Raw genomic sequence first — 112373 nt, forward strand, 5'->3', positions numbered from 1 at the left:
AGACGTGGCAGATTTTTTTTATAGCCTGGATGGGAAAACATGGATACCATTGGGCACACAATTAAAAATGGCCTATACCTTCCCGCATTTTATGGGCTATCGTTTTGCTTTGTTTAATTATGCTACAAAAAATACAGGGGGCGCGGCCGACTTTGACTATTTCCATATAACAGATTCCATTTCCCCTGGAAAATAAAGCGCATTAAATTAACACTAACCATTTTTTATAAAAAAAACTCTAAATTATTTATTAGGCATCCTGACATTAACAAGATGCAGTAAGCAAGAAATTAATGATTTAAGCGTAAAACCAGTTATTACAAACATAAATAAGTCGTTCGACGCAACCAGTTACGTATTATTTACAATATAAATCTCCGATAGATGAACTCAACTTGGAAAATTTTAACTATTTTTAATAGTATTTACCTTTTGTACATCTGTAAAGGCGCAAAACACGACTAGCGGCAATGGCAACAAAAAACCATCGACACTAAAAGTTAGTATTGGGTATAAAGCAGGTTTTACAGGGGAAGGCGAAATTACTTATGCTGGTGCAAATGCATTGGAAAGAGCCCGGTTAGCGGGTGAAATAATTCAGCAAAGATTAATTAATCAATTCCCCGATCTGAGAATCGACTTTATCGGCCATACGTCGGTTCATTTCACTTCGCTGGCAAATGGCTATCAGCCTTATGAAGTACGTTTACGCATAGCCGGCAAGGCCAATAACGCTAATGAAGCAGCCACTATAGGGAAGAAGTGGAAGCACTTTACACCAATGGCCCGGCTGGTGGCGGAGGAGTTCGGAAATATGTAAATGAAGTGATTGGTATTGTATCGATTCTGATCGACAGAAACAAAACCAAGCCATCAATAAAAGTGAAAAGTTATGAGCATTAAACTTTATGATATAGCGCACAGTCGCGCGGGAGATAAAGGCAACACGTTGATTTTATAGCTGATACCTTATGAAGAAAAGGATTATGAACTGCTGCGCAATTTGATAACTGTTGATAAAGTAAAAGAAACTTTCAAAGAGATCATACATGGAGAAATTGTTCGGTACGAGCTGCCCAATATTTCAGCCCTGCAGTTTGTATGCTTGCAGGCTTTGGCAGGCGGGGTTACTACTTCCTTAGTGATGGATACCCACGGCAAAACCTTAAGTTATGCACTGCTGGAGATGAATCTTGAATTGCCAGAAACTATCTGATATTAGCAATCAATAATTTTGCCCTTTAAAATTGTATTGTTTTCATTTGAGGGATGAAAATTCGCAGTAGGCGTGTTGAAGTCGATACGGCTAATGCCAATAATATACTAAATTTAAGTCCTTCTAAGCTATTTCTAATACGCTTAAAAGCTTCGACTGTTCTATTAATTGGTTCGAATTATGCCCAGTCTGGGGACTTAAGCCTTCCATACGTTTGTCCCATAAGATTATTTCGACCAATGTGTAAGTTTTTCAAAAAGCAGACAACTAATAGTTGAAAAAGCATATATGAAAACTTTAGTATTCCTGATAATTGTATTAATGACCACCACATCCTGCGGACCCGATTCATCCCCTGAGAAACGGATGAATATTAAGAGTCATGAACTTGAACAAAAAGTAGCAGCAATAGTTAAACAGCAACAAATATTGAGAGACAGTATCTCATTGTTGAATAAGGAACTCACCGCCATCAAACATTAATAGCATGGCAGTGAAAAGAAATTTCATAAAAAAGGCACTATCATTTAGTACAATGGCCCTTGTTACTACCTGCGCGCTGGCACAACAAGAAACTCCACAAGCAAAGTCTGTTATCAAGTTGTTTACGAAATATCTTAACGCTGGTAATTATAGCTTAATATGCAATTTGTTCACCGAAAAAGCAAAACTCAAATTTCCGCCCGAGCGTACAATAGCCTTCCTTGATCAGCTGAAAAACAGGTACGGAAATATAAAAAACACCGCGTTTTTCTCGGTAGAAAATACATTCACCACCTATCTTACTGATCTTGATAAGGGGCAGGTTATAATAGGGATAGCCGTTGATAGTCTTCAAAAAATCAATGGATTATATGCCAGGCCTTCCCAGACTACCACTCTGCCAAAAGTTGAACGCAACACCATTAAATTAATCCTGCCCTTTAATGGAGAATGGACGGTATTTTGGGGCGGCGATACCAAAACGCTTAATCAGCATAATGGCGTCAAATTTCAACAGTATGCTTTTGATATCGTTATTAATGGGTCCAACGATCGTTCTTACAGGACAAACGGACGATCAAATGTCGACTACTACGCGTTCGGTGAAAAGATAATAGCCCCGGCCGATGCAACCGTTGTACTGGCGGTTGATGGAGTTGCGGATAATATACCCGGGCAGGTAAACACCATGTATATACCAGGAAATGCAGTCATGTTAAAAACGGCGAATAATGAATATCTCTTTTTTGCACATCTAAAGCAAAACACCGTCAACGTAAAAGAGGGCGACATGATAAAACAAGGGCAGCTGCTTGGCCGATGTGGAAACTCGGGTAATTCGTCTGAACCACATTTGCATTTCCATATTCAGAATGCGATGAGCTTCGATACAGCAACCGGAATAAAATGCTACTTTGACCATATCAATGTAAATAAACAGATGTCGGACGATCACTCCCCTATAAAAGGAGAAAAGATAAAGAACATCAAAGATTAGCAATGAGCGAAAAGGAATTTCTAAGCGTGATACAGGCTAACCAAGGTATTATCCATAAGATATGCCGGCTTTACCGCGATAGCCCCGAAGACCGCGAAGATCTTTTCCAGGAAGTGATCTTCCAGCTTTGGCGGTCGTACCCATCGTTCAGTGGCGGTTCCAAAATTTCAACCTGGCTTTATCGCATTGCGCTGAATACCGCTATGGCATCGTTCAGAAAAAATAAACCAAATATTACTTTGACTGAGTATCTGCCAGATGTACAATTCGATAACATTAATAACGAAGAGAACGAAAGGCAGGAAAAGCTACTCAATAGCATAACCCAATTAAGCGAACCCGACCGGGCATTGATCGCCTTGTATCTTGATGAATTGAGTTATCAGCAAATAGCAGGAATATTCGGTATTAGTGAAAGCAACGTTGGGGTAAAACTTACCAGGATAAAAATAAGGTTACAAAAACTAATGAATTAAACCATGGAAATTGAAGAATTAAGAAAGGAGTGGAAAAACATCAAAACGCCACAAATCGATATTGATCGCATTAAAGATATGACAATAGCGAAAAGCCATCCTGTACTTAGTGGAATCAGGAAACAATTCACAATAGAATTGATTGGCTGGTCTGCCTTCCTTATCGTCTGCTTTACTGGGTTAGATGCAGATCAAAAGCCAATTCTTACAAATATTTTATTGATAATATCTGTCGCTCTGCCTATGATTTTCAATGTCTATGGCTATCAATTGTCAAAGGAGCTTATCGAAGGCCCGGACATAAGTTCATCACTGCAAAACCGAATAGATTCCCTTAAGCGTTTTGCAATGGTCAGTGTATTACTAAGAATAATGCTGATCATCGGAGTTGGTTACTTTTTTATATCTTCCATCGATATAGACCAACGCAAGCTTATGCTGATTGGAGCCGGAAGTGTAGTTTTAATATTTCAACTTTACTTGTTTGTTCGCATTTGGATCAAAAGAATAGACAAGTTAAGAAACACCTTTAGCTTGTTAAAAGAGTTCTAAGTGGCGTACAATTTATTCAAAACCTTTAATTGCTCGACTTTGTGGTTCGAATTCTGCCCAGTCTGGGGGGAGATTAAGGTAAGCCAAACGGAACTAAAGCGGAACAACTCGCTGGAAGATTTGAGATTGTTTGCTCAAAATTAATTTGTCCGGTCCATTTAAGCTGATTATAGTTCAAGCCCTCACAGGTCAATATCGAATCTTTTCTAAAAGACTTAATTGGAATAGCTTTAGAAGGATGGTTTGAATACGAATTAATGAATATGGCCGTAGCGACTGCGTAAAATCACACGTTCTGATATCGGTAGCAGGACGTGAAGATGGCCGTGGTGACGTTCGACAGCCCGACACTACTTTGCGTCAGTAATAGAAAAATTGGACGATATAATTTTGCGCCAGCCCAGCTCAGCGTGATTTTGCTAGGTAAGAGAAGTATGACGCCAGAACAAATCGAGGAATGTTCCGGCGCATTGAAAAACATTTAAAACACCAAAGCCACCCCGCTTTTTAAACCTTCTTCGTACCTCGCTTTATCAAACCGGTACAAATAAGGCGATCGGTGCGCACCTATTTTTTTTGTCTCGTTTAGTTTGGTTATAATACCGGTTGCAATCAATTTTTTTGAAAAATTCCGGTCATCTAATGTTTTGCCCAAAATGGTTTCGTACAAACTATGAATCTCGGGGAGCGTAAATTTTTCTTCAAGCAATTCGTACCCTATCGGGAAATGCGCGATGTGCAACCGCAGCGCTTTCAATGCTTCGCTAATGATATGCGTATGATCAAACATCATGGGTGGCAATTCGGTTATGGGCCACCATCGGCTTTGCTCTTCTGTCTCTCCCTTTTTCGTTTCCACTTTAGAAAACTCCGTAAGCGTATAAAAGCCTACCGAAACAAAATAATCAAATATCCAGCAATTAGCAGGCACATCTATCCCGGTCACCTCCTTCAGATTTTCGGGGGTAAACCCGCTGTCTACACTCCGTTGCGGGGTACCAAACGAGCCAAACTTTTGGAAAAAGAGGCCCTTTAAACCCGTCCTTGATAAAGCTATCCGGCTTGCCGCTTCTTCAATCGACTCCGTTTTTTTGATATAGCCACCCGTTACTGTCCATTTATCAACCGAAAATGGCTGTTGCAACAAAACCTTCAGCTCTTTTTCGTGATAGCCGAAGATCACATTATCTACCGCTACATTCTTAAGGTATTGTTCGCCCCTGCCTATAAAATCGGCCGCCTCCTGCTCTATTGTCATTTTCGCTCTAAAATTTACAATGTCAAAGTTACAAAAAATACATTACGTAATAAATACGCATTATAATTTGGATATATAAAAAACGCAACATATCTTTATTCCGTATAAATTACAGAATAAATATATGAGACGATATATCCTTTTACAAATTATCTTCCTGTTAACAACATTGAGCGCCGCTGCGCAGGATTCGCGGGCAACCCTGTTTGATAATAACTGGCGTTTTAAAAAGGACACACTTAGTGGCGCTGAAAACCCCGCTTACATTGATGCAAAATGGCGAACCTTAAACCTGCCGCACGATTGGAGCATAGAGGATCTGCCCAATCAAAAAGATGGAGAAGTGCAGGGCCCGTTCACCAAATCCTCCATAGGAAAAGCGGCAACAGGCTTTACCGAAGGCGGCACAGGCTGGTACCGCAAAACATTTAAGCTGGATAATAGCTACAAAGGAAAACACACTTATATCGTATTTGACGGTGTTTATATGGATGCCGATGTTTGGATCAACGGGCACTATTTAGGCAACCATCCTTACGGCTACACAGCATTTTCTTACGATTTGACGGCCTTTTTAAACGTAGCGGGGAAGCCGAATGTAATAGCCGTTCGCGCAAAAAATGTGGGCAAGAATAGCCGCTGGTACTCCGGCTCGGGCATTTACCGCCATGTATGGCTGCTGCCAGTTAGCCCTGTGCACACCAAAATATGGGGAAATTATATCACTACCCCAATAGCTACAGCAAGCAATGCGGAAGTAAACATACAAACCTCCGTTGAAAACACATCGCCTGTAAAAAGCGTGGTAACCGTAAAGGTAGATTTGATTGGCCCGGCCGGGCAATTAGTTGCTTCGCAAAAAAAATCTGTTACTATCCCCGCAAATACCAGTGAGGATATTACGCAACGTTTATCGATAGTAAATCCAAAATTGTGGGCGACGGAAAATCCTGTTCTGTATAAAGCGAAAGTTACCATTCTTAGCGGCGCCAGGGGAGTGGATCAAACTGTAACCCCATTTGGCATCCGCAGCCTGATATTCGATGGGCAAAAAGGGCTTTTAATAAACGGCAAAACGGTTAAACTTAAAGGCGGCTGCATCCATCACGATCTGGGCCCCTTAGGTGCTGCCAGTATTGACCGTGCCGAGGAACGCAAAGTGGAACTGCTGAAAAAAGCGGGCTACAACGCTATCCGCTTGAGCCACAATCCGGCATCGCCGGCTTTACTAAATGCTTGCGACCGTTTGGGCATGCTGGTGTTAGACGAAGCCTTTGATATGTGGGAGTTGGCCAAAAGCCCGCAGGATTATCACCTTTATTTTAAAGACTGGTGGCAGCGCGACCTGGAAGCCATGATCAAAAGCGACCGCAATCACCCCTCCGTTATTATGTACAGCATCGGTAACGAAATTTATGAAGCACCCGACTCGTCAGGTTATCAAAATGCCAGGCGGCTGTCGGCAGAGGTGAGGAGGCTTGATCCCACCCGTGCGGTTACCGCAGCCATCGTTTTCCTGCCGCCTTATACCAAAAAGCCATGGGCAGCATACCAGCCGCATGTAAACAACCTTGATATCGACGGTTATAATTATTTTCTCGACCCGTCGATCTACTTCGCGCGGGATAGTGCCACGCTGCACCGTTTCGAAACGGAAAGGGCTAAGCACCCTGCTAAATTATACATGTCTACAGAATACCTCAACAACGCCGCGCTCGAAAATTGGGATGCAACAGAGAAGCACCCCTGGTTTTTAGGGGGCTTTAGCTGGACGGCAATAGACTATATAGGCGAGGCGGGAATAGGAAAATCGCAGATGGTGCCCGAAGGCCAGGTACTGCAAAAGGGGCTAATGGGTATGGCCGTTTTTTACCGTAATAACTGGCCGGTGTTTAACGCCAATTGCGGCGACCTGGATTTGATTGGAACGCCCAAAGCAGCGTCCTACTATAAAAATGTGGTTTGGCGTAATAGTAAAATAGAGTTGCTGGTGCACGTACCCATACCCGATGGGCAAAAAGAAGCGGTAGCAACATGGGGGTTCCCGGATGAAATGAAAAGCTGGACCTGGCCAGGCCGTGAGGGGAAAAAAATGCAGGTAAGTGTATATACCCGAAGCAAAATGGTGAAGCTTGAATTGAACGGTAAAATTATTGCCGAACAAGCTGTTCCTGTCGGATCTGTAACCGTCACTTTTGCTGTTGATTATCATCCAGGCACTTTAGTGGCAAAAGCTTTTGACGATGGAAAAGAAACCGGATCGGACACGTTAACAACAGCAGGCAAACCGGTTGCCCTAAGGCTTGTTGCCGACAGGCAAACTATTGCCGCCAATGCAAACGACCTATCATTTGTAAATGTAGAAGTGGTAGATGCAAAAGGCAATATAGTACCATCGGTTGATGGCCTGGAGGTGAGTTTTGCGGTGAAAGGCAAGGCGGCTATAGCGGCTGTTGGTAATGGCGACCCGGCGGATATGTCGAGCTTTCAGCAAAAGCATAAAAAGATATACAGAGGGGTGGCATTAGCCATTGTAAGGCCAACCGGTGTTAAAGGGGTAGCAACATTAACCGCTTCCGCAAACGGCTTGAAACCAGCATCTGCTCAGATAATAATAAAATAAATATTAATGCGTAAAAACTACGCAATGAAATTTGGATATATGAAAACTATCAATTACCTTTATTCCGTTAAAAATACGTAATGTATAAAAACCAATATCAAACATTAAAATCATGAAGAAAAAATTAAGCTTAATTTTTACAGTAGTTATAGGCATATTCTTTTGCTTTACGGCAAAGGCCCAAACCAATGCCGATTACTTTGCCGGCAAGTGGACCGTTACCGTGATGGGCACCCCAAATGGCGACGCTAAAATGGATTTTGTATTCAGCAAAACCGATGGCAAATTAACCGGTGTTGTGCAGGATTCAACCGGTAAAGTAATATCTAAGATCACACAGATAGACGAGAAAGACAAAACCATTACTGCAGCATTTACCGCGCAGGATTATGACGTTACCCTAAGCCTGGAGCCCATAGATGCAGACCATGCTAAAGGTAGCCTGATGGGCATGTTTGAGGCTAAGGCTATTCGCAAGAAAGACTAATTCCACCTGTACCGTAAATTATGAGAAGAATAAAATTTGCAGGTATAACAGCAATTGTGCTCTCATCAGTACTATTTGCTGCCTTTACCGTACCCAATGCCGGCCCTAAATGGAAGCTTGGCGTTGCGTTGTGGACCTTCCACCGCTTTACCCTGGCCGAATCCATCAAAAAGTGCGATAGCGCGGGCGTTCATTATATCGAAGGTTCAACATTTCAAAAGGCAGGGGATGAGGTAGAAAATGTGGGCGTAGGCCAACTTTCGGATGCCGGAATTGAAAAGCTAAACGGCTTTATGGCAGAGCATCACCTACAAATGAAATCTATTTATGCTTTTGGCGGCAAAACCGTTGCGAGCTGGAAAAAGGATTTTGAGCTGGCGAAAAGACTAAAGGTTGATTTTGTTACCGCAGAACCGCCAAAAGCTTTGTGGAACAGCATCGACAGCCTTGCCGGGGCATATCACATTAAAGTAGCTATCCATAACCATTGGAAAGGTATGAGCATTTACTGGCATCCCGATTCGGTTTTGGCGGCCATTAAAGGGCACCCCAATTTTGGCGCCTGCCCCGATTTGGGCCATTACCCTAAAAGTGGGATTGATGCTGTGTACGCACTAAAAAAACTGCAGGGGCACATCCTGGCTATCCACTTAAAGGATGCCGACGAAATGAATAACCCCAAAGCCAACGATGTAAACATTGGCAAAGGCGTGGTGAATTTTAAAGCTGCTTTTGAAGAATTGAAAAGGCAAAACTACAAAGGCTATATTTATATAGAACGCGATGCCGATTACCGACCGAGCAACCTGCCATCGGTAGTAGAAGAAATGGGGTATTATAATCAATTGGTAGGCAACCTGTAACCCGTTTGAAAAGGCATAAAGATTTTTATTATCATCTCTCAATTATCATCTCTCAAACACCGGCTTTGCTCATGGCAAGCCGGTGTTATTTGTCTGGTGAGTTTAAACCTAAGTGCCGCCCTTCTTCGAAAAAAAAGCCGGCAGCTATATCATTTAGTTAAGGATGAAGAGTTTTTACAGAATAGCGGTATTCCTGCCGTTGATGGCGTCGTCATTTTGGTCTTTAGGCCAGGGTGCTACAAAAAAACAAGCCTCGGTAACCGCTAAATGGTTCCCGAAGTACGATTTTAACCCGGCAGTATTTAAACAGCCCGCTATCGAATTTGGCCCCTTCGCCCGCTGGTGGTGGCCGGGCAATAATGTGGATAAAACAGAACTGCAAAGAGAAATTAATCTTTTTGCTGATAATAGCTTTGGTGGTGTAGAGATACAACCGATGGCTGCATTGTTTGCTCCCGGAACGGCTGCAGCCCGTGCCAAAATGGTGACCTGGGATACCCCCGATTACTATGAAAACTTAAAAACCGTTATGGAAGAAGCCCGCAAGCGCGGCCTTACCATAGATATGACTGACGGCAGCGGCTGGCCCCCGGGTGGCTCGTTCCTCACAGCTGCCGACGGCTTTTTAAGTTTAGATGCTGCATCGATTGATGTTACAGGGAACAGCGCTGTTGCCATCAAACTTCCAACAGTAACTAATAACACAACCAGTCCCTCGCGGCTGGAAACGGTGATGGCTGCTAAAATATTACCGAAAAAGGAAGGCGACAAGTCAAACACCGTCCTGCTGGACCCATCTTCGGTTGTCATGCTTACGAAATATGTTCACAAGGACTCCCTCAATTGGCATGCACCGGCAGGCGATTGGAAGATTGTCGCTTTTTGGAGCAAGCCTGCAGGGCAAAAAACGATGAGTGCTTCGCCAACGCAAGGCCCGGTGTTCGACCATTTCGACTCGGCCAAAGTGCTAAAAAATTACAGGCATTTGTTTGGCGCACAAACTGGCTTAGCGCCATATTTCGGCAACCCAATGCGCTCGGTTTTTAACGATAGCTATGAGTTTACGGTGAACCGCCACTACGCTTTAGGGTTTATAGCATATTTTAAAAAACACAGGGGTTATGATATTACCCCATGGCTGCCTGCCGAAATGCAACGGGGTTACAATTATGTAAACTACATGAACCCCAACGCCAGCCCGGATTTTTCCTTCAGCAGCCAGGACTGGCGGTTAAAGTACGATTATGACCTTACGCTAAGTGAACTGTTTGGCGAGCAATTTTTAAAAGCCAGTAGAGATTTTTTAGAGCCACAGGGCTTGTTGCACCGTACGCAAGCTTACGGATTGAACCTGGATATGATGGCATCCGCAGGCCTGGCATCCATCCCCGAAACAGAGACAATGCTTGGCCCCGAAGCGAACATCAAAATCATGACATCGGGCGCGCATTTGTATAACCGCCCTATCATATCGGCAGAATCTGTTGTGTATGCATCAAGGGCGTACACCACTACGCCGCAGAAGATTAAATTGGCGGTTGATAAGCTATTTGCCGAAGGGGTAAATCAGGTGATTTATCATGGCATACCGTATCGCTATACCCCCGAACAGGTTGGATCCGAAGGCTGGTACCCATTTTCGCTGACTACTTTGGGCTCGATTAATTTTTCCTCGAATTTAGGCGAGGGCAATATTTTTTGGAAGGATCAAAAGGCTGTAAACCAATATATCCAAAGGGTACAATATGCCCTGCGCTCCGGGAAACCGCATGCCGATGTACTTATCTATTTTCCGTTCATGTCGGTAGACGGCACGCCCGAGAATCCGGAGGAGATTATGACGAAAGGTTATATCCCTGGCGTTGAAGGCCCCTTGCCCGATATAAAAGAACGGCAGATGGCAGAGAAAGAAAAATGGGCAGAGGTTGTTTACCCGCTGATAAACCAGTTGGAAGCAAATGGCATCACCTGGGATTGGGTTAACGATGCTTCTATTCAAATTGCACAATTAAATGCCAATAAACAGATCAATATCCGGGGAAATATTTATAAGGCGCTCATTCTGGCAAATAACCCAGTTACCCAGCTTCAAACAGCGCAAAAGATCAGCCTGCTTGCAGCCAGGGGGATGAATTTAATGGCTACAGGCACATTGCCCTATATGCAGCCATCATATTTAAACTGGCAGGCTAACGACAGGAAAACGGAACAGTTTATCCAAACCGCGCTAAGGGCAAAAAGCAGTAAGTATATACAAACGGGTATCGCCTTAAGCAGCTGGCTAAAAGGCGTCCGCGGAGCCGTTGCTTTCATGGGGCAATACCACTTTACCAGGCAAGTTCAACGCGATATGGCCGACGGCAGCCGCATCCAGTTCATCTGGAACAAAAGCGATCAATGGCAAACCCTGGCTTTATCACTCGATAAAAAATACCTAAGCAGTTTTTGGCTTAACGCCGACGCGGGTACCTCGGTACAAAACAATACTTCGGTTATCAATTACCGCTTGCCGCCTTACGGTTCGATAATACTTTTTGCTTCCACAAAGAAAGCCATAGGCGCAAAATCCCCCGGAATTTTGTCTGGTGCAACCGACGAAGGAACGATTGTACTTGCGCTGGATAAATGGGATTTAAAAGCGGATACCGTGACAATTGAAAACGGCGGCTTATTCGATTGGAGAACAAATGATAAGTTGAAATTCTCTTCGGCAGAAGGCATCTACTCTTCCTCATTTCAATGGGGTAAAAGCAGCGCCACATCGCACTACTACCTGGATTTGGGCAAAGTGTACTTCACTGCGGAGGTTTTTGTTAACGGGCATGTTGCGGGTAAACGCTTGTTTTCTCCCTATATGCTGGATATTACCGCTTACCTTAAACAAGGCGGAAATAGTATCGAAGTACGTGTTACACCCGGCCAGTTAAATGGGTTTATTGGTAAGGCAAGCTCCGGCGATGCTCATTACAAACAATTTAAAGGAAAAGAAGGCCAGTTAATGGCAGCCGGATTATTGGGGCCGGTGGTAATCAGAGAACAGAAATAAGGAAAATCTTTTTCCGCCTTTGTTGGTGTTGTCACCAACAAACCGCGATGCCTGTAAATGACGCAATAACCGATTTGCATTAACGGCGAAAAATGCATGTTGTTTAGTTAACGAACGACATCCGTTAGTTGTTGGTGACAACACCAACATCGGCGCCAACTCAATATAAAATCATAAGTTTAATGATTGTAGCTCACGGCTTATCAAAGAAAGCAAATGCGAAAAACGTTGAAAAAAACCGGCCATAAAATAAATACTTCGATCATTTGCAAAAATTGCGATGGCCAGGTATCAGGCAATTTTTGTAGTGGTTGTGGACAACGGGCCGACACCCACAAACTGAACATGCATTTTGTTTTGCATGAGTTGCAACATGGGCTGATTCATTTTGATAAAGGGGTTTTGTACACCACTAAGCAGCTTCTGACAAGGCCCGGCCACACTATCCGCGAGTTTTTGGAAGGGAAAAGAGTCAGGCATTTTCAGCCACTATCCTTTGTTATTGTGCTTGCCACTTTTTATGGATTATTCTGGCATTACTTAATTTTCGACCGCCTTCATGCGAGTCTAATTGAGCCCAGAAACGACATAACCGGGGCTTCCGGGAAAATCATTAATCAAATACTAATTACTTTCTGTATCCGCAAATAATTAATTGATGGTTAGTTATTTTCACTTGTCTGCTTAGCTATTTTGTGTGCGATAAAATTTTGAATTCTGTCCTTCGGTTTTGTTCGTTTTGCAGGTCGGTACATTTTTTTGTACCATCGCAGCCGTTCACCAACCTGCTTTCGCCGTAGCCTTTGGGAATTAGCCTGGCTTTAGCAATCCCCTTTTTCAGCAAATAGCTTACAACAGCCTGGGCCCTTGCCTGGCTTAGTTTCAGGTTTTTGGTAGCGCTACCGCGGCTATCAGTATATGACGCTATTTCAATTTTAGCGCCGGGGTTATCTGTAAGGAATAGTGCCAGTTTTTCAAGGTCGGTAGATGCGGAGGGTTTGATAGCGCTGCTGCCGGTGTCATAATAGATGTTGGCCAGGGTGATAGTTTTGTCTGGCTTTACTTCGTCTACAGTCAACTGCAGGTTCACATATAGCGTTGTGCTACGGTTTAGCCCTTTTGTGCTGATGCGCTCGATATTGGAGATAAACCCTGCCTTTTTACCCGAAACACTGAAGTCGCTCCCGGCATCCAACTGTATGCTGAAGCTGCCATTGGTATCGGCACTTGAGGTATTTATCACCGTATTTTGGCTTACGTTTGTAGCGGTAATGATTACGCCCCCTTCGGGCTCGCCGGTGGTTTTGTTTATTACGGTACCCATAAGCGTAAACCGGGGATCGTAATGTGATAATGCGATGTCGATATCCTTGCCCGGGGTCTCGAAGTTGGTTGCATTAAGCATTTTGGTATCGGTATTAATATTATGTAGCATACCGTTTACGCTATAATTGCCGGCCGGCCGGTTGTTAAAGGCGACATGGCCGCTTACGTCGGTTATACTTGTTGTTTTGCCATTGGGGCCGTCCAACGTCACTTCCGCATTAGCCAAAGGCAGCCCGGTTTCAGCGTCTATTACCGTAATCACCAGGTTTTTGGTAACTAATTTCACTTCGGTTGGTACTACAACCGGGGCACGTACTATCGGTGGCTCAATGATAATGTCCGGTTCTTTTTTCTTTTTCCCAAAACTTAAACCCACACCGGCACTATATTGAAAATGGTTGTTCACCTGTGGCGTGAGCGCTGTTCGGTATTGTATATTGGTAAAAATAAAGGCTTCGTTAAATAAATTAAACTGCAGCCCTAAGCCTATCGGGATGTACGCACCCGCCTTGCCTTTATATAATGAAAGCCCGGCACCTGCAAAAAGATAAGGCGCAACGGCATGCTTATCGGTAAGTAGTTTTAAATTGAGCCCGGCGTTTGCATCCAGCAAAAATTCACTACTGCCATTGCTTATACCGCTTTGATACAGGTAATCGGTATAGCTGCCATCTAAGTTGGAACTGAAATCGATGTTGGGCGTAATGCCTTTTAAATAATTAAAGCCAAAACCCGCCTGCATATCGCCGATGCTGCTCCAGTAATTATTACGTAACACGTTGCCTAACGATGTTGTGCGGATGGCCTGTGCGGTGTTAAAATCGTTATAGAACATGTGGAAAACGATTGTGGGTGGCTTTTTATCGGGCACAGATTGCCCTTGCAATCCGGTAACCAGGCTAATGAACACAGCTAGCAGCGTCAGTTTTTTCATGGTTTTATTACTGGTATGGTCTGTCTGTCTTTATCCGCCATTATAGCGCGATTGCTGATGCTGAATTCCGAAGGTTCGCTGCGGCCCTGTACATTATTATCTACTGTTGGCAGCGGTTGCCCGTTAGCATCCAGTGTCTGTATCGCCCATACGAACCGATGGTTGGCAGTGCTATCCAGCATGGGTAGGTTTGGCCGCCAGATGTATTGGGTGGTGCCTTTTATGGCAGGCTCATCCAGCAGTGGCCTGTTACCCCTGAAGGCCTGCATCGCGGTTTGCCCCGGCAGTATTTCAAACACTTGTACGCGGTACTGTGGTAATTCCTGAAGTAGCGGTACCACAGATGTCCATCTGAAAACGATAACCGACTGTGCGGTGTGTGCATTCAGTGCGGCATCCTTTGCAGGGCTTATGAGCACAGGCAGTTGGTAAGCGGTTACAAAAAAAGGCTTTGTTTGCCTGTCGCGAATGATTTCGCCGGTGGTATTAAATAATTCTACTTTAAGCTGATACTGCCCGGCGGCTAAACGGCCGGTACGCTGTAACAACCCACGTGCACTGCCGCTTAGAGTTAAATTTTGCAGTTGCAAAGCATCGGCAATGCTAAACTGGTTTACGCCCGGGCGCAAGGTAATTATCCGCGAAGCATTGATATTCGATATGCCGATAATGTTTTCGTTCTGATCTAACAAAGTGGTTTTTATTTTTATCAGCGGGTCGTTTAATACCGGCCCATCCATATAGGTAATTATCATCAGGCCGTTTACCGGGTTTGCCCAATCGGCCAGCCAGGGTTGGGGGCGGGCATTCAAGGCCAGGTTCAGGCGTATCTGCGCCTGTGCCGTTAAGCAAAGCAGTATCATCATTACGGTTAACCCTGTTTTATAATGCCTCATCTCTTAGCGGTTTAAAATTTATAATTTAAGCCTGTGCGCAAGCTGCTCTCTAAATAATGCGGGTTGCCTGTGTATAATGGGATCAATGTATTGCCCGGCAGTTCGCTGCCGAAGCGGTACAGATTGGCCGTCATACTTAGCTGCCAGCTTAGTTTCTTATAAAGCGCCCAATCAAAGCCGCTGGTAGCCAGAATATTTTGATTAGCCGTGAACGGGTCGGTCCTGCTGGCGGTGTACTGCAACTGCCCCTTTAGACTGATGGTTTTACCTGCTTTCCAGGTGATGCCGGTAGTGGCCGTAAGCAAGGTGAGTTTTATCGATGGAGCCGAATTATGGAACCACATCACGCTAAAATCGGGACTTATAGAGCGGTTAAAATAGGTAGGTACGTACAGCAGCAAAACGGTTTGGGTATTATTGTTAGTTACCGAAGCGGGTACAATGGTGGTTTCATCGTACTTGCTCCAGGTATAAGTGCCGCTGATAAGGTGGCTCATACTGGTGTTGCTCCAGGTATAAGTGGGGTTGATGCTCAGTTCGTTGCTTACGCTTTTGTATCCCGAAAGATCCGACGAATTGAACCCGAAATTGTTGAAACTGGCGTTCATGCTGAACCTTTCGGTAAACTGCGTAAAGATGTTGGCATTGGCGATGAGCTGTTTGTTTAACGATGGACCGGCTGTGCGGCTGAGGTTGCCAAAACGCTGCCCTATACTGGCTACCACGTTCACCTTCTTTTTCCAGGCGTTGAAGCGGGTGTTGGCCAGGTATTCCATCCGGTCGTTACTCATGTAGGGGTAGCCGGCAGTGTAGTAGCCTGCACCGTAATAGTTGAATTTTGTGCCGATCTCCCAATCGCTGCCTTTTTTGGCGATACCTAGCATAATTGCATTGTCGCGCCCGGTAGATGTATGCGCATCCAAAAAGGGCCTGAAATCTTTAGACAGGACGGTTGAGAGCGGCGTATTTAAATCGCGGGTGAAAAAACTCTGCCCAAATTCGGCGTTGAATTTCCAGCCATTGGCGGTAATAGCGTTCGCCAAAAAGGTTACTACCATGTTTTCCTGCGGATCGATAGGGGAGAGCGGCGGTGAGGTAACCGAATTACGCTGATCGCTGGAGTGAACAAAATTGAAACCTGCAAAGTATTTCCCCTCGTTTTCCAGCCCGAGCTGCGCCATCCACTGATTGCGTTGGTATGAGCCAATAACGCCCGGAGAGGCCGGGACGATCGTTGGCGCTATATAGTTCACCGGCCTTTGAGATACGCCATTAAATAGCCGGATGCGGAACTTGCCTGGTGATAAATTAACCCCATAACCAAAAACGCCCAGGTCGCCGGTGCTGAGGTCGCTGTACTTGAGCGTTTGGGTACCCAGCAAAATTTCGGTAAAGCCAAATTTGGGCGCGATGCCGAAATTGTTTGCCGGGTTAGTTAAAAACTGCCAAAAGCTTTGCTTACCGCCCACCGATGGCACGGTAAAGTTGTTTTGCATAGGGCTGAAGTTGAAATTGAACGGGATGCTAAGCTTGCCGAAGTTAAACACCGGGTTAAAGCTGTAACGTACCAAATTCCAGGGTTTGCGCTGCTGGTAAATATCGGGCACCGATTGCCCCGGCCATTTATTTAGCCCATAACCCTCATACCAAATGCCCATATCGCCACCAAGCGAAAATGCTGTTTGGGCGCTGGCACGGGTAGCGCACATCAACAACAGCATCAATAAAATTATCCGTGCAGGTTTCGACATATATATTCTTCCGGGTAATATTTATTGCTCGGTATTGATTAGTTAAGGCTGGCAATTGCCCGGCATTTTCGATATAAAAGTTTCCCAAATAAAGCTGCCCTTTTGTATGTAATGCCTCGATTGCAGCAGGTCATTCCGGTCGATTTTATACAGCGATGGTGTATTTGCCTTATATTTTATGTGGCTTGAGTTGCTTGTTGATTTGCCATGGTTCCATGTTACGGGATCGATGCCGTTACAGCCATCCGGGCCTCCCGATTTGCGGAAGGTGCCTACAACATCGGCTTCAATTGCATCGGCCTTGGTCCTGCGGTAATAAGACCACGGCGTGCCGTTTATCCGTTTATTTACCTTGAGGACGGTTCTGGCCATCAGGTGCGTTTTTTCGGTTACACCGGGAATTAGGTGTACATACAAGTCAAAACATACGCCCAATGCCGGGTCGCCATGTTTTTCGCGGTAGTGCACCTTAAACTTGCGTTTCATCATGTAGGTTTTGCCATTGTTTGATTGGTAAACTTTATCATGATAGGTAAAGTCTTCGCAAGTGGTAATGTGCACCGTTACGCTTTTTGTAATGGTGCAGGTGGCGGTGGCGAATTCCTGGTCTTCCACACAAGTAATGGATACTTTTACATTTGTATTGTCTTTAAATTTTAACTCGAAATGTTTGATATTAAAGAGGTTGACGAAACTTTGCGGAACACTGGTGCCGCCAAGCCCCAACAGGGCGTTCAGCGCGATATTGGGCAGCGGCGCAAATGGTATAGGCAGGCAATAATAAGCAGGATCATTTACCAGGGCCTGCCAGTTTGGAAGGTGCCACTTGGTTTTGTTTGAGGTGGTAGAAAATTTGACGATGCCATCAGGGCAGGCCACTACGCTTAAGTTTGCATGGACCGGTTTAATAGCGAAGGTATGCGCCACGGTTTTACCGGTAGGGCATGCCTTGGGATCTTTCATGGTTAACTTAACCGTGAATTCCTGCCCCGGTAACGACTGATAGGTATGGCTCACCGTAGCATCGGTGCTGGTTAAAGTGGGTGATCCGTCACCAAAATCCCAAACGTACGTACTTGCGCAAAATGCCACCGATTGGTTGGTGAAAGTAACCGTGATGGGATATTTTTGAGTTTTGTTGATATCTTGATCGCACCACTCATAGTTAGCATGAAACTTGGGGTCGCATTCCGACGATATTTTTATGGTATAGCTGTAGGTGCTTGTGCAGCCATTTGCATCGGTAATATTAAGTTTAGCAGTATAATCTCCTGCATTTGCATATTGATGTTCTATTTCGCCAAAAGTGCCTGTATTGCTGGTTGCGCCATCGCCAAAGTCCCATGCAAAGCTGGTGATATTGGTGCAGGTGGTGGCCGGGCTTAACGTCACTTTCCAACCTTGTAATCCCCCGGAATTGTCACAAACCACTTTGGGCGTTGATGTTACAAACTCGGCAGTAGGCTTACAATATGGTACACTTAAGGCTTGCGTGCATAAAACGGTATCGCCACCAGATGGCGAAACGCCATGTACTTCTAATAAGATATTGGCGGTTGTTTGCCCTATGCCCGTTAGCGGTGCCGAGAAGCTTGTGCCGCCCGAGATAGCGGTACCATCCACCATCCAATTATAGGCGGTAGCGCCCGGTACGGCAGTAGTACTTAAGGTAATAGATAATTGGCTGCCGCTGCAGGATATTGCGCTGGTTATGCTTGCGCATTCGCCGTCCCTCTCGGTCATTATTTCGGACTCGTCGCATAATTCGGCTTCGGCGCCCGCAAATACCTGCTCATCGGTGTAAGACCCGCTTATTAGTTGGGTGTTGTCTTTCCATGCGTATTCAAAATCATCTTGTTCTAACTGCGCGTCGGCCTTGCACACCAGCTTAATTTCTTCGGTTTTCTTTACCGCTCCTGTACCATCTATCCACTCCACTTTTAGTTTGGGATTAGCAGCCAGCGGGTTTACCTGCACATAAAAGTCGTTCTCAATCAAATCGGTAGCGTTGGCAGGTATAAAGCCGTTTATGTAGGTGTAGTCGTAATAGGCTCCCCCGTTGGTCAGGGTCCAGTTGTCGCCATCGCTTACCGGGTCCATATATACCCCGGTTACATCACTTGCAACAACAGGTGTAACCCTTATCTTCTTAAAAGTATTGGCAACGTTATTAAACAACCTTAAACCCAATTGGCAACAGGCAGATGCCGGCGGTTCTTCGCGGCAAACCAGCTTTACCGAATCTTTGCATATCACCCGTTTTTCTTTATTCAGCCATTCATATACCACGTAAAAAGGCGCGCTCCCCCGGTTCCTGAAACAAATATTACCCAACGCGATACTGCCATTGGGTATGGGGCCGCCGGTCTTAATCCAGGTGATGGTGTTAGTGGCGGGTGGTATTGCAGCGGGCAAGCGGGTAAAGCCGACGGCATTGGTAGCAGAAATAATGGGCGCGCCACTCCTTATCCTTAACATATAAACTGCATTTGCCCCGGTACCAGGGTAGCTGTTATTTATGCTTACATCATAACAGCAGGCATCGCCCTTTCCTTCGCGGTTGTTTTGTGCAAACTTTACATTTAACCCCTTGCACGGTGATGGATTTGGTTTTATTATAAATATCCATGGTTTGCTCCAAATACCGTTGGCCCATATTGCCCATCCATATTTTTTACCATCAATTAGTTGCGGGCCGTTTGGCGGATACTTAAATGACAAATCATCTAAGCTGTCTTTCTCAAAGTGCGGCTTGTTAGTGCGGAATGCAACCTCCGGCGATTGGTCGCCTGTTAGTTCTATAATCTTAATTTTGTATGCCGATGTCGGCTTACCGTCGGTTTCGCATTTAAACACTGGCAGGCTGCCTGCATCAATCGTGCTGCCATCAGCAGGCGATACCAACCTAACCGATGCTTTTGCATCGTCAACAACCGATGTCCCAATATCATATTTAAAACTAAATAATTCACTGGTGCCGTTATTGCCGCCTATGGGCTTGCCATCGCGGTTAAGCGCTTGCACGTTCCAAATAAAACTACAAAGGTATGGTGGTTTGCATGGGCCGGTTATTAAATTGGTTGCAATGGCCTGCGTAATATTGTCAACGTCTTTGGTGAAAATTGGTTGGTTTACCGTGCGGGCCTGCGCCGTATTTTGTCCCTGCATTAATTGCCATACGCTTAAGCGGTAAGTGGTTGGTTCCTGCGGCCGGGGTACTATCGGTGTCCAGCGGAAAGTGATCGGTTTCTTAATATCGTTTTCGGTAAAAGCAGTGCCGTTGGCGGGCACGATATTTTGCGGCTGCTGGTAGGTTTGCTGCTCGTTACCACGGATGGTAAAGGATTTTGTTCTTTCGTCGCTTAAGGGCATAACTGCTGCGCCCCGGCTGCCGAAGAACTGCACACTTAATTCGTAATCCCCGGGTTTCAGCACACAATCCTGCCCAATCAGCGATGCTGCGTTGCCGCCGCTCCAAACTTTGGTAGCTGTGCTAAAACCCGATGTCGGCGCAGATGATGAGGTATAAGCGCCACACATTTTGGCCCCGTTTTTTTTAATGATCACCAGTATTTTGCTCTCTACAACCAAACCGTTCACCTTACCATTTACAAGTTGCGAACTTGCTGTTATGGTGAGCAGCGATGTACCCGTGCCCCAATTGGCTACATTGGCGTCGGGGTTGGCCGGCAAACTGATGTTGATAGCGGTAATGGGATTGGTTTGCGCATTTGCCTGCAGGGCAAAAGCTAACAGCAAAATAGAAAGGAACTTCTTCATGGTTTTGCATTGAGGCCCCTTGTTTTACCAGGGGAGTTGTGATTTAAATGATTGTAAGGCAGCGTTAAAGTACCTGCTACAAATGCATTGTACAACCCGCCTTGCGCAACGGGCACACCTTGCTGATTGTGAGAGTAGTATGAATGAGTGTGCGGTTGGGCTAAGCGGGCCGCTGGGCCTGTTGCCAGGCTGCGTGGAGGTTATGCGGGATGAAAAGTGTTACCTGGTTGCCCGGGTTTTTTTCGCTGGCGAAGGCCGGTGCCATGCTGATGGTTATGGCATGTGCGCCAAAGCGACTTAGGGCAGCAACGCGTTTTCTTATCAGTTCCATGCCGCGGCTTTTATGGTTGCCTATTGTTTTAAGCGCTACACTATTGGCCATGCCTATGCCGTTATCTGTTATGGTGATCAGCAAATCGCCGTTTTGTTCTGTTAGCCCAATGGTTAATTTACCGTCGATGGAAGATGGCATCAGGCCATGCAGCAGGGCATTCTCCAACAAAGGCTGAACGATCATCGTAGGGACCATCCAGTCCTCCGTATCTAAATTATCGGCCACGTCTACCTCGTAAGCAAAGCGGTCGTTAAAGCGCATTTGTTCAAGCCGCAGGTAAATTTTAATATTCTCCATCTCCTGCTCAAGCGGGATGAAAGATTGCTGGGCGGCCTCGAAATTTTTGCGGATAAGCGAAGCGAAATCGCTAAGGTAACGGTTGGCGTTTTGCCTGTCCTGCAGGTTAATATAATGCTGAACGCTATTTAGCGCGTTGAACATAAAATGCGGGTTCATGAGCGATGTAAAGGCCTGCTGCTCCAGCGATGCTGTTTGCACATTTAAGATCTCTTTGGCTAAACGAGCCTCTTTTCGTTTTCTAAGGCGGCGGTTCACCGCGTATATAATCGCCATCTGTGTAAGCGCGGCCAGTGTTACCCAAAACCAAACGGACTTCCAAAATGGCGTTTCTACATCAAATTTCAGCGTGAGTATTTTATTGCTGAGGTTGCCATTTACATCTACCGCGCGCACCTGTACGGTATGGCTGCCGCTGCTAAGCTGTATGATTAAGGTGTTTTGATCAAGGTCTATCCAGTTCTGCAACTTATCAAGCGTGTATTGCAGGCTTTTAAAATGGCCCCCAAGTTCTACCCCGGCAAAATGCATCTGGATATTGCGCTGCGAGGATTTTAGCTTGTACGATGCCGAAAGGATGGTATCGCGTTGATTGATGCTGATGCCGGTTAGGTAAACAGGTATATTAAATTGGGGAATGGATATTTTTGCAGGGATAACCGATATACCATCCGCAGTTGCGGCGTAAACCGTATCGTGCTGGTAAACCATTTCGTTGATTACATTGTTGGTAAGCCCGTCGTTAACCGATAGGTTTTGGATTTTATAAGTTTTTGTTCCCGATAAATTATAGTTAATAACACTGATGCCATCGCCAGTGCCTATCCATACCTGGCCCTGTGCAGTTGATGTAATATTGCGAACGGCATTATTAATGATGCCGTTTGCTGTAGTAAAATGGTATAGCACCGTATCATTTTTTACCGCGAACACTCCTTTGCCTGATGTTGCCACCCAAAGCAACCCGTCGGCCGTGGCGCAGAGGTCCGTTACCCTTTCTGCAAACAGCTGGTTATCTTTAGTAAGGGCCCAGCCTTTGTTTTGGGTGTAGCTATACTTATACAAACCATCTGTTGAGCCGTAATAAACCATGCCATCGGTTGTTTTGGCCAGGGCCGTGACCCGTTTAGAAAGGAAGTTTAAGCGTGTTGCTTTTTCGGTAATGGTGTTTAATTTATATAAAGCGCCAACCTGCCCCACCAGGATAATGCTATCGCTGTAACTAAGCGCTGTTTTTGCATAAAAAAAAGTCCCTTGCTTTGTACGGATCTCTCTATTGAAGTTTACGGTAGCGCCTTTTTCTGAAAACGTGAAAACCTTATTTTGCGATGCGATTATTTTCCTGATCCGGAAAAGGTCGGTTTGTGTTTTAGTCACATTGCGTATTGCAATCTCCGGGCCTTTATTCACCAGCACTTCTCCGTTAAAATTGCCAGCCAATATGGTGCCGTTTGGCAGGCGCGCTATGCTAAAGAGGTTCCTGTTTTCGAAACTTGGCGGCATCGTTATATGCCCGATATCCGTTTTTTTATAGAGCAGTAAACCTTTATCAATGGTACTCACCCATATATTCCCCTGGCTATCGTTAAGTAACGAATTGGGGGCGTAATTGCCACCAGTTGTAAACAGTGGTTTTAATGTTTTCTTATCATATACGTATATTTTGCCGCTGGCGCCATAAAAACTCAAAAATGTTAGGGTGAAGCCATAGTAGATACATCGCTCGGGTATCGCAACAGAATCTGTTTTAAATTTAAGGGGGTTAGTTTCGAAAACACTATATATATAACACCTGCGCTGATATAACCGCATGTTATAAAACCTGTCGTCGTTTAATGCGGGTAAAACCACTTCAGTGGAAGTATGGAAGCCAAGCGAAACGCTGTCGGTACGCTTGGTACCGGTCATTTGATATATCATCACTTTCGTTATGACTGGGTTTTGTTTCACCCTTGATTGAGCCCAGACTATTTTGGTGCCATTCTTAAATTCCTTCACAACCACTCCTTCTTCATACACGTTGTGACGCACCACCTTTTTGTTTTTTAAAACATAATAGCCGGTTTCGTTATAATACATTACCCCGTCGCCCTGTAATGCAAATAAGTACATAATCGATGTGGCTAGCTTAACTTTACGCAGGTTGGTATCGGTAGCGGCGTTAATAAAACGGTTTTTTTTTTCATCGAAATAAGCTGGCCCCTGTTTAAAACAGTTTACCCATATCCGACCGTTGCTTTCTTCCTTTACTACATTAAGTACTTCGTTATCGGGCAGGCCTTCTTTTGTGGTGAAAAGCTGGAAATATTTGCCATCGAACCTGGCGATACCCGAGTCGGTAGATACCCACAAAAACCCCTTATTGTCCTCAACACAAGGTTGAATGTAATTGCTGGGCAGGCCATTGTTTACGGTAAATGCCGTATAGTTTTGTTGCTGCGCCACGCCATACAGGCTTACACAAAGCATAAACAAAGTAAAAACCGTAAGGCGCATAGGTGTTATAATAAGGGTTAACCAAGATAGCCTATTTTACTTGTTGAACATGAGGCTCGCCCGTTTCATTTTTTCGAGGAACATATCCAACTGCCGGCGGCTGATGCTCCAGTGGTTGCCATCCGTCATTTTTACGATGCCGCCGTCAATGGTGCTGTATTCTTTTATGTATTTGAGGTTTACGATGTACGATTTATGTATCCGGGCAAATTGGTGTTCATCCAGCAGGTCCTCAAAATCTTTAAGGGTTTTGCTGATCACTATCTTCTGCATATCCTTCAGATGAATAATAGTATAATTGCTATCGGCCTGCAGCGATACCATATCGTCTACCTCGATAAAGCTTATGCTGCCCAACTGCGGCAAAGCGATTTTTTTGGGTGGAGATTTTTCGCCAATGGTGCTTAACAGATGTTGTAGAAGCTGCTTGTCCTGCATCCCGGCAGTGGCGCTGCCGATGGCCCGTTTTACTTTTTCCACGGCTTTTTGCAGTTCATCAATGCTTACGGGTTTTAATATATAATCTACTGCGCTTGCTTTAATGGCCTGTAAAGCAAATTGGTTGTACGCGGTTACAAATACCACTTTAAACTCGGGGTTTTTGATGCTGTTTAAAAACTCGAAGCCGTTTTCGCCGGGCATATCAATATCCAGGAAAAGCACATCGGCCTGGTTGGCTTGCAGCCACCTGCGTGCTTGTGCGGCGCTATCGGCCTTGCCCGTAACCAGCACGCCCTCACAATCATGATGAAGCAGAAACTCCAGGCTGGCCAGGTTATTTATTTCATCGTCAACCAGCAAGGCTTTAAGCATAGCATAAATATTTGTTAGCAATTAAAGGTAAACATTTACAAGCCAACAAATACGCCTTTGCGTGAGTGATACAAATGATTGTTTGTGGTGAGGTTTCATTGAGGGAACGGGCGTACCCGCGATATGGGCACCAATAGGCCGAACGGCTTCGATAGTCGCCAAAATAGCTGCGGAGCAATTAAAATTGAATTTTTCGGCTTAACTTTATCCAACGAGATGACCACAGCCAAAGAAATATTGAAAGGGCATATTGCCAAAACCGTTGCCTTAACCGATGCGGAGTTCGATTATGTTTTTTCGCACTTCGAACTCCAATCATTCAAAAAAGGGCAAAGCATCATAGCCGCCGGAGACAAAGTGGACCACGAGTATTTTGTGTTATCCGGCTGCCTCAAGTCGTTCTACATCAATGATGACCTGAAGATGTTCATCCTGCAATTTGCTATGCCTACCTGGTGGGCCTCAGATTTTAATGCCCTGTACAGCCATACTAAAGCTACCATCAACGTTGACTGTATTACTGATGCCGAAGTGCTGTGCCTCTCTAACCAGCACCGCGAAAAGATATGCAGCGAACTGCATCCAATGGAGCACTTCTTCCGCTGGCGCACCAATAAAGGCTATGTGGCAAGCCAAAAAAGGCTGCTTTCTTTTATGAATAACAACGTTAAGCACCGGTACGAAGAATTGCTTAAGCAATACCCCGAACTATATAATATGGTGCCCAAAAACCTCATTGCCGCTTACCTTGGCGTATCACGGGAAACCCTGAGCAGGCTTTAACAGCGCCTGGAGTGATGTACATCACATAAATAAGCCCCTTGTTTTGAATGTGATGTAGGTCACACGTCTATGCGGCTTTTCATGCCCAACTTTGTGTTGTAATTAAAAACATAAAGAAAATGAAAACTCAAAAATTTCAAATCGTAAGCACCCAAAGCAATATCAATTGGGTAGGTAAAAAAGTAACCGGAGCCCACAACGGCACCATAGGCATCAAAGCGGGCACGCTCACCCTAACAGATGGTAAACTTACCGGCGGCGAATTCAGCATCGATACCACTTCCATAAAGATACTGGACGTAACCGACCCCGCCACTAACGCGCAGTTTGCCGGCCACCTGGCATCGGATGATTTTTTCTCGATCGAAAAACACCCGGAAGCTACTTTAGTAATTGATTCTGTATCTGGCAACCATGTTGCAGCCGCCCTCACTATTAAGGGTATTACACACCCTATCAATTTTGATGCTGTGGTGAATGTTGACGGCGCTACGTTGACCGCATCGGCTAAACTGGTAATAGACCGTACCAAATACGAAATGCGGTTCCGCTCGGGCAACTTTTTTAAAGACCTTGGCGACACCCTCATCTACAATGATTTCGACCTGAACGTAAACATAACCGCTAAAGCCTAAAACCATGCCATACATTAAAATAGAAGTAACCCGCGAAGGGGTTACCAGGGAGCAAAAACAAATACTGATTAAAGGTGTAACCGATTTGGTAAGCAACACGCTCAATAAAGATCCGCATTTGACCCATGTTGTAATCAAAGAAATAGATCTTGACAATTGGGGCTACGCCGGCGAACAGGTATCAGTACTACGGGAAAAAGGCATAACAGCCGATAAAAAATAAGGCCGTGAAAAAACAAACAATTATAGTAACCGGTGCATCATCCGGCATAGGCAAAGAAATAGCCCGGTATTTTTTGGAGAAAGGCGATAACGTAGTAATCAACTCGGCATCGCAGGATAAGCTGGAAAAAGCCTACCAGGAACTTGGCGCAGGCGGAAACCTGGCTACGGTAGCCGGCGATGTAGGTGATAAAAAAACCGGCGAGCGGCTGGTGGCCACTGCCATAGATAAATTCGGTTCGGCAGATGTGTTGATAAATAATGCCGGCATATTTGAGACCCGGCCATTTTTGGAGGTGGATGAAGCCTACCTGGATCGCTTTTTGAACACCAATCTCAAAGGGACTTACTTTACTACGCAGGCCGTAATCCCCCAGATGCTGAAACAGCGCGACGGGGTGGTCATAAATATCGGTACGCCGTTGGTTTACCATGCTTTGGGCGGTGCACCCGCAACCGCGCCAATATCCAGCAAGGGCGCTATACACGCGCTTACGCTGCAACTTGCAGCCGAGTTTGGCAAAAGTAATATACGCGTCAATACTATAGCGCCGGGCGTTATCCGCACGCCCATGCACGGCGAAGCAGCTGATGACAGCGCCGGGATACATTTGCTTAACCGCATTGGAGAAGTGGCCGCCGTGGCCGAAATGGTTTACACGGTAGCCAAAAGCAATTTTATCAGCGGTGCTATTATCAATGTGGACGGCGGTATGGGAGCCGGGCACAATTTAAATTAAACTAAAAAATTTAAGGAGATGAAAACTCAGGATGTAGATTCGGCAGCCATTACGCAGGTGCTGGAGGATGTCTATTTCAAAGGCATCTATAATGGCGATATAAACATTTTAAACCAGATTTATCACCCGGGCACCTTATTGTTCGGCGACGTAAAGGGGCAGCCTTATGCCAAAACACTAGCAGTATATTTAGACGGTGTTGCACACCGGCAAAGCCCCAAAGATTCGGGCAAGCCGTTTAAGGGCGAGGTGCTGTCTGTCAGCGTGGTGCAATCGATAGCCGTTGCCGAGGTGAAGGTGAAAATGTACGAATTCAACTATCATGAGTTTTTATCTTTCCATAAAATCAACGGGGAGTGGCTCATCGTAAATAAAATGATCAGCGACGTAACCCAATAAAAATACAGCTATGTGGCACAATACAAAAGCAACAGAAATGCTGGGTATTAAATACCCCATTTTGCAGGGGCCTTTTGGCGGCAACTTATCATCAGTAGAGTTGGTGGCAACAGTATCTAACGCCGGGGGATTAGGCGGATACGGTGCCTATACCATGAGTCCGCAGGAAATTGTAGATGTGGATAAGCAAATTAAAGCCGCTACCGATAAACCCTATAACTTAAATCTGTGGGTATCTGATACTGATGCGGTAGGCGGCACCGTCACAGATGCGCAGTTCGACAAAGCGGCGGCCCTATTTAAACCCTATTTCGACGAGGCGGGAATCCCGTTGCCGGCAAAACCGGCACCCTTCAAAACCCGTTTCGAGAACCAGTTGCAGGTCATATTGGATATAAAACCCAAAGTATTCAGCTTTATGTTCGGCGTGCCGTCAGCCGATGTTTTGGAGCAATTCCGCAGGCTGGGTATAACAACAATTGGCGCGGCAACTACCTTAGATGAAGCCATTTTTCTGGAAAATGCAGGCGTGGATGTGATTATCGCATCCGGTTTCGAGGCAGGCGGCCACAGGCCGTCATTCCTGGCCCCGGCTGAATCATCAACCACCGGCACGTTTGTATTGATGCAACTAATTAAAGAAAAAGTGAAAACACCCGTTGTAACCGCAGGCGGCATAGCGAATGGGAGGGGCATAGCTGCCGCGCTAACCCTGGGCGCAGACGCAGTGCAAATAGGCACCGCTTTCTTAGCCACCGATGAATCGAATGCGTTACCTATACACAGGCAAATGCTTTTCTCTGATGCGGCAAGGTACACTACTTTGTCGCGTGCCTTTACGGGGCGCCTGGGCAGGGGCATTACCAGCCGGGTAGCTAAAGACTTGGTGCACAAGGAAGCAAGTATTTTACCCTTCCCCTTGCAATCAACCTTCATGTCGCCCCTGCGGAAAGCCGCCATTGAGCAGGAGAAATGGGATATGATTTTATTTTGGGGCGGGCAAATAGCGCCGATATTAAAACACACCAAGGCAAAGGTTTTGATGGAATCTTTGATTGAAGAAACAACAGCATATTTCAATAATTTAAAAGCCTAATCACCGGCGAGGATTAATTCGCCCTGGCTGCAATATTAGGCACTTAAGCTATTGCTGTCGCATGCAGGTCAAGTTCAAAGCGTAACAGGGCTTCCTGTACATACCCGGTGGCCTGTGCGGGCAACTCGTTGAAAAGCTGCTTGTAGTAATTAATACCCTCTTGCAGTTGGTCCTTAAATTTGGTCAGTTGCTTCCGTTTTTTATCGGTAAGATCCTTGACGTGGTTTTGGATATCGGTTTGCAGGTAGTTGATGTACAAATCAAGTTCCTTCAGGAAAATATGCGGCCGCTGAGGATTATTCAGGATATCTATTTTACCGTAGATGTGCTTCACCATCTCATCCAGCGAGAATATGTTTTTGAAATAGGCCAGGTTGGGGCCGGGGCAAATAGCCACCGCCTTATTCTCGCGCGGTTTAATCATGCCAAACTTGAGGTAGGCTGATGAGCAGAGGCCCTCGCACAGGCATATTTTTTCGGTTATCGTTGCCAGCTGAGCATCATGCTCCTCTTTCGGGAGTGTCATCGCATCCAGCTGCATAATTTTTTGGTTTTGATACTCGCGCGATGCAGTACAGATGGGTTGCTCGGTGAATTCGGTATTACTACACAAGAATTTTTTGGTGCAGGGGCTACCGGGCCGGTTGCGGGCTATACGTTCCAGGCGCTGCTGTTCGCTGCTGCTGCCTTTAAAATTGTTGAACAATATGCCCAATGGCGATGCGCCGCTAAGGTAGTAGTCCTCCTCGCGGGCAACTGTAAGCTGGGTAAGGGTTTCGTCGTCAACGTTTGTTGCCTCGGGCACCAGTAGAAAGGGGCTTCCCCAACCGGTGGCATCCAACTGGTAATATTCCATCAGGAAATTGTTCTCCGCTGCCGTGCCTATGCCGCCCTGCACGCTGAAACGCTGTTGGGGTATCGCTGTTGCTGTGATGTTTTTTAGTGCCAGTGCGTTCTGGTATAACTCGGATAAACTCGTAAGCATCTCTGCTTTACGTTCCTTAAACTCCTGTAGTATCGGCCCTAGTAAAAAGCCCTCGGTGGCAAAGGCATGCCCGCCGCAGTTAAGGCCCGATTCTACCCGGAACTCAGATACCCATAGCCCCTTTTTGGCCAGGAATTTGGCTTGTATGAAAGCCGAACGGAAATCGCTCACCTTCAGCGTTATTTTCTTTTTCAGTATGCCCTCATCATCAGGAGAGAAGGCCGGGAAAGCCTCCAGGTAGCTATATAGTTTAGGGTTCATCCCCGCCGATAGGATTACCGATGATGACAGCGTGCTCTCGGCAAAGCCACGCAGGGCTGCCAGGGCATCTGTGTTTTCGTCGCCCGTGTATTGGCCATCGGCATCAAAGTTCATCTTATCTACCTTGGCCATAATGTTTACGTCGATGGAGCCCATCGTCATTTTTTTGCGCAGAATGTTGCCGAATATCTCCTTCCGTTGATTGTCGGGATAATCCACCATCAAATCGTACCCTTGCTTTAATTGCGAGGCATCGGGCAGTAAGTCGAAGTAGCGGTACAAATCTGTCCCGCTCTCGAAAGATTGCGTTTTCAGTTCTTCAAACTGCGCCTTCACCAGCTTATCCACCAGGTTAAGGTAGGCAGTAATACGCCTTGCACGGCTATCTTCATCGCCCTTTTTGATGAGCGTGTAGGGGTCGCCTGCTTTGTGGCAATGGTATTCCCGCATGCGTTCTATCAGGTCATCGTCTACTATCGACATTACCGACGATACCCCATAGCGGGCAACTTTCAGCGGCGTATCTATGGAGTAACCAAGCCCCAATACGGGTATATGAAATGTATGGCTCATGCTGCGTATAATTTTCAACAAAACTATGCTTACTGCGTGGGGCGGAACCTGACGGAGGTCACATTTTTAAGCGAGGCGCATCATTATTTAAGCAGTCAAAAGCAGGGATTTTTGAGCAAACATTTGAATAATGACCGAGAGCACAATTGCGCAGCTCACTACCTGTTACCATTGCGGGGAAGATTGCGTTTCCACAACGTACAAATTCGAAGAGAAAACCTTTTGCTGCCAGGGTTGCGAAAGTGTGTACCGCATACTTTCTGAAAATAAGCTATGCAGTTACTATAATTATAACGACCATCCCGGTGCCACCCGCCAGCGTATTGATAAGCGTTTCGATTATTTGGACGAACCCACCATTATCAAAGAGCTGATAGATTATACCGATAACGAGATAACAACGGTTACGCTGTACATACCGCATATACATTGCTCTTCGTGCATTTGGTTGCTGGAGAAGCTGAACAAGTTTAACCCGGCGGTACATTACTGCCGTATCGACTTCCTGAAGAAGCAGCTTAACATCAAATTCGATAATAAAAAACTGAGCCTGAAAGGGCTGGTGGAGTTGCTGTATGATATTGGTTACGAGCCGGTAATTAGCCTGCAGGATGTCATCAAAAAGCAAAACGGTATAAATAACGATAATCTGGTGGCTAAAATTGCAGTGGCGGGTTTCTGCTTTGGCAACGTAATGCTGCTGAGTTTCCCTGAGTACTTCGGGCTATCGGCCTACGAACAATCTTTCAGGCATTTTTTCGGCTGGCTCAATATAGCGTTTTGCCTGCCGGTTGTTTTTTATAGCGGCACCGGCTACTTTACTTCGGCCTGGCAAAATATCCGCAATAAGGTGATGCATATCGATTTCCCGCTGGCCCTGGGCATTGCGGTGCTGTTCGGCCGCACGGTAATAGAGATACTAACAAAAAGCGGCGCAGGTTTTGCCGATACGCTGTGCGGACTGGTTTTCTTTTTGCTGGTGGGCAAATTTGTGCAGCGCAAAACCTATAACCATATTTCCTTCGAGCGAGATTACCGCTCGTTTTTCCCCGTTGCAGTGCAGGTGATGGAAGGCGATGCCGAAAAGCCCGTGCCCCTGGCCGATTTAAAAGTAGGGCAGCGCATCGTGATAAGGCACAGCGAAATTATCCCCGCCGACGCCATATTGCTGAAAGGCGAAGCTTTGGTAGATTTTAGTTTCGTAACGGGCGAGTCGGTACCGGTGAATAAAACCCTTGGCGAGATTATCTACGCCGGCGGCAGGCAAACCAGCGAAGCTATTGAACTGGAGGTGGTGAAACCTGTATCGCAAAGCTACCTAACCCAGCTTTGGAATAATGAGGCCTTTACCCGCCAGCAGGATAACCGCATGCAAACTTTCAACGAGAAGGTAAGCAAATATTTCACGGTAGTGCTGCTCGTAATTGCATTTGGCTGCCTGGCGTTTTGGCTGCCAACCGATGCCCGAAGAGGGCTGGCCGCTTTTACTGCGGTGCTCATCGTAGCCTGCCCTTGCGCGCTGGCATTGAGTACGCCTTTTACCATGTCGGCCGCGCTCAGCATTTTCGACCGCAACCTTTTTTACCTGAAGAATACGGCCGTGGTAGAGCAGCTTGCCCGCATAGATACCATCGTATTCGATAAAACAGGTACCATCACCACCAGCGGCGGCAATAACATTACGCTGAACGCCGTATTGCGGGGCCGCGAGAAACAACTCATATATAGCGCCTGCAGCAACTCCAACCACCCGTTATCGCGCATGATATGCCGTTATCTGGGCAGCATGGCCAAACTGCCCGTAAACGAGTATAACGAGATGCCGGGTAAGGGTATAAACGCCACCATCGGCACGGATACTATACGGTTGGGCAGTGGTAAGTTCTTGTTCGGGCATTTCGAGGAAGCGGCACTTTCTACGCGGGTGCATATCATGATCAACGCGGAGTATCTGGGGTATTTTACCTTCACACAAAGCTATCGAAATGGGCTGGATAAAGTGGCCCGGTTGTCGCCCCCGTATCGCCTGTTCCTGGTATCGGGCGACCAGAACCACGAGAAAAAAGAACTGCTTAGCGTATTCGAGGCCGATCAGATGCATTTCGACCAGTCGCCGCAGCAAAAACTGGGCTTTATAAAATTGTTGCAACACCTCAAGGGCAAAGTAATGATGGTTGGGGATGGTCTTAATGACGCCGGCGCACTTAAACAAAGCGACCTGGGCATTGCTGTAACCGATAACGTAAATAACTTTTCGCCGGGTTGCGACGCCATATTAGATGGCAAATCCTTCGGCAAGCTGCCGGCCTTCCTGCAATTCTCAAAAAGCACCGTAAGGATTATCCATTGCTCATTCTTCATCTCGCTAACTTATAACCTTATCGGGCTAAGCTATGCGGTTACGGGCAACCTATCGCCATTGATAGCGGCCATCCTGATGCCTGTAAGCACCGTAACCATCATATCATTCACTACAATAGCCACGCATATAGCCGCACGAAGGAGGGGCCTGCAATGAACATAATCTACTTTTTAATAGGCTGCAGTGTATTGCTGGCCACCCTGTTCTTATCGGCCTTTTTTTGGGCGCAGCGCAGCGGGCAAAACGACGACCTGTACACCCCATCTGTACGCATACTGCTGGACGAAGAAGATTTTATAGAGCCAGATAAGTGACCGCCATCACCTTTTAAGCCAACCACCATCATTCTGTCGCAGAGGCGGCACTTATACTTTTACCACCGAAATAAAAACCACAATATATGGAGCCGGAGAAATTTTATTATGATAACAAGATCGTGCGCAACTTTGGTATTGCAACCATCGTTTGGGGCATCATCGGGATGACGGTTGGGCTAATCGCGGCCATTCAGCTGTTCCACCCCGCTGCCAATATGGGCAACCAATATACCACCTTTGGGCGCATAAGGCCGCTGCATACCAATGCAGTAATCTTTGCGTTTGTAGGCAACGCCATTTTCATGGGCGTTTACTATTCGCTACAAAGGCTGCTTAAGGCGCGTATGTTCAGCACCGCCCTCAGCCAGATACACTTCTGGGGCTGGCAGCTTATCATCCTCTCGGCAGTAATCACACTGCCCCTTGGGCTCACCACATCGCATGAGTACGCCGAACTGGAGTGGCCCATCGATATTGCCATTACGCTGATATGGGTGGTCTTCGGCATCAACATGTTCGGTACCATATTCAAACGCCGCGAGCGGCATTTGTATGTAGCCATTTGGTTTTACATTGCCACCTTCGTTACTATAGCAGTGTTGCATATCGTAAACTCATTCGAGCTGCCGGTATCGCCTTTCAAAAGCTATATGGTTTACGCGGGCGTTCAGGATGCGCTGGTGCAATGGTGGTACGGGCACAATGCGGTAGCATTTTTCCTTACCACGCCATACCTGGGCATGATGTACTACTTCCTACCTAAAATGGCCAATCGCCCAATCTATTCTTATAAGCTGAGCATACTGCACTTTTGGGCCTTGATATTTATTTACATATGGGCCGGTCCGCACCATTTATTATACACCACATTACCGGGCTGGGCGCAATCATTAGGCGTAGCATTCTCTATCATGTTGATAGCGCCAAGCTGGGGCGGTATGATCAACGGCCTGCTTACCCTGCGCGGTGCCTGGGATAAGGTGCGCGAAGATGTAGTGCTTAAGTTTATGGTGGTTGGCTTAACCGCTTATGGTATGGCCACATTTGAAGGGCCCTTATTATCCCTTAAACAGGTAAACGGCATAGCCCACTTTACCGATTGGATCGTGGCGCACGTGCACGTGGGTGCGCTTGGCTGGAACGGCTTCTTAACCTTTGCTATTTTGTACTGGCTGATGCCGAGGATGTACAAAACCGAACTTTACTCCAAAAAGCTGGCCTCCTTCCATTTTTGGATCGGCACGCTGGGTATATTGTTTTATGCGATACCCATGTATTGGGCCGGTTTTACCCAGGGCCTGATGCTGAAAGAGTTTACCCCCGAAGGCATACTGAAATACCCCAACTTTTTGCAAACCACTGTATTGATTATACCGATGCATATCATGCGTTCGGTAGGTGGGGCCATGTATTTACTAGGGGTTATCGTAATGGCCTATAACCTTGCCAAAACCATGCTGAAAGGCAAATTGGTGGCCAACGAACCGGCCCAGGCTATGGCTTTGCTGCCCGTGCATACCATGGAGCGCGAAACAGCCTGGCATCGCCGACTGGAACGCAGGCCTATACAACTAATGATTGCCGCGCTGGTGGTTATCCTCATCGGCACGGTTATAGAGCTGATGCCTACGATGACTATATCATCCAACGTACCTACCATTGCCAGCGTAAAACCCTACACCCCGCTGGAATTGCAGGGCCGCGATATCTACATAAGAGAGGGATGTTCTAACTGCCACTCGCAAACCGTAAGGCCTTTCCGTTCTGAAACGGAGCGCTACGGTGAGTACAGCAAGGCAGGCGAGTTCGTGTACGATCACCCTTTCCTTTGGGGTTCTAAACGTACCGGCCCCGATTTGGCCCGCGAAGGTCAGAAATACGGCAACGCCTGGCACTATAACCACATGATGGACCCGAGGCTGATGTCGCCCGGCAGCATCATGCCAAATTATGATTGGCTAATAACCCAGAGCCTGGATACCACTTCTACACCGGCCAAGATAAGGGGCATGCAAACCCTGGGCGTGCCATATCCTGCCGGTTACGATAAAATAGCCAATCAGGAACTTGGCAAACAGGCTAAAGGCATTGCCGATAACCTGGCCAAGGATAAAATAAAAGTACAGAGCGATAAAGAGATAGTAGCCGTAATAGCTTATCTGCAACGCCTTGGGGTAGACATCAAAGCAACCAAAACCACCAATAAATAACCATATCATGTTTAAGCAATTCACAGAAAACATACAAGGGAACCAGGTTTACTTGCTTTTCTCACTCGCAATATTTTTAGTGTTTTTCATTATCGTAACGGTGCTGCTGCTCAGGCTCAAAAAAAGCCACGTAGATCACATGAGCGCCATCCCCCTGAATGATAACGAAGGCGAAGTACTTAATACCTTATAGCCATGAAATACTTACGTTTGATATTGCTTGCTGTTTTTGTAATGTTTTTGCAACCGGCAAGCGCCCAAAATGACAGCCTCATTTCTCCCGAGGTTCAAAATTACATCGGCTACGGTGCCATCATCACCATGATGCTGCTGTTCCTGATAGCACTTTTGATGATACTGCGCACCTTTAAAGTGCTTACCAAGGTTATCATGAAAAGCCAGGGTTATACCAACCAGCAAATTGTCGCCGAGCTGAACCCACCGAAAGCGGCCGCCAAACCAAAAGGACAGGTTTGGAACAAGCTGTTATCCCTAAGGCCGTTATCCGAAGAAAAGGATATGATTATGGAGCACGAGTACGATGGCATACAGGAGTTGGACAACCCTACGCCCGGCTGGTTTATGGTGCTTTTTTATGGTACCATAGCATTTGCCGTGTGCTACCTGTTGATATACCATGTGTTTGATCTTGCGCCCTTGCAAGATGAAGAGTATAAAAATGAAGTAGCTGTAGCCGATGCCGCACAAAAGGTTTACCTGAGCAAAGCGGCAAACCGGGTAGACGAGCGTACCGTGAAGCATGTTAGCGATCCGGCGGTTATCGGGTCGGGGCAGGCTGTGTTTAAACAAAGCTGCGTAGCCTGCCATGGCGAAAACGGACAAGGTGTAGTTGGCCCCAACCTTACCGACGAATACTGGCTGCACGGCAACAAAATCGGCGATATATTCAAAACCGTGAAATACGGCGTGCTTAGCAAAGGAATGCCTACCTGGGAAAAACAGCTATCGCCCAAACAGATATCCGATGTGGCTAACTATATATTGTCATTGAAAGACACACATCCGGCGGGTGCAAAAGAACCGCAAGGAACCAAAGAAGAAGAAAATAAAATAGCAGCAAACTAAAATGGACGCAGCGATAACGGTTGGGAGCGAAGGTAAGAGGCGGTGGTTATACCCATCGTTGCGTAAAGGCAGGTTTTACAGGTGGCGCAGCATCATCAGCTACGTGTACCTGATGTTCTTTTTCGCGGGGCCGTTCCTGCGGATAAACGGGCAGCCGCTATTGCTGCTGAACGTGCTGGAGCGGCACTTTGTAATAGCCGGGCAGGTTTTTTGGCCGCAGGATATCTTTCTGTTCGTGCTGGCCACGCTGGTATTTATTGTTTGCGTGGCTCTGTTTACGCTCGCCTTCGGCCGGGTGTTTTGCGGCTGGATATGTCCCCAAACCATATTCATGGAAATGGTTTTCCGTAAGATAGAGATTTGGATAGAGGGCGACGCCAACAAACGCAAACACCTGGATGCCGCACCCTTGGACAGGGAAAAAATACTGAAGAAAGGGGCGAAGCACCTATTGTTCATCCTTGTATCGTTTTTAATAGCCAATACTTTTTTGGCGTACGTCATCGGTAGCGAAGGACTGATAAAAATCGTGACAGAAACGGTTAGCCTGCATTGGGTTGGGTTTATCAGCATATGGGTGTTTACGGCTGTTTTTTACTTGGTTTACAGCCAGGTACGCGAGCTGGTTTGCACGGTGATTTGCCCCTATGGGCGTATGCAAGGCGTACTTTTAGATAACGATACCATCGTTGTGGCTTATAATACAACCAGAGGCGAGCCTCGCGGTAAACTCGATAGAAAAGCCGCGCCATCGGCACCTCCGCTGGGCGATTGCGTGGATTGCAACCTCTGTGTGGCGGTTTGCCCTACCGGGATTGATATCCGTAACGGCACGCAGCTGGAGTGCGTTAATTGCACTGCCTGCATAGATGCCTGCGATTATGTGATGGATAAGATACACAAGCCGCGCAACCTCATTGGCTACTACTCAGAAAATATGATAGCCAATAACCAAAAGCCTGTTTTTACCGGCAGGATGATGGGCTACAGCGCGGTTATTGCCGTAATGATGACGGTGCTGTGCTATTTTATCTTCAGTCGGACAGATTTGGATATGACGGTGATGCGCAGTGCCGGTATGCTATACCAGGAGCAACCAGGCGGCTACATCAGCAATATTTATAATGCCGAAATTATCAACAAGTTCAACGTTGCTACTTCTATTACCATTAAAGCAGACGACCCTGCTATCCGGATAAAATATATCCAGGCACCGGATAAAATTGCCAAAGGTGGCTCTACCAAGGTGGTGTTTTTTGTAATGGTGAAAGCTTCGACCATCCATTCGCCAAAAACGGATATCAAGCTACAGGTGATAGCCAACAACAAAATTGTAGAAACCGTAAGTACCTCTTTTATAGGTCCTGTAAATAATTAAGCAAATGAATTGGGGAAAAGGAATAATTGGGGGTATGGTAGTATTTATGCTCTTTATCATCTGTATGTGCATCTACATGTTCAACGTACCGGCGGATGATTTCGACCATCAGTATTACGAAAAAGGCTTGAACTTTAACCAGGAGTACAACCGCGAACAACAGGTAACTAAAGATAACGCCCGTCCCACCATTACCCAGACAAACGGGCAGCTGAAATTTGTCTTTGCCAAACCGGTTATTGGTACGGTGAAATTCATGCGCCCCTCCAGCACTAGTATGGATAGGGTGTTCCAACTCAACTCAGATACGGGGCGGTTAGTGGCTATTCCATTGGCCAACATGGCTCGCGGCCCCTGGCAATTAACAATAGAATGGAAAAGCAACAGCAAGCAATACTTGTATAAAAAAGAAGTGTTAGTGAAATGAGTAGTAACGAGATAGCTTTTTTTATAGGCTTGTTTGGCAGCCTGCACTGCGTTGGCATGTGCGGGCCGCTTGCTTTTGCCATTCCCTCGTTTGGGCAAAGCCGCTGGCGTATAGTTGTAGATAAGTTGCTTTACAACAGCGGCAGGGTTATCACTTATACCTTGCTGGGTTTTATAGCCGGTATGGTGGGCAGGCAATTGTGGCTGGCCAACCTGCAGCAGGCGTTAAGCTTAGTAACCGGGCTTATTATTATTGCGGTGGGCATCAGCCGCATATTTAAATGGAGGCTACTGCCCGGCAACGGAAACAAAGCCTTTTTTTCGCCCGTAAATCGTATGCTGAATTATGCTTTAAAACATCAGGCAGGGCACCTGGCCGTTGGCTTGTTGAATGGTTTCCTGCCCTGTGGTTTCGTTTATCTGGCGCTGCTGGGGGCCATCAACACGCCATCGCCGGTAACCGCATCGCAGTATATGTTTTGGTTTGGCGTGGGCACCTTCCCGCTGATGCTGCTGGCAACCATAAGCGCAGGTTTTGCGGGGCCGGCGGTGCGCCGCAAAATAAATGTTTTTTTGCCCTACCTTATGGTTTGCCTTGGCCTGTGGTTCATATTGCGCGGGGCAGGCCTCGATATACCTTACCTGAGCCCTGCCAGGAACCCCGATGGCAGCATCTGCTACTGACCAATAAAAGTGACGCCTGTCACTTTTCAAAAGGCCCGCCGTCATGGCCTTGCTGCGGCCAACACGCCATCTTTGTGGTATAAATTATTAACACAAACATCATGGCAACTTTAACAAACACTGCAGCCCACTGGRCCAATAGCACTCCTGCTAAAACCACCACTAATAATTTCCTTACCCGCCTAAGCCTCTGGGCCGACGGGCAGGCTCCCAACAAAACGCTTTGGTTCCTGGTATCACTTACTGCGCAGGGCGTGCTTTTTCTGCCGCTGCCTGCCGTATTTATGTACTATTTCAACGCGCCGATAATCGTGCTGGCTATTACGCTGGCACTGTTCTTTGCCAATATTATTGCAGGCATGGGTGGCTCCGGCATCAGAACGCTGCTGGGTTTATTGGCCGTAAGTGTTGTTGCGCATGTGCTGATGCTGCTTATCTTTTTGATTTAAAACAATCGCGTCTTATTTATCTTACCAGTTAAACATACATGATCCCAAAAACAATGAAGGCCGCCGTAATCCATGAATTTGGAGCACCGCTGCTGATTGAACAAGTGCCCGTGCCCGAGCCTGGCTATAACCAGTTATTGGTAAAGGTGATGGCCTGCGGCGTTTGCCACACCGATTTGCACGCCTGCAACGGCGATTGGCCCGTAAAGCCCCAATTGCCGCTGATACCCGGGCACGAGGGCATAGGTTATGTGGTAGCTAAAGGGCAGGGCGTAACCAACGTGCAGGAAGGCGATATAGTAGGCGTACCCTGGTTATACAGCGCCTGCGGTTGCTGCGAGTTCTGCATCACCGGCTGGGAAACCCTTTGTGCGGAACAACAGAACGGCGGGTATAGCGTGAACGGCAGCTTTGCCGAATACGTGGTGGCCGATTCGCGGTATGTAGCGCATTTCCCGGCGGGAATTAACTTTGTGGACATGGCACCAATAATTTGTGCCGGGGTCACCGTGTACAAAGGCCTGAAGGAAACCGAAACCAAGCCCGGCGAATGGGTAGCCATATCGGGCATAGGTGGACTGGGGCATTTGGCCGTGCAATACGCCAAAGCCATGGGCATGCTGGTAGCGGCAGTAGATGTCGCCGACGACAAGCTCGACCTGGCAAAACGCCTGGGAGCCGATCTGGTGGTGAATGCCAAAGAACAGAACCCCGGCACCTACCTCAAAAAGCAAACCGGCGGTATGCATGGCGTGCTGGTAACTGCCGTATCGCCCATTGCGTTTGAGCAGGGTATAGGCATGCTAAGGCGAAAAGGTACCCTGGCACTCAATGGCTTACCTAAGGGTGGCTTCGATTTGTCGATATTCGATACGGTTATTAACCGCTACACCATCAGGGGATCTATTGTGGGTACCCGTAAAGATATGCAGGAAGCCATTGCATTTGCGGTTGATGGTAAAGTAAAAGCCACCGTACATACGGCCAAACTGGAAGATATCAACACCGTTTTCGATAATATGAAAAAGGGTGAGATAGAGGGCCGTATCGTACTGGAAATAGCAACAGCCTAATTCAATAATTCATATAAAACAGGAAGCCGGCCATCGTTTAGATGTAGCCGGCTTTTTTATTTACAAGGGTAAATTTCCCGCAATTCTTGTCCAGGTTTTATTTTATAGAAATTTAAAAAGAACAGGCAAAATTCGGCTGGACCAAATAAACCCTACGCGCTTATTTTTTCCTCCTCCGCGGGCGTAAACCCGCCAAATTACCGTCGAAAATTTGCGTTTATTTCGCGTTTTTAGGTGTTTTTTGGGCCTTTTTTTGGACCTTTTTGCACCTTTTTTTGAACTTTTCCCCGTAGGTAACAAAAAGGCCCAATTTGCATGGAATGGCCGTTTTTTGTTAAAGACCCTGTTTTTAAGGCGAAAAAAATTTCCAGCTTTTTCCAGCCTTGTAGAAGGTCGTTAAGGGGAGATGTTTTTCAATTTTCGTTCCTTACTGAGACGATAATGGGCTATGTATTGGGCAGCTTGCATAAGACGTTCCTATGGAACGTTAAAATATGCTATTTGCTTTGCTACCAATAAGCCGTCCCGCCGGGACGAAGAAGGCTTTTTAATATCCCTTCGGGATATCTTATGGGTAGAGAAAACAAGAGGCATCCGGTACGTTCCATAGGAACGTTTTATGGATTTGCCACCCTGTTGGGTGAGGAGCTAACCTAAACCGCCATGCTGAACAGCGGCGTGGTGGGTTTATCGGCCCAAAGGCGGGCATCCAGGGCCATACATATATTGCGTAAAAAGCGTTTGCCTTTTTCGGTTACGGTAAGGCCTAATGAGCTGAGTTCTATCAGATCGTCGTCTTCCAGGGGCTGCAGGCGTTCTATGCCCAACAATAAGGCCTCGCAGGGCTCGGTGTGATGGTTCCAGCTGGTTTTGCCGGTGCACATGATATTGAGGATGTGCTTGCGCAGGATAAGGTCATCATGTGTGAGGATATGGCCCTTGAACACGGGCAGCACACTTTGCTCTATCAGGCTATGGTATTCTTCCAGTTGCTTTACGTTTTGGGCAAAACCATACCAGGAATCGCTTATGGCTGATACGCCCAGGCCTATCATCAGTTGGGTGTGCTGATGCGTATAGCCCATAAAATTGCGGTGCAACTGACCGTTATCCATGGCATCAACCAACGAATCGTGGGGGAGTGCAAAGTGGTCCATCCCCACTTCTATATAGCCGTAGTTCTTCAGCAGGCTGCGGCCAATGCCATACAGTTTTAATTTAGCGGCACCGTCGGGCAGGTCGGCTTCGGTGAAGCGGCGCTGGCTGGCTTTTATCCAGGGCACATGGGCATAGCTGTAAAAGGCTATCCTGTCGGGCATCAGTTCGCTTACCAACTGCATGGTGTTAATGAGCCCCTCGGCGGTTTGTAAGGGCAGGCCGTAGATAAGGTCGTAATTGATGGAAGTGTAGCCTATGCGCCGTGCCTCGTTAGTAACATCGCGCACCTGCTCCAGCGTTTGGTGCCGGTTGATGATGAACTGCACCCTCGGGTCGAAATCCTGTATGCCTAAACTCAGGCGCCGAAAACCCAAATCGTACAGTACTTGCAAATGCTGCGCGGTGGTATTGCCCGGGTGCGCCTCAAAACTGAACTCTGCTTTTGGATGAATATTTACCCATTCCAGCAAGCCCTGTATCAGCAACTGCAGGTTTTCGGGACTAAAGAACGTCGGCGTGCCGCCACCTAAATGCAGCTCGCGTATAACCGGCACATCGCCCATAATATCTTTGTACAATTGCCATTCCTTTAATACAGCTTTGATATAAGGCTGCTCTACCCCGTGGTTTTTGGTAATACGGGTATTGCAGCCACAATAGGTGCAAAGGCTTTCGCAAAAAGGCAAATGCACGTACAGGCTTATGCCATCGGCGCTGTTGCTATGGGTAAATGAGGCTTGTACGCTGGCCTCCCATGCGTCCGCCGTAAAGGCTTCCGTATCCCAATAGGGCATGGTGGGGTAGCTGGTGTAGCGCGGGGCTGCTACGTTGTATTTATCGGTTAAAAGCTTATCCGTTAATGTCATGGCGTGGGAATGGTTTTATCGGCATGCGGGCGGCAGTTGCTGGCGCATACACAGGCTTTGCCTACGCATTTGTTTTGCTGCCACATATCCAGGTTAGTGATGGTTTGGTTGCATATCTCCTGTAGCGATTCCCGTGTGAGGTACGCCTGGTGCGGTGTTATCAGCACATTGTCGCGCCGCATCAACTCGGTTAGCAGGGCATCTTTTACCAAATCGTCTTCATGGTCCTCAAAAAACAAGTCTTTCTCAAACTCATATACATCCAGCCCCAGGTAGCCAATTTTATTGGTCTTCAGGGCGGCAATCACGTCGGTAGTATTGAGCAAGGCACCGCGGGAGGTGTTGATGAGCATTACGCCCGGTTTCATCAACGCGATGCTTTCTTTATCGATAATATGTTTTGTGGCGGGCGTTAATGGTATATGCAGGGAAATGATATCTGCTGTAATGCAAATTTCCTGCAGCGAGGCCGGTTTAACTATAGCGGTATCGACGGGGAAGTTAAGGTCGTGCGCAATTACCTTGCAGCCCATGCCGTGGTATATGGCCGCTGCCGCCAGCCCGGTATTGCCCAAACCGATTAATCCCACTGTTTTGCCGTGGAAGTTGAAGCCGATGAGCTCATCGTTCAGGAAATTGAAATGGTGGCTGTTATAATCGGCTTTTATGAGCCTACGGTTAAGCGCGAAAGCCAGGGCTACCGAATGCTCGGCAATGGCCTGCGGCGAATATTGAGGCACATTGGCCACTTTTATATGGAGCTTCGCGGCAGCTTCTTTGTCTATGTGGTCCGTCCCGGCCGAGCGTGTGGCAATGTATTTGACACCCATATCGGCCAGCCGCTGTACCACGTTTGCCGATACATCATCGTTGGTGAAAACGATAACCGCATCCTTACCTTCGGCAAAGATGGCTGTATCTAAGCTCAGTGGGTTTGATATAAGGGTTATATCATGTTTTTTTTGATTTGCCTTGGCCAGATATTCTTTCTCGAATGGCTTTATACTATATGCTACCGCTTTCATCCACAATAATTTGATGTCAAAATTATCGTAATGGCGGCAGTCCTTATCTGAGCGGGGTCAGGCTAAAAAGTGATCTGCATCAGTTTTTCATCTTCTGCAGGCGTTTTTCATCTATAATAGTTATCACGCTGCCTTTTTTCTCTATCAGGCCTTCATCCTTAAAATCGGTAAGCGTGCGGCTAACGGTTTCTGTAGCCATACCCGCCATGGCAGCCATATCTTCTCGGCTTATCTTAATGCTCTCCGCATTGTTTTGTTGTTTATGCAAGCGCAGTAAGGCTCCTGCCATACGTTTACGTACCGATTGATAAGCCAGTTGTAACAGCTGATCCTCCTTCTCGCGCACGTTGTTGGCCAGTAGCGTAATAAACTCGCGGGCTACCTCGGGGTACTGGTTTATCAATTCGTCCAGCTGCTCCCTGGGGATAAGGCATAGCTGCGTATCCTCCAGTGTGGTGGCGGTATCAGAGTAGGGTTCGTTTGCCAGCATGGCGTTTATGCCAAGGTAATCGTCGGTAGCGTAAATGCCGGTCATCAGTTCGCGGCCATCCTCGGCTAGCTTCATGGTTTTTACTTTTCCGCTCAGCACAATGTACAGGCCGTTGCCTTTATCGCCCTCGTAATAAATTACCTGGTTCTTTTTCAATTGGCGGCTTTTGCGCTCGGCTATTACCTTCCGCAGTTCGGCAAGGCCGCCATTTTTGGCAATCAGGGTGTTCAACCTATCCAACGATTGGCTATAGAAATTTTGCTGCAAATCTTTTTTCTTCAGCCGACTATCTATGGCGTTCAGTAGCTCAATGTCGTCGAAAGGTTTGGTGAGGTAATCGTCGGCACCCATTTCCATACCTTTACGCAAATCTACCCGCTCGGCTTTGGCCGTCAGGAATATGAAGGGGATTGCCGCCGTTTCGGGATTTTTGTGTAGCATGTACAGTACGCCGTAGCCATCCAGTTCGGGCATCATAATATCGCATAAGATAACATCAGGCTTGTGGGCAAGGGCAAGTTCAACGCCCATCTTTCCGTTACTGGCCTGGTGCACGGTAAAATCGGCCAGTTGCAGTATCTCTACGATGCTTTCGCGGATATCGTTGTTGTCTTCGATGATTAAAACCTGTTTACTCATAATGCGTAAATGAAATGGTGAATGCTGTACCCTGGTTTACTACGCTTTTGAAAGCGATGGTACCGTTCATTAAGCTCGAATAGCGTGCCACGATATTGAGCCCCAGCCCGGTGCCTGGTATGTTGCCCGTATTATGCGCCCTAAAGAAGGGTTCGAACAAGTGCCTTTGGTCGGCCTCCGGGATGCCTATGCCGTTGTCCTTCACGGTGATGATGCAGGCTTCCCGGTTTATTTCTGTATTGAACTCGATAAAAGTATTCTCGCCCGAGTATTTGATGGCATTGGCAACGAGGTTAATAACGCAGTGCTTCAGCAGGTTTTGGTCTAGTTTTACCATGCTGGCCTTGCCGGTATGCTGGTAAATGATGTTTTGGTTTTGCTTGGCCACGGTTTGCATCTCTTCGGTTATCTCTTCGGCCAGCTTCACCAGGTCGAAGCTGTAGAAGGTGGGCTCTACCTTCCCAGCCTCCAGTTTCTCCAGCGACAGGAAATCGTTGAGGATGGTAGTTAGCGTGCCCACGGCGTTTTTTATTTTGCCCACATGTTTGCGTATATTCTCGTTATCGTATGGTTCGGCGTATTTAGCTATCAGCGAAACCGACAGCTGCACCGCGCTCAACGGGGTACGGAACTCGTGCGATGCCATAGATACGAAACGGCTCTTCAGTTGCCCCAGCTCTTTCTCTTTTTCAAGCGAAATGCTCACCTCTTCCTTAGCATTTTGCAGGGCCAGTACGGTGTCTTTTAATATGCGGGTGCGCTCGTCTACCAGTTCTTCCAGGTGCGCGGCGTAGTCTTTCAGCTGCTCTTCGGCTTCCTTTTGCTTGCTCAGGTCGTGGATGAAGCCGGCGTATTTATTACGCCCCGAATAGTTCACCTCGCTTACCGCCAGCCGGAATGGGAACACCGTGCCATCCTTGCGCAGCCCTGTTACCTCGCGGCCTATGCCTATGATGTGCGGCACATTAGTATGCTGATAGCGCTTTAAGTAATCATCGTGCTGGTTGCGGTCGGGCGGGGGCATCAGGAAGGATACGTTTTTGCCTATCACCTCTTCCTGGTTGTAGCCAAAGAGTTTGCAGGCGGCCGGGTTTATGGTTTCTATCAGGCCCCGTTCGTCTATGGTGATGATGCCATCAATCGCATTGTTAATAATAGCTTTTAGTAAGGCTGCATTTTCCATAGGGTAAAGTAACGGTTAAATGATACTTGTCACAAATATGAATATTGCATATTGGTTAAAAAGTAACGCCACCCCTTGCTGAAAAGTGATCTGCGTCATTTTTAGGGGAGTAGAGGGGCACCAAAGGAGAGAACTTAAAGCCCCTACTTTGTCCGAAGCACTCCTTTGGAGAGTAATAGCCCATGACCTGACAGGCGGATAATTCATAAGACGTTCCGAAGGAACGTAAGGAGGTTCGTTCGCATTTTCTACCTATAAAACATCCCGAAGGGATGAAAAAAGAAAACGTTCCAGAGGAACGTCTTATGGGTAGAAAAAAAGACAACGACAATTTTCACGTTCCGTCGGAACGTTTTATGAAATATGTCTTATGATGGGCTATTACGCTTTGGGGAGGTGTTGGGTGAGGCCTATGCAGCGGGCTAATTCTTAATTAAACGGCATTAGGGGAGCAGAGGGCCGTTTGGATATTTAATAACTGATCATAGCCATAATTTTTACTGACGGCGGTCATTGTTATACACCCTATCCGGGCTGCATCTTTACGGTAATCAAAAACCTGCAAATAAGATGAAAACAATTTTGGTAATAAGCGATAACGCTGCCGGGGCAGAGAACGCACTGCTGCTGGGAAATTTGATAGCCCGCCATAGGAAGTGCGAAATACTTATTGCGCAAACATGTAAGCCAGCGGCGAAAGCCGAAAAAAGGCGGGAATTTGCCCTTGCAGCAGGTAATTCGGCCCCGGCTGCTGACAGCTTTGAGCAGCCTTTGATGGCACTTGATTTGGTTGATGACCAGCTGCCGCACCTGAGCTATTTGGATGTTGCCGGCAAAAAGGAAAGCGAAATAGCCGCGGAAATAAATAGCCGTAATATTTGGATGGTTATTAAAGGCTTTAATGCCACGCAAGCGGATGCCGGGAGCAATGTTATCAACACTAGTTATTTATTGAACCGGATAAAATGCCCGGTAATCTTAGTTCCTGAAAACTGGGAGGTAAAAGACTTGGAAAGGATGGTTTACCTTGCCGACCTGCGTTACTGCCGAATTGAAATCGTGAAATTCCTGGCCGCGCTGGGAGAATTGTTCAACGCATCTGTTTCGGTAAATCACCTATCAGCGCGCGGCCTGCCACATATGAATGAAGCTTATGCCCTAAGCGTTTTTAACAACGAAATATACAACCGCGTGCACTACCCGCGCCTGCTTTTTAACAATACCAATGAACGGGATTTAGGCAAAGCTACCGACATAATGATAAACGGCCTGCGTACCGATTTGCTGGCGGTAGTAAACCACCGTTTCCATTTCGAAGAAATTTTTGGGCGATATATTGAAGAATGCATGCGACAGCGGATAAATGTCCCCATGATTATTTTCCCTTATTAATCATATGGGCACTAACACCGATATACAATTCCTGGACGGGCCACGGTCGCGTTTAAGGGAATTAAGATTTACCATAGAAACCATGGTAGACCTTATCCGTGGGTTGCGCGCTTTGCACTTTGTAGGGCCCTGCATCACGGTGTTCGGGTCGGCCAGGTTTAAAGAGGGCCACCCGTATTATGAACTAACGCGTAAAGCCGCAGGCGAATTTGCTAAACTGGGTTTTACCATAATTACAGGGGGGGGCCCTGGCTTAATGGAGGCGGCCAACCGCGGTGCGAGGGATGTTGGCGGTTATTCGGTTGGCTGCAATATACAATTGCCGGTTGAGCAAAAGCCAAACCCCTACCTGGACAGGTGGGTATATATGCGGCACTTTTTTTTGCGTAAAGTGTTGCTGGTGAAGTATTCCTTTGCCTTTGTGGTAGTGCCCGGTGGATACGGCACGCTCGACGAGTACTTTGAAGCCCTTACGCTTATCCAAACCCACAAAATAAAAAACTTCCCTATCATCGTTTTAGGCAGGGAGTACCATCAGGAATTGATAGCGCACATTGAAGTAATGAAAGCAAACCACACCATTGGCGACGACGATATGCAGTACTTTTTAGTTACCGATGATATAGACGAGGCCGTGGCGCTGATAAAGGAAAAAAGCATCAGGCAATTCAAGTTGAAGCCGAAGCGGGAATTGAAACCCTTGCGCTGGCTGTTTGAAAGGTAGGCGCCTATGCAAATCAGGAGAGGACTTTAAGGAGTCTTTATCATAAATAAAACCCAGTGTTAAACAACAAAACTAAATTTGGTCAACATAGGCTTTGTGCCCTTTGCGCTAAACTATATGCCAATCTTTGTGGACTTTGTGGTTAAAATTTTACCACAAAGTCCACAAAGGGAGAAACACAAAGGACACAAAGCCAAATTTGATTTTGAGTAGATACCTAAAATGTATTTATGATGCAGCCTCTTTGGGTGAAGCTACTAAGTAGCTTAAGTAAACGATTTTGATTTGCAAACTGCAAATATGCTTTGCATCACCCTTTTTTGTGAGCCGCATCAGTTTGCTATCGTTAGCAGCGCCGCATATTTACACCAATTATAAACGCATATGGAAACATTAAACGCTATGTCGGCCCGGTCGTTGCAATATTATCTTGTGGCGAAGCATTGGGCTTCTGATCTGGAATTTTTTAAGATAGAAACCGCTTTTTTCAAGCAACTGATTGACAGGTATTTTACCAAAGTGGCAGAATTTTCGGGGATTGAAAACCTCCGCAAAATCATGCAGAAAATACAATGCCTGCAAGATGATGAACGCTTGTTAGGTGAGTCGCTCGCTAAGCAAACCAGACAACTGGAACTGATGGCGGAGGATTTTGTGCCGGAGAATATAGATAAGCTTAAAGGTAAGCAAATAGAACTGGAGTGTTTAATAGCCAATTTGTTGGTCGAATTTCGCCAGGTAAAAAAAGAGCTGTTTGCCCTCATAGAAACCGTTATGCGGGAAGATGCATATATGGCCGGCTAAAAAATATACCCCTTCTCAAATAACAATGATAGTGCAGGGCGCCATGGTCTCACCCCATGTGCGCCCTTCCTATGCCGCCCAATGTCATTATTTAAGGAAAAGCCGTAAAGCTAATTTCACGCAAAGGCGCAAAGGCGCAAAGATTTTTAAGCTTTTTACTTTGCGATCTTAGCGGCTTTGCGAGATAAAAAATTTTGCCTTAATGACATTGATGCCGCGCCCCCGGCTTGCTGCAACTCATGTTATTGTATGACGCCCGTCATTATTCGGCAGCGGGAGCAGCCCTAACTTTGACATGGAAAACAACAAAGCACAAAACCATGAAAAAGAATTTAATCTTATCAGTCCAATATAAGCCGGCAAGCACTGCCAATACTATCCTTTTAGTATGCCTCTTTTGGGTAGTACTGTTATTTGCTTTGATAACAGGCATAAGTGCCAGGGCCGGTACCAAAATTAACAGCAATGCAACAGGGAAACCGCTTTTAGGTTTTAATTCCCCTCTTGAGAGGGGGCGCGGTGGATTGTGCAGTGGAGGGGTGTGTTCGCCGCAATGCATAACGTACAAACACACCCCTCCACCCCTCTCAAGAGGGGAATCGCACAATCCGTCGCGCGCATTATTTTTAAAAGCGATTCTCCTGAACAATGCAGACCTTTCTACAGAAATTAAGAAGCAATTGGCAGGCGGCCAACTGGCCCTGAATTTCCCGGCTTCTACCGCAAGGTTTTACCAACAGCAGGATTTTAGGGAAAATTGGGTTGCAGGCAACAACAACGGTAAGCAGGCCTGGGCAGCTATGCTCATGATTGATTGCGTGCTGCAATTTGGGCTTACGCACGAAGCTTACCATCCAAACGAACTCTTATATACTGCGCTGCACGATATTTTGGAGCGGCCCAATGCCGTGCCGGCAGATCGCCAGGCCCGTTACGATATTATGCTTACCGATGCCATACTAACCTTTATCAACCACCTGCATTACGGCAAACTGAACCCCATGTACCCCGCCGCAAAAATCGATATAGATAAAGCAGGTAGTTTTAAGGCTGTAGGACTTCTTAAGCAGGCAATGCAAAGCACCGACCTGATGGAGGTGGTATTAAGCGCGCAGCCCCAAAATGCCTGGTATAGCCGCTTGCAGTACCAAATGCATTTGCTGACCGGGCTGTACCAGGAAGACTGCTACGAAACACCGGAAGCCCTTGTGCGCAAAATTGCCATCAATATGGAGCGTTTACGCTGGGCCGATATGGATACACTAAATGTTGTACAGGTAAATATACCCTCTTACCAGCTAAACTTTTACCGCGCCGGCGCCATTGATACTTTTAGGGTAGTTGTTGGCAAGCCCGGCAACCCAACGCCCAGCCTGCAAAGCCGGATAAAATATTTTACCACGGCACCAGAACTGAAAGTGCCCGCAAAAATATTTGCGAAAGAATTGCTGCCAAAGGCTATTAAAGATATTAACTACCTCGCCGCAAATAATTATGCCATTTATAATTACGAGGGCGAGCTCATTCACCCGAACAAGGAATACCTTATTAAAATAAAACAAAAACCGGGCAGGTATTACGCCAGGCAATCATCCGGCTGCGATAATGCGCTGGGCGTGCTGGTGTTCCGTTTTGCCAATGTGTATGATATATACCTGCAAGACACTCCCGAGCAAAAACTGTTTGGCAAACCCGAACGGGCGCTAAGCCTCGGTTGCGTACGCGTACAATTTGCCGATAAATTTGCCGCTGCGCTGTTGCAGAATGATGGCAGCGCCGATAAAGTGGCGGCCATGCAAAAATCAATAAATGCATATCAAACCAAAACATTCAACCTGAAAAAGGCGGTGCCCATTGCCATAACCTACCTTACCTGCGAAGTGAAGAACGGCGAAGTGGTTACCTATAAAGATATCTACAACCTGGATGCCAGCCTGGAACTGGCACTCTATGGCGCAGATAAAGCAGTTGCTACTACACGGTAGCGTTTATCTAAGAAGCTGTCTAAAATATAATTTGTTTTAACCGTGGCTGTTTCCCAAGGGCGGAATCGACCGTAGAGACGCAATATTTTGCGTCTCCGTTATGCAAATTCCATCCTGCCAATCCGTTTTGTATGGTGGGAGACGCAAAATATTGCGTCTCTACGAAAAAATAAACCATTTTTAGACAGCTTCTCAGGTTTTGACTCGCAGGGTTTAATGGCAACGAGTGACGAGCATCACAAAAAACAGCATTAAATTATGACCGTAGTCATTCCATAAAAGCGGGTTTCTGGCAAAATTCGTAGCAGTAAAAAATCAGGCATACCATGAAAAAAATACTCATCCCCACCGATTTCTCGCCCGCCGCGTACAATGCGGCCAAATACGCCGTGCATATCGCCCAGAAGATAAAAGCAGGCATCAAGTTTTGCAATGCGATAAAGGTGCCCGCAGATTACGTAATGGCCGGGCAGGTGGTATGGCCGCTGGAAGATTACGGCACGCTGAAGAACGATGCAGAGGCCGAGCTGGATTACCTGACCAAAACCTTATCCAAAGAGCAGGTAGCCGCAGGCGAGGATGGCGGTTTTTACCCCAAAATAGAACACAGCAGCGATGCAGGCGAGGTTGTAACTTACGTAAAAGAGCTGGTTGCTGCCGATAAGGCCAATTTTGTAATCATGGGGATGTCGGGCGCGGGGGATTTTAACCGGCTTTTTTTTGGGAGCAACAGCCGCGAGATGATAAGCAAGGCCGATTTTCCTATACTGCTTATACCCGCACATGCTACTTTCAAAGGCATCAATAAAATAGCTTTCGCTACCGATTTGAGCGATGGGGATTTGGAGATACTGCAATCGCTGGCGGGTTTGGCGCAGGTATTCAATGCCGAGATACTGATAACCCATGTTAACACTAAGATTGAAGATGTGGCAGCGCAGCAGCACCGGGTCGACAGTTTCCTGCGCGATGTAACCTGTAAGATAAATTACCCGCGCGTATATTACCGCGGCGTGCAAAATAACCAGGTTAACGAAGGCCTTGCCTGGCTTACCGAACACGGGCAGGTGGATATGCTGGCCATGGTACACCGGCAGCAACCGTTCCTTACCCGGCTATTAAATGGCAGCCATACCCAGCACCTGGCAAAAGCAGTGGATGTGCCCTTGCTTGTTTTCCCCGAAGGTTTTAAAGGCGTACTGGCTTAACAAAATAAGAAATTCGGCGTCGGATTAAATAGTTACTTCCTCTTTTATCGAAGCAAGGATCCCATTCCATAGCGCCAGCCTGGCTTGCAGGGCTGCTTTAACGGCGGTTGTTGCTTCGTTCCATTTGCTATCATCTTCGCCGCTAAGTTCGGCCGTCATCTGGTAGGCCAGCTGGCTGTGGTGGTCGCCATCTACTTCTATATGGCGTTCCAGGTAGTACAATAGTATCTCCACTTTGCCGGGGAGTTGCCCGTTCAGCTTCTTTACCATTTCTATGAACATGCCGGGTATCAAATCCTCGCGGCCGAAGGTAAACACGGCTGCCGTAAGGTGGCTTTTACCGGCAGCAATTACATCGAACGTATGCTTTACGAATGCGCGGGCCGCATCGGGTATATCGGCGTTTACTAGTGCAGTGTTAACGTCTGGGTGCTTGCTCAGCTGTTCAAATAATGATAAGATGGCCGATGCATCACAGCCGGCCTGTTCCATGGCTTGCAAATACAGTTCAAAATGGCTGGTGCGCTGGCCGGTATGGTCCACGTCACTTTCTTCGCCGGTTACTATTTCGTTGATAAGGTAGCGGGTATTGGCATTGCCCACCGGCATCCAGGGTAGGGTAGTGCAGGTTAAATTCTGCTGAAGCGATTTCAGTAGCGACATAAAATCCCACACGGCAAATATGTGGTGCTGCATAAAGGTATGCAGGTCATCTATGGTATTGATATTATGGTAAAGCGGGTGTGCAATGAGTTGGGCACGTATGGGTTCAATTTCGTTTTTTAGCTGGGTAATCCTTGCGCTCTGTTCCGTCATGGTGTTGAAATAAACCGCAAAAGTAAGGATTTGGATTTTCGTGCCAATAGTTTTAGCCAAATTCCCGGGTAACATTTTGTGGGTTTTACAATCAAATTAATATATCTTTAAACATGACAACCAAAACCTTATTACCCGCCCTATTATTTTGTATTTTTTGTTTAGGCTGTGGGCATGAAAGTGAGAAAGCCGGAGCCGACAAACCAGATATACCGGAGCCCTTACAAGATAAATCCTCGGCCGAACTATTGGTGAAGAGTGATGTAAGGCGATTCGCAGATGGATCGCTAGTGGACGAATTGTACAGCGACCTTGCCGAAAAAAGGCCGGAACTGCAAACCCTCGAAAGCCAACTTAAATGGCTAAATGCGGCCAGCGTGGATAGTGTTACCGCTTTTGACAGATATTATGAAAAATCCGCAAGCTATTATTCGTCAGCTAACTATGTGTTGGAGAGTATCAAAGATTCCGTTTTAAAACAGCGACTGAGTTTGTTGCTGGAGGCAAGTAAAAATAACCTGCAGAAAAAAACCAGCCGTTTTTCGGTGCTGATAGCTAGTGCTGAGCATGAAAGCCACGTGATAGAAGATTATCACCAGGCACTTAAACTGGTTGCCACATTACCGGTTATAGAAATTTACCAGGATAAAAATATGCCCAGCATAAAACCAGTGAAAAAGCTATCCGATGAGGCAACGAGGCTGAATAATAAAACCCAACAATTGGTAAAAAAATATTCGGGTAATTGATGGCTGGTACTAAAACTTATTCCCTCTCAAAAACTCCTCTATATCCATACGTTTTTTGCCTTCCAGCTGCACATCGGTTACGTTTACGAAGCCATCTGCCGCTACAAATTTAAGATGGGTTTTATTGTCGGTTACGAAGGCGCCGGGCGATAATCCCGGGTCGGTAATCTCCGGGGTGGCGAAGTATATTTTTAGTACCTTATCGTTTATGGTGGTGTAGGCGGCAGGGGAGGGGCTTAAGCCGCGGATAAGGTTGCAAATGTTTTGGGCAGGCTGGTTAAAATCAATCAGGCAATCTTCTTTGAAAATCTTTGGGGCATGCTTCAGTACAATGCCGTCGGTAAAATGGTCTTGCGGGTGCTGGCTGTAACGGCCGCTTTCGATGCCTTTTACGGTTTTTACCAGCAGGCCTGCGCCCTTGGTCATCAGCCAGTCGTGCAAAAAGCCGGCGGTTTCGGTGCCTTTAAGGGTTACTTTTTCGGTGAACAGGATGTGCCCGGTATCTATATCATGCGTGAGGAAGAAGGTGGTAACGCCGCTCTCCTTTTCGCCATTGATGATGGCCCAGTTGATGGGGGCCGCGCCGCGGTATTGCGGCAAAAGTGATGCATGCAGGTTGATAGTGCCCTTTGGCGGCATGCTCCAAACAACCTCGGGCAGCATACGGAAGGCCACTACCACCTGCAAATCGGCGTGCAGGGCTTCCAGTTCTTTTAGAAAATCAGGGTTTTTCAGCTTTTCGGGCTGCAGTACTTTCAATCCGTTCTCTACAGCATATTGCTTTACGGCGCTTTCACTTATTTTTTTGCCACGGCCTGCGGGTTTGTCGGGGGCGGTAACAACGGCTACTACTTCGCAACCGGCGGTAATAAGGGCATCTAGCGACGCAACAGCAAACTGGGGAGTACCCATAAAAATAATTCTCATCTGCTTGTAGAGTTAAGATTTAGCATTAAATAAAAAGAGCGGAACGGTGCGCATTGCAATGCCTTCGGCACAGCAAAGCAGCTTACTTATACAGCAAATACTTGCTGCGTATAGCCTTGAAATTCGATAGGGCAGGCTCCCAGCTTTCCCTTATTTCAGCCTCCGATTTGCCGGCAATAATTTGCTTTTTCAGTACATCGGTGCCGGCAAGTTTATTGAAGTATGCTATAAAAAAGTGTTCCTTATCAGGGTACGCTTTATAAAAACTGATCAGCCACGCTAAGTTAAGCTTTTTCTGTTGCCGTAGGGTGTCGGTATTGTAATCTTTTAAGCTAATTCCGTAACAAACCTGGTCTTTTAGGGGGGGATTATCGCTCATCCCCGGTATGCTTACCGGTTTAAACGAAAAAGGGTACTTATCTTTCAGCAAAGGGCTGCCCAGTATCTGGAACGGTACCTCGGTGCCACGGCCTAAACTGATGTTGGTACCCTCGAAAAAGCAGATGTGCGGGTACAGCAGTATCGATTGCGCGGAGTTTAAGTTGGGCGATGGGTTTACGGGCAGCACATAAGGCTTATCGTGCGTGTAATTGGCCACTTTGAATATCTTCAGCCTGCACTGCACCTTGTTTTTTAGCCATCCTTCGCCGTTAATCATTTGGGCGTATTCGGCAATCGTCATGCCGTGTACTACGGGGATGGTATGCATACCTACGAAAGAACGGAAGGCGGTATCCAGCACCGGGCCATCCACGAAATAGCCGTTGGGGTTGGGCCTGTCCAGTATCATCAGTTCGATGTTGTTTTCGGCGCAGGCCTCCATTACGTAGTGCAGGGTAGAGATATAGGTGTAAAAGCGCGTGCCTACGTCCTGCACGTCGAATACCATCAGGTTGATGCCTTTTAAATCTTCGGGCGTGGGTTTAAAGTGTTTGCCGTATAGCGATATGGCGGGCAGACCGGTTACGGGGTCGGTACTGTCATTTATGGAAGCGCCATCGCTGGCATTGCCCCTTATGCCATGCTCGGGGCCGAAAATTTTCTTCACGGCTACGCCCAGCTTAAGCAAACTATCAACCACAGGTACTTTTTTTGGCCCGATAACCGATGTTTGGTTTATCAGCATGCCTATGTTTTTGCCTTTCAGGTAATCGAGGTAAACGGACACCTGGTCGGCAGCTGGCAGCACGGGCAACGTCATTTTTTTGATGGCGGTTTTATGGCTGCGTGTTGTTTGCGCAAGGTTATCGCAGGTGATGAACAGGCTGCATAGCAAGGCGGCGGGCAACAATATCTTTATCATCATCATCATTTTATTATACTAAACCAAATTTAAAGGCAGCTTGTTTAAGCTTAAAAGCGCATATTTGCGAAGGTACAAAAATCCATCCAGCATTGAGTTTCGCCCGGTTCATATCCAATCGTATCACCTTAAAAAGTAAGCGCACTTTTTCTAAATTAATTGTGCGTATAGCCATTTTAGGCATTATGCTCGGGCTTGGGGTGATGATACTCTCTATGGCCATCATCAGGGGCTTTAAAGCCGAGATACGCGAGAAAATACGCGGTTTTGCCGGCGATGTGCAAATCGTAAAATCAGACCTGAACAATTCCTACGAAAATTCTTCCTTTATACCCGAGCCGGGCCTTATAGCTAAATTAACGGCCAATAAGTATGTTGCCCATATCAACGCCTTTGCCACTAAACCCGGTATTATTAAGGCCAACAACGATAGGGAAGGCGTAATCATGAAAGGAATAGATAAAAACTACGACTGGGATTACATGAAAAAAATGCTGGTGAGCGGCAGCGTTATCGATTTCAGGGATTCGGCCGACGCGATGAAGCAAGTGATGGTATCGCAGGTGATAGCTAAGCGGCTTAAACTAAAAGCCGGCGATGACCTGCTGATTTATTTCGTACAGGAAACCCCGCGCAAGCGTAAACTCAGGATACAAGGCATTTTCGATATCGGTGCCGATGAGATAGACAAAAACTTTATCATAGGCGATATCAACCTCATCAAACGCCTTAACGATTGGAAAAAAGGCGAGGTTGGCGGCTACGAAGTGCGGGTTGCCGATTTCGACCTGCTTAACCCTACTGCCGACTGGATAGACGATAAGCTGCCCATACTACTAAAATCGTACACGGTGGTGGAGAATTACCCCATGATTTTTGAGTGGCTGGGGCTATTGGATGCAAACGCGGTAGTGATGCTGGTGTTGATGACGGTGGTGGCGGTTATCAATATGATATCGGCCCTATTGATCATGATACTGGAGCGCACCAGCATGATAGGCATGCTGAAGGCAATGGGTGCGCAAAACTGGGTTATACAAAAAGTGTTTTTGTATAATGCGGCTTATCTTATAGGGGTAGGGCTGTTTTTGGGCAATTTGCTGGGGCTGGGCATCGGCTATTTTCAGCAGCAAACCCACTTTTTCGCGCTCGACCCGGCAAACTATTACATGGCCTTTGTGCCTATTCAGTTCAGCGTGCTGGATGTGCTGATGCTTAATGTAGGCACCCTGGTTATTTGCTTGTTGGTGCTTATTATACCCAGCATGCTGGTAACGCGTATATCGCCGGTGCGGGCTATAAGGTTTAAGTAGGGAGGACTTTGGTATAGTGTTAAATTGCTATAAAATTAGAAGGCAAAAAAACTTGCCCTCTGATATCTCCAGCCATTTTTAAGCGGTACGTCTTTTTCTATCGAACTGGAATTGCCTGCCATGCTATATATTCCACAATTATTTGGTCCGCCGGTTCTTAAACACTCTTCTGTGGCGCCAAAATTGTTTCCATGTATTTTTAGGATTATAATTACACAGCCCTCCGCAGAATAGGTGAGTTTTTCAGCCTTGTTCTCGGTAAATAATTTATAAGTTAGCGGGAATGCCCCCATAATTTTTCCGCTGTTGACATCGCTTTTTTCAATCGATCTTTCCTCGAAATAATATCCGTTGGGCATGTCTGGTGCACTAATTAAACCTCTATTTTTAATAAATTCTTTAGCTGCCAAAGTATATTGGCTTAATTCTATTTTTTCCGGGTCAAGGTACTTGTTTCCGCAGGAGGATAACACGATAGGGATCAACAGAACAGTAAGCCAACAGTATTTCATTGTGCTAATATAACCTATATCCCAGCCCAATCCTGATAACTTTGCTATGTGCATTGGGCGAGCCGCCGCCTATGTAACCGCCCATGTAGTTAGATATACCGTTGGCGTAACTCGCGTTAAAGGTAAACTTGTTTAAACCCACAGCGATGCCAACACGTAGCCGGTAATCTTCTTTTATACCGGTACGATCCATGCTGGTGGTATAGGTTTTGCCATCGTTGGCATGGGCCACGCCTTTTTCGCGTGTGCTGCTGATGTAACCCATATCGGCGCCTGCTAAAATATCCAGCCTAACTTTGGCAATTAGTATACGGTAGCCCAGGTAGGGGTTAATGTTGATGATATTGCTTTTTAAATTCGTACTGCCCTCGGCTGCTAAAGTTTGGCCATTTGTGCTGCTACTCACCGGGTTGTACAGAAACACCTGGTTTACATCAATTTTACTTTTTAACTGTTCGTATGCCAATTGCAGGCCTACAATAAAGCCTGCTTTGCCTACCAGCTGTGCCTGCCCGCTTATGCCGTAACCAAACCCCAACTTACTGCCATAGGGGTTATTGGTATAGGAGTAATTTACTGCACTGTTTGTGCTGACTGACATTATAGAAGATGATTCGGCCGACTGGCCGCTAAACCTCATTAAGCCTGAGTATGCCCCCGCGTTAACCTCGAGCTTTTGGGCAAAGGATGTAGTAGCAATAAAAACGCAAACAAGGCTTAGAGCGGTTTTCTTCATTTTTTGGTTGCTTTGAAGTTGAACTTGAGGTTAACGCCCCCAGCCCCAAAATGGATAGCCTGCGCGCCCAGCCCGCCAAGCGGATATTTCAGGAACGGTTCTACAACCAGTCTGTTGTTTTTGCCTATCGGGAAGCCGGTGCCAAACGATAAGTTAAGCGTTTTACCGAAGTAAAAACTGTTGAAGCTTTGGGTGTAGGTTTGGTCTTGCGTTACCGCCGAGGCATAACCCTGCGCATTTTTATAAGCATAATGAGAGGTGTACCGTTCATCGATAAAAGTACCTGAGCTTAAACCGGCTGATATGTACGTATCGCTTTTATCGGGGTTGAACTCGTATTTGATGTTGATAGGCACATCAAGACCTACCAAACTGGCGCTGTAGTTCTGTAGCTCGGCAACCGTTGCTGATGCGCCGAAGTTGAGTGCGTCATTCTGTAATATGGTAGAATTTGCTGCAGAAAGCGACCTGTTGCTGTTACCCGATGGAGGCGGTTGGCCCGCGTAGCTCAACGTATTCTGCGCCAGCGATACTCCTGTAGATAGTTTGATGTTTTTGCTCAGCCGTATATCAGAGGTGAAGCCCGCGCCCGCGTTTATCTGGTTGGCGCTGCCCTGGGCATAGTTCATATAAGTTGCCGCATACACGCTGAAGTTTACTTTCTTCAGTTCTTTTTTATCGGTTTTTTGTTTGGCCACCTGTTGGGCTTTGTCGTGCGCAAACAAATCGTCAATTGTTTTTGCAGGCTGCTGTGCAATAACGGGGCTTGTTTTGTTGATAATTACCGGCGCGGTTTGGCCATTACCGGTTACTGGTACATCAACGGTTGCAACCTGCTGGTTGTTGGTTGTTGCACCTGTAACTACAGTTTGCCCGGCTGCAGGCGTGTTGCCTGCAATGGTGGCCGTGCCCGGCAATTGCGGGTTGGTTGCTACACTGGCAGGAGAGCCGCCGTTAGTTACGGGTGCTTTGCCCGGCATTACAACCGCGTTGCTGCCTGTTTTACCCGCATTATTGGCTACATAATGGTCGGCTGTAACACCAGGGCCGGCCACAGCATTGTTTGGCGTTTGCGCCGTGCTATCGCCCTGGATACCCTTAATTGCCGACGGATTAACCGAGGCAACCTGGCTGCTTGCAGGCGTAGGGGTTGGTGCCGCTTGCTTCGGCTGCTGCTGTTGTGTTTTGGGTTTTACGGCTACATTATTGCCGGCTTGCGGCTTGTTATTCATCAGCCATAGGCCTACGCCTAAAAATACCAATAAAAGGGCAGCTGCGCTGCTCCACCAAAGCCAGGCAATTTTGCGCTCCTCTTTCACCGGGAACTTTTTGCGTAGTTCCAGCCAGGCCTCATCGGCAGGTGGCGATTCGTAATTATCAAACACCTCCCTTATACGGCTGCTTAGCTTATCATCAAACTGCTCATCCATGGGTTTGCGTTTCTGTTGTTAATAACTGCCTTAATTTATCCTTGGCCCTGCTTAAATATACGCGCGATGAACTGGCGGGCAGGTTTAATATTTTGCCAATTTCATCGTGGTTGTAGCCATCAATTTCGTACATGTTGAATATCGTGAGCTGTAGCTGTGGCAGCTGTTTCATTAGTTTTAAAATGTCCTGTGCGTTCAGGCTAGCTATGGCACTGGCGTTGCTGCCTACGCCAACAGCCGTATCCAGATCGGTATGGGCCTGGTGCTTCAGTTCTTTGCGACGCCTGTCAATAGCGGTGTTTACCACTATGGTGCGCAGCCAGGCCTTAAAAGGCTTATCGGTATTATATGTACTTATATTGTTGAACACTTTTATAAACGCATCATTTACAACCTCTAAAGCATCATCCTGGTTAAGGCTATAGCGTACGCTAATACCCATAGCATAGCCATAGAACTGCTTATATAGCAATTCCTGGTGTTTTAGGCTGCCGGTTTTGCACTTACCTACTATTTCATCTTCGGTAATGCGGTGGGTTAGATGCATTAAAAACTGTTAGTTCCGGTTGTTTACAAATCATTACGCCGCCTATGGGCAAAACGCTACAAATAATACCAAATAATTTATAAAAATAAAACCCCGTAGCTTTTTTAGCTACAGGGCACAACTGCTATGCAGCAATATTAGTTAACTCTTTTCAAATCGTATTGCAAGCTAAGGGTATCTACGCTACTCACTGCCATTTTAAGCGAACTACCATCATAAGCATAATCGTACTCGCCAAACAGGCGTGCTTTTTTTATCGTAGAAGTTGGAGAATATGTGTTATCCAGGAATTTTATACTGTTGGCAGAGATGTTCCAATTACCCATACTTCCGGCGTGGACGGTACTGGTGTCGCCTGTTACCTTGTAGGTAAAATCGCTGTTTAAAGTAACGGATATATTTGCTTTAAGCGTATCAATTTTACTGGCACCTGGTGAACGGTGCAGCCTGCGGAATTCGCCTGCGAAGGTGCCGTTTGGATTTGGTACCGGGTCGTTTGGCTTATTGGGGGAACAACCGGCTAAAAAGGCTATCACCACAGTTAAAAGGGACAGTAAATAAGTAAATCTTCTTCTCATGAGCTATTTGGTTTCAATTGGGTTACGCAGTAATTTAATAAAACGCTACTAAACGCAATATATTTCTACACTTTTTTGGCTTCGTTCCAAAATACGTCCATTTCGGCCAGGTTCATATCCTGCAATTGCTTGCCGTTTTCTTTGGCCTTGCTCTCTAAATATTGGAAGCGTTTGATGAATTTGCGGTTGGTTTTCTCCAGCGCATCCTCGGGGTTTATATTGATGAAACGCGCGTAGTTGATGAGCGAGAAAAGCAGGTCGCCAAATTCGGCCTCGGCCTTTTCCTGGTCAATAGCGGTATCGTTATCCACGTTAAACTCTTGCTTAAATTCCTGTAGTTCTTCTTCCACTTTGGCCCACACCTGCGTTTTGTTATCCCAATCAAAACCTACGCCGCGGGCCTTGTCCTGTATGCGCGATGCCTTTACCAGTGCCGGCAGTGATGCAGGCACCCCGCCCAATACCGATTTATTGCCTTCCTTCAGCTTTATCTGCTCCCAGTTGCGTTTTACATCTTCCTCATTGCTCACTTCAACATCGCTATAGATGTGTGGGTGGCGGTTGATGAGCTTATCGCAGATGCCGTTGAGCACGCCGGTGATATCGAAACTATCGGTTTCTGATGCAATGCGCGAATAGAAAACCAGGTGCAGCATAATATCGCCCAGCTCTTTTTTTATCTCTTGCATATCGCCGCCCAGTATGGCATCGCTCAGCTCATAAGTTTCTTCGATGGTGAGGTGGCGCAGGCTCTCCAGGGTTTGTTTTTTATCCCAGGGGCAATTGGTGCGCAGGTCGTTCATGATCGTAAGCAAGCGCTCAAAAGCGCCCGAGGGCGTTGCAGAAGCAATAGGCGGTGTTATTGGCATAGGCTGCAAAGATAGGTAACAGAGCGGTTTAATATCGAATAATGAATTTCGAATTTCCAATATCGAAGTTAAGCACCGAATTTCCTTTCAATACAGAAGCTTCCTTCATCATTCGAAATTCAATATTCGGTGTTCGATATTTAATTTGAAATCTGCAAATCAAGGGGCAATGGCCCACAGCACCCCAAAAGGAACAGTCCCCCCGTTTTTGGTTTTAAGGCCGCTGGGTGTGATGTAGGCAAACTGCAGTTTAAAATCCTGTATCTGATGAAAATACGTTATTCGGATGGGATAGAAACCTTTCTTTAACGGCACCATGTACGATGCGGTGGTTTCCGTGTAGCTCCCCTGCCAGTCAATCAGCATACGGTTGTTTAGGTAAAGCCTCGAGTTTTTGTCGGCCTCCAGCCCGAGGAGGTAATAGCCATCTTCTTTTGCCTCAAAGTAACCATCCAACATCATGGCGTAATGGTTTTTGCGCGGGAGTTTATCAGCATCGAAAGTGGTATCGGCAAGGCCTTGTTGCTGTGGTTTTAGTCCTGTTAGTTCGGCTATGGATTTGTAGTCGCCCTCGTAATAGGCATAGCGAAGGCCGCCGACGCGCGCTTTTTTGGGTTTGGCAACGGGGTTCCAGGCATCTTCTAAAGTAAATGTGCCCGTTTTAACTTTATCGTGCGTACTACGGTTGGTAAATTGCTTAAAGGTTATCGTAGTAGCCTTACTCAGCACAATATCGGGTGTTGCGTTGGGCGAGGCTAACGTGGGCAATTCGCCATTCACGGTGTAGTGTGCGCTGTTTGTATCGCCAAAATACCATACGGTTAGCGGTCGCTTTTTGTCTATTACGCCGTTCATAGGGTGGAACTCTATTTTGCCGGTTTGCCACCCGTACGAGAATTTAAGCCCATCATAGGTGGTTTTAAACCGTACCGAGCTGTGCGTATCATCGGGGTATCTTACGCTTTTCCATTTCAAAGCGGCGGGCGCATTTTTCGCCAGCACGCTATCCATCGCTGCTATCTTCATGCCCTCGCCGTCGGAACCTTCGCGTCCGCTAATGTAGAGGGTGATAGCAGTTGCAGGCAGAGCTTTCAGTTTATCGGGAGCGATTTTTTGGATGTATTCTTTATCCCACCACAGGCTGGGGTCAACCGCTATATACGATTTAAAGGCCGTTGGCTGTGTTAGTAATGCGTTTACCACAAACAAGCCGCCAAGCGAATGCCCCCATAAGGTATTATCGCCATTGGAAGGATACTTTTTGTTAATATAGGGGATTAGCTCGGTAGTGATAAAATTAAGAAAATTGGTAGCGCCACCCGATGTTTTCCAACCTGAGAGGCGGGTTGGGGTAAGGTCGAGGTTACGGTCGATACCCAGCACGCTCACGATGATGGTTGGCGGCATGTAGCCTTCGCCCTCTACAAAGTGCTGAATGTTTTTGATGAGGCTGGTGTTCCAGTTGCCGCCATCGAGTACGTAAAGCACATCGTATCTTGCTGCATTTTGCGGTTTGTAATTTTCGGGCATGAACACCTGTATCATCCTTTTTTGTTGCAGTATAGTTGATTGCAACGAATCGAGGTACGAAATACCATGCTTAATGATAACCGTATCTTGCGCATAAACAACGATGGTAGTTTGAGCAATTATTGCCAATAAGATGAGTACACGCCTAAAAGTATTCTTCATGCCAGAAAATATGTTTTGAGTAACAGGTTTTAAATACAAGGTACCTGTAAGACGACAGGCCTGCAGTAAAGGTTACTGCAAAAATTTCTTTTTGAACCTGGATTTTAACTCGGAAGGGATTGACAGAATATAAACCTTACCGGCATTTTGCCCACGTTATAAATTTCTTAAAGCCCTCTCCATAATCATCACGTAGCATTGTTTTTATATCTGCATACCTTTCGTTGCTCTCAGCATCTCTCTCTTCCCCGGTGCGCCGGGGGCTTTCTCTACTTTAAGGCCAAGTGATTTTACGATGCGTTTAAGGTTGCCGGTAATAGCATAGGTTACGAATACGCCGCCTGGTTTCAAAAAGCTTAGGGTATGGCTTATGGCCGCTTCATCCCACATTTCGGGCTGGTAGGCGGCGGCGAAGGCATCGAAATAAATGATATCGAATTTCTGGTTGGAAGAGAAGTTAAGCAGTGGGCAGTGAGCGGTTTGCAGTTGGATGCCATTGCTGTAGTTGCTTTTGGCCGTTAACGATGCGGGGTAAGTTCGTAGGAAGTCATTCCAGGTGGTTTCCGATACGAATTCATCATACCCGGTTTGGGCAATCATATCGGGATGGAGGGGATAAGCTTCTATGCCGGTGTAATCGAGGCCGATATGTTCGGTAGCGCAATAATCGGCACTCAGCAAAAAGTTAAGCCCTGTTCCAAAGCCGACTTCTAAAATGCTGACTGTTGTGGGAGGTGAGGGTGCATGCTGAAGGAAATAAACAAGCCCCGATTGCAGGAACACGTGCCGGCTCTCTTGCAGGGCGCCATTACGCGAGTGGTAATTTTCGCCAACCTGCGCGTTGTATATGGTGTTAGAACCATCTGCAGTGGCAACTATGCTTAAATGTTGGGGTTGATTTTCGGCGATCATGATGATGCGCCAAAATTAAGGAAAAGTATGTAACACGGGAAGTTTGACGGAAGCTTTAACCACTCACCACCCTCTATTCACCACTCACCATTAAGCTACCATCGATAGCAGACTGTTCAACTTGTGGCAGTAATCGGGCAGGGTCACCTGGCCACGATCGTAAGCGGCAACCAATTCGTCGAGTTGTTTGGCTATGTCGCGCCTCGAATCTGAATTCAACTCGGGCTTAATGCTTTTCAATTTATGGTTAATGGCTTTGGCCATCAACAAAGGCTGTACGTTGCGGGTTTCGGCCACCAGTTTGCTCATTTTATGGCGTTGCTGCTTATCGTACTTCAAAATAAAATACACTATCACGCTGCCAACCACCAGGAAGAAGAAAAAAGTAAATAATGATGAGGAGAAAATTGCTTCCATAACGCCCTGTATTTTTAATATACAGTTAATACGATATTTTGGAACGATAGGTTGCAGAGAAAATTAATTTAGTAGAAATGTAAGCATGTGTTATTTTTTTAAATCACACATTATCAGTTGATTAAATTAGAAAATGTGGAAAACTTATTGAGCGGCCTTTGTTACCGGCTGCTTTGTTGCGCACGAGCTTAAAACGACTTAAACCTGCGCTTAAACTTGCGTAATTACGATTTATGCTTATTTTTAGGGCAAATATTGCAAGGATTTTAACAAAAACTTATGAGTATTAAGAAAGGCGTATTAATTTACGAGTCGGGTTTCCGTAAAGATAACGTAGGCGACTACGTACAAAGTTTGGCCGCCCTGCAATTTTTAGGCGGCAAAGCCGATACTTATTTGAACCGCGAATTGCTGAACGAATACACCGGCGAGGAGATAGCCCTGATTATGAACGGCTGGTTTACCCATCATCCCAAAAACTGGCCACCCGCTAAAGCCATACTACCCTTTTTTATCTCCTTTCACCTGAATGTGCTGGCGCAGGAACACTTTTTGAATACGCCGCAAATTATAGATTACCTTAAGCAGCACGCGCCTATAGGTTGCCGCGACCGCAAAACGGCCGAAGTACTCAATGCCAAAGGTATCGATGCTTATTTTTCGGGCTGCCTAACGCTTACCCTGGGCGAAACCTACGCCAACCCGCAAAAAGAACGCAAAGCCTATTTTGTAGATACCAAATACGAAGCCATAAAAAGGGATGCCTCGCTTATAGGTTTCAGCTGGATATTGCTGACGAAATACAATATCATCAAAACCATATCGCAGCGCCGGTCGGGCTTTACCAATTTGCGGTGGATGATACGCGCCGCCAGTTTCTATAAAACCTATTCGCCTTATTTTACCGATGAGGTACTAACCCAGGCCGAATACGTAAAACACGCCGACCCGCTGAAGACCTATAAAGACGAGGACGAGAAATTCGAGTACGCCAAAGAACTGCTGGGCAAATACGCCAAAGCGGCCTTTGTGGTAACCAGCCGCGTGCATTGCGCCCTGCCTTCGGTAGGGATGGGCACGCCTGCCATTTATGTGAACGACCTTAACCAGGGCGAAGTAAGCGAATGCCGCATGGATGGCCTGCTGGAACTGTTCAACGTAATTGATTTTGAAGATGGCAAATTAACCCCCCGCTTTAAATGGGATGGCGGTAAGATAGACTTCGATACCAAACTGAGCAACAGCCCGGCTTATTTAAAGCTGAAACAAGGTCTAATGGCCAAAGTGAAGGCGTTTGTAGAGAAAAATAATATCGTGTAAACGATATGTAGGTATAATCTCAACCGTAGAGACGCAATATTTTGCGTCTTTTTTTATTTTTAATGAGCGAAATTAAAATCTGTGAAATCGAATAAATCGATGAAACGGCGAAGCTCTCTTGAGCACCATTGAAAACAACTGATTGCGAAAAATCCCGGTTCCTGTTAATCCTTTTACCCTGTTTGCCGTCATACCAAACAATAGCTGCCAAGGTTCCGTTATAAGGCCAGCCGTATTATAAACCAAATAAATGCCTGCAAATAATTCAAAAACACGGGGTTCGTACCTTGATTGTTCGAAAGCTTTGAAAAGCGCAGGGGGATGTGCGATTCCCCTCTTGAGAGGGGTGGAGGGGTGTGTTTGCACGCTATGCGTTACGCCATTGCATGGTGGTGAACACACCCCTCCCACTACACAATCTACCGCGCCCCCTCTCGAGAGGGGACTAAAAACCATATTTCTAACACTCAAGGGTTTTGTACCCAAAAACAATCCTATATCTTTGCGCCATGTTTTTTAGGCCGTTCCTTAAAGCCCCGTTACCGGCTTTTATCATCTTATTTTTTGCGGGCGTTTGCCCGGCTTTCGCTCAAACTACCGGCAAAACCAACGATTCCACCCCGTCGTTTCAATTTAAAACCATCGTTATCGACCCCGGCCACGGTGGCAAAGACCCCGGTGCCCATGGCGCATATTCTAACGAGAAAGCCGTGGCACTCAGCATCGGCAAAAAGCTGCGCGATGCCCTAAACGACCAGATGCCCTACCTCAATGTAATAATGACGCGCAGCACCGATAAGTTCATAGAGCTGCATACCCGCGCCCAAATAGCGAACGATAGCAAGGCAAACCTGTTTATATCCATACATTGCAACTCTACCCCGCAGCGTATAGGCACGCGGCGTGGCGCGATGCTGTTGCTGTACGGTTTCCACCGCAAGCAGGAGCAGTTGGAGGCCCTGCGCGAGAACGCCTCTATTTACCAGGAGAAAGATTACCAGCAAAAATATAACGGCTACGGCGAAGATGCCGCCATGAACGCCATTGTGTTGGCAGCTTTCCAGCAGCGTTACCGCAAGCAAAGCGTGCAGTTTGGCGAGTTGTTGAATGCAGAATTTACCGATACAGATGGCCGCAGCAGTGCCGGCGTAAAGGAGCAGGGCGTATTGGTGTTGCAACAAAGCGGCATGCCGGGCCTGCTGATAGAAACGGGCTACATCAACAATGCCGACGACGAAAGATACCTCAACTCAGATGAGGGGCAGAACCAGATCGTACAATCCATCATCCGGGCCATCAAAAAATATAAGGCCGGTTTCGGCAATTAATTTATGAAGGGCGGTAGGCCTGTTCCCGGTTTACTCATTCCCGCTCATCCAAAACACTGCTCCGCCAATGGCCATAGCGGCTATCAATACGGCTATAAGGGTATCTAATATATACCTTAATATCTTTTTGGGCAGGGCCTCGCGGCGGTCTATAACAGGTATAAGCGTGTATTTTATTACGAAAAGCAATATAAGGGCGATGATGCTCACCAGGTAAAACACCTTGCGGAAGTGTATCGATTGCAGTATAGGATCCATATAATTCGGGCTAGTTGCCGCCGGGATAACAGCGTTTTTGTACTTATTGTTATCTTTAAAATGCAAATAGCCTCGTTTACGCTCCCCTAAGCAATTTTAACTTATTTTTTATTTGTGTAAACACAAACGCAAAGGCGTTGTTAACCTTATAAGAAAAAGAACATCTACTTAAAAGCAAACAGATATGAAAGATCAAGCAAAAATTATAGCAGCGCTTTTAGTGGGCGCTGCGGCCGGTGCCGCATTGGGCCTGTTACTGGCCCCCGAAAAAGGCGAAAACCTAAGAGGCGATATTGCCGATTACGTTAACGACGTGTTGGAGAATGCTAAAAACAAGGCACAAAATGCCGCCGGTAGCGTAAAGGAATATAGCAGCAACGCTGTAGATTCGGTAAAATCTAAATATAACGACCTGGTAAGCGGCGCAGGCAATGTGGTTGATAGCGCACGCGGTAGTGCCGAAGATGCTATTGGCTCAGCCAAAAATTATGCCCAAAACGGCGCAGACGAAGCCAAAAGCAGGGTGAAATCTGCCGCTAACGACGTAAACAGCTCTATACAGGGCGCATAAGATACTCGCTGCAATAACGCAAAAAACCCGGTGATGAGCCGGGTTTTTTGCATTTGTAGGGATGTGATATAAGATTTGACAACTTTTAAAAAGTTGTCAAATCTCTCTTGTTTAGTACTTATTTCACCACCCAGGTATTATCTGCCTTAACAGCATCTACAAAAATGCCGGTATCTAAAGTTACGGATTTTAAGCTTTTGCCTATTACCGCTTTGAAGGTTACCAGGGTTTGTTTCTGGTTGGTTTCCCAAACTGCAGGGGTTTTGTGGATGGTTTGGGTTGTGCCATCGGCAAAAGTTAATACCACATCAAATGGGATGGCAAAACCGCCAACGTTGCTCACTGTAAGCGTGTAGCCATCTTTGCCTTTTACGCCGGTGGTGATAGCCAGATCGTTATAGCCATTGCTAAAGAACCAGTTATTGAAGAACCAGGTAAGGTTTTTGCCCGATACGTTGCTCATGGAGTTAAAATAATCCCATGGAATGGGGTGTTTGCCGTGCCACCTATCCATATACCCGTGCAGGGCTTTCTTGAAAAGGTCATCGCCCAGGTAATCTTTAAGGGCCAGGTAGCTTAACGATGGCTTGCCGTAGGCGTTGTTGCCGTAGCCGCCTTTCTGCTCGCTGCTCATGGTTATAATAGGTTGGTCTTCGGCGGTAGATTTATCGCCTATCCAGCCGTTGATGCGGAACTGCTTGTAAAAGCTGTCGGCTTTGTCTTTGCCGTTTTCGGCTGTGCCTATCAGGTACTCCAGCGTGGTTGCCCAGCCCTCGTCCATAAAGGCGTATTTACTTTCATTGATACCCATATAGAATGGGAACCAGGTGTGGGCAATCTCATGGTCTTGCACCAGTTGCGCGAATGTTGGGTCGCCAAACTGGCTGTCGTTCACCATCATAGGGTATTCCATATCGGCGAAGCCCTTAAAGGCAGTCATTTTAGGGAAGGGGTAAGGCACACCCGGCCAGTTGGCGCTGAACCAGCCAAGTGCGTTGCGGCCATATTGTACCGATTTCTTGAAATCGAAAGCGGCATCCGGGTATGCAGCCTGCATGCTGCTGCGGCGGCCCGTGGCTTTGTCAACCACAACGCTACCAGCATCCCAAAGGTAATGGTCGCTTATACCCACAGCCATATCGCTTATGTTATCGGCTTTCCACACCCATGTATTGGTTGCATTTTGGGTGGTAACGTTTTTAGCCTTTAGGTCGGCAAGGGTAGCCACGTGTATGGTAGAATCGCTTGTGAAAGAGGCGGCAAGGCGGCTTGCAAACTCAGGCTGTAAAAGCTGCGCCGGGTTTTGCAGGGTGCCGGTTGCCCAAACGATAAAGTTTTTGGGTACGGTTACGCTTAAGGTGTAATCGTTAAAATCGTTGTAAAACTCTTTTGAGTCTACAAATTCTACGCGGTCCCAGCCCTGGTAATCGTCATAAACCGATACGCGGGGGTAGAAGTAGGCCAGGTAAAACGAGGTAGAGTCGATCATGCCCTCGCGGCCGCTTTCTTTGCTTACATCAAAATGCCAGATAAAATCCAGTTTTACCGAATCGTGTGGCATCAGGGGTTTGGTTAAGCCTACGCCGGCGTTTGTAGCCGAGGCAACTTTATTATCCCATTTCTTTTTTTGGCCATTCACCAAAAAGCTATCTACCTGTATGCCTTCGGTAAGGTAATCAAGGCTGGCGCCGCCATCGCGCGATGCGCCCGGGCGGTGGATGTTCAGGATCAGCTTTATGTTCAACCGCTTCAGGGTATCGGGGCTGTTGTTGATATAGGTAATCTGCTCAACGCCCTTTACGGTGCGGGTGGGCGGGGCCAGGGTAATGGCAATATTGTAGCGGCCAAAGTTTTGCCAGTATTTGCTGCCGGGCTTGCCATCGGGCGAGCGGGTTCCTTTGGTGTATGCCTGCTTAATTTCGCGCGGCATGTACAGGTTTTGGGCCTGCAGCTGTAACAGGAACAAACTGCATACAGCGGTTAACGCAATGGGTTTAAACATAAATTACGAGGTTATAGGGTGGATATATTCAATTTGATGATTAGGTGCGCAAATTAGGTATTATACCGCTAATAGATGAGACGATGATGGTAAACGAATTGTTACAATAGGTTTGCCATATTAATTTGCGTAGCGCCGATTAATTATTTTCCTTTGTTCAAAGTTATTTTAGTAGGGGTATTAAATAACTCTGCAAAGCCGGGCGAAAGCCCGGCTTTTGTTTTTTTAGGGGTATTTGATGTTGTTTTAGCGGCAATTTTTACCGCAAAGGACGCAGAGATTTGCGGCTCGGTTAGCGCAAAGAACGCAGAGCTTTGTAAACTGACTAATAAGGTTTTGCGTGATCGTTTAAAAAAACACTAAACTGGAGATAGGGAAATACTCTGCCAATTTCTAAATGACCTAACTTTATCCATCTGCAAGGCTTTGCGCCTCTTTGTGTTTCTTCTTTGCGCACTTTGCGGTTAAAATACCCAACCAAACAAATTCGTTTTTTTTGAATTTATCGGTTAGATTTTAGAATTTCTCTTTAGGATTTAGACATTCGGCTTTAGAATTTCTTCCTAACCTCTACTCACTAATATACTCCTTCGCAATCAGCATAAACAGTTTATCGTTGTCTTCCGATTCGTCGAAGTTTTCCTTCAGCAGCTGGGTAACTTCATCATAATGCAGCAGTTTGGCTATCATGATGAGCATGCGGTACGAGGTAATATTCACATGCTCAAGCACCTGCACGTATAACATCAAGTCCAGATCGTTCAAAACGGCAAGGGTTTGCTGCTCATCCAGGCAAAACTCATCTTTCATGATAGATTTGATGGGGTTGCAGCCGTCCCTAACGGGCGTTTCGCCTATTAGTCGGTAAATCTGCTCCATCCGCGCTATCTGCTTTTTTACGTCGCCGCCAATTTCTTCGATTGCCAGTTGCAGGCCTTTGAAAGAGGCAAGGCTGATGAGGTGGTCGAGGTTTTTATCCAGGAAGCATTTGCCGCCGTATATACGGCCAAGGTGGTGCTCGAAAACTTTTTTCAGAAGTATGTCGTTAGCAGCAGTTGGGGTGTCTATCATAATGGTATGATTTATTTAATGATTCGGTTACGGAAATAGCGCAGACTATCCTAAATAGAAATTTGATGGGCGCATGCTTTGATTCATTTTAATTACCGGGCTGCGGCTATATTGATACCTTTGCCCTACAGCAATACCATATATGAAATATAAATTAGGCGATTTTGTTCGCTTCGTAGACGAAAAAATGGAGGGGTACGTAACCCGCATCATTGACGAGCAAATGATTGGCGTTACCGGCGACGACGATTTTGAGATTCCGGTGCTGGCCAGCAAGGTAACCTTTGTACATGGCCATGCCAAATTGGTTGGCGATGAGCGGCCTGAAGACATCATAGAGGTGGATTTGCCAGCCGGCGAATTCAAAAGCAAAGGTGTTTTTGTAGCCGTAATTGCCGATGCCCGGGCCAACTCGGTAGTGCACCTGCATTTGGTTAACGAAACGTCGTACCAGCTGCTGGCATCGGTAAGTACTGAACAAAACAAGCAATATAAAGGCGAGTTTGCGGGCATCATAGAGCCGCGCAGCCACGCAAAAGTGTACTCGGCAAAGCTGGCGGATTTGCAGCTGTGGCCAAAACTCATCTTCCGCGTGTTGTTCCATACCAAACAGAACCAGCCTGCGCTTGCCCCGTTGGATATAAGCGAGCAATTTAAAGCCAAAGATTTCTCGGGCGCGAAAAAGCAGGTACCCTTTATCAATCAGTTGGGTTGGATGATACAGCTTGACGAACCCGAACTGGTAATAGATGCCCAGAAGTTAAAAGAAAGCTTTTTTAAACCCGCCGAAGAGAAGCAGGTGGTAGCAAAACCACAAGCCGAGGTAGACCTCCACATAGAAAAGCTGCGTACCGACCACCACTTTTTGGGCAGCAGCGAGATACTGAATATACAGCTCACCAACTTTAAGCACGCGCTTGATGCGGCTATGGTGCACCAGATGCCCGAGATTACCTTTATCCACGGCACCGGAAACGGCACGCTCAAGAACGAATTGCATAAACTGCTCAGCAAAAGCAACAAAGTGCAAACGTTTATGGATGCCCGTAAAGAGAAATTCGGCTACGGGGCAACCAAAGTGCTGCTGAAGTAAGGCTGATATTCGGAAATAAACTTTTGCGTATGAGGATTTTCTGCTTTGCTTGCTTGATATTTTAGCCTAATTTTAAGTGCCGATTAAAAACCAATAAAGTAGTAGATGCCATTTACCGCAGTTTGGATAGCGGGAAATGGGAGAATATATAAACGGGATTTTTAATTTGTTGAATTGTACTTAAAGGTATTAAAGAGGGCTCCGCCGTTGAGCGGATTTTTTCGATTTATGGATTTTTGAGCATGAAATTTATACCCTACGATAGTTTTCAAATTGAAACAACGCTCGATGCGGCAGAAGTAGAGCGTTTAATTGCCGCCAATACAGAAGCCCCCCAAGGGTGGCATTTAACCATGCCCGAGCCCGACTTTTTCTTTAAGGGCTGGATCAAGGACGGTGCGTTCGAAGTGGAGCGAAATACCAATTATCGTAAAAACGCCTTCGCCCCTAAAATAATCGGTTTAATAGAAAATACAGGTGGGCAATGTGTTGTTAAATTAAAGTTGGTTCCGAAAGCTCAGGCGATATGGTTTATGTTGCTTTTCTTACTTGTCACATTTGCAGGGGCAAGCATATTTATCATATCCGAAATAAAGACTCGTGCATTTATATGGGATGATTTACGGGCTTATTTGGCGTTTTTATTCGGGTATTTATTAATGATTGTCAGCTTTAACTTTGAGCGAATGTGGGCAAAGAAGTTTCTATCAAGGCTGATGCATGCCCAGGAAAACATATTAGCTAATTAGCGATGAGGATAGTGATTAACGTCAACGGTTAAACGACTTGTTTTATTTACGTAAAAGAATGAGAAACTATATCCCACACATTGTTTTGTTTGCGCTGATACTGCCGATGCTTTTTTTTGCGCTATTAGTGTCGCCATACAAATACGAATGGGAACCCGAATTGATGCAAGTCGATGATGATGCTGTGTCGTTCTTAAGACTATGCTCAGCGTTGTTGTTCGTCCCCGCCATCGTTGGGATATGGTTTGCCTTTAAGAAGCAGCAAAAAATCAAATACTTTTATCTTATAGTGTTAGTAACGGTATGTTTTAAATTGACATAAACTTTTTTCTTGTAGGAAATACGCCGTAGCCGATAATCTATAGAACAAAATTTATATGCAAACCTCCGATATCACCGATGCCATTTTCCTGCAAGCTGTTGAAGCTATCGACAGCGGTGATATTGCCACGCTTAAAACGCTTATTGCAGATAACATTTACCTGGTTACCGACAAGCTGCCCACCACCGAAGAAGGCTATTTTAAGGACCCATACCTGCTTTGGTTTGTGGCTGATAACCCTATCAGGCACGAAAAACTGCCGGTTAATATTGTTGAGATTACCAATTTGCTGATTGGCGAAGTAAAAGTAAAAGCGCAGGATACGGCACAGCATCAATTAGATTATTGCCTTGCACTAGTAGCTACCGGCCGCATTCCGCGCGAATGTGGGGTACAGATAGCGATGATGGATGCCTTGATTAACGCCGGCGCAAAGCCGGGTGGCGGCATGGGCGCATTGGCCCACGGCAACACCGAAGCGGCCAATTACCTCATAGAGCGCGGCGGGAAGCTAACGCTGGGCGTTGCCATTGGCTTACGGCGTATGGACGATGTTACCAGTCTGCTGCAAACTGCCGCCGAAAGTGAAAAGATTGCGGCGTTAACCGGCGTTGCTTTTTATGGCATGGCCGATATGGTGAAGTTCCTGCTGGATAATGGCGTTAGCCCTAACGGATACCCTGCCGCTGATAGCGGCTTCCATTCGCATGCTACACCGCTGCATCAAGCAGTATGGTCGGGCTCCCTGGAGACAGTAACGCTATTGGTTGAAGCCGGGGCAGATTTGAATGCTAAAGATAAAGTATATGGCGGTACGCCCCTTGGCTGGGCAGAGTATGCCCCAACCGAAGGCGGGAGCGAAGAGGAATTGAAGAAGTATGCGGATATTGCGACATATTTGAAAGCCCGACAGCAGTAAGTTTTACAATTCAAGGCAGATAACCTTTATTGGCTATTCAACCGTTTATGGTCATTAATATGAAGTTGATTCCCAAAGAAGAACTTTACCTGGTTACCGAACTTAGCGCGGCAGAAATTCAGCGTTTATTAAATCAAAATATTACTCCCGCTACCGATGGTGTTTTTGCGCGTTTATTTGCTAACGATAAATTTTTTAACGGAAGTGCCGTCGGCAAGCGGTTTGTGATACGTCGAAATGCCTATTCGCGTAACAGCAGCCCGCCCAATATAGTCGGCCTTATTGATGATAGCCGCAAAGATCTTACTTATATTCATCTCAAACTGTCGTTAAGCTGGGTTGGCCGGGCTGCACGAGGGTTGTTTTTGGGATTGATGTTTTTTATAGCGATTATCATTACGATAATGGTGGTGCATTATGATGCCAATCCCAATCTTTTAATTATTTATGTGATGATGTTCATTGTTTACGCGTGGGGCGTAGTGCTTTACAATTACGAGAGCAGCAATGCAAAGACATTTTTGAAGGACCTGTTGAGCGCACGGGAAGCCAAGAAACCAGCTTCGTTTAGTTGAATTGTTTGCTAAGAGCAAGAACAGATATTCATAAACTCTAACCGAAATTAATAATCGAATCTTTTCAACGCAATCATTAAATCATTGAAACGGCGAAGCCCTCTTGAGCACCTTTAAAGAATAAATAAAATGCGAAAAATCAACGGTTCAGACTCCGCACCAGGGATTGAAAGGGGTAGCCACGGCGCGGCAGGCTTGCGCGTAAAGGCAATGGGGCCGAAGCGTAGCGCAGCCCGGCAAAGCCCGGCCCGCAGGGGGTGCCATGATTAGAGAATAGCGTTTGGTTAATTTGAGATTAGTTTTCTGCGTCAAAAACAAAAGGCACAAAGAAGCACTTAATCTGCCGTTTTATCAACTATTTTTTTAACAGCATTGTCCAGTTCGTTGGCACTGTCCAGTATCATGCTGGTTATTCCTCTTAGGTTATGGTCAATCTCCATGTTGCTAAGTACGTTGGTAAGCCCGAGTATATTGGCCAGCGGTTTGCGCACTACGTGCGATTGTATAAAACCAATATCATATAATTTACCTGTTTGGTATTCAATTTCGGCTTTAGCATCCTTTAATTGGCGCTTTACGGCCACATGTTCGGTAATGTTGTGGCCCATACAAAAGATTCCATAAGGTTGTCCCTCGTCGTCAAAAATAGCTTTGAACTCCCATTGGGTAATCACAAAGCCGCCTTTGCCATCGTGTTTACGTAGCGTAGCCGGGAAGAGTTTGCCCGGGTTCTCAAAGCACTTACCGCCAACTTCGCGGCAAATTTTTACATCATCGGGGTGCAGGGTAATGTAAAACGGTTTTCCTACTAACGATTCTTTCAGGAAATCGAAATTGCGGTTGTAATGCTGGCTTACATGGATATACGCGTTATCCATCCCTATAATAAGCGAATAATAAAAATTTGATTTCTCTAACAGGTTGATGGTTTCGGTAAATGTTTCCATATAGGTTAACGGCATACGCCGGTTTCGGCTCAGCGTGAAGGTATTGATTAGCCAACAACTATCCTAATTATAGAAAATCTTAACATTTGTTTAATTCTGTGTATAGATATGCTGCTTCACGTAGGAGATAGGAACGAAAAAAAAGGATATTTTCCTAACCGCTAATCAACTAACCTCCAATCTCTGCCCGCTAATTATCTATATTTATGCACCCTATGTATAAGTTATATATGCGCATAAAAAGATTGATATTGCTCGCTATTTTGCCGCAGCTGTTAACCCTGCTGGGTTGCAAACCAAAAACGATGTATGGCAATAACCCGGAGGTAGGGAAATACTACAGCATCAACGGCATAAAAATGTACGTGGAAGAGTATGGCAGCGGTAAGCCCTTGCTGATGATACATGGCAATGGCGGCGATATGAGCGCCTTTACCGAAAACGTGCCTTACTTTGCCAAAAAATACCGGGTGATACTGGTGGACAGTCGCGCGCAGGGTAAAACCGTAGATGCTGCCGATTCGCTTAGTTTTGAGCAAATGGCCGATGATTTCGCCGTACTGCTTGATACCTTAAAAGCCCCCAGGGCTTACGTACTAGGCTGGAGCGACGGTGGCATAAACGCGCTAATGATGGCCATGCGGCATCCCGATAAGGTGATAAAACTGGCATCTACCGGTGCCAATTTATGGCCCGACAGCACCGCGCTTGATCCGCAGGGCTGGAAACAGAGCGAGAAGTATTATAATGAAAACAAAAACCGTGTTTGGAAAACCCCGCGCGCCAAAAACAGCTGGAAGATATTTATGCTCGATTGGAACCAGCCCAACATAAAACTTACCGAACTACAGCAGATAAAATGTCCGGCCCTCATCATAGCCGGCGACCACGATGCGATACGCGACGAGCATACCCGCCTCATCCAAAGCAATATACCCGGCAGCGAATTGTGGATTGTGCCCAATAGCGGCCATGGCACATTGATAGAACATGCGAAAGAATTCAACAAGAAAGTGGATGAATTCTTTGAAAAGTAGCGTATTTTGTCACCGTTTATTCATATATTGAGTGTTTAAACATTTAATTTTAGCTAATCTGAATCCTTTATATATCTTTGATGCATAAAAATATTAAAACACAATTTTAAACAAATGAAAAAGACGTTATTGTTGGCCGCTGCTGCATTGTTGATGCAAACGGCTGTATTTGCTCAAACTACCTGGAAGAACGATAAAGCGCATTCGCACGTAACTTTCACCATCACTCACTTAGCGGTATCTGACGTTGATGGTGTATTTAAAGATTTTGATGCTACCATCGTTGCTGCAAAGCCAGATTTCAGCGATGCTAAAGTTACTTTCGTAGCGCAAACTGCATCGGTAAACACTGATAACGAGCGTCGCGACGGCCACCTGAAAAGCGAAGACTTTTTTGATGTTGCTAAATTCCCAACCCTTACTTTCGTAAGCACAGGCATTACTTCTGTAGGCACAGGCAAATACAAACTTACAGGTAACTTAACTCTGCATGGCGTTACTAAACCGGTTGTTTTTGATTTTGTACACCGTGGTACTATCACCAACCCAATGAGCAAACAACCTTCTGCCGGTTTCAAAGTAACCGGTACTATCAAACGTTCTGATTTCGGTTTCGGCAGCAAATATGGTTCACCAATGCTGAGCGACGAAGTTGAACTGAGCGCAAGCGGCGAGTTCGGCCAGTCTAAATAATTTAGATAATACCATATAAATGTAAAGCGCCCCAGGGAAATCCCCGGGGCGCTTTTGTTGTTTATATGTAGTTCAGTTTTGTTTCTCGGGTGGTCTCACGAAGAGTGGACTTAAAAATCTTCACTTTAATCTGCACATCAATGCCGTTTACTTAAGAGTTGGCCCGGCGTATAGCCTCACCTAAATCCTCTCCAAAGGAGAGGACTTTAAGCCCCTCTCCTTTGGAGAGGGGTTGGGGTGAGGCTGCTAAGTAGCTTAAGTAAACGACATTCATCCGCACATCTGCACATTTGAAATTTGCACATCTATAATCTATTAAACGTCATGGTTTTGCCGATGAACTTAAAGTGCCAGTAGCCTTTTACTTTCAGCGAGCCATCTTTATTGATATAGGCCGACGAGTTCCAATGTTTGCCGGCCTGGGCATCGTATATCATGCCGTCTTCCCATGAATTAGTTTCGGGCTTATAAACCAGTTTTTCCAGCACGTTCATACCAAGTAACTTACGGTTGCGTAGGGCGGGGTCGGGGTTGTGCTTATCCATGCAGGTTTGCATGGCGTTTTCGCCCTCGCCATTGTTGAACCAAACAATTTTAGCTTTGAATTGGCTGTCTTCCTTATAAACCTGCACTATCAGGTTTTTGTCCTGGTTTTGCCATTTGCCGCAAATTTGCTCCTCGGCGGCAACTGACGTGCTTGTTGGGGTACCGGCGTTTGCCGTAATCAGCAGCAATCCAAAAAAGCTTAGTAAAAACGAATGGCTCATAAAAAACTCCCGGTTAAGATGTACGGCGTTGTCAGCGCAAATAAAATGCCAAAGCATTACATTGCTATTACGATTTAATACAGCCCTTTGTTAACAGTCTCGAAAATAATTTTTAGTACAGGTGTAGGGGAAAACGAGCAGAGGGGGGGGCGGCTTGAAATTCATTGTAGGGAAATTCACATATCATAGCGATGGGTTTGAAACTTTAAGTGTTCGAGCCATAATGGTCAAGCAATTACAGGTTGATTTATACTTAGCTGCAGCCGTTTCCGTCGACTAAAAGTCGACGGCAATGAAGGTGGGTTTGCGATCATTGGCGCAAATCAAATATGGTGAATTAATGCACCTTCATTGCCGTTCCATTTATGGAACGGATAAGCAATGCTGAGTGGCAATGAAAGTAAACTTTCAAAGCTCCGAACAATCAAGGTTTCAAACTCATCACTATGGTAAAGCAGCCGAAAAAAAATCCCTCGCATAAGTAAGGCTAACGAAAACGTAATAGTTGATTTATTCGCTGCCCAATGGTGTATCTCCCGCCCAGTTTATATATTTGAGAGGTAAACCAACACATCTCTCATTCATGAAAAAACCGCTACTGCTACTGCCGGTGCTACTGCAACTGCTTGCTGTCTCCGCATCGGCACAAACAAAAAACATATACCATAAGGGCTGGGTAGATTTTAACAAAAACGGCAAGATGGACGTTTTTGAGGACCCCGCGCAAACCATAGACAAACGCGTTGCGGACCTGATAAGCCAGATGACCGTTGACGAGAAAACCTGCCAGATGGCCACCCTGTATGGCTACAAACGCGTGCTGAAAGATGAGATGCCGGTAGACCGATGGAAAACCGAGATATGGAAAGACGGCATTGCCAATATAGACGAGGAGCTGAACAACCTCACCTCGCATACCGATGATGCCCCTACGCAATATTCATACCCCTTCAGCAAGCATGCTACTGCCATCAACACCATACAGCGCTGGTTTGTGGAAGAAACCCGCCTGGGCATCCCGGTAGATTTTACCAACGAGGGCATCCACGGGCTTAATCACGATAGGGCCACGCCACTGCCTGCGCCAATCTCGATAGGTAGCACCTGGGATAAGCCGCTGGTGCGCCTGGCCGGGCAAACCGTTGGCCGCGAAGCCAAAGCCCTGGGCTACACCAATGTGTACGCACCGATATTAGACCCTGCCCGCGATCAGCGCTGGGGCCGCGTGGTGGAATGCTATGGCGAGAGCCCCTTTTTGATAGCCGAATTGGGTAAGCAAATGGTGCTGGGCATACAGGAGCAGGGTGTGGCATCAACCTTAAAGCATTATGCCGTTTACAGCGTGCCCAAAGGCGGCCGCGATGGAAGCGCCCGTACTGACCCGCACGTGGCCCCGCGCGAGATGTATCAGATATACCTGTACCCTTTCCGCAGGGTGATACAGGAGGCGCACCCCATGGGCGTTATGAGCAGCTATAATGATTGGGATGGTGTGCCCGTAACCGGCAGCTATTACTTCTTAACCCAGTTGCTGCGTCAGCAATTCGGCTTTGATGGGTATGTGGTGAGCGATAGCGAGGCGGTTGAGTTCCTGTACTCTAAACATCACGTAGCTGCCGATTATAAGGAAGCCGTGCTGCAGGCAGTAGAAGCGGGCCTGAACGTGCGTACCAACTTTACCATGCCGCAAACTTTTACCATGCCGCTGCGCGAGTTGATAAAAGAGAATAAGATATCCATGAAAGTGATAGATAGCCGCGTGGCGGATGTGCTGCGGGTGAAATTCAGGCTGGGGTTGTTCGATAGTCCGTATGTGAAAGACCCTGCCGCTGCCGATAAGGTGGTGCATACTCCCGCCGACGCTGCCATGAGCCTGCAAATGAACCGCGAGAGCATGGTGCTGTTGAAAAATGCAGGCAACCTGCTGCCGTTGGATAAAAGCAAGCTGAAGAATATACTGGTTACCGGTCCGCTGGCTATGGAAACCAATTACGCCATCAGCCGCTACGGCCCATCGCACAACCCCGTTACCACCGTTTTGGATGGGATAAGGAACTATGTAGGCGCAGGCGTAAAAGTTAACTACGCTAAAGGTTGCGATATGATAGATGCCACCTGGCCCGAGAGCGAAATCATCGAAACGCCATTGACTGCTACCGAGCAGGCGGGGATAGATTCGGCAGTGGCGCAGGCCAGGCTGGCTGATGTGGTGATTGCCGTGGTGGGCGAGGATGTAGATAGGGTAGGCGAGAGCCTATCGCGCACGGGGCTGAACCTGCCAGGCCGCCAGCTGAAACTGATACAGGCTTTGCAGGCAACGGGTAAGCCGGTGATAATGGTCATGATAAACGGGCAGCCGCTTACCATCAACTGGGAAAATAAATATGTGCCGGCCATTTTAGAGGCCTGGTTCCCCAGCGTGCAAAGCGGACAGGTAATTGCCGAAACGCTTTTTGGCGATAATAACCCCGGCGGCAAACTCAGCATCACCTTCCCCAAAACTACGGGGCAGATAGAGTTCAACTTCCCGTTTAAGCCCAATGCCCAGGCAGGGCAGCGCGGGCAAAACAGCTGGGGCAAAACCAGCGTGAACGGTGCCCTATATCCCTTTGGTTATGGCTTGAGCTATACCACATTCGAGTATAGCAACCTGGTGGTATCGCCGGATAAACAGAACTCGCAGGGTGATTTCAGCGTATCGGTAGATATTACCAACACCGGCAGCCGCAAAGGCGACGATGTGGTGCAGCTTTACCTTAAAGATAACGTAAGCAGCGTAACCACCTACGAATTCGACCTGCGGGGCTTCGAACGCATAACCCTCGCCCCCGGCGAAAAGAAAACGGTGCAATTCACCCTCCACCCGGACGACCTTGCCCTGCTGGATAAAAACATGAACTGGACGGTAGAACCGGGCACCTTTACGGTGATGATTGGTGCATCGTCGGAAGATATTAAATTGAAAAAGGAGTTTGTGGTGGAGTAGGGGTTTTAGGATTTTTTTCGTATCCTTAATCATCTATTAACTAACACGGAAATGGGATTCTTTCAATCGCTTTTTGGCAAAAATAAATCCGCGGAAAACCCACTTGGCTTGCCCGAGAACGCCAACCTTCTTGCTTTAATAAGCAAATGGTACGCAAAACCTAACGACGATACTTATAAAAATGTGGTGTTGGAGTTGCGAGATGGCAAACCAACACTTTTATTGCCATCAAAAAATGATTTACCCGCAACCGGCGAATGGCAAACTGCCACTGAAGATACAACGTTAAACCTCACGTGCATTTATGAAGTAGATGGCTTGAAGGTTTTAGGAGCTTTTACAGATGAAGAAGCATTGCTTAACTGGGCAAAAACGCCGGTAAGTTATACAGCCATGAAATCTAACGACGTAATGGTGTTATGCGAAAATAACAGCATCAGCAGGATGGTGATTAATTCCGATAACTACAATATGTTTGTGTTATCGCGCAACCGCAAAACGTCGAAGCCATATTCGCTAAAAGCTAATTCAAAAATAATGGTTGGCCCGCCTGCCCGGCCTTTGCCCGCATCAATAATTGAGAAAATAAGACAAGGATTCGGCAGGCAACAACAGGTACTCCGGGCCTTTCAATATCTGCAAATAGCGGATGAGGTACAATCAATAGTTATCGGTATTCAGTTATCCGGCAAATCGGACGATGCCAAGGCTGCGGCAATTTTTGCAGTGGAGGATGCCATCAGAGGAGAAAACCTGGAACAACCAGTCGATATCATTTTTCTCGAAACCGAAGAATGGTTAAACACAGTCGCAAAAATAGATAATGCCCTGTTTTATAAACCCGGCTGATATATTTCCGCATGCCTTCAGCGGTATTTTTTATGCCCCATTTTTATAATGTTACCTATATTTACCCAACCTAATCACCACCAATGAAGCAACTCATTTCGCTGCTTTTATTAATAATCGTTTGCATAAGTTGCAGCAAGCCCAAGAAAAAAACCGTTGTTAAAAATAAGCACCCTAAATCCCAACCTGTTAAAGCCGCCCCTAAAACAGATACCTTACTTATAAATACCACATCGGCAGTTAGGGTGGACTTGGATTCGGTGCAGATAGAAAACCTGAGAAAAAAATACGGTGACGACGATTTTTATACAGGTGCCGATGACAATGCTTTTTATTCATATGGGCTCGATTCGGTAATAGAAGCAAAGAAGCTGCCTTTAGCAATTGCTAAGGGGCTCAAGTACAAGTATTTGAAATTTTTGCAAAGCGATGGTAAAACAACGGTAGTTAAAATTGACACGCTGCCGAGCCCTACTAACTATTATTTTTTTAAACCTTCCGCCACGCCGTATGAACCCGATATAACTGACCCGGAAGGGGAGTATAAGGCATATTTTGAATGATTTACCCGATGCCCCGAACTACTAAAATTTTCCCGTCCCCGCCGGGTCTCTTTGAAAAAGGACCCTGCGGCGGATGCTTTTAATATCCGAAAAATTTGTAATTTACCTAAGTGCTAACACTCGCCAAAAACCGTATCCAACCCAAAGCCATAGCAGCGATAATTACCCTGCTTGTTGGCGGCACATATATTTTAGATAGGATAGCAATGTTTTTTGCCCGCCCCTATTTGTTGGCGTATTACAATGCACGTTTCGTAAAGAAAACTGTACCTTACACTATTTTCGAGCTCACCTGGTTTACCACGATCATTACAGGGTACTTTCTTGTTGTTTATCATTTACTGGTGTTGATAGCAATCGCACTGGTTTTCTTCAAGCATAAATTCAAACCCTATAAACGCGAGTTGCTATTGGCATATGTTATTATAGCAGTTGCCGATATAGTGTGGGTTGGCGTTAATAGACTTTGGATAGATCGATTCTGAGAAAATCGCAAAACAGCCCGGTTTGCCTGTCTCATTTAGAAAAGGTCTCTCCCAAACATTTCTCCCCCAATCCCCTTTATTACAACGTGAACGACGACTTGATACTGGAAGATAACTGGACGGGCGCCGAAGGTTCTAATGCCGGGGGCATACCGGTAATGGTGCGTTCGAATGGTTTTTTCTGTCGGTAATAAAAAAGATTTTTGTATTTTAACACAGTGTTTACGTTAGCCAAAAGCGTGTGCACTATTTACATGCCCAAAATTACTACCCCTGGATTATTCGTCCTCGTAATAATCCTCATATTTTCCTGCAGCCTTGCAAACGCCCAACACATCTATTCCATTACGGGCAATGTGAAGGATGACGGCGGCAACCTGCCTGGTGCAACGGTTTATATTACCGGTACTAAACTCATTACGGCCTGCAATGCGAAGGGTGATTTCTGGTTCGGTAATTTGGTGCCTGGCACTTATGGCGTGGTGGTTAAGATGGTGGGCTTTAAGCCGGTGGCAAAATCGGTAACGGTTAATGGGCAGTCGGTTAAGGTTGATTTTAAGTTGGAGCCAGCTACCAACAGCCTGCAGCAAGTAGTGATACGCGCCGAAACCAATTGGGAAGAGCATTACGGCATTTTCCAGAAACGATTTTTGGGTACCACGCCCAATGCTGCCGATTGCAAGATTATCAACCCCAAGATACTCCACTTCCATTTCGATAAGGAGACCAGCGTGCTGAGCGCCGGTGCTGAAGAGTTTTTGATTGTAGAGAACCAGGCGTTGGGCTATCGTATCAAATACCTGCTCACCAATTTTGAGTATAACGAGCAAAGCAGCGTTTTAAAATACCAGGGATATCCGTCGTTCGAGGAATTACACCCGAAGACAGACCGCCAGGCACAAGCCTGGAAACGCAACCGCGATAAAGCGTACAAAGGCTCGGTGATACATTTCTTACGGGCTATATACAACGGCAATGTTTACACTAGCGGCTACGAAATTTTCAAGGTGTTGAATAAGCCGCTGCCCGGCGATGAGCCCGACCCGAAGAAGCCCATATCCTTCGACAGCCGGCCCGTGCTTTGCGATTCGTTGGTGAAAGTGGTAGATGCCGATTTCAAGGAGCTGAAGTTTAACGATTGCCTTTTTGTAATCAATTACCGCGAACAGGACGCTTCGGAACTGCTTGCAAGCGGTTACAAAATAGAGAAGCCATTGGGCTACCGTCTGCCAAACGGCCAGATTTCGATAGTGCGATTGCTCGACCCCAGCGTTACAATAGATGCAAACGGCAACTACAGCGATACCGGCGGCTTGATATTCGAGGGTTACATGGCTTGGGAGCAAGTAGCAGACATGATACCACTGGAATATGGCAAAACGGAGTAAGGTTGTCATATCCCGGTACAAACATTTCTGTATTGGATTCCTTATTATAGCATGAACGACGACTTGATACTGGAAGATAACTGGACGGGCGCCGAAGGATCTAACACCGATGGGATACCCGTAATGGTACGTTACCGCCAAAACCTGCGCAGCTTTATCGATAGCGGCGACTATACCGCCAAAATAACCATCACCTGGAGCTACGATACCGACGAGGCCGCAGAAATGCCCGCGCCGGGCGAGGCCAGCGTGATGGACGACCTGGAAACCAAACTGGTAGATGCTTTAGAAGGCGACAAACAAAGCATACTGGCAACGGTGATGGCCGGCCAGGGCGAAAAGCAATGGACCTGGTACACCGCCAATGCCGATAGTGCGCAGGAACGCATAGATACCGTGCTCTTCGATTTTGAAACGCTGCCTATCCGCATCGAAAAAGCCGAAGATCCTAATTGGGATGATTACTTCGCCTTTATAGTCGATTTCGGAGGGGCGGCCTGAGAGAGAAATTCTAAAACCGAAATTCTAAATTCTAAAAACGGGAGGTATGCGGGCGAATATATATGACACCTACATTGAGAAATCGTGTTAATCTTTAAATCATTCAATCGTGTTTATCGAGGCTATCAAAATAGTAATTTAGCGGCATGGAGACTATCATTGTTCGCGAGGCCACAATGGCCGATATGCCCGCACTGCTTCAATTTGAGCAAGGCGTAATTACAGCCGAGCGCCCCTTCGACCCAACCATCAGGCCCGATCCGGTAAACTATTACGACCTTGAGCTGATGATTGCTGCACCGCACATCCATCTTGTGGTGGCCGAATTAAACGGCGAGCCCATAGGTAGCGGATACGCCCGCATACAGGAATCCAAACTTTTCTTAAACCATCCTCAACACGCTTACCTGGGTTTTATGTATGTGTTGCCGCAGCACAGGGGCAAGGGCGTAAACAACCTGGTGATGCAGGCTCTTAAGAACTGGGCCATAAGCCAGGGCATAACCGAATTGCAGCTGGAAGTTTATTACGATAACGCCCCGGCTGTAAAAGCCTACGAGAAAAGCGGCTTCATAAAAAGCATGATACAGATGCGGATGGGCTTGTAAATAACGCTTGTGTAAATTTCATTGGCAGGCTTTTGGGTTTTGGGTTATCGGGCTGATTTATAATACCTTTATATCAGCACTAATCCATACAGCCATGAACTTTGCAAAATTCGCCTTTACCGATGGTATTAAAGCTTTACAGGAACAGTACGGCAGCCGCCAAAGCTATGCACGGATGGAGGGCCAGACAGATACAGAAGGTTTAACAGAGGCAGAAATCGAGTTTATTGAAAGCCGCGATAGCTTTTACATGGCCAGTATTGGAGAAAATGGCTATCCGTATATACAGCACCGTGGCGGGCCTGTAGGCTTTATTAAAGTAATAAATTCAGGCACCATTGGCCTGGTTGATTTTAGGGGGAATAAACAATATATATCCGTTGGCAATGTGCTAAGCCATCACCAGGTGGCGCTGTTCCTGATGGATTATCCACATAAAACACGCCTTAAAATTTATGCCGATGCCCGCATTGTAGATTTGAAAGACGACCCCGCCCTGTTTAAATTATTAGACCCGGCCGAATACAAGCATGCGCCCGAGCGGATGATGCTATTTGATGTAAAGGCATTTGATTGGAATTGCCCCCAGCATATTACCCCACGCTATACCGAAGACGAAATAAAAAGAGCCTTCGCCCCGCAAAACGAATATGTGTTAAAATTGGAATATGAACTGGAGAAATTAAAAAAGCAGCTGGCCGATATTAAATCCTAATTGCTGCCAACTCCGACAAAATAAACCGCTTATTGTTTCGTGAAAAACTGCGTGCGCTCATAATGCACACGGTAATTTTTACCATTGATGCTGTACGGCGAATTACTTATTACGGTGCCTTTCATTTGCAGGTCGGGATCGTGGAGGGCCAGTATATCATATTCCGCCGGTTCAAATCCTACGATTTGCGTGCTCAGGTAGGTGTGGTTATTTTCGGTACGCAGGGTGTAGGCGTGTTTCAGGGTTACTTTGTACTCGGTATCGTACGATGTTAGCGAGCCCGCGCCGTCAAAAGTAAGTTTAGTTTCCAACCCATGCAGGTAGCTTACCCGGGTAAGTTCGGCGCCGGTTGCGTTGTCGAATATCACATCGGTGGTCAGGTTGGCTTTCCATTCGCCTTTAAGCAAAGCATCGGTACCTGGGCCGCTGTTTTCTTTTTTGCAGGAAGTTAAAAAGCCCGCAAGCGCGAAAATCAATAGCATCTTCTTCATCATCAATGGTTTGGCAGGCGTTTATTGGTTTAGTAAATATACTGCTATTTAATTACTACGTATAGTTATTAAAAAAAGAGGGCGGGCATATGGTTAAAATGATTATGTTGTACTTTGATGCATTATTTTTATTTTTATCGGATTGAATTATGCACATATCTTAAAAACTGGAGCACTTATACTGAATGGAAATAAAAAGTAACGGCATTAAAGGCAGCTGGTTAAAAAACATGATCATCAAGCGCCTGTATTTCGATAATGCAATGTCGTGCGCGGGGCTTAGCCAGCTCTTTGATAAAAGCATCCCCTCTATAACGAAGGCTATCAATGAACTCATAAAAGAAGGTTTTGTGGTAGAGGAAGGGTACGCGCCATCAAGCGGTGGCCGCCGCCCCTTGATGTACGCCATCAACGCCAAGGCGATGTATATTTTGGCCGTAGCCATGGACCAGCTAACCGCGCGCCTGCAACTGATAGATTTGCAGAACAACGCCGTTGCGGCAATGGTTACCGTTGATATTAAGTTATTGAATAACGATGAGGCCTTGCCCACGCTGATAGAAAGCCTGAACGACTATGTTGCCGCAAGCGGCATCCCCAAAAGCAAGATAGCGGGCATTGGCATAGGCATGCCGGGCTTCATCAACGCCGTTGAGGGTATCAACTACACCTACATGGATGCGGGCGGACAAAGCCTGAGCGATCATATAAGCCAGCACACCGGCATTACCACTTATATAGATAACGATAGCAGTTTGATAGCCCTTGCCGAGCAAAAGTTTGGTATAGCCAAATTTCAGCAGGAGGTAATGGTGATAAACCTGGGCTGGGGCATAGGCCTGGGGATGATTATAGATGGTAAGATATTCCGCGGCTCTAACGGGTTTGCGGGTGAGCTTAGCCATATCCCCTTATCAGACGATGGCGCGCTTTGTACCTGCGGCAAACGTGGCTGCCTGGAGGCCGAAGCCAGCATGTTGGTGGTGGCCGAGAAAGCCGAAGAGGGCATAAAAGAGGGCCGCGTTACCAGCCTGAAAACCATGGATGGTAACTTTAAGCTCATGGGCGACTCATTGATGGATGCCGCCAACCAAGGCGACCAGTTTGCGCTGGAACTGCTATCAGATGCCGGCTATAAAATCGGCAAAGCGCTGGCTATCCTCATCCATATCATGAACCCGGCTACCATCGTTTTGAGTGGCCGCGGTGCAAAGGTGGGCAAGATATTGCTGGCGCCTATACAGCAGGCTCTGCTTAAATACTGCATCCCTCGTTTGGCATCGGGCACAGAACTGTTGATCTCGGCCCTTGGCTTCGATGCCGAGCTGATAGGCGCGGCAGTGCTGGTGATGGAGAATTTTGACAAGGAAGTGAAGGTTAGGGCTTAGTTAATTAGAGGTTAGAGTTTAGAGGTTAGCGCAACCACCTGCCGGTCATTCTCTAACCTACAACTTCCGGCCACTAATCTCTAAACAGTAATGGTATCGCCCGGTTCGTATATCTCTATAAACTCGATACCTGTTTTGGCAAAATGCCTGGCGTAGTTCTGGAAGCGCGATTTTACGAAGGATGGCTTCGCAAAGCCATCGTGCACAGGCAGTATCTTTTTCGGCTTTACTTTATTGCCGAAAGTGGCTATTCGCAACTCGTTGGCAAAGGGGGCCATGGTAACCAGCAGCAGCAATTCTATGCCGTGGTATTGGGTAAGCTTATCCTCCATAGAATCTACCGGGTGCAGTACCTTATCATTGATGATAAAACCTGTCATCTGTGGTATAGGGCTATCTAACAGCGGCTCGTGCACTACCGGGATGGCCTCCAGCTTAAAAGGGCCAACGTTGTAAATGCCCTCCTCAATCAAATTATAGTTTAAGTCTGCTTTTTGTATGGCCGTGCCCACCTCCATATTGGTGTAGATGGTAGGGCTGCCGAGGGCTTTTATTTTTTTGAGGTTTTCTATATCGAGATGGTCGGGATGGGTGTGGGTAATGATAATGCTATCCACATCGGCAAACATTTCGGGCGTTACGGTGCCATCGGCAAAGGTAAAGTTCCCAGGGTCGAACAAGAGTTTATGCCCCTCCAGTTCAAATAAAAGGCACGAATGCATGTATTTGGATATCTTCATTACAGGCTACGCTTTAACCGATAAACCCATCGCCACAAAAAAGGTTTGGCCTAAAGTATTTCCTTCAGCGCCTCAAAGCTATCTATGGTAGCCACCTGCCCGCTCTCTACCACGCCGAAACCGTAAGAAGCGAATATGAATGGCACGCCCGCTTTGGTGGCGGCATCGTAGTCACCCATCGTATCGCCCACGTACACCGGCGATATCAGGTTATTGTCCTCTACAATGTCGCGGATATTATCGGCCTTGGGGTTGCCCTTGGTGCCGTAGCATTGGTGTGCCAAAAAGTGGTGGTGCATGTTGTTCAGATCCAAAAACAATTCGATATACCCGCTTTGGCAATTGCTCACGATATACAGATTATAGCGCCGCCCCAGGTATTCCAGCGTTTCGGCCACTTTGGGGTACAGGGTACCGCCTTGCTTGTGCAGTATCTCCAATTCGCTTACAGAACATAGCTGCTGTACCTCGGCACGCTGTTCGGTACTCAAAAATGGGAATAGCTTTTCGAATATCTTATCGTAAGTCATCCCGGTAATAGAGCGTACGCGTTCGCGCGTCATTACCTCGTGGCTCATATAAGGTGCCTGGTTAAGGGCGGCTTGCCATGCCTGGGTAATGGTTTCGGTGCTATCCCAAAGGGTGCCGTCGAGGTCGAAGATGATGCTGTCGTATTTGCCTTTAAGTGTGCTATCCATTTCTGCGTTTTGTGCCGCAAAAATAGTAGATTATTTTTAGCGAGGGGCTTTTTGCCCGCCATTAATATAACGGGAACTGGCCGAATGCTAATAAGGATGCGATAGATGGGACGGCCATCAGTATAAATACGTGGGCTAATTGTACGGTATCGGCATCACCTTTTACAAATACGCGGAAAAGGTCGTTTTTTATGGTTGATAGGGTAGTTTTCATGGTAGTACTAATTAAATATTCTTTGTTGTGTTTCTGTATAATTAGGACGGGGATTATAGGGGAAGGTTTAATTAGATGTCTGAACTCGAATTTGTCGGATTTTCCGAATGAACAGAATTAAAATCCATGCATGTATTTACCATTAATTCTATAAATTCCTTAATTCCATAAATTCGAGTTCAGACAAAATCCACTTTTTTTTGGCTGATAAATTTTTATAGGTTAGGTTTGAAAGAATTGAAAAATCCCCGCAGATATTTATGAGTGCCGAACTGATACTGGAAACCATATCGATAACCAAGAACTTTTTTGGCGATAAATCTACGGGGGTAAACAACATTACCGTGTTCATCCCCAAGGGGAAAATAACCGCCATAGTTGGCGAAAGCGGCAGCGGAAAAACCACTTTGCTTAAACTGCTCAACGGCAGCATCAAGCCCGATTCGGGCGAAGTTTTCTTCCATTCGCAGGTGCTGCCGCCGCGCAGCGAGGGTTCTACCGCGGCGCACGCCGCTATTACCATGGTGAGCCAGGATAACCGTGATATGGACATGGGTGCATCTGTTTGGGAGAATGTTTGCGCAGGCCTGCCTACAGGCGACGTAAATTACCAGGTCCAGAAAACCACCCAGGCCCTTAATTTATTGGGTATATACGGACTGAAAGAACAGTCCTTCGGTAAGTTGAGCGGCGGCGAAAAGCAGCGTGTTACCATAGCCAAAGCCCTTATAAACCGCCCAGAAGTGTTGATGCTCGACGAGCCCTTTAACCAGGTGGACGCCAATTACCGCGACGATTTGCAACACGATATACGCCAGATTGTAAAAGAATGGGGCGTAACCGTAATACTGGTATCGCACGACCCGGCCGAGTTGCTAAGCATGGCCGATGAACTCATCGTGATAAAAGAGGGTGAGATAGTGGAGCATGGCTCACCCGAAAAACTATACCACTCGCCAAAGCTTTTATACACGGCCAAAATATTAGTGAGCTGCAGCGAACTTACAGCAGCCGAGGCGGCAGTTTGCGGCATAAAATCAAAACGCGGAACGGTGGTTATTTATGCCGAACACATCACCATCGGTGGTATCGGCCCCAAAAGGTGGACAGTGAAGCAAGTGCTGTTCAAAGGCTTTTACGAAGAATTGGTAATAGAGCGCGATGAGGTATCCTTACGCGTTATCAATTACGACCGCGCTAAATACAAACCGGGCAGCAAACTGGGTATAAAAATCGAAAAGTTCTACGAGTTTGGGAAGTGGCTGTCTTAAGTCGGAAAGTCTTTAGTCCGGAAGTCCGAAAGATAGCTGCGGCATAAATTCCAATTTCTTTATCGATAACTCATTCATCTTTCCGTCTTTCGGACTGCGGACTTTCGACTCCCCGCTCAAATCTTTATTATCCTTCCGTCTTTTTTATTCTTCGGTTTCTCAGCCTCCGGCTTAGGAATATTGCGTACGATGGTAACCAACGCAGCGCCGATTATCGCTATAGCCTTCACGCCAAAAAGTAGGAACGGCTTCATTACTTCCAGTGCGTTATGGTTATTGCTGTGCGTTGGCTGGGCCTTGCCGGTGCCTATTTTCTTCTTTTCCATAGTAGGATAAGGGTCGGGAGGTAATTTTGTTTGAGCCAATAGCGAGGCCTTTTTTTTAACCACAGAGCGCGCAGAATGTTCGCTGAGGTACACAGAGCTAAGTTTAGTTTTGCAGGGCTCTGCGCCACTCTGTGCCTTCTCCGCGCCCTCTGCGGTTAAAATCTCCTTGCGCTACGCCACCTTCCTCTTCAAAGTTATCACAGTAACTTCCGGCCAGATACCCAACCTTCCCGAGAACGCCAAAAAGCCGAAGCCCCGGTTTACGTACAGGTAGCGGTTTTTATGGTTAATGAGGCCGGCCCAATCCAGGTATTTATATTTTATGGGGCTCCATTTAATGCCCGCCGTTTCAATACCAAATTGTGCGCCATGCGTATGGCCCGATAAGGTGAGGTGGATATCGGTAGGGTTGTAGCGCACTTTTTCTTCCCAATGGGTAGGGTCGTGCGAGAGGAGTATCTTAAAGGCATCCTGATCAACGCCGCGCAGGGCCTTGTTCAGGTCGCCCAGTTGGATGAAGCCCTTGCCCCAGTTTTCTACACCGATGAGGCTTATCTTTTGCCCGCCTTTTTCTATCTCCACGTTTTCGTTAAGCAGCAAGCGGTAGCCCAGCTCGGCATGGTGGCGTTTCAGCTTCTGCAGGTTGGCGGCTTTTTCTTCGGGACTATCCCATGGGATGTAGTCGCCATAATCGTGGTTGCCCAGTATAGAGAACTGCCCATAGGGGGCCTTCAACTGGCCAAACCTATCGATATATTGTTCAATTTCCCAGGCGGCGTTGTTCACCAAATCGCCGGTGAATACGAACAGGTCAGATTTTTGGGCCTTGGCCAAGTCTATCCCACGCTGCATGGCGGTTACGTTATCGAAACTCCCGGAATGAATATCCGATAGCTGCGTAATGGTAAAACCATCGAAAGCTTCGGGCAATTCATCGTAATAAACAGTGGTGCGGTGTACCTTATAATCGTACTTGCCGCGTACCATGGCGTATAGGAACCCGGTAAAAGGTATGGCCGCCAATATCAAACCAACCTGTACGATAAACTTGCGCCGTTCTGGGAAGAAGGGTTGCTCTTCCGGCTTATCGTGCAGGATATTATCGCCGATGCCATAAAAAAACCGGCCCAGGTCGCCCAGGGAAATAACGATGATAAAAACCAGCTTGGTAACGAAAAAGGTAAACAACAGACTCAGCATCCACTCGTGGTAAGGTGTCATCCCCCGCGATGTACTGTAACTACCGAAGCCGGCCATAAAAACCACCGTTACGCCTATGGAGATAACCGCGTAGCCCCAAAGCACAATTAAGCGCCACGGGCGCGATTGCCAGTCGGCCGTGAGCGTGCGCAGGCCGATTATCACGTACCAGTCCATCAGCAGCGTGAGTGCCGCAATAACGAGGAACACATTTAAAAAACCGCCTTTATGCATAGTGTTGCAAGATAAACAAGCTAAGGTAATTAGGGTGTAAAAATTGAGCGGCTATTGCACTAAATAACTATTTTTAAAGCCTCAACTAAAATCTCTCTCAATGATCTCACATACGTTCACCCTCTCTGTTCTATTACTCGCTTCCGCCGCAGCCATCGCGCAGCAAACCAAAAAAGACACCTTGTTTTTTGAAGACTTTAACGCCAACGCCCTCAACCGAAGTAAATGGAATGCAGAAGTTACGGGCCATACCGTAAATGACGAACAGCAGGCTTATATCGATTCGTCGGCCACGATATACACAATTAACGGCAAAGCCGAAGGTGCAACCAATGGTGCCTTGGTTTTAAAGGCCGTTTACAAACCCGGCCACACCAGTAAAGAGCAAAAGAAGTACGATTTCGTATCGGGCAGGATAAATACCCGCGATAAGGTGATGTTTACCTACGGCAGCTTTTCGGCACGGATGAAAATGCCCGCCGGCGCAGGGCTCTGGCCCGCATTTTGGCTTTTGGGTAAGGGCCACTGGCCCGATTGCGGCGAGATTGACATTATGGAAACCGTAGGCGACAGCAGCTGGACCAGTAACGCCCTCCACGGCCCCGGCTACTTCGGCGACACGCCATTAGCCTACCGCGCATCATTCCCGCATGGTACAGATGTAACGCAATGGCACGTTTACACGGCAGACTGGACCGCCGACAGCATTGTTTTTAAAGTAGATGATAAAATCACCTATACAGTAACCAAAGCCATGGCCGAAAAATATGGCCGCTGGGCTTTCGATAACCCAAAATTCATTATACTCAACTTTGCGATAGGGGGCGGGTATCCAAACGGGGTAAACAAGGTAACGCAGCCATACTTCGGCCTGTCGCAATCCTCGGTAGATAAAATAAAGGCCGGAGATGCCAGGGTGCTGGTAGATTGGGTGTTGGTAACCAAATAAAATACAAATGGCCCTGCGGTAATTACCACAGGGCCATCTTGCTTTATAGGGGAAAAGGTGTTAAGCCTTTTTTATTAATAACGCCTAACTACAACGCGTTCGTAAGGGCGGTGATAGGCAACTGTCCTGCGGTACACGGGGCGCTCTACCACTACGGTGCGGCGATAATTACTGCGGTACACAGGGCGTTCCACCACTACGGTGCGTTGGTATTGTCTGTGGTAAACAGGGCGCGTAGCTACCACAGTGCGGCGGTAGTGTGTGCGGTATGCCGGCCTTTCTACTACAACGGTACGGGTATGTACCGGTGCGCCCACGCGGGCCCTCACTACTACTTGTGCTTTTGCGCCCTCAAAGGCGAATATGGCTACTATGGCTATGGCTAATACTCTAAGATATTTCATGATTGCTTTTTTTTAATTGTTGTTTAAACTGTTGGTTGCTTTTTATTGTTGATTAGTTACCCTGGTAACCGTTATTGTGGCCGTAATTGTTATCATTATTGTGATAGCCGTTATGGTCGCGGTCGCGGTGTCTGTCGTTATGGTGCCTGTTATGGTAGCGGCCGTTATCTATTGCGCAGCCCGATAATGCGCCTACTCCTAAGAACAACAGGGCCAGCATTTTTATCATTTCCTTTTTCATGGTTTCTATAATTTAGTGTCAATTACTGTTTCTTTATAAGTTAAACTAAGCCCGTAAAGCAAAGTTTAGTCCGCACGGGTCGTATCACATAAACGTTACAATCGTGTTTTGGAGGTTGGATAAATGCGGCGCAACTACACGTATTTGTTACAAATAAAATTAGGAGATGGTAACACCCTCATGTATATTTATGGCATAAACTATTTTTACCATGCCCTTATCTACCCAACTAATAGCCTTAAGAGCAAGCGCTTTTAAGGCGGTTGCCATGTGTGCCCTCTCATGCCTACCGTTTTTGGCGAAGGCACAGACTACCTTTAACCATGCTGCGCTATGCAGTGCCAACCTTAAGGTGAGCAACAAGTTTTACACTACCGTACTGCAGCTGAAGATTATCCCCAACCCTTTCCAGGATACCGTGCACACCTGGTACAGCATTGGCCCCAATCTGCAGATGCACATCATACAAGCCAATTGCCCCAAGGCCGATTATCCCCGCGGCGTACATCTTTGCTTCAGCGTGCCATCTATCCCTGCTTTTATCGAACGTCTTAACGGCATGAACATCCCCTACAGCAACTGGAAAGGCGAAACCGGTAAAACCGAGCACCGTGTTGATGGCGTGAACCAGGTTTACATCAACGACCCCGACGGTTACCTCATAGAAATTAACGACGCTAAATAATTAACAGTAGTATCGATAAATATTTCCGGTGTGGCACAACCATACGGAATGGTTTTTGCGTATAATTAAGTATGAAGGGCTACGTTAACATCCCTAAGTCGGTTTATTGCAAGCGCTGCCGCGAATGCGGCTCGCGCCCTATTATTGCGCATGTGGGCATAGAAGGATATGTAGTAAAATGCCCCAACGATGATAGCCATTATCAAACCATCCCCGGCATTATCGATATCGAAGACTGGAACATCCACAACACCGAGCTTTACGAGACCGATTACGACCTTAGAGCAATGAGCGGGGACAGGTAAAATTGAAAATTCTCTTTTTGCAAAGGACTTCCTGCATTCCATCTGTTCCGCCAGTCCCGCTATCCGCTTTACGTTGTGCCGCTACTATCGGGTTTAGTGAACTTTATTCTGTGCCCGTCGCAAACAATTTAAAGTAATCTGCTATTGTCCAATCATCGGTGTAATCATTCAAATCGGTGCCAGCGGTGAAAAAAACCATCAGTGTAATCATCTAAATCAATGTAATCGGTCAAAACAAATCGGTGCAATCATTTAAATCGGTGCAATCGGTGAAAAAAGAAATAATATGAACAAGACAATCGGAATCGTACTCATCATTGTAGGTGCAGCCATGCTGATATGGACAGGCTTCACCTATACAAAGAAGGAAAAAATAGTAGATGCGGGCCCCATCCAAATCTCGGCCGACAGGCAAAAAACGGTAAACTGGCCGCCGTACCTGGGCGGTATTTTGCTGGTTGGCGGTATTGTTATCGTAGCTACGGCCAAAAAATAGTAAGCCCTTTGTATATTAGCCTGCATGGAAGCAACCTTTTTTGCCACGCAGGATGAATTCAGACACTGGCTGCAGCATAACCATGCCGATAAAACCGAACTACTGGTAGGCTTTTATACTACCAAAAGCGGCAAGCCCAGCATCACCTGGCCGCAATCGGTAGACCAGGCGCTTTGCTTCGGTTGGATAGACGGCGTGCGCAAGAACATCAATGTCGATAGTTACAGCATCCGCTTTACCCCGCGCAAGCCCAAAAGCATCTGGAGCGGCATCAACATCAAAAAAATAGCAGAACTTACAGAGAAAGGCCTCATGCAGCCCGCAGGCATCGCCGCCTACGCCCTGCGTGAAGAAAAACGCTCGGCCATCTACAGTTTCGAGAAAGACGAGATGCCCTTCTCTGCCGCCTACGAAAAACAATTCAAGGCCAACAAAGCCGCCTGGGCTTTTTTTCAATCGCAGGCGCCCTGGTACAAAAAACTATCGCAGCACAGGGTAATGAGCGCCAAACAGGAAAGAACGCAATTGAGCAGGTTAGAAAATTTGATAAAAGCGAGCGAAGAGGGGAAAAGGATTGGGTAGTTTGCCCGAGAGTCCTTATAATAATTTACCCGTTTGCAAGGCTGATTGCAGTGTGTGCACGCGCAGTTTGGGCGTGTACCAGCGTTCGGCCAGTTGCTTTACCCAGGGGCGTTTGTAGCCAAAAAGCATTTTAAGCATATTTACCTTGTTAGAGCCGGTAGGGTAGCCGTATTTGTACCAGGTAAATCGGGAGGCATCAATCTTGAAATGTTCGGCAAATTCATCAATAAAAAGGTCTATTTCTATATCGAAGATATCCAGGTCCAGATCGATACTGGTGTTGGGCGATAGGTCGTTCAGGTCCACACGCTGCACCTTATACTTGCGACAGTAATCAATAATAAAATCTCTTAACTGTGGTTGTATTTGCTCCATGCCTGCGCCTTATATTATATGAGATGCATTTTTTGGCAAGAGGTTGCATGGGATTTCAAGATTTCGCGGAATTTCGGTGAGGACACCGAAATTGAAGGTATATCTAACCACCGCGTCATTATAAGTAGCAACGATACCGATCTACCCAACCGTCGGTTAAAACCGATGGCAATGAAGGTGTATGAACGATGCGTTTTCATTGCCGCCCCATTTATGGGACGGAACTGGTGCGAGGTCGCTTGTCTCCCGAGGGTTGCCACGCTATCGCTCGCAATGACGATGTGGTGAGTTTACGCCTTTTACACGTCTTTCTCCAGCTTATACATATCCAGCGGCTGCTTCAGTACGCCAAAATTCTCCGGGATATCCAGCGGCACTATCTCGCCGGTTTTGCGGTAGCCGCGGCGTTCGTACCAGGCAATCAGTTCCTCGCGGAGGGTGATAACTGTTATCATGATGGTATGGATGCCTGCTTCACGGGCGTAGATTTCGCCCGCTTCGAGCAGTTTACGGCCAACGCCTTGCGCCTGTAAAAGCGGCGATACGCTGAGCGTGCCCAGGTATATTTTTTCGCCTTGTTTTTTGAGGTAAACGCAACCGGTGATGCTGCCGTCGGCTTCGGTATGTTTTAATATGGCGGCATCCGTATCGGCAAATTGTTCTTCCAGGTCGGCAGCTCCTATGCGCTGTCCACCAATCATACTCGCTTCGGTAGTCCAGCCTTTAAAAGAGGCATCGCCACGATAGGCAGAGTTGATGAGCGCAGTAAGTTGGGGTATATCGGCAATGGTAGCTTTGGTAATAGTTGACATAGAATGCAAAAATAGTATTTGCATTGACTTTTAACTTTCAAACATTACAACCTTCAAACTTTTCAACTTCACAGCAGCTTAAAATCCTCGCGCGGAGGCGCAAACAGGTCAATCAGTTTGCAATCGGTTATGGCAAGGCCGCCGTGCGGTACATTGGGCGGTATGATGGCAAACATGCCCTTCTCCATTACCTGCGGTATGCCGTTAACGGTTAGCTGAAAAGTACCCTCCAGCACGAATGCGCATTGCTCGTGGAAATGTTGATGCGGCGGCACCTCACTGCCTGCATCCACCTCAATAAAATTGATGGTATTTGTAGCGGTGTGAATGATTTTGGAGTGATAGCCCGGTGCTATCTCCCTGGTTGCAATGTCTGCGAAATATTTGAAGATGGAAGTATCCATAGTAATGTGTTTAACGTTTTAAGAGTTGTCTGAACTCGAATTTGTCGAATTAGGAGAATTATACAGAATGCGTAGTTCCTTAATTCGACAAATTCTATTAATTCCTTAAAACGGCGCAGCCCTCTTGAGTGCCATTGAAAAATAATTAACACGAAAAATTCGAGTTCAGACAAATGATGGGGCCGCTTCTACCCCACAATATACTTGCTCCCCGGCAAATACGATAGCAGCTTTATGCCGATATACGTAGCTACAAAGGTACTCACTGCCAGCACGGGTATTACCAGCCTGGGCTCGCCATGCAGCCAGCCGTTTATAGGGCCGAAGAACTGGTTCAATACCAGTATATGCGCCAGGTACATGCCGTAGGTAAGTCCCGAAAATTTCGCCACAGCCAACTCTGTTTTAGCGCTTTTGAAACTGATGACGCTGAACAGCAGGAACAGCCCGGTCGCCATCATGGCTACGTTGATGGTGGGGAAAGCCCAGGATAGTTCCAGTTCGGGCAGGGTTTTGGCGGTTGGCCATTGGTGCGCAAACACCTGGTGGGTGACGATATATCCGGCAATAACCAGCGCCAACCCGATGCCGATGGTGGCCGGTTTGGATAAGCGCACATGTTCTTTAATATATTGCCCCAATACCAAATAGCCAATGTATCCCGAGAAATAATACACGCTGCTGAATTTGTTCCAGAACACCTCGCCCAGCACATCGGGGTAAACGGTGCGGATGTAGGGCAAAAACAGCGTGAATACCCATATGGCCAAAAAGAATAATTTGAAGTTTTTGGATGCCGTTTGTGCCCAGGGCGATATGATGGGGATAAAAAGGTAAACGCCAATGAACATATACACAAACCACAAGTGCCCCGCGCTCCAGTTGATGTTCACCGGGATGTTGGCAATATTGGTCCACATGGTGCCCGCTTTATCGGTACCTAAAAAATAAGGTACGATGCAGTACATTACCGACCATATCAAAAACGGGAACAACAGCCGGGTAAACCTCTTCTTATAAAATACCTCCTGCGACTCCTTTATCGGCAGCAGCAAATAGCCCGATATCATTACAAAGAGCGGCACGCAGGCGCGCATTAGGCTGCCATAATGATTAACCCAGGCATAGTGCGTGGAGATGATATCGCCTATCGGGCCGATATAAAAGAACTCACCACTGTGTACAATCAGCACCATAAGGCAGGCAAAAATGCGCAATACATTAAGGTAGGCCGTGGGGCTGGGTTTGAACGCGGCGGAGGGATTTGTGATACTCGTCATTTACGGTGTAATTGGTGGGGTAATTTATATAATCTTACCGTAATTTAGTGGAGCTATTAAAACTTAGCCCCTGTTTACAGGTTTATCTTCTACAACCTATATGTGTTATGGCCTTTATTGATTATTATAAAATTTTAGGGGTGGATAAAACAGCGACCGACAAGGACATCAAAAATGCCTATCGAAAGCTGGCGCGCAAGCATCATCCCGACCTTAACCCGGATAGCCCCGAATCCAATAAGCTCTTTCAGCAATTGAACGAGGCCAACGAGGTTTTAAGCGACCCTGAGAAGCGCAAGAAATACGACAAGTACGGCGAAAACTGGCAGCATGGCGAAGCTTATGAACAAGCGCGGCAAAATCAAAAGCGGCAAAGTAGCTACAGCGGCGGCTTTGGCGGCGGCGGTGCCCAGGATTTTGGCGGGACGGACTTCGGCGGCGGCGGCGATTTTTCGGAATTCTTCAACTCCATGTTCGGCGGTGGGCCGCCGGGGGGCGGCGGCGGTAGGCAGCAGCAACGCTACCGAGGGCAGGATTTAAACGCCACTTATCAGATGGGTCTGCGCGATGCCCTGGAATCGAAAAAACAGACGCTTACGGTTAACGGCAAAAATATCCGTCTTACCATACCCGCAGGGATAGAGAACGGGCAAACTATAAAAATTGCAGGGCATGGAGCTGCCGGCACTAACGGCGCGCCGGCCGGCGATTTGTACATCACCTTTACCATACCGGATGACCCGGAGTTTAAGCGCACAGGCAGCGATTTGCACAAAACCATCAACCTTGATTTGTACACTGCCGTTTTAGGCGGAGAAATTACGGCCGATACCCTCAGCGGCAAGGTGAAGCTAAAAGTGGCCGCCGGCACGCAGAGCGCAACCAAGGTAAAACTTAAAGGCAAAGGCATGCCGCTTTATAAAAAAGAGGGTCAGCATGGCGACCTGTATATTACCTATAATGTACAATTACCCACCAACCTGACCGAAAAACAGCGCGGATTGTTTGAAGAACTAGCCAAATCTTAAAAAAAAATCAAGCCAATGAAAACGTTGAATTTGATAACCGTACACGATTTTTGTATTTACCATAATGTGGAATACGCTTTTATAGATCAATTGCAGGAAGCGGGGCTGATAGAAATAACCGTGGTTGATAAAACCTCCTGTGTATCAATAGATGAGATACAAAAAATAGAACGCCTTGCACGCCTGCATACCCAGTTGGATATTAACGAGCCGGGCATTTTTGTGATAGATGAACTGTTGGACAAAGTAGAAAATATGCAACAGGAAATAGCCCTGTTGCGCAGCCGGTTGCGTCTTTACGAGGATTGACGGAAAAAAATTTGGCATAATTTTTTAAACCCTTGAAGCGTTAAACAGTCATACTTACAAAACGAACAAGAGTTTATAACTAAAAATTGTAGTCATGAAACTAATCAAATTTTCGATAATAGCCTTGGTATTAGCCTTCTCGGCACAGTTTGCAGAGGCCCAGGTAAGGGTAGGCGCAACCATACATATTGGTTACCAGCCCCGCAGGGTAGTTTATCCTGCCTATTATGAAGAACCTGCCCCCGTTTATTACGAACAGCCGGTTTACGTTAACCGCCCCGTTTACCGCAGAGTCTATTACAGGCCGCAATACCGCCGTGTAGTTTACCGCGAACATTATTACGAAGGACGTGGTCATGGCCGTGGGCACGGTTGGGGTCGCGGTGGCAGGAGATGGTAATTTTTTAATCAGATAGACATATGGAGCCCCTCGGAAGAGGGGCTTTTTTTGTAGCGATTTAAAATCAAACCGTCATACCGAACTTGTTTCGGTACCCCATCTGCAAGGTGGCGACAATGTAAAGCGGCTTTGCACAGTGGCTACTTTTATGATGGGGTACTGAACCAAGTTCAGCATGACGAGAGGAGAGTTCACTTCTTCAAAAAGCCATTCAACGCCTGCTGCGTAAATTCTGATAATACCAATTCCCCGCTTATAGCTGCACGTTCTAACAATAGCTCATCCCAATCACCGGTGCCTTCCCAAAGTATTTGTTTAAGGCCTACAAGCGCATCCGGGTGATAGGAAGCGAGTTTTTGGCTAAGGATATCCAGTGCTTTATCCAGTGTCGGGATATCGGCATATACCTCGTTATAAAGCCCTTTTTCCATTGCCCATTGCGCCGACTGGAAGTCTGTTGCGCGGATAGTAAGCTGAGAGAATGCAGACAGACCAACTTTACGGGTTACGGCCGGCGAAATAACAAATGGGCCTATACCTATGGCCAGTTCGCTTAGTTTGATGGATGCGGCCTCGGTTGCCAGGCAATAATCTGCTGCCGCCGCCAGCCCAACGCCGCCGCCGACCGCTTTGCCCTGCACCCGGGCAATGATAATTTTGGGCGATTCGCGGCAGGCATTTATCACATTGGCAAAGCCCGAAAAAAACGCCGCCCCCGCTTCCTTATCTTTTATCTGCAGCAACTCATCGAAGCTTGCACCGGCACAGAAAGTACGTTCGCCGCCGCTTTTGAGCACGATGACTTTTGTTTTTGGGTCGGCACCCGCATTATCAATGGCATCGGCCAATTGCTTAAGCAGGGCCGATGGCAGCGAGTTTTGCGCAGGGTGGTAAAAGGTGATGGTGGCAATGCCTTCATCGCTGATGTGCAGCAATATGTTGCCGTTATCTGGGTTACTCATAATGGTTTTTGTAGATGGCAATATCAGGAAATTTCACGGAGTGGCAAAGGGTTGTTGGTCACAAGCCGACAACGGCAAAAAAATCCACCGTCATGCCGAACTTGTTTCGGTACCCCACACGGCAGGTAACCGGTATGTAAAGCGGCTCGGCAAAGTGGCCACTTTTATGATGGGGTCCTGAAACAAGTTCAGGATGACGGTTCTGTTTAATGCGTGGAGAGCTTACACCTCCGCTAGGGGCAATTCGATATAAAAAGTAGAGCCCTTGCCGGGTTCACTCTCTACGCCGATGCGGCCGTTGTGGTATTGGATAATTTCGTGGGAGATATACAGGCCCATGCCCAGCCCGCTGGCCATGTTCTTTTTATCCTCTACGCGGTAAAAGCGCTCGAATATTCGGTTTTTTTGGTCGTGGGAGAGGCCGATGCCTTTGTCTATAACAGAAATGCGCACGTAGTCGCCGTGCCGTGCGGTATCTATTTCAACAGTTTTGTTTATGTGCGAATATTTAACGGCATTGTTCACCAGGTTCATCAGCACCTGCTCCAGCCGCTCCTGGTTTCCGCGGATGGTGTAGTGTTGGCCCGCATGGCTGCTGAATGTGAAATGCGGATACATCAGCTGGGCGTTTTCCATGCACAGGCCAATAAGATGGCCTACATCAACGTCGGCAATATTATATTCCAGCCCGCCGGCCTTTATCTTGCTTACGTCGAGCAAATCGTTTATCAGTGATTGCAACTTGTTTAAAGATCCGCCCGCTTTGGCAATATAATTTTTGATGGCCGCCGGCAATTCCTCCTTGTTGTAGGCCGCCATTAATTGCAGGTAGCCCTTCAGGCTGGTGAGCGGCGTCTTAAGTTCGTGGCTGGCAATGCCTATAAACTCGTCCTTGCGCTCCATTTCGCGCTTCTGGTCCTCAATATCGGTAGCGGTGCCCACCCAAAATATAATTTCTCCCCTGTCGTTACGCAAGGGTTGCGCGCGGTTTAAGTGCCAGCGGTAAATACCATCGTGGCGGCGGTACCGGTTCTCTACCTCAAACATCTCGCCCGATTGCAACGCCGCTGCGTATTTTGCGTTGGTTTCTTCCAGGTCATCGGGGTGTACGAGTACTTTCCAGCCATATCCTCCCGTCGTGGCAAAATCGCGGCCCGTATAGTCGTACCAGCGTTGGTTGTACGAGCTGACATTACCGTCGGGCAAGCTGGTCCAGGTCATTTGCACAATGGTATTGGTAAGCAGCTTAAAATGTTCGCGGCTAATGGTAAGATCGTGCGTGCGTTCTTTAACTGTTACTTCCAATGATTCATTAAGCGACTCGGTAACCGAACGGGCCTCTTCCAACTGCTGGTTACGCAGTTTTAATTCTTTCTCGGTGGCTTTTAATATGGTGAGGTCTGTAATGATAAGGCTAAGCGCAATGCCGTTGTCCAGCTCGATGGTGGTGCAGCTGAACAGGCAATGCATATCTTTGTCGCCACCGTCTTTTATGGTGATTTCTTCTTTACAATCTTCGTCCCAGCTGCCGTTGATTACTGCCTGTAATTTTTCTTTCGCTTTTTCGGGTACAAAGGATAGTATCGGCATGCCTATCACCTGCTCTAAGGGCGTATCAACCATTATGGCAAACCGGGTATTGCAATATAAAACAATGCCTTCGCGGTTAATGGTAGCCGCGCCTTCGTTCATCTTTTCTATGAATACACGATAGGTTTGATCGGCAGTTTTTAGCGTGTATAGTTGGTGGCCTTCGGTATCTTTTACCACCAAAGCATCCACCTGGCCGGTGCGGATGGCCTGTATGGTATCGGTAGCTTCCTCCAGTTGCTGGCGCAGCTCTTCAATCTCGGCTAATAAGCTGTTATTTGAATGGTTTTGCTCCATGTGTTAATTGATTTCGGGCAGGCCAAGCCCTTTTAAAACTTTATTGGTGTTGCTCATGTCGCCTATCATGCGGCGCTCTTTGCCGGGGGCTTTTTTGATGAGCAGGGGCAGGGCTACGATATCTTCGTTCTGCGCCAGTTCGGGTTGCTGGTGTATGTCTATAATTTTTAATTCGTATTGCCCAGGGATGTACTTTTCGCAAAGCGCATTCAGGTTTTCTACCGCGCGGATAGAGTTGGGCGATGCCCCGGTTATAAACAAACGCAATACGTAAGCCGTAGCTTCCTCGGTCCCCTCGTAATCTGTAAATCCTGTATCCTGGTTGGCCATAACTTATGATAGGTACAATTAAGCGGGGCGAATGTTCAGTCCAACAAGCACCTTTTCTTCGTTACTTAAGTCGCCAATGATTTTGCGGATAGGCTCCGGTACTTTGCGCACCAGGGTTGGGATGGCCAGTATCTGGTCGCCCTCGGCTAATTGCGGTTGCACCAGCAGGTCTATTACCTCTATACGGTATTGCCCCTTCAGGTGCTCTTCGCAGTACTTTTTAAGGTTGGCGAGCGCCGTTACCGATTTTGGGGTTTTGCCGGCTACGTATAGCCTCAGTTCCCATTTTTTATCTTCTGTTAAATCGTCAATTTCCATTTTATTTTCCTCCGGTGGGTTTGGCGGGGGGTGCTTCGCCTCTCCGTATCTTTGTTATCTCTTCCCGGTTTTTTTCTAATATCTGTTTCTTCAGTTCTTCTTCCAGGTAAACTTTGTTCAGTTCTTCCTCTACCGACTCGTATTCGCTGTTCAGGCCGGCAATTTTTGCCTCCAGCACCTTGCGCTTGCGGGCAATCTCGCGGTCTTTACGGCCTATAGAATGGGTATGAATAGCGGCACCGGTTTGCTCCAGCAGTATTTGTTGTTTGCGCGCCGAGCCGGTAAGTACGCCATCCGGCCCCAGGTAAACATCTATCAGGTTCAAGCCTTCGTCGGATATCACGAATTCGCGCACCTGATTGCTGTGCTTCATGCCGCGTGCTTTCATTACATACAAACCCCGGTTGCGTTCGCCGTTGAATTCGATATCGCGCACCAACAGCCAGGAATCAACCAGCGACGATACACCTTCGTCGGTTTGTTCGTTTACGATGGTATTGAGCGATAGTGCCGTAAACATTACGGTTATCTGCTCGTCCTGCAAAAAATCTATCAGGCGCACCAGCATGTTCTTCACTTCGCTTACCGAGCCCACATTAATGAAGTTGGTAATAGGGTCCATGATAACCACGGCTGGTTTAAACTTTTTGATAACCTTGTGTATAGCTACCAAATGCATTTCCAGCCCGTACATATTTGGCCGCGTAGCGTTAAACTGCAGCAGCCCGGCATCAACATGTTTTTTAAGGTCTACACCGATCGAACGCATATTACGCATGATTTGGTTCGGCGATTCCTCCATGGCAAAGTAAACGCAACGTTGGCCGCGGTTGCAGGCTTCGTTAGCGAAGTAGGCTGATATGCTGGTTTTGCCGGTGCCCGCCGTGCCCGAAACCAGCGTACTGCCGCCCTTGTAAAAGCCTTTGCCACCCAGCATTTCATCCAGGGCCGGGATGCCGGTTGATACCCTTTCGGTAGATACTTGTTTAGCCAGCTTTAGCGAGGTCACAGGCAGTACGGATATGCCATCGCCATCGATGAGGAAGGGATACTCGTTGGTGCCATGTACGGTGCCGCGGTATTTGATAATGCGCAGCCTGCGGGTTGATATCTGGTTGATAACGCGGTGATCTAACAGGATAACGCAATCTGATACGTATTCTTCCAGCCCCTGGCGGGTAAGGCTGTTGCCGTCGCCTTTTTCGCCGGTAATAATGGCCGTTACGCCTTTTTCTTTCAGCCAGTTAAACAGGCGGCGTATTTCTGTGCGCAGTACAGCCTGGTTATCCAGCCCGGCAAATAAATTTTCCAAAGTATCCAGCACTATTCGTTTTGCGCCGATGCTGTCGATAGCATAGTTGAGGCGGATAAATAAACCTTCCAGGTCGTATTCGCCGGTTTCTTCTATTTCGCTTCGGTCGATGTGTACGTGGTCTATCCGAAGCATTTTTTCGTCCTGCAGTTTTTTAAGGTCGAAACCAAGCGAGGCAACATTCATGGCCAGTTCGTCGCTCTTTTCTTCAAAGGCCACAAAAACGCCGGGTTCGTTAAATTCAATGGCCCCGCGTACGATAAACTCTATCGACATGAGGGTTTTGCCGCAACCAGCCTCGCCGCATATCAGCGTGGGCCTGCCTGTTGGCAACCCGCCTTCGGTAATTTCATCCAGTCCGGTTATACCTGTTGGGGTTTTGGGCAGGGTTGGGTAGGCGGGTTTGTTTTGTTTGGTAATGCTCATTTAAGGATAATATAAATTCAAATATGTCTCGTAGAAGTATAATTATAAGTTAGTACGCAACTTTATTGCCTGCTTACGCCCTTGTACTTATCCTATTACGTTGTAACTTGCTTATAAAAACATGCCGAATAAACTTATGTGGCTTATTAATGTTTGGTTTATCACATTTTATTTACAATACTCCGCTTAATTTAACTACCGATAAAATATCTTACATGAAGGTTGAGGAGGAGTGCAGGCTATGGTTTTTAGTGCGCGCGGGATGTGTATATTTTTTGATACACCTTCGGCTTTTTTTGCACCTGTAAATGCTATCTATACTTTAAATTCATTAAGCTGGCGCAGCCAGATTGATCGAATTTTAAATAAACCCCGGCAAAGCCCGCGCTCCGAATCATAAAGTGTTACTACAAGATTGGGGTTTCGTCATAGGTAAACGGGGCGTTGTTTTAAGACGTTAATTGGTGAAGGGAATTAAGCCTAACCACGGCGGGTAGTGCGGCTGAAACCCACAACAGTGCATGAGGATATCCGCGGGGAAGGGGGAGTCCTGATAGCTATCGGGATTTGCCTGGTAAAATCTGACACGGAGGAGCCGCCCAAAAACGACGGCCCTATTTCTGCAGCAAGGGCAGCGAAACAAAAAACGAGGCGCCCATATTTTTCCCCTCGCTTTCGGCCCAAATTTTACCGTTGTGGAGTTCTACTAAAATTTTGGCGATGGATAGGCCCAGCCCGTTGCTGATTTCTTTATTGGTGGGGATGGCACTCAAACGCGCAAATTTGGTAAACAGGATTTGCATATCCTTATCAGTAAGGCCCTGCCCCTGGTCTCTAAACTCAACAATGAGGTTGCCATTTTTCTCTTCAGAACAAATGGTTATCCAGGTATTAGCATTGGCATATTTGATGGCATTGCTTAGCAGGTTTTCAAAAACTTCCTGTATGCGGCCCTTATCTACCCTGGCGGTGTTTAAGCAATTAAGTTGCAGCAATATCTTTTGTTGCTTTTGTTCGGCCATTACCTGCAGGTTGTTAACCACTTTTTCTATCAGGCTGCTTGGTTCCACTTCTTCAAAATTAAGCATCATCACACCGTTATCTATCCTGGCCAGGTTAAGCAGTTCGTTCAAATCATCCAGTATGCGTTTGCTGGCATTGGTAATTTTGCCGGCCATTGCTTTTACGGCCTCTTCTGTGGATTTTTGTTCGATCAGTTTGGCGTAAAGCGATATGGCGGTCAGGGGGTTTTTAATATCGTGTACGGCTATATTCATCAGGTCGGTTTGCACGCGTACAATGTTGCGGGTGGTTTGCCGCAGCTCCAGTTCGTCGATAATAATTTCCGATAGGTTCTTCAGCATTTCCAGCTGTTTTTCTGTTGCTACGCGCGGAACTGCATCCACCACGCTTATGGTGCCCAACTGGTGGCCGTCCAACGTTTTTATAGGCGCGCCGGCGTAAAAGCGTACCACATTATCCGGTACAACCAAGGGGGTGTGTTTCAGTGCGGGTTCCTGGTGTATATCAGTAAAAACGGTAGTATCGGCGCTTAGTACGGCAAGGGTAGCCATGGTGGCTTCGGGCAGTTCGGGCAGGCCGGCTACAGTGCCAACTTTAGCTTTAAAAAATACGCGGTCCTGGTCTACAAAGCTTACGAATGCGCTGGGGGTATCAAAAATTTGGGCAGCAAGTGTTGCTATCTTGTCGAAGGTTTTGTCGGCTGGCGTATCAAGTATCTCATACTTGTACAGCTTCCTTAAACGCTCTTCGTCATTTAGCGGGATAAGGGATACCTGTTTTAGAAAAGGATCCATAATGTATGTCAAAGAGTATCTAAGTAAAATTTAAAAAGGCATATAAATGTAGTATTAATAAAATTGGTATCTGGTTAATTTATTTCCTTAAAATAAATAATTTTTATTTGTTTGTTTCGGGATGAACATTAATAGCATTTTATGTTAATTTCGCATTAGCATCTAACCGATACCCCTTAATTGCCGATACGCCAGCATCTAAAATAAACACGTTTTCTTCCGGGCATGGATAGTGATAATTATCAGGGTTATCTGCAAAACAATACTATTTTTAAAGTACTTATAGAGGAATCTGTTTCGCCTGTAGGGTTATATGTAGGGCGGCAGATGGTTATCCAACTGGCCAATAAAGCTATTTTAAAGGTTTGGGATAAGGATGAATCCGTCATCGGCAAAACTTTTCGCGATGCCCTGCCCGAGTTAGAGGGGCAGCCTTTTTTCAATTGCTTGATGATGTGTACACCACAGGCGTTGCTTACGAAGCCTAAATATTTACACACTGAGATGAAGCAAAAAAGGATAATGATTGCAGACGATGCCCCCGGGGATTATGGATGCTGTGGAGATGCTGCTTGAGTTTGAAGGGTACCAGGTAAACCATTCGAAATGGATGAACTGCTGAGGAAGATTGAGCAGCTGACTTAAGGATTTACGATTTTAGATTTACGAATTACGATTGGATTTTTGTGTTTGCGCCTCAAAACGTTTCATTAAATCCGAAATCGTAAATCTAAAATCTAAATTCACACCCCCGGCTCCCTCGTCAATCCTTTATTCTTATCCTCGCTGCGCCATGCTTCATAATTCAGTCCCGGCGTTAACCAGTACAGCAACACTACCCGCGAGTACCTGTAATTGAACGGCGATAACAGGAAAATCACCCCCATCAAAATACCCACATACAGCCAGGGCGAATGGGAATGGGTTAGCATGTAAGTGCCTACCGCGAATGTTATCATCTGCGCTACGTTGAAAGCATAACTTACGAACATGGCTACGTACCAGTATCCGGGTTCGCGTTCGTAATGCAGGCCGCAGTGCGAGCAGCTATCGTACATTTTTTGGCCGGCAAACTGATAGGTGCTGGTAGAGAAGATATCGCCGCGGCGGCAACGGGGGCATTTGGCTTTTATGCAGCCCTCGAGGGCCGATATCGGTTTGGCGGGCGTCAGGTTTTTAGTGTTCATGGCTAAGGGTTTGTTTGCGGAATTCTTCGGGTGTTTGCCCGGTGTATTTTTTAAAGAATTTGGTGAAGTACGAGTTATCGGCAAAGTTTAGTTTATCGGCAATGCCGGCAATATTCATGTCCAGGTTTACCAGCAGGCGTTTGGCTTCCAGTATCACGCGGTTGCGTATCACTTCGCCGGCAGATATGCCCAGCATATCGTTGCACAATGCGTTAAGATGGTTGGGCGTAATGTAAAGCAGGGCGGCATAATCTTTCGGCAGGCGCAGGGTAGCAAAATGCATATCAGTAAGCTTGCGGAAGCTTTGCAACAACGTGTAGTTATAATTGGGTGCAAGTACAGGGTTTTTGCTTTCGCTTTGGCGGGTCACTGTAATAAATAGTTGCAGCATCAGCGCTTTTATCATATCCATGCCCAGGCGGCTGGTTTGGCTGCTTTCCTGCAGCAATTGCTCAAATAAAGTTACTGCGGCTTGTTGGGCATCACCGGTTAAATTAATTACTTCATCATCAATGTTGCCACTAAAAAACGGCAGATTATCCAGGTAATCGGGTCTCAACAAAAATGATTGGAAGAACGAGGCAGAAAAGTTGATGATAAAACCATCCACCGGCCCCTCAAAACTCCAGCTGTGTACCTGGCCTGGCACCATAAAGTATATCTGGTAAGGCTTTACTGCAAAGCTTTTGAAGTCGATGGCGTGCTTTCCGCCGCCTTCGGTAAAAAACACCACATGGTAAAAGCTATGCTTATGCGGCAGGCTAAGGTTTTGGTGCTTCTGCAGGTAAGGCGCAAACCGGCTGATGAGCAAATCATCGTGCTGATGATCGCTCAGCGCGCAGATATCATAAACCGGGAATGCTTTTTTCATGGTACAAAGATACCTAAGCAAGGCAAACTGTAATGGTGATATATATCACTATTATGGTATTATTTACTGATAAGTAAATTGTGCCAATTGGTTGAGTTTATTTTACCGCAAAGAACACGAAGAAAGAAGCACAAAGAATGCAAGGCGGAGAGTTTATCACGCAAAGGCGCTAAGGCGCAAAGTATTGAATAAGTTATAATGTAGTTAATTCAAATATTGGTGGTTTAATTATTTAACTTTAAAAATCAAACCCATAAACTTTTCAATTAATGGTAAGTTCCGATCTTCATCATGGTAATTTAAATGGTTCGGGGCATCGTAAATATGTTGAGTTTTATTTCCATTGCTGCTTTGACGAGTTGCTGAGAGATACCTGTGAATGGGACAGTGAATTATCCGGAACCGAAATATTAGATGTTTTTAATTTTCTGGAGATTGATTTCGACAGGGAATTGGTTGTTAAGGTTTATAACAACCATTTGAACCATTCTGTTGAAGTTTTTCATAGTCGGCTTGATGAGCGAGTGTTTACATATTTCGATTTGCAAAAAGAGCCGACGGAGCAAAATGATATGTTTTTTCTTGGAATTAGTTGTACCGCAATACAGGAACCAATAGTCCATGAAATGCTTTTGAAAATATATAAAAAACTCGGAACAACGTCTGCTTTCAGTTTCGATATACGAAACAAAATCTTATATAACAAAGTATTTCACAGCACCTTTTACTTCTATAAACTCGATCAGGAGATCTACAAAAGACAAATGAATCATCACAATTTGATGCGCCGTTAACTCTATTGCTATTAATTCCGATACATATCTACAGATTTGACAACTTTCCGAAAGTTGTCAAATCTTAACCAAACTGGCTTCGTGCTCTTTGTGTATATGCATCACTCAAATCTTTGCGTTCTTTGCGGTTAAAAAAACCACTTATTTCAATTGAGATATATTTTTTAATTTCACCGCTATGCTTACAAAACCCGATAGCCTTATTTTTGATATGGATGGCACCCTTTGGGATGCTGTGGATACTTACGCGCACTCCTGGAACGTGATGTTTGCCGAACTGGGCCTCGACAAAAAAATAGACCGCGCACAGCTCGCCGGTATGGTAGGCTGGGAGGGCAAAAAGGTGATAGAAGTAATACTGCCCGAGTTTGAACCCGATAAACGCTGGGAGATATACGCACAGGTAAACGAGAAACGCAAAGTGCTGATACCGCAGATGGGTGGCATTTTATATGATGGCGTAAAGGAGGGCCTGCAACAGTTGGCGCAACATTACCAGCTGTTCATCCTGAGCAACTGCGCAGCTGGCGTTATCCGGCAGTTTATTGATTGGGCCGGCATTGATGCGCATATTAAAGACGAGATTGCCTACGGCGTAAACTTTATGCCCAAACAGCACAACATCAAACTGCTTACCGATAAATACGATTTAAAGAATCCGTTTTACGTGGGCGACACGGAGGGCGATGGGTATCAGACGCGCCTGGCGGGCATCCCATTCGTATTCGTAAGCTACGGCTTTGGCCAAACCGACGATTACGATCTGAAGTTTGATGATTTTAACGCGCTCAGCCATCATTTTTTAAACTTATAGGCCGCAATTGCGTTAGCTTTGCGTACACAAAATACACCGCTATGAAAAGCCGCATATTCACCATCATAGGTTTAGTTGTTATCCTCGTTTTGGTTGGGGTTGTTTACTACCGCTATTACTTTGTTTTTGGCGAAGGCACCAAGGCCGGCACGCTCAACTACTTCGTAAAGAAGGGTTACGTATTCAAGACTTACGAGGGTCGCCTCATACAAAGCGGTATCCGTACGCAGGCGCAGGGTGGCGGTATTCAATCAAACGAATTTATGTTTTCGGTTACTGATGAAAAAGTGGCCGATAAGCTTAACCACAGTGCAGGTGCCACTATGGAACTGCATTATAAAGAATATATCCACGCCCTGCCATGGCGCGGCGTAAGCGAGTTTGTGGTAGATAGCGTAATGACGGCAACGCCTGCAACGCCAACGCTGCCCTAATAGGGTTTGGCCTGGTTGACGGCTTAGAAGTTATTAACGACCGCTATATCTAATACAGCG

General features: G+C 46.6%; 116 protein-coding genes and 1 pseudogene (1 of these 117 running past the window's edge). 67 read left to right on the forward strand and 50 right to left on the reverse strand.

Annotated elements, in window-relative coordinates; genetic code table 11:
- The 6 genes and pseudogenes from AC1DYT_RS17630 to AC1DYT_RS17655 all read left to right on the forward strand — a co-directional run.
- The coding region (locus AC1DYT_RS17630) for a beta-xylosidase family glycoside hydrolase (RefSeq protein WP_477470852.1) at positions 1–196 on the forward strand (196 nt) is incomplete at its 5' end.
- 222 nt (positions 197–418) lie between these two features.
- Complete coding sequence (locus AC1DYT_RS17635; protein WP_477471071.1) at positions 419–820, forward strand: acyclic terpene utilization AtuA family protein; 402 nt, start codon at positions 419–421, stop codon at positions 818–820.
- A gap of 72 nt (positions 821–892) precedes the next feature.
- Positions 893–1216, forward strand: a pseudogene (locus tag AC1DYT_RS17640) (AtuA-related protein).
- A gap of 487 nt (positions 1217–1703) precedes the next feature.
- Complete coding sequence (locus tag AC1DYT_RS17645) at positions 1704–2696, forward strand: peptidoglycan DD-metalloendopeptidase family protein (protein ID WP_477470853.1); 993 nt, start codon at positions 1704–1706, stop codon at positions 2694–2696.
- A gap of 2 nt (positions 2697–2698) precedes the next feature.
- Positions 2699–3172, forward strand: coding sequence for an RNA polymerase sigma factor (locus tag AC1DYT_RS17650; protein WP_477470854.1), 474 nt, complete (start codon positions 2699–2701; stop codon positions 3170–3172).
- Positions 3173–3175: 3 nt separating this feature from the next.
- On the forward strand, positions 3176–3724 hold the full coding sequence (locus AC1DYT_RS17655; RefSeq protein WP_477470855.1) for a hypothetical protein: 549 nt from the start codon (positions 3176–3178) through the stop codon (positions 3722–3724).
- Positions 3725–4205: 481 nt separating this feature from the next.
- Here the strand turns inward: AC1DYT_RS17655 and AC1DYT_RS17660 are convergent, their stop codons facing one another.
- Positions 4206–4982 (reverse strand): NUDIX hydrolase, encoded by a 777-nt coding sequence (locus AC1DYT_RS17660; protein ID WP_477470856.1) that lies wholly within the window; start codon positions 4980–4982, stop codon positions 4206–4208.
- Positions 4983–5106: 124 nt separating this feature from the next.
- Here AC1DYT_RS17660 and AC1DYT_RS17665 point away from each other — a divergent pair, with 124 nt between their 5' ends.
- The 5 genes from AC1DYT_RS17665 to AC1DYT_RS17685 all read left to right on the forward strand — a co-directional run bounded on the left by AC1DYT_RS17665 (position 5107) and on the right by AC1DYT_RS17685 (position 12652).
- Positions 5107–7605: a glycoside hydrolase family 2 TIM barrel-domain containing protein gene (locus tag AC1DYT_RS17665; protein WP_477470857.1), complete on the forward strand. Its 2499-nt coding sequence runs from the start codon at positions 5107–5109 to the stop codon at positions 7603–7605.
- Between the two features lie 112 nt (positions 7606–7717).
- The gene (locus tag AC1DYT_RS17670; RefSeq protein WP_477470858.1) at positions 7718–8092 is read left to right on the forward strand and encodes a hypothetical protein; all 375 of its coding nucleotides are present in this window, start codon (positions 7718–7720) and stop codon (positions 8090–8092) included.
- A 20-nt stretch (positions 8093–8112) separates the two neighbouring features.
- Complete coding sequence (locus tag AC1DYT_RS17675) at positions 8113–8955, forward strand: sugar phosphate isomerase/epimerase family protein (protein WP_477470859.1); 843 nt, start codon at positions 8113–8115, stop codon at positions 8953–8955.
- Positions 8956–9118: 163 nt separating this feature from the next.
- A complete protein-coding gene (locus AC1DYT_RS17680) occupies positions 9119–12001 on the forward strand; it encodes a glycosyl hydrolase (RefSeq protein ID WP_477470860.1) in 2883 nt (960 codons plus the stop codon).
- 216 nt (positions 12002–12217) lie between these two features.
- Entirely contained in the window at positions 12218–12652 is a 435-nt protein-coding gene (locus tag AC1DYT_RS17685) for a DUF3667 domain-containing protein (protein WP_477470861.1), read from the forward strand.
- 37 nt (positions 12653–12689) lie between these two features.
- Here the strand turns inward: AC1DYT_RS17685 and AC1DYT_RS17690 are convergent, their stop codons facing one another.
- From AC1DYT_RS17690 to AC1DYT_RS17715, 6 genes are all read right to left on the reverse strand, one after another.
- Positions 12690–14261 carry an OmpA family protein gene (locus AC1DYT_RS17690; protein WP_477470862.1) on the reverse strand — a complete coding sequence of 524 codons (1572 nt, stop codon included), beginning with the start codon at positions 14259–14261 and terminating at the stop codon, positions 12690–12692.
- Entirely contained in the window at positions 14258–15157 is a 900-nt protein-coding gene (locus tag AC1DYT_RS17695) for a hypothetical protein (protein ID WP_477470863.1), read from the reverse strand. Before AC1DYT_RS17695 ends, AC1DYT_RS17690 begins: the two co-directional genes overlap by 4 nt.
- Positions 15158–15168: 11 nt before the next feature.
- On the reverse strand, positions 15169–16908 hold the full coding sequence (locus AC1DYT_RS17700; protein WP_477470864.1) for a hypothetical protein: 1740 nt from the start codon (positions 16906–16908) through the stop codon (positions 15169–15171).
- Between the two features lie 42 nt (positions 16909–16950).
- Positions 16951–20688 (reverse strand): PKD domain-containing protein, encoded by a 3738-nt coding sequence (locus tag AC1DYT_RS17705; RefSeq protein WP_477470865.1) that lies wholly within the window; start codon positions 20686–20688, stop codon positions 16951–16953.
- A gap of 160 nt (positions 20689–20848) precedes the next feature.
- Positions 20849–23815, reverse strand: a complete 2967-nt coding sequence (locus AC1DYT_RS17710) for a sensor histidine kinase (protein ID WP_477470866.1) — start codon at positions 23813–23815, stop codon at positions 20849–20851.
- A 36-nt stretch (positions 23816–23851) separates the two neighbouring features.
- Positions 23852–24628, reverse strand: coding sequence for a LytR/AlgR family response regulator transcription factor (locus AC1DYT_RS17715; RefSeq protein ID WP_477470867.1), 777 nt, complete (start codon positions 24626–24628; stop codon positions 23852–23854).
- A 123-nt stretch (positions 24629–24751) separates the two neighbouring features.
- Between AC1DYT_RS17715 and AC1DYT_RS17720 the strand changes: the two genes are divergently transcribed.
- From AC1DYT_RS17720 to AC1DYT_RS17745, 6 genes are all read left to right on the forward strand, one after another.
- Complete coding sequence (locus AC1DYT_RS17720) at positions 24752–25411, forward strand: Crp/Fnr family transcriptional regulator (protein WP_477470868.1); 660 nt, start codon at positions 24752–24754, stop codon at positions 25409–25411.
- Positions 25412–25530: 119 nt separating this feature from the next.
- On the forward strand, positions 25531–26046 hold the full coding sequence (locus AC1DYT_RS17725; protein WP_477470869.1) for a YceI family protein: 516 nt from the start codon (positions 25531–25533) through the stop codon (positions 26044–26046).
- A 4-nt stretch (positions 26047–26050) separates the two neighbouring features.
- Positions 26051–26269: a tautomerase family protein gene (locus tag AC1DYT_RS17730; RefSeq protein WP_477459936.1), complete on the forward strand. Its 219-nt coding sequence runs from the start codon at positions 26051–26053 to the stop codon at positions 26267–26269.
- Between the two features lie 4 nt (positions 26270–26273).
- Complete coding sequence (locus tag AC1DYT_RS17735) at positions 26274–27008, forward strand: SDR family NAD(P)-dependent oxidoreductase (protein ID WP_477470870.1); 735 nt, start codon at positions 26274–26276, stop codon at positions 27006–27008.
- A gap of 18 nt (positions 27009–27026) precedes the next feature.
- Positions 27027–27407, forward strand: coding sequence for a nuclear transport factor 2 family protein (locus AC1DYT_RS17740; RefSeq protein ID WP_477470871.1), 381 nt, complete (start codon positions 27027–27029; stop codon positions 27405–27407).
- A gap of 10 nt (positions 27408–27417) precedes the next feature.
- Positions 27418–28503: an NAD(P)H-dependent flavin oxidoreductase gene (locus AC1DYT_RS17745; protein WP_477470872.1), complete on the forward strand. Its 1086-nt coding sequence runs from the start codon at positions 27418–27420 to the stop codon at positions 28501–28503.
- Between the two features lie 43 nt (positions 28504–28546).
- Here the strand turns inward: AC1DYT_RS17745 and AC1DYT_RS17750 are convergent, their stop codons facing one another.
- On the reverse strand, positions 28547–30322 hold the full coding sequence (locus AC1DYT_RS17750; protein ID WP_477470873.1) for a hypothetical protein: 1776 nt from the start codon (positions 30320–30322) through the stop codon (positions 28547–28549).
- Positions 30323–30452: 130 nt separating this feature from the next.
- Here AC1DYT_RS17750 and AC1DYT_RS17755 point away from each other — a divergent pair, with 130 nt between their 5' ends.
- From AC1DYT_RS17755 to adhP, 10 genes are all read left to right on the forward strand, one after another.
- Complete coding sequence (locus AC1DYT_RS17755) at positions 30453–32840, forward strand: heavy metal translocating P-type ATPase (RefSeq protein ID WP_477470874.1); 2388 nt, start codon at positions 30453–30455, stop codon at positions 32838–32840.
- On the forward strand, positions 32837–32998 hold the full coding sequence (gene ccoS, locus AC1DYT_RS17760; protein ID WP_477470875.1) for a cbb3-type cytochrome oxidase assembly protein CcoS: 162 nt from the start codon (positions 32837–32839) through the stop codon (positions 32996–32998). Before AC1DYT_RS17755 ends, ccoS begins: the two co-directional genes overlap by 4 nt.
- An 86-nt stretch (positions 32999–33084) precedes the next feature.
- Entirely contained in the window at positions 33085–35211 is a 2127-nt protein-coding gene (ccoN, locus tag AC1DYT_RS17765) for a cytochrome-c oxidase, cbb3-type subunit I (RefSeq protein ID WP_477470876.1), read from the forward strand.
- 7 nt (positions 35212–35218) lie between these two features.
- On the forward strand, positions 35219–35404 hold the full coding sequence (locus AC1DYT_RS17770) for a hypothetical protein (RefSeq protein ID WP_477459945.1): 186 nt from the start codon (positions 35219–35221) through the stop codon (positions 35402–35404).
- Positions 35405–35406: 2 nt separating this feature from the next.
- A complete protein-coding gene (locus AC1DYT_RS17775; protein ID WP_477470877.1) occupies positions 35407–36297 on the forward strand; it encodes a cbb3-type cytochrome c oxidase N-terminal domain-containing protein in 891 nt (296 codons plus the stop codon).
- Between the two features lies 1 nt (position 36298).
- Complete coding sequence (gene ccoG, locus AC1DYT_RS17780) at positions 36299–37675, forward strand: cytochrome c oxidase accessory protein CcoG (protein ID WP_477470878.1); 1377 nt, start codon at positions 36299–36301, stop codon at positions 37673–37675.
- A 4-nt stretch (positions 37676–37679) separates the two neighbouring features.
- On the forward strand, positions 37680–38102 hold the full coding sequence (locus AC1DYT_RS17785; protein WP_477470879.1) for a FixH family protein: 423 nt from the start codon (positions 37680–37682) through the stop codon (positions 38100–38102).
- Positions 38099–38785, forward strand: a complete 687-nt coding sequence (locus AC1DYT_RS17790) for a sulfite exporter TauE/SafE family protein (protein ID WP_477470880.1) — start codon at positions 38099–38101, stop codon at positions 38783–38785. Before AC1DYT_RS17785 ends, AC1DYT_RS17790 begins: the two co-directional genes overlap by 4 nt.
- 101 nt (positions 38786–38886) lie before the next feature.
- A complete protein-coding gene (locus AC1DYT_RS17795; protein ID WP_477470881.1) occupies positions 38887–39234 on the forward strand; it encodes a hypothetical protein in 348 nt (115 codons plus the stop codon).
- A 38-nt stretch (positions 39235–39272) separates the two neighbouring features.
- On the forward strand, positions 39273–40307 hold the full coding sequence (adhP, locus tag AC1DYT_RS17800; protein ID WP_477470882.1) for an alcohol dehydrogenase AdhP: 1035 nt from the start codon (positions 39273–39275) through the stop codon (positions 40305–40307).
- A 653-nt stretch (positions 40308–40960) separates the two neighbouring features.
- Here adhP and hemN read toward each other — a convergent pair.
- From hemN to AC1DYT_RS17820, 4 genes are all read right to left on the reverse strand, one after another.
- On the reverse strand, positions 40961–42331 hold the full coding sequence (hemN, locus tag AC1DYT_RS17805) for an oxygen-independent coproporphyrinogen III oxidase (protein WP_477470883.1): 1371 nt from the start codon (positions 42329–42331) through the stop codon (positions 40961–40963).
- Positions 42328–43356, reverse strand: a complete 1029-nt coding sequence (locus AC1DYT_RS17810) for a 2-hydroxyacid dehydrogenase (RefSeq protein WP_477470884.1) — start codon at positions 43354–43356, stop codon at positions 42328–42330. Before AC1DYT_RS17810 ends, hemN begins: the two co-directional genes overlap by 4 nt.
- A gap of 79 nt (positions 43357–43435) precedes the next feature.
- Positions 43436–44485: a response regulator gene (locus tag AC1DYT_RS17815; protein ID WP_477470885.1), complete on the reverse strand. Its 1050-nt coding sequence runs from the start codon at positions 44483–44485 to the stop codon at positions 43436–43438.
- A complete protein-coding gene (locus AC1DYT_RS17820; protein WP_477470886.1) occupies positions 44478–45668 on the reverse strand; it encodes a PAS domain-containing sensor histidine kinase in 1191 nt (396 codons plus the stop codon). Before AC1DYT_RS17820 ends, AC1DYT_RS17815 begins: the two co-directional genes overlap by 8 nt.
- Before the next feature lie 570 nt (positions 45669–46238).
- Between AC1DYT_RS17820 and AC1DYT_RS17825 the strand changes: the two genes are divergently transcribed.
- The 5 genes from AC1DYT_RS17825 to AC1DYT_RS17845 all read left to right on the forward strand — a co-directional run bounded on the left by AC1DYT_RS17825 (position 46239) and on the right by AC1DYT_RS17845 (position 51781).
- The gene (locus AC1DYT_RS17825) at positions 46239–47060 is read left to right on the forward strand and encodes a universal stress protein (protein WP_477470887.1); all 822 of its coding nucleotides are present in this window, start codon (positions 46239–46241) and stop codon (positions 47058–47060) included.
- Between the two features lie 4 nt (positions 47061–47064).
- Positions 47065–47784, forward strand: coding sequence for an LOG family protein (locus tag AC1DYT_RS17830; protein WP_477470888.1), 720 nt, complete (start codon positions 47065–47067; stop codon positions 47782–47784).
- A gap of 384 nt (positions 47785–48168) precedes the next feature.
- Positions 48169–48588, forward strand: a complete 420-nt coding sequence (locus tag AC1DYT_RS17835; RefSeq protein WP_477470889.1) for a hypothetical protein — start codon at positions 48169–48171, stop codon at positions 48586–48588.
- 320 nt (positions 48589–48908) lie between these two features.
- Positions 48909–50573 (forward strand): L,D-transpeptidase scaffold domain-containing protein, encoded by a 1665-nt coding sequence (locus AC1DYT_RS17840; protein WP_477470890.1) that lies wholly within the window; start codon positions 48909–48911, stop codon positions 50571–50573.
- Positions 50574–50899: 326 nt separating this feature from the next.
- Positions 50900–51781, forward strand: a complete 882-nt coding sequence (locus tag AC1DYT_RS17845) for a universal stress protein (protein ID WP_477470891.1) — start codon at positions 50900–50902, stop codon at positions 51779–51781.
- Between the two features lie 24 nt (positions 51782–51805).
- On the opposite strand, the gene AC1DYT_RS17850 is transcribed toward AC1DYT_RS17845, so the two are convergent.
- A complete protein-coding gene (locus tag AC1DYT_RS17850; RefSeq protein ID WP_477470892.1) occupies positions 51806–52597 on the reverse strand; it encodes a DUF3050 domain-containing protein in 792 nt (263 codons plus the stop codon).
- Between the two features lie 113 nt (positions 52598–52710).
- Between AC1DYT_RS17850 and AC1DYT_RS17855 the strand changes: the two genes are divergently transcribed.
- A complete protein-coding gene (locus AC1DYT_RS17855) occupies positions 52711–53346 on the forward strand; it encodes a hypothetical protein (protein WP_477470893.1) in 636 nt (211 codons plus the stop codon).
- Between the two features lie 9 nt (positions 53347–53355).
- Here AC1DYT_RS17855 and fmt read toward each other — a convergent pair whose 3' ends face one another.
- Together fmt and AC1DYT_RS17865 are read right to left on the reverse strand one after the other, a co-directional pair.
- Positions 53356–54273, reverse strand: coding sequence for a methionyl-tRNA formyltransferase (gene fmt / locus AC1DYT_RS17860; protein ID WP_477470894.1), 918 nt, complete (start codon positions 54271–54273; stop codon positions 53356–53358).
- Positions 54274–54355: 82 nt separating this feature from the next.
- Positions 54356–55585, reverse strand: coding sequence for an exo-beta-N-acetylmuramidase NamZ family protein (locus tag AC1DYT_RS17865; RefSeq protein WP_477470895.1), 1230 nt, complete (start codon positions 55583–55585; stop codon positions 54356–54358).
- An 83-nt stretch (positions 55586–55668) separates the two neighbouring features.
- On the opposite strand from AC1DYT_RS17865, the gene AC1DYT_RS17870 reads away from it, so the two are divergent.
- Positions 55669–56889 (forward strand): ABC transporter permease, encoded by a 1221-nt coding sequence (locus tag AC1DYT_RS17870; protein WP_477470896.1) that lies wholly within the window; start codon positions 55669–55671, stop codon positions 56887–56889.
- A 35-nt stretch (positions 56890–56924) separates the two neighbouring features.
- On the opposite strand, the gene AC1DYT_RS17875 is transcribed toward AC1DYT_RS17870, so the two are convergent.
- The 9 genes from AC1DYT_RS17875 to AC1DYT_RS17915 form a co-directional block, all read right to left on the reverse strand.
- A complete protein-coding gene (locus AC1DYT_RS17875; RefSeq protein ID WP_477470897.1) occupies positions 56925–57401 on the reverse strand; it encodes a hypothetical protein in 477 nt (158 codons plus the stop codon).
- 4 nt (positions 57402–57405) lie between these two features.
- Complete coding sequence (locus tag AC1DYT_RS17880; RefSeq protein ID WP_477470898.1) at positions 57406–58137, reverse strand: hypothetical protein; 732 nt, start codon at positions 58135–58137, stop codon at positions 57406–57408.
- A complete protein-coding gene (locus AC1DYT_RS17885; protein WP_477470899.1) occupies positions 58134–59567 on the reverse strand; it encodes a hypothetical protein in 1434 nt (477 codons plus the stop codon). Before AC1DYT_RS17885 ends, AC1DYT_RS17880 begins: the two co-directional genes overlap by 4 nt.
- On the reverse strand, positions 59560–60114 hold the full coding sequence (locus tag AC1DYT_RS17890) for an RNA polymerase sigma factor (protein ID WP_477459967.1): 555 nt from the start codon (positions 60112–60114) through the stop codon (positions 59560–59562). The genes AC1DYT_RS17885 and AC1DYT_RS17890 overlap by 8 nt, the downstream gene beginning before the upstream one ends.
- A 137-nt stretch (positions 60115–60251) precedes the next feature.
- Complete coding sequence (locus tag AC1DYT_RS17895) at positions 60252–60692, reverse strand: hypothetical protein (RefSeq protein ID WP_477470900.1); 441 nt, start codon at positions 60690–60692, stop codon at positions 60252–60254.
- A gap of 65 nt (positions 60693–60757) precedes the next feature.
- Positions 60758–61561, reverse strand: coding sequence for a nucleoside triphosphate pyrophosphohydrolase (gene mazG, locus AC1DYT_RS17900; RefSeq protein ID WP_477470901.1), 804 nt, complete (start codon positions 61559–61561; stop codon positions 60758–60760).
- A gap of 159 nt (positions 61562–61720) precedes the next feature.
- On the reverse strand, positions 61721–63253 hold the full coding sequence (locus AC1DYT_RS17905; protein WP_477470902.1) for an alpha/beta hydrolase-fold protein: 1533 nt from the start codon (positions 63251–63253) through the stop codon (positions 61721–61723).
- A gap of 204 nt (positions 63254–63457) precedes the next feature.
- Positions 63458–64165, reverse strand: coding sequence for a tRNA (5-methylaminomethyl-2-thiouridine)(34)-methyltransferase MnmC2 (gene mnmC2 / locus AC1DYT_RS17910; protein ID WP_477470903.1), 708 nt, complete (start codon positions 64163–64165; stop codon positions 63458–63460).
- A gap of 90 nt (positions 64166–64255) precedes the next feature.
- Positions 64256–64582 (reverse strand): hypothetical protein, encoded by a 327-nt coding sequence (locus AC1DYT_RS17915; RefSeq protein WP_477459972.1) that lies wholly within the window; start codon positions 64580–64582, stop codon positions 64256–64258.
- A 279-nt stretch (positions 64583–64861) separates the two neighbouring features.
- Here AC1DYT_RS17915 and AC1DYT_RS17920 point away from each other — a divergent pair, with 279 nt between their 5' ends.
- Together AC1DYT_RS17920 and AC1DYT_RS17925 are read left to right on the forward strand one after the other, a co-directional pair.
- Entirely contained in the window at positions 64862–65902 is a 1041-nt protein-coding gene (locus tag AC1DYT_RS17920) for a polysaccharide pyruvyl transferase family protein (RefSeq protein ID WP_477470904.1), read from the forward strand.
- Between the two features lie 509 nt (positions 65903–66411).
- Positions 66412–67230 carry an N-acetylmuramoyl-L-alanine amidase family protein gene (locus AC1DYT_RS17925; RefSeq protein WP_477470905.1) on the forward strand — a complete coding sequence of 273 codons (819 nt, stop codon included), beginning with the start codon at positions 66412–66414 and terminating at the stop codon, positions 67228–67230.
- A 30-nt stretch (positions 67231–67260) separates the two neighbouring features.
- Here the strand turns inward: AC1DYT_RS17925 and AC1DYT_RS17930 are convergent, their stop codons facing one another.
- The gene (locus tag AC1DYT_RS17930) at positions 67261–67488 is read right to left on the reverse strand and encodes a hypothetical protein (RefSeq protein WP_477470906.1); all 228 of its coding nucleotides are present in this window, start codon (positions 67486–67488) and stop codon (positions 67261–67263) included.
- Positions 67489–67672: 184 nt separating this feature from the next.
- Between AC1DYT_RS17930 and AC1DYT_RS17935 the strand changes: the two genes are divergently transcribed.
- Positions 67673–68059, forward strand: coding sequence for a YtxH domain-containing protein (locus AC1DYT_RS17935; RefSeq protein ID WP_477459976.1), 387 nt, complete (start codon positions 67673–67675; stop codon positions 68057–68059).
- Positions 68060–68177: 118 nt separating this feature from the next.
- Here the strand turns inward: AC1DYT_RS17935 and AC1DYT_RS17940 are convergent, their stop codons facing one another.
- Entirely contained in the window at positions 68178–70061 is a 1884-nt protein-coding gene (locus AC1DYT_RS17940) for a M1 family metallopeptidase (RefSeq protein WP_477470907.1), read from the reverse strand.
- A gap of 153 nt (positions 70062–70214) precedes the next feature.
- Between AC1DYT_RS17940 and AC1DYT_RS17945 the strand changes: the two genes are divergently transcribed.
- Entirely contained in the window at positions 70215–70424 is a 210-nt protein-coding gene (locus AC1DYT_RS17945; RefSeq protein WP_477470908.1) for a hypothetical protein, read from the forward strand.
- A 207-nt stretch (positions 70425–70631) separates the two neighbouring features.
- On the opposite strand, the gene AC1DYT_RS17950 is transcribed toward AC1DYT_RS17945, so the two are convergent.
- Positions 70632–71132, reverse strand: coding sequence for a DUF892 family protein (locus AC1DYT_RS17950; protein ID WP_477470909.1), 501 nt, complete (start codon positions 71130–71132; stop codon positions 70632–70634).
- Positions 71133–71274: 142 nt separating this feature from the next.
- Here AC1DYT_RS17950 and AC1DYT_RS17955 point away from each other — a divergent pair, with 142 nt between their 5' ends.
- The 5 genes from AC1DYT_RS17955 (at position 71275) to AC1DYT_RS17975 (ending at position 74790) form a co-directional block, all read left to right on the forward strand.
- Complete coding sequence (locus AC1DYT_RS17955) at positions 71275–72225, forward strand: Smr/MutS family protein (protein ID WP_477470910.1); 951 nt, start codon at positions 71275–71277, stop codon at positions 72223–72225.
- A gap of 242 nt (positions 72226–72467) precedes the next feature.
- The gene (locus tag AC1DYT_RS17960; RefSeq protein WP_477470911.1) at positions 72468–72974 is read left to right on the forward strand and encodes a hypothetical protein; all 507 of its coding nucleotides are present in this window, start codon (positions 72468–72470) and stop codon (positions 72972–72974) included.
- A 58-nt stretch (positions 72975–73032) separates the two neighbouring features.
- Positions 73033–73296, forward strand: coding sequence for a hypothetical protein (locus AC1DYT_RS17965; protein ID WP_477470912.1), 264 nt, complete (start codon positions 73033–73035; stop codon positions 73294–73296).
- 55 nt (positions 73297–73351) lie between these two features.
- Positions 73352–74215 (forward strand): ankyrin repeat domain-containing protein, encoded by an 864-nt coding sequence (locus AC1DYT_RS17970; RefSeq protein WP_477470913.1) that lies wholly within the window; start codon positions 73352–73354, stop codon positions 74213–74215.
- Positions 74216–74274: 59 nt separating this feature from the next.
- A complete protein-coding gene (locus AC1DYT_RS17975) occupies positions 74275–74790 on the forward strand; it encodes a hypothetical protein (RefSeq protein ID WP_477470914.1) in 516 nt (171 codons plus the stop codon).
- Between the two features lie 335 nt (positions 74791–75125).
- On the opposite strand, the gene AC1DYT_RS17980 is transcribed toward AC1DYT_RS17975, so the two are convergent.
- Positions 75126–75737 (reverse strand): hypothetical protein, encoded by a 612-nt coding sequence (locus AC1DYT_RS17980; protein WP_477470915.1) that lies wholly within the window; start codon positions 75735–75737, stop codon positions 75126–75128.
- Positions 75738–75967: 230 nt separating this feature from the next.
- On the opposite strand from AC1DYT_RS17980, the gene AC1DYT_RS17985 reads away from it, so the two are divergent.
- Together AC1DYT_RS17985 and AC1DYT_RS17990 are read left to right on the forward strand one after the other, a co-directional pair.
- Positions 75968–76774 (forward strand): alpha/beta fold hydrolase, encoded by an 807-nt coding sequence (locus AC1DYT_RS17985; RefSeq protein WP_477470916.1) that lies wholly within the window; start codon positions 75968–75970, stop codon positions 76772–76774.
- Between the two features lie 114 nt (positions 76775–76888).
- Positions 76889–77467, forward strand: a complete 579-nt coding sequence (locus AC1DYT_RS17990; RefSeq protein ID WP_477459983.1) for a YceI family protein — start codon at positions 76889–76891, stop codon at positions 77465–77467.
- Positions 77468–77772: 305 nt separating this feature from the next.
- On the opposite strand, the gene AC1DYT_RS17995 is transcribed toward AC1DYT_RS17990, so the two are convergent.
- Positions 77773–78234, reverse strand: a complete 462-nt coding sequence (locus AC1DYT_RS17995) for a DUF2147 domain-containing protein (protein WP_477470917.1) — start codon at positions 78232–78234, stop codon at positions 77773–77775.
- Positions 78235–78817: 583 nt separating this feature from the next.
- Between AC1DYT_RS17995 and AC1DYT_RS18000 the strand changes: the two genes are divergently transcribed.
- From AC1DYT_RS18000 to AC1DYT_RS18035, 8 genes are all read left to right on the forward strand, one after another.
- Positions 78818–81220 carry a glycoside hydrolase family 3 N-terminal domain-containing protein gene (locus tag AC1DYT_RS18000; RefSeq protein ID WP_477470918.1) on the forward strand — a complete coding sequence of 801 codons (2403 nt, stop codon included), beginning with the start codon at positions 78818–78820 and terminating at the stop codon, positions 81218–81220.
- Between the two features lie 51 nt (positions 81221–81271).
- Positions 81272–82069: an SseB family protein gene (locus AC1DYT_RS18005; protein WP_477470919.1), complete on the forward strand. Its 798-nt coding sequence runs from the start codon at positions 81272–81274 to the stop codon at positions 82067–82069.
- A gap of 83 nt (positions 82070–82152) precedes the next feature.
- The gene (locus AC1DYT_RS18010; protein WP_477470920.1) at positions 82153–82632 is read left to right on the forward strand and encodes a hypothetical protein; all 480 of its coding nucleotides are present in this window, start codon (positions 82153–82155) and stop codon (positions 82630–82632) included.
- A gap of 110 nt (positions 82633–82742) precedes the next feature.
- A complete protein-coding gene (locus AC1DYT_RS18015) occupies positions 82743–83117 on the forward strand; it encodes a hypothetical protein (protein ID WP_477470921.1) in 375 nt (124 codons plus the stop codon).
- A 254-nt stretch (positions 83118–83371) separates the two neighbouring features.
- Positions 83372–84505 (forward strand): carboxypeptidase-like regulatory domain-containing protein, encoded by a 1134-nt coding sequence (locus AC1DYT_RS18020; RefSeq protein WP_477470922.1) that lies wholly within the window; start codon positions 83372–83374, stop codon positions 84503–84505.
- Between the two features lie 51 nt (positions 84506–84556).
- On the forward strand, positions 84557–85006 hold the full coding sequence (locus AC1DYT_RS18025; RefSeq protein WP_477470923.1) for a DUF695 domain-containing protein: 450 nt from the start codon (positions 84557–84559) through the stop codon (positions 85004–85006).
- Between the two features lie 146 nt (positions 85007–85152).
- The gene (locus AC1DYT_RS18030) at positions 85153–85614 is read left to right on the forward strand and encodes a GNAT family N-acetyltransferase (RefSeq protein ID WP_477470924.1); all 462 of its coding nucleotides are present in this window, start codon (positions 85153–85155) and stop codon (positions 85612–85614) included.
- 94 nt (positions 85615–85708) lie between these two features.
- Positions 85709–86329: a pyridoxamine 5'-phosphate oxidase family protein gene (locus tag AC1DYT_RS18035; protein WP_477470925.1), complete on the forward strand. Its 621-nt coding sequence runs from the start codon at positions 85709–85711 to the stop codon at positions 86327–86329.
- Positions 86330–86358: 29 nt separating this feature from the next.
- On the opposite strand, the gene AC1DYT_RS18040 is transcribed toward AC1DYT_RS18035, so the two are convergent.
- Entirely contained in the window at positions 86359–86823 is a 465-nt protein-coding gene (locus AC1DYT_RS18040; protein ID WP_477470926.1) for a hypothetical protein, read from the reverse strand.
- A 182-nt stretch (positions 86824–87005) separates the two neighbouring features.
- On the opposite strand from AC1DYT_RS18040, the gene AC1DYT_RS18045 reads away from it, so the two are divergent.
- Complete coding sequence (locus AC1DYT_RS18045) at positions 87006–88208, forward strand: ROK family protein (protein WP_477470927.1); 1203 nt, start codon at positions 87006–87008, stop codon at positions 88206–88208.
- Positions 88209–88288: 80 nt separating this feature from the next.
- Here AC1DYT_RS18045 and AC1DYT_RS18050 read toward each other — a convergent pair whose 3' ends face one another.
- The 3 genes from AC1DYT_RS18050 to AC1DYT_RS18060 all read right to left on the reverse strand — a co-directional run bounded on the left by AC1DYT_RS18050 (position 88289) and on the right by AC1DYT_RS18060 (position 89860).
- Positions 88289–88948: an MBL fold metallo-hydrolase gene (locus AC1DYT_RS18050; RefSeq protein ID WP_477470928.1), complete on the reverse strand. Its 660-nt coding sequence runs from the start codon at positions 88946–88948 to the stop codon at positions 88289–88291.
- Positions 88949–88998: 50 nt separating this feature from the next.
- Positions 88999–89646: an HAD family hydrolase gene (locus AC1DYT_RS18055; protein WP_477470929.1), complete on the reverse strand. Its 648-nt coding sequence runs from the start codon at positions 89644–89646 to the stop codon at positions 88999–89001.
- 61 nt (positions 89647–89707) lie between these two features.
- Positions 89708–89860: a hypothetical protein gene (locus AC1DYT_RS18060; RefSeq protein WP_477470930.1), complete on the reverse strand. Its 153-nt coding sequence runs from the start codon at positions 89858–89860 to the stop codon at positions 89708–89710.
- Positions 89861–90120: 260 nt separating this feature from the next.
- On the opposite strand from AC1DYT_RS18060, the gene AC1DYT_RS18065 reads away from it, so the two are divergent.
- Positions 90121–91131 carry an ABC transporter ATP-binding protein gene (locus AC1DYT_RS18065; RefSeq protein WP_477470931.1) on the forward strand — a complete coding sequence of 337 codons (1011 nt, stop codon included), beginning with the start codon at positions 90121–90123 and terminating at the stop codon, positions 91129–91131.
- A gap of 116 nt (positions 91132–91247) precedes the next feature.
- Here AC1DYT_RS18065 and AC1DYT_RS18070 read toward each other — a convergent pair whose 3' ends face one another.
- Both AC1DYT_RS18070 and AC1DYT_RS18075 read right to left on the reverse strand, forming a co-directional pair.
- A complete protein-coding gene (locus AC1DYT_RS18070; protein WP_477470932.1) occupies positions 91248–91457 on the reverse strand; it encodes a hypothetical protein in 210 nt (69 codons plus the stop codon).
- Between the two features lie 171 nt (positions 91458–91628).
- Positions 91629–92891, reverse strand: a complete 1263-nt coding sequence (locus AC1DYT_RS18075; protein ID WP_477470933.1) for a metallophosphoesterase — start codon at positions 92889–92891, stop codon at positions 91629–91631.
- A 100-nt stretch (positions 92892–92991) separates the two neighbouring features.
- Between AC1DYT_RS18075 and AC1DYT_RS18080 the strand changes: the two genes are divergently transcribed.
- Positions 92992–93840: a glycoside hydrolase family 16 protein gene (locus tag AC1DYT_RS18080; RefSeq protein ID WP_477470934.1), complete on the forward strand. Its 849-nt coding sequence runs from the start codon at positions 92992–92994 to the stop codon at positions 93838–93840.
- A 74-nt stretch (positions 93841–93914) separates the two neighbouring features.
- Here the strand turns inward: AC1DYT_RS18080 and AC1DYT_RS18085 are convergent, their stop codons facing one another.
- Complete coding sequence (locus AC1DYT_RS18085) at positions 93915–94244, reverse strand: hypothetical protein (RefSeq protein WP_477470935.1); 330 nt, start codon at positions 94242–94244, stop codon at positions 93915–93917.
- 52 nt (positions 94245–94296) lie between these two features.
- On the reverse strand, positions 94297–94485 hold the full coding sequence (locus tag AC1DYT_RS18090) for a hypothetical protein (protein WP_477470936.1): 189 nt from the start codon (positions 94483–94485) through the stop codon (positions 94297–94299).
- A 211-nt stretch (positions 94486–94696) separates the two neighbouring features.
- Here AC1DYT_RS18090 and AC1DYT_RS18095 point away from each other — a divergent pair, with 211 nt between their 5' ends.
- The 4 genes from AC1DYT_RS18095 to AC1DYT_RS18110 all read left to right on the forward strand — a co-directional run bounded on the left by AC1DYT_RS18095 (position 94697) and on the right by AC1DYT_RS18110 (position 96553).
- Positions 94697–95170, forward strand: coding sequence for a VOC family protein (locus AC1DYT_RS18095; protein WP_477470937.1), 474 nt, complete (start codon positions 94697–94699; stop codon positions 95168–95170).
- 71 nt (positions 95171–95241) lie between these two features.
- Positions 95242–95475: a hypothetical protein gene (locus AC1DYT_RS18100; protein ID WP_477470938.1), complete on the forward strand. Its 234-nt coding sequence runs from the start codon at positions 95242–95244 to the stop codon at positions 95473–95475.
- Positions 95476–95761: 286 nt separating this feature from the next.
- The gene (locus AC1DYT_RS18105; RefSeq protein ID WP_477470939.1) at positions 95762–95971 is read left to right on the forward strand and encodes a hypothetical protein; all 210 of its coding nucleotides are present in this window, start codon (positions 95762–95764) and stop codon (positions 95969–95971) included.
- Positions 95972–95995: 24 nt separating this feature from the next.
- The gene (locus tag AC1DYT_RS18110; protein WP_477470940.1) at positions 95996–96553 is read left to right on the forward strand and encodes a YdeI/OmpD-associated family protein; all 558 of its coding nucleotides are present in this window, start codon (positions 95996–95998) and stop codon (positions 96551–96553) included.
- Between the two features lie 15 nt (positions 96554–96568).
- On the opposite strand, the gene AC1DYT_RS18115 is transcribed toward AC1DYT_RS18110, so the two are convergent.
- From AC1DYT_RS18115 to AC1DYT_RS18130, 4 genes are all read right to left on the reverse strand, one after another.
- Positions 96569–96928 carry a DUF1493 family protein gene (locus AC1DYT_RS18115; RefSeq protein WP_477470941.1) on the reverse strand — a complete coding sequence of 120 codons (360 nt, stop codon included), beginning with the start codon at positions 96926–96928 and terminating at the stop codon, positions 96569–96571.
- 299 nt (positions 96929–97227) lie between these two features.
- Positions 97228–97740, reverse strand: coding sequence for a GNAT family N-acetyltransferase (locus AC1DYT_RS18120; RefSeq protein WP_477470942.1), 513 nt, complete (start codon positions 97738–97740; stop codon positions 97228–97230).
- A gap of 68 nt (positions 97741–97808) precedes the next feature.
- The gene (locus AC1DYT_RS18125; protein ID WP_477470943.1) at positions 97809–98144 is read right to left on the reverse strand and encodes a cupin domain-containing protein; all 336 of its coding nucleotides are present in this window, start codon (positions 98142–98144) and stop codon (positions 97809–97811) included.
- A 188-nt stretch (positions 98145–98332) separates the two neighbouring features.
- Positions 98333–99424 carry an acyltransferase gene (locus tag AC1DYT_RS18130; protein ID WP_477470944.1) on the reverse strand — a complete coding sequence of 364 codons (1092 nt, stop codon included), beginning with the start codon at positions 99422–99424 and terminating at the stop codon, positions 98333–98335.
- 107 nt (positions 99425–99531) lie between these two features.
- Here AC1DYT_RS18130 and AC1DYT_RS18135 point away from each other — a divergent pair, with 107 nt between their 5' ends.
- The 3 genes from AC1DYT_RS18135 to AC1DYT_RS18145 all read left to right on the forward strand — a co-directional run bounded on the left by AC1DYT_RS18135 (position 99532) and on the right by AC1DYT_RS18145 (position 101161).
- Positions 99532–100452: a DnaJ C-terminal domain-containing protein gene (locus tag AC1DYT_RS18135; RefSeq protein ID WP_477470945.1), complete on the forward strand. Its 921-nt coding sequence runs from the start codon at positions 99532–99534 to the stop codon at positions 100450–100452.
- Between the two features lie 15 nt (positions 100453–100467).
- Complete coding sequence (locus tag AC1DYT_RS18140; protein ID WP_477470946.1) at positions 100468–100761, forward strand: chaperone modulator CbpM; 294 nt, start codon at positions 100468–100470, stop codon at positions 100759–100761.
- 94 nt (positions 100762–100855) lie between these two features.
- Entirely contained in the window at positions 100856–101161 is a 306-nt protein-coding gene (locus AC1DYT_RS18145; protein WP_477470947.1) for a hypothetical protein, read from the forward strand.
- A 191-nt stretch (positions 101162–101352) separates the two neighbouring features.
- Here the strand turns inward: AC1DYT_RS18145 and AC1DYT_RS18150 are convergent, their stop codons facing one another.
- The 6 genes from AC1DYT_RS18150 to AC1DYT_RS18175 form a co-directional block, all read right to left on the reverse strand.
- Complete coding sequence (locus AC1DYT_RS18150) at positions 101353–102123, reverse strand: enoyl-CoA hydratase/isomerase family protein (protein ID WP_477470948.1); 771 nt, start codon at positions 102121–102123, stop codon at positions 101353–101355.
- Positions 102124–102345: 222 nt separating this feature from the next.
- Positions 102346–104010: a PAS domain-containing sensor histidine kinase gene (locus tag AC1DYT_RS18155; RefSeq protein ID WP_477470949.1), complete on the reverse strand. Its 1665-nt coding sequence runs from the start codon at positions 104008–104010 to the stop codon at positions 102346–102348.
- A 3-nt stretch (positions 104011–104013) separates the two neighbouring features.
- Positions 104014–104340 carry a circadian clock KaiB family protein gene (locus tag AC1DYT_RS18160; RefSeq protein WP_477470950.1) on the reverse strand — a complete coding sequence of 109 codons (327 nt, stop codon included), beginning with the start codon at positions 104338–104340 and terminating at the stop codon, positions 104014–104016.
- Between the two features lie 18 nt (positions 104341–104358).
- Positions 104359–104658: a circadian clock KaiB family protein gene (locus AC1DYT_RS18165; protein ID WP_477470951.1), complete on the reverse strand. Its 300-nt coding sequence runs from the start codon at positions 104656–104658 to the stop codon at positions 104359–104361.
- A gap of 1 nt (position 104659) precedes the next feature.
- Entirely contained in the window at positions 104660–106396 is a 1737-nt protein-coding gene (kaiC, locus tag AC1DYT_RS18170) for a circadian clock protein KaiC (protein ID WP_477470952.1), read from the reverse strand.
- A 614-nt stretch (positions 106397–107010) separates the two neighbouring features.
- Positions 107011–108213 carry a GAF domain-containing sensor histidine kinase gene (locus AC1DYT_RS18175; RefSeq protein WP_477470953.1) on the reverse strand — a complete coding sequence of 401 codons (1203 nt, stop codon included), beginning with the start codon at positions 108211–108213 and terminating at the stop codon, positions 107011–107013.
- Between the two features lie 225 nt (positions 108214–108438).
- Between AC1DYT_RS18175 and AC1DYT_RS18180 the strand changes: the two genes are divergently transcribed.
- Entirely contained in the window at positions 108439–108789 is a 351-nt protein-coding gene (locus AC1DYT_RS18180) for a PAS domain-containing protein (RefSeq protein ID WP_477470954.1), read from the forward strand.
- Between the two features lie 167 nt (positions 108790–108956).
- Here AC1DYT_RS18180 and AC1DYT_RS18185 read toward each other — a convergent pair whose 3' ends face one another.
- Positions 108957–109400: a DUF983 domain-containing protein gene (locus tag AC1DYT_RS18185; protein ID WP_477470955.1), complete on the reverse strand. Its 444-nt coding sequence runs from the start codon at positions 109398–109400 to the stop codon at positions 108957–108959.
- Positions 109390–110271, reverse strand: coding sequence for a helix-turn-helix domain-containing protein (locus tag AC1DYT_RS18190; protein WP_477470956.1), 882 nt, complete (start codon positions 110269–110271; stop codon positions 109390–109392). The genes AC1DYT_RS18185 and AC1DYT_RS18190 overlap by 11 nt, the downstream gene beginning before the upstream one ends.
- 269 nt (positions 110272–110540) lie before the next feature.
- On the opposite strand from AC1DYT_RS18190, the gene AC1DYT_RS18195 reads away from it, so the two are divergent.
- From AC1DYT_RS18195 to AC1DYT_RS18205, 3 genes are all read left to right on the forward strand, one after another.
- The gene (locus AC1DYT_RS18195) at positions 110541–111065 is read left to right on the forward strand and encodes a hypothetical protein (protein ID WP_477470957.1); all 525 of its coding nucleotides are present in this window, start codon (positions 110541–110543) and stop codon (positions 111063–111065) included.
- Positions 111066–111243: 178 nt separating this feature from the next.
- On the forward strand, positions 111244–111879 hold the full coding sequence (locus AC1DYT_RS18200) for an HAD family hydrolase (RefSeq protein ID WP_477470958.1): 636 nt from the start codon (positions 111244–111246) through the stop codon (positions 111877–111879).
- Between the two features lie 41 nt (positions 111880–111920).
- The gene (locus AC1DYT_RS18205; protein WP_477470959.1) at positions 111921–112313 is read left to right on the forward strand and encodes a hypothetical protein; all 393 of its coding nucleotides are present in this window, start codon (positions 111921–111923) and stop codon (positions 112311–112313) included.
- A gap of 49 nt (positions 112314–112362) precedes the next feature.
- Here the strand turns inward: AC1DYT_RS18205 and AC1DYT_RS18210 are convergent, their stop codons facing one another.
- Positions 112363–112373, reverse strand: the final stretch of a protein-coding gene (locus AC1DYT_RS18210; protein ID WP_477470960.1) for a hypothetical protein. 310 nt of this gene lie beyond the right edge of the window; only the last 11 of its 321 coding nucleotides appear in the window; its start codon lies off the right edge, out of view; it ends in the stop codon at positions 112363–112365.

It is taken from the genome of Mucilaginibacter sp. P1_D10, assembly GCF_056406215.1.

Excerpts from the sequence above, each read along its gene's own strand:
- AC1DYT_RS17645 (WP_477470853.1), top strand. The coding sequence starts at position 1,704 with ATGGCAGTGAAAAGAAATTTCATAAAAAAGGCACTATCATTTAGTACA.
- AC1DYT_RS17650 (WP_477470854.1), top strand. The coding sequence starts at position 2,699 with ATGAGCGAAAAGGAATTTCTAAGCGTGATACAGGCTAACCAAGGTATT.
- AC1DYT_RS17655 (WP_477470855.1), top strand. The coding sequence starts at position 3,176 with ATGGAAATTGAAGAATTAAGAAAGGAGTGGAAAAACATCAAAACGCCA.
- AC1DYT_RS17660 (WP_477470856.1), bottom strand. The coding sequence starts at position 4,982 with ATGACAATAGAGCAGGAGGCGGCCGATTTTATAGGCAGGGGCGAACAA.
- AC1DYT_RS17665 (WP_477470857.1), top strand. The coding sequence starts at position 5,107 with ATGAGACGATATATCCTTTTACAAATTATCTTCCTGTTAACAACATTG.
- AC1DYT_RS17670 (WP_477470858.1), top strand. The coding sequence starts at position 7,718 with ATGAAGAAAAAATTAAGCTTAATTTTTACAGTAGTTATAGGCATATTC.
- AC1DYT_RS17675 (WP_477470859.1), top strand. The coding sequence starts at position 8,113 with ATGAGAAGAATAAAATTTGCAGGTATAACAGCAATTGTGCTCTCATCA.
- AC1DYT_RS17680 (WP_477470860.1), top strand. The coding sequence starts at position 9,119 with ATGAAGAGTTTTTACAGAATAGCGGTATTCCTGCCGTTGATGGCGTCG.
- AC1DYT_RS17685 (WP_477470861.1), top strand. The coding sequence starts at position 12,218 with ATGCGAAAAACGTTGAAAAAAACCGGCCATAAAATAAATACTTCGATC.
- AC1DYT_RS17690 (WP_477470862.1), bottom strand. The coding sequence starts at position 14,261 with ATGAAAAAACTGACGCTGCTAGCTGTGTTCATTAGCCTGGTTACCGGA.
- AC1DYT_RS17695 (WP_477470863.1), bottom strand. The coding sequence starts at position 15,157 with ATGAGGCATTATAAAACAGGGTTAACCGTAATGATGATACTGCTTTGC.
- AC1DYT_RS17700 (WP_477470864.1), bottom strand. The coding sequence starts at position 16,908 with ATGTCGAAACCTGCACGGATAATTTTATTGATGCTGTTGTTGATGTGC.
- AC1DYT_RS17705 (WP_477470865.1), bottom strand. The coding sequence starts at position 20,688 with ATGAAGAAGTTCCTTTCTATTTTGCTGTTAGCTTTTGCCCTGCAGGCA.
- AC1DYT_RS17710 (WP_477470866.1), bottom strand. The coding sequence starts at position 23,815 with ATGCGCCTTACGGTTTTTACTTTGTTTATGCTTTGTGTAAGCCTGTAT.
- AC1DYT_RS17715 (WP_477470867.1), bottom strand. The coding sequence starts at position 24,628 with ATGCTTAAAGCCTTGCTGGTTGACGATGAAATAAATAACCTGGCCAGC.
- AC1DYT_RS17720 (WP_477470868.1), top strand. The coding sequence starts at position 24,752 with ATGGGCACCAATAGGCCGAACGGCTTCGATAGTCGCCAAAATAGCTGC.
- AC1DYT_RS17725 (WP_477470869.1), top strand. The coding sequence starts at position 25,531 with ATGAAAACTCAAAAATTTCAAATCGTAAGCACCCAAAGCAATATCAAT.
- AC1DYT_RS17730 (WP_477459936.1), top strand. The coding sequence starts at position 26,051 with ATGCCATACATTAAAATAGAAGTAACCCGCGAAGGGGTTACCAGGGAG.
- AC1DYT_RS17740 (WP_477470871.1), top strand. The coding sequence starts at position 27,027 with ATGAAAACTCAGGATGTAGATTCGGCAGCCATTACGCAGGTGCTGGAG.
- AC1DYT_RS17745 (WP_477470872.1), top strand. The coding sequence starts at position 27,418 with ATGTGGCACAATACAAAAGCAACAGAAATGCTGGGTATTAAATACCCC.
- AC1DYT_RS17750 (WP_477470873.1), bottom strand. The coding sequence starts at position 30,322 with ATGAGCCATACATTTCATATACCCGTATTGGGGCTTGGTTACTCCATA.
- AC1DYT_RS17755 (WP_477470874.1), top strand. The coding sequence starts at position 30,453 with ATGACCGAGAGCACAATTGCGCAGCTCACTACCTGTTACCATTGCGGG.
- ccoS (WP_477470875.1), top strand. The coding sequence starts at position 32,837 with ATGAACATAATCTACTTTTTAATAGGCTGCAGTGTATTGCTGGCCACC.
- ccoN (WP_477470876.1), top strand. The coding sequence starts at position 33,085 with ATGGAGCCGGAGAAATTTTATTATGATAACAAGATCGTGCGCAACTTT.
- AC1DYT_RS17770 (WP_477459945.1), top strand. The coding sequence starts at position 35,219 with ATGTTTAAGCAATTCACAGAAAACATACAAGGGAACCAGGTTTACTTG.
- AC1DYT_RS17775 (WP_477470877.1), top strand. The coding sequence starts at position 35,407 with ATGAAATACTTACGTTTGATATTGCTTGCTGTTTTTGTAATGTTTTTG.
- ccoG (WP_477470878.1), top strand. The coding sequence starts at position 36,299 with ATGGACGCAGCGATAACGGTTGGGAGCGAAGGTAAGAGGCGGTGGTTA.
- AC1DYT_RS17785 (WP_477470879.1), top strand. The coding sequence starts at position 37,680 with ATGAATTGGGGAAAAGGAATAATTGGGGGTATGGTAGTATTTATGCTC.
- AC1DYT_RS17790 (WP_477470880.1), top strand. The coding sequence starts at position 38,099 with ATGAGTAGTAACGAGATAGCTTTTTTTATAGGCTTGTTTGGCAGCCTG.
- adhP (WP_477470882.1), top strand. The coding sequence starts at position 39,273 with ATGATCCCAAAAACAATGAAGGCCGCCGTAATCCATGAATTTGGAGCA.
- hemN (WP_477470883.1), bottom strand. The coding sequence starts at position 42,331 with ATGACATTAACGGATAAGCTTTTAACCGATAAATACAACGTAGCAGCC.
- AC1DYT_RS17810 (WP_477470884.1), bottom strand. The coding sequence starts at position 43,356 with ATGAAAGCGGTAGCATATAGTATAAAGCCATTCGAGAAAGAATATCTG.
- AC1DYT_RS17815 (WP_477470885.1), bottom strand. The coding sequence starts at position 44,485 with ATGAGTAAACAGGTTTTAATCATCGAAGACAACAACGATATCCGCGAA.
- AC1DYT_RS17820 (WP_477470886.1), bottom strand. The coding sequence starts at position 45,668 with ATGGAAAATGCAGCCTTACTAAAAGCTATTATTAACAATGCGATTGAT.
- AC1DYT_RS17825 (WP_477470887.1), top strand. The coding sequence starts at position 46,239 with ATGAAAACAATTTTGGTAATAAGCGATAACGCTGCCGGGGCAGAGAAC.
- AC1DYT_RS17830 (WP_477470888.1), top strand. The coding sequence starts at position 47,065 with ATGGGCACTAACACCGATATACAATTCCTGGACGGGCCACGGTCGCGT.
- AC1DYT_RS17835 (WP_477470889.1), top strand. The coding sequence starts at position 48,169 with ATGGAAACATTAAACGCTATGTCGGCCCGGTCGTTGCAATATTATCTT.
- AC1DYT_RS17840 (WP_477470890.1), top strand. The coding sequence starts at position 48,909 with ATGAAAAAGAATTTAATCTTATCAGTCCAATATAAGCCGGCAAGCACT.
- AC1DYT_RS17845 (WP_477470891.1), top strand. The coding sequence starts at position 50,900 with ATGAAAAAAATACTCATCCCCACCGATTTCTCGCCCGCCGCGTACAAT.
- AC1DYT_RS17850 (WP_477470892.1), bottom strand. The coding sequence starts at position 52,597 with ATGACGGAACAGAGCGCAAGGATTACCCAGCTAAAAAACGAAATTGAA.
- AC1DYT_RS17855 (WP_477470893.1), top strand. The coding sequence starts at position 52,711 with ATGACAACCAAAACCTTATTACCCGCCCTATTATTTTGTATTTTTTGT.
- fmt (WP_477470894.1), bottom strand. The coding sequence starts at position 54,273 with ATGAGAATTATTTTTATGGGTACTCCCCAGTTTGCTGTTGCGTCGCTA.
- AC1DYT_RS17865 (WP_477470895.1), bottom strand. The coding sequence starts at position 55,585 with ATGATGATGATGATAAAGATATTGTTGCCCGCCGCCTTGCTATGCAGC.
- AC1DYT_RS17875 (WP_477470897.1), bottom strand. The coding sequence starts at position 57,401 with ATGAAATACTGTTGGCTTACTGTTCTGTTGATCCCTATCGTGTTATCC.
- AC1DYT_RS17880 (WP_477470898.1), bottom strand. The coding sequence starts at position 58,137 with ATGAAGAAAACCGCTCTAAGCCTTGTTTGCGTTTTTATTGCTACTACA.
- AC1DYT_RS17885 (WP_477470899.1), bottom strand. The coding sequence starts at position 59,567 with ATGGATGAGCAGTTTGATGATAAGCTAAGCAGCCGTATAAGGGAGGTG.
- AC1DYT_RS17890 (WP_477459967.1), bottom strand. The coding sequence starts at position 60,114 with ATGCATCTAACCCACCGCATTACCGAAGATGAAATAGTAGGTAAGTGC.
- AC1DYT_RS17895 (WP_477470900.1), bottom strand. The coding sequence starts at position 60,692 with ATGAGAAGAAGATTTACTTATTTACTGTCCCTTTTAACTGTGGTGATA.
- mazG (WP_477470901.1), bottom strand. The coding sequence starts at position 61,561 with ATGCCAATAACACCGCCTATTGCTTCTGCAACGCCCTCGGGCGCTTTT.
- AC1DYT_RS17905 (WP_477470902.1), bottom strand. The coding sequence starts at position 63,253 with ATGAAGAATACTTTTAGGCGTGTACTCATCTTATTGGCAATAATTGCT.
- mnmC2 (WP_477470903.1), bottom strand. The coding sequence starts at position 64,165 with ATGATCGCCGAAAATCAACCCCAACATTTAAGCATAGTTGCCACTGCA.
- AC1DYT_RS17915 (WP_477459972.1), bottom strand. The coding sequence starts at position 64,582 with ATGGAAGCAATTTTCTCCTCATCATTATTTACTTTTTTCTTCTTCCTG.
- AC1DYT_RS17920 (WP_477470904.1), top strand. The coding sequence starts at position 64,862 with ATGAGTATTAAGAAAGGCGTATTAATTTACGAGTCGGGTTTCCGTAAA.
- AC1DYT_RS17925 (WP_477470905.1), top strand. The coding sequence starts at position 66,412 with ATGTTTTTTAGGCCGTTCCTTAAAGCCCCGTTACCGGCTTTTATCATC.
- AC1DYT_RS17930 (WP_477470906.1), bottom strand. The coding sequence starts at position 67,488 with ATGGATCCTATACTGCAATCGATACACTTCCGCAAGGTGTTTTACCTG.
- AC1DYT_RS17935 (WP_477459976.1), top strand. The coding sequence starts at position 67,673 with ATGAAAGATCAAGCAAAAATTATAGCAGCGCTTTTAGTGGGCGCTGCG.
- AC1DYT_RS17940 (WP_477470907.1), bottom strand. The coding sequence starts at position 70,061 with ATGTTTAAACCCATTGCGTTAACCGCTGTATGCAGTTTGTTCCTGTTA.
- AC1DYT_RS17950 (WP_477470909.1), bottom strand. The coding sequence starts at position 71,132 with ATGATAGACACCCCAACTGCTGCTAACGACATACTTCTGAAAAAAGTT.
- AC1DYT_RS17955 (WP_477470910.1), top strand. The coding sequence starts at position 71,275 with ATGAAATATAAATTAGGCGATTTTGTTCGCTTCGTAGACGAAAAAATG.
- AC1DYT_RS17960 (WP_477470911.1), top strand. The coding sequence starts at position 72,468 with ATGAAATTTATACCCTACGATAGTTTTCAAATTGAAACAACGCTCGAT.
- AC1DYT_RS17965 (WP_477470912.1), top strand. The coding sequence starts at position 73,033 with ATGAGAAACTATATCCCACACATTGTTTTGTTTGCGCTGATACTGCCG.
- AC1DYT_RS17970 (WP_477470913.1), top strand. The coding sequence starts at position 73,352 with ATGCAAACCTCCGATATCACCGATGCCATTTTCCTGCAAGCTGTTGAA.
- AC1DYT_RS17975 (WP_477470914.1), top strand. The coding sequence starts at position 74,275 with ATGAAGTTGATTCCCAAAGAAGAACTTTACCTGGTTACCGAACTTAGC.
- AC1DYT_RS17980 (WP_477470915.1), bottom strand. The coding sequence starts at position 75,737 with ATGGAAACATTTACCGAAACCATCAACCTGTTAGAGAAATCAAATTTT.
- AC1DYT_RS17985 (WP_477470916.1), top strand. The coding sequence starts at position 75,968 with ATGCGCATAAAAAGATTGATATTGCTCGCTATTTTGCCGCAGCTGTTA.
- AC1DYT_RS17990 (WP_477459983.1), top strand. The coding sequence starts at position 76,889 with ATGAAAAAGACGTTATTGTTGGCCGCTGCTGCATTGTTGATGCAAACG.
- AC1DYT_RS17995 (WP_477470917.1), bottom strand. The coding sequence starts at position 78,234 with ATGAGCCATTCGTTTTTACTAAGCTTTTTTGGATTGCTGCTGATTACG.
- AC1DYT_RS18000 (WP_477470918.1), top strand. The coding sequence starts at position 78,818 with ATGAAAAAACCGCTACTGCTACTGCCGGTGCTACTGCAACTGCTTGCT.
- AC1DYT_RS18005 (WP_477470919.1), top strand. The coding sequence starts at position 81,272 with ATGGGATTCTTTCAATCGCTTTTTGGCAAAAATAAATCCGCGGAAAAC.
- AC1DYT_RS18010 (WP_477470920.1), top strand. The coding sequence starts at position 82,153 with ATGAAGCAACTCATTTCGCTGCTTTTATTAATAATCGTTTGCATAAGT.
- AC1DYT_RS18020 (WP_477470922.1), top strand. The coding sequence starts at position 83,372 with ATGCCCAAAATTACTACCCCTGGATTATTCGTCCTCGTAATAATCCTC.
- AC1DYT_RS18025 (WP_477470923.1), top strand. The coding sequence starts at position 84,557 with ATGAACGACGACTTGATACTGGAAGATAACTGGACGGGCGCCGAAGGA.
- AC1DYT_RS18030 (WP_477470924.1), top strand. The coding sequence starts at position 85,153 with ATGGAGACTATCATTGTTCGCGAGGCCACAATGGCCGATATGCCCGCA.
- AC1DYT_RS18035 (WP_477470925.1), top strand. The coding sequence starts at position 85,709 with ATGAACTTTGCAAAATTCGCCTTTACCGATGGTATTAAAGCTTTACAG.
- AC1DYT_RS18040 (WP_477470926.1), bottom strand. The coding sequence starts at position 86,823 with ATGATGAAGAAGATGCTATTGATTTTCGCGCTTGCGGGCTTTTTAACT.
- AC1DYT_RS18045 (WP_477470927.1), top strand. The coding sequence starts at position 87,006 with ATGGAAATAAAAAGTAACGGCATTAAAGGCAGCTGGTTAAAAAACATG.
- AC1DYT_RS18050 (WP_477470928.1), bottom strand. The coding sequence starts at position 88,948 with ATGAAGATATCCAAATACATGCATTCGTGCCTTTTATTTGAACTGGAG.
- AC1DYT_RS18055 (WP_477470929.1), bottom strand. The coding sequence starts at position 89,646 with ATGGATAGCACACTTAAAGGCAAATACGACAGCATCATCTTCGACCTC.
- AC1DYT_RS18060 (WP_477470930.1), bottom strand. The coding sequence starts at position 89,860 with ATGAAAACTACCCTATCAACCATAAAAAACGACCTTTTCCGCGTATTT.
- AC1DYT_RS18065 (WP_477470931.1), top strand. The coding sequence starts at position 90,121 with ATGAGTGCCGAACTGATACTGGAAACCATATCGATAACCAAGAACTTT.
- AC1DYT_RS18070 (WP_477470932.1), bottom strand. The coding sequence starts at position 91,457 with ATGGAAAAGAAGAAAATAGGCACCGGCAAGGCCCAGCCAACGCACAGC.
- AC1DYT_RS18075 (WP_477470933.1), bottom strand. The coding sequence starts at position 92,891 with ATGCATAAAGGCGGTTTTTTAAATGTGTTCCTCGTTATTGCGGCACTC.
- AC1DYT_RS18080 (WP_477470934.1), top strand. The coding sequence starts at position 92,992 with ATGATCTCACATACGTTCACCCTCTCTGTTCTATTACTCGCTTCCGCC.
- AC1DYT_RS18085 (WP_477470935.1), bottom strand. The coding sequence starts at position 94,244 with ATGAAATATCTTAGAGTATTAGCCATAGCCATAGTAGCCATATTCGCC.
- AC1DYT_RS18090 (WP_477470936.1), bottom strand. The coding sequence starts at position 94,485 with ATGAAAAAGGAAATGATAAAAATGCTGGCCCTGTTGTTCTTAGGAGTA.
- AC1DYT_RS18095 (WP_477470937.1), top strand. The coding sequence starts at position 94,697 with ATGCCCTTATCTACCCAACTAATAGCCTTAAGAGCAAGCGCTTTTAAG.
- AC1DYT_RS18100 (WP_477470938.1), top strand. The coding sequence starts at position 95,242 with ATGAAGGGCTACGTTAACATCCCTAAGTCGGTTTATTGCAAGCGCTGC.
- AC1DYT_RS18105 (WP_477470939.1), top strand. The coding sequence starts at position 95,762 with ATGAACAAGACAATCGGAATCGTACTCATCATTGTAGGTGCAGCCATG.
- AC1DYT_RS18110 (WP_477470940.1), top strand. The coding sequence starts at position 95,996 with ATGGAAGCAACCTTTTTTGCCACGCAGGATGAATTCAGACACTGGCTG.
- AC1DYT_RS18115 (WP_477470941.1), bottom strand. The coding sequence starts at position 96,928 with ATGGAGCAAATACAACCACAGTTAAGAGATTTTATTATTGATTACTGT.
- AC1DYT_RS18120 (WP_477470942.1), bottom strand. The coding sequence starts at position 97,740 with ATGTCAACTATTACCAAAGCTACCATTGCCGATATACCCCAACTTACT.
- AC1DYT_RS18125 (WP_477470943.1), bottom strand. The coding sequence starts at position 98,144 with ATGGATACTTCCATCTTCAAATATTTCGCAGACATTGCAACCAGGGAG.
- AC1DYT_RS18130 (WP_477470944.1), bottom strand. The coding sequence starts at position 99,424 with ATGACGAGTATCACAAATCCCTCCGCCGCGTTCAAACCCAGCCCCACG.
- AC1DYT_RS18135 (WP_477470945.1), top strand. The coding sequence starts at position 99,532 with ATGGCCTTTATTGATTATTATAAAATTTTAGGGGTGGATAAAACAGCG.
- AC1DYT_RS18140 (WP_477470946.1), top strand. The coding sequence starts at position 100,468 with ATGAAAACGTTGAATTTGATAACCGTACACGATTTTTGTATTTACCAT.
- AC1DYT_RS18145 (WP_477470947.1), top strand. The coding sequence starts at position 100,856 with ATGAAACTAATCAAATTTTCGATAATAGCCTTGGTATTAGCCTTCTCG.
- AC1DYT_RS18150 (WP_477470948.1), bottom strand. The coding sequence starts at position 102,123 with ATGAGTAACCCAGATAACGGCAACATATTGCTGCACATCAGCGATGAA.
- AC1DYT_RS18155 (WP_477470949.1), bottom strand. The coding sequence starts at position 104,010 with ATGGAGCAAAACCATTCAAATAACAGCTTATTAGCCGAGATTGAAGAG.
- AC1DYT_RS18160 (WP_477470950.1), bottom strand. The coding sequence starts at position 104,340 with ATGGCCAACCAGGATACAGGATTTACAGATTACGAGGGGACCGAGGAA.
- AC1DYT_RS18165 (WP_477470951.1), bottom strand. The coding sequence starts at position 104,658 with ATGGAAATTGACGATTTAACAGAAGATAAAAAATGGGAACTGAGGCTA.
- kaiC (WP_477470952.1), bottom strand. The coding sequence starts at position 106,396 with ATGAGCATTACCAAACAAAACAAACCCGCCTACCCAACCCTGCCCAAA.
- AC1DYT_RS18175 (WP_477470953.1), bottom strand. The coding sequence starts at position 108,213 with ATGGATCCTTTTCTAAAACAGGTATCCCTTATCCCGCTAAATGACGAA.
- AC1DYT_RS18180 (WP_477470954.1), top strand. The coding sequence starts at position 108,439 with ATGGATAGTGATAATTATCAGGGTTATCTGCAAAACAATACTATTTTT.
- AC1DYT_RS18185 (WP_477470955.1), bottom strand. The coding sequence starts at position 109,400 with ATGAACACTAAAAACCTGACGCCCGCCAAACCGATATCGGCCCTCGAG.
- AC1DYT_RS18190 (WP_477470956.1), bottom strand. The coding sequence starts at position 110,271 with ATGAAAAAAGCATTCCCGGTTTATGATATCTGCGCGCTGAGCGATCAT.
- AC1DYT_RS18195 (WP_477470957.1), top strand. The coding sequence starts at position 110,541 with ATGGTAAGTTCCGATCTTCATCATGGTAATTTAAATGGTTCGGGGCAT.
- AC1DYT_RS18200 (WP_477470958.1), top strand. The coding sequence starts at position 111,244 with ATGCTTACAAAACCCGATAGCCTTATTTTTGATATGGATGGCACCCTT.
- AC1DYT_RS18205 (WP_477470959.1), top strand. The coding sequence starts at position 111,921 with ATGAAAAGCCGCATATTCACCATCATAGGTTTAGTTGTTATCCTCGTT.